This window comes from Meiothermus sp., assembly GCF_026004115.1.
Classification (GTDB): domain Bacteria; phylum Deinococcota; class Deinococci; order Deinococcales; family Thermaceae; genus Meiothermus.
Window position 1 is genome coordinate 2517746 of the sequence record NZ_BPIM01000001.1, and the last position, 111482, is coordinate 2629227.

113 protein-coding genes, 2 tRNA genes and 1 CRISPR repeat array (2 of these 116 running past the window's edge) are annotated in these 111482 nt (G+C 60.8%); of the genes, 60 read left to right on the forward strand and 55 right to left on the reverse strand.

Going from position 1 to position 111482, the window contains the following annotated elements:
* The 9 genes from Q0X23_RS12230 to hpaI form a co-directional block, all read right to left on the reverse strand.
* On the reverse strand, positions 1 to 835 hold the 5' portion of the coding sequence (locus Q0X23_RS12230) for a branched-chain amino acid ABC transporter permease (protein WP_297860543.1). Its footprint begins 197 nt before the window's first position; the window shows 835 of its 1032 coding nt (coding positions 1-835); the start codon lies at positions 833 to 835; the stop codon falls past the left edge of the window.
* An 85-nt stretch (positions 836 to 920) separates the two neighbouring features.
* Positions 921 to 2114, reverse strand: coding sequence for an ABC transporter substrate-binding protein (locus Q0X23_RS12235; protein WP_297860544.1), 1194 nt, complete (start codon positions 2112 to 2114; stop codon positions 921 to 923).
* A complete protein-coding gene (locus Q0X23_RS12240) occupies positions 2111 to 3685 on the reverse strand; it encodes a 3-hydroxyacyl-CoA dehydrogenase NAD-binding domain-containing protein (RefSeq protein WP_297860545.1) in 1575 nt (524 codons plus the stop codon). The genes Q0X23_RS12235 and Q0X23_RS12240 overlap by 4 nt, the downstream gene beginning before the upstream one ends.
* A gap of 211 nt (positions 3686 to 3896) precedes the next feature.
* Positions 3897 to 4868, reverse strand: a complete 972-nt coding sequence (gene hpaD / locus Q0X23_RS12245; protein ID WP_297860546.1) for a 3,4-dihydroxyphenylacetate 2,3-dioxygenase — start codon at positions 4866 to 4868, stop codon at positions 3897 to 3899.
* Positions 4869 to 4964: 96 nt separating this feature from the next.
* Positions 4965 to 5438 (reverse strand): 4-hydroxyphenylacetate 3-monooxygenase reductase subunit, encoded by a 474-nt coding sequence (gene hpaC / locus Q0X23_RS12250; protein WP_297860547.1) that lies wholly within the window; start codon positions 5436 to 5438, stop codon positions 4965 to 4967.
* A 52-nt stretch (positions 5439 to 5490) separates the two neighbouring features.
* Entirely contained in the window at positions 5491 to 6948 is a 1458-nt protein-coding gene (gene hpaB, locus Q0X23_RS12255; RefSeq protein WP_297860548.1) for a 4-hydroxyphenylacetate 3-monooxygenase, oxygenase component, read from the reverse strand.
* An 11-nt stretch (positions 6949 to 6959) separates the two neighbouring features.
* Positions 6960 to 8477: a 5-carboxymethyl-2-hydroxymuconate semialdehyde dehydrogenase gene (hpaE, locus tag Q0X23_RS12260; protein ID WP_297860549.1), complete on the reverse strand. Its 1518-nt coding sequence runs from the start codon at positions 8475 to 8477 to the stop codon at positions 6960 to 6962.
* Positions 8474 to 9268, reverse strand: coding sequence for a fumarylacetoacetate hydrolase family protein (locus Q0X23_RS12265; RefSeq protein ID WP_297860550.1), 795 nt, complete (start codon positions 9266 to 9268; stop codon positions 8474 to 8476). Before Q0X23_RS12265 ends, hpaE begins: the two co-directional genes overlap by 4 nt.
* Positions 9265 to 10206, reverse strand: a complete 942-nt coding sequence (gene hpaI, locus Q0X23_RS12270) for a 2,4-dihydroxyhept-2-ene-1,7-dioic acid aldolase (protein WP_297860551.1) — start codon at positions 10204 to 10206, stop codon at positions 9265 to 9267. Before hpaI ends, Q0X23_RS12265 begins: the two co-directional genes overlap by 4 nt.
* A 123-nt stretch (positions 10207 to 10329) precedes the next feature.
* On the opposite strand from hpaI, the gene hpaR reads away from it, so the two are divergent.
* Positions 10330 to 10806: a homoprotocatechuate degradation operon regulator HpaR gene (hpaR, locus tag Q0X23_RS12275; RefSeq protein ID WP_297860552.1), complete on the forward strand. Its 477-nt coding sequence runs from the start codon at positions 10330 to 10332 to the stop codon at positions 10804 to 10806.
* Between the two features lie 2 nt (positions 10807 to 10808).
* Here hpaR and Q0X23_RS12280 read toward each other — a convergent pair whose 3' ends face one another.
* Complete coding sequence (locus Q0X23_RS12280; protein ID WP_297860553.1) at positions 10809 to 11381, reverse strand: GNAT family N-acetyltransferase; 573 nt, start codon at positions 11379 to 11381, stop codon at positions 10809 to 10811.
* Positions 11382 to 11603: 222 nt separating this feature from the next.
* On the opposite strand from Q0X23_RS12280, the gene Q0X23_RS12285 reads away from it, so the two are divergent.
* Both Q0X23_RS12285 and Q0X23_RS12290 read left to right on the forward strand, forming a co-directional pair.
* A complete protein-coding gene (locus Q0X23_RS12285; RefSeq protein WP_297860554.1) occupies positions 11604 to 13658 on the forward strand; it encodes an ABC-F family ATP-binding cassette domain-containing protein in 2055 nt (684 codons plus the stop codon).
* A 524-nt stretch (positions 13659 to 14182) separates the two neighbouring features.
* The gene (locus Q0X23_RS12290) at positions 14183 to 14812 is read left to right on the forward strand and encodes a transposase (protein WP_297858494.1); all 630 of its coding nucleotides are present in this window, start codon (positions 14183 to 14185) and stop codon (positions 14810 to 14812) included.
* A gap of 191 nt (positions 14813 to 15003) precedes the next feature.
* Here Q0X23_RS12290 and Q0X23_RS12295 read toward each other — a convergent pair whose 3' ends face one another.
* From Q0X23_RS12295 to rpoD, 4 genes are all read right to left on the reverse strand, one after another.
* Positions 15004 to 15438: a SufE family protein gene (locus Q0X23_RS12295; protein ID WP_297860555.1), complete on the reverse strand. Its 435-nt coding sequence runs from the start codon at positions 15436 to 15438 to the stop codon at positions 15004 to 15006.
* A gap of 59 nt (positions 15439 to 15497) precedes the next feature.
* A complete protein-coding gene (locus Q0X23_RS12300) occupies positions 15498 to 15761 on the reverse strand; it encodes a DUF1871 domain-containing protein (protein WP_297860556.1) in 264 nt (87 codons plus the stop codon).
* Positions 15762 to 15849: 88 nt separating this feature from the next.
* Entirely contained in the window at positions 15850 to 16527 is a 678-nt protein-coding gene (locus Q0X23_RS12305) for a hypothetical protein (RefSeq protein WP_297860557.1), read from the reverse strand.
* Positions 16528 to 16611: 84 nt separating this feature from the next.
* Complete coding sequence (gene rpoD, locus Q0X23_RS12310) at positions 16612 to 17970, reverse strand: RNA polymerase sigma factor RpoD (protein ID WP_297860558.1); 1359 nt, start codon at positions 17968 to 17970, stop codon at positions 16612 to 16614.
* Between the two features lie 4 nt (positions 17971 to 17974).
* Between rpoD and Q0X23_RS12315 the strand changes: the two genes are divergently transcribed.
* Complete coding sequence (locus tag Q0X23_RS12315) at positions 17975 to 18544, forward strand: hypothetical protein (RefSeq protein WP_297860559.1); 570 nt, start codon at positions 17975 to 17977, stop codon at positions 18542 to 18544.
* 33 nt (positions 18545 to 18577) lie between these two features.
* On the forward strand, positions 18578 to 18871 hold the full coding sequence (locus tag Q0X23_RS12320) for a hypothetical protein (RefSeq protein WP_297860560.1): 294 nt from the start codon (positions 18578 to 18580) through the stop codon (positions 18869 to 18871).
* 315 nt (positions 18872 to 19186) lie between these two features.
* On the opposite strand, the gene Q0X23_RS12325 is transcribed toward Q0X23_RS12320, so the two are convergent.
* Together Q0X23_RS12325 and tsaB are read right to left on the reverse strand one after the other, a co-directional pair.
* A complete protein-coding gene (locus Q0X23_RS12325) occupies positions 19187 to 20287 on the reverse strand; it encodes a methyltransferase (protein WP_297860561.1) in 1101 nt (366 codons plus the stop codon).
* Positions 20284 to 20814: a tRNA (adenosine(37)-N6)-threonylcarbamoyltransferase complex dimerization subunit type 1 TsaB gene (gene tsaB / locus Q0X23_RS12330; RefSeq protein WP_297860562.1), complete on the reverse strand. Its 531-nt coding sequence runs from the start codon at positions 20812 to 20814 to the stop codon at positions 20284 to 20286. Before tsaB ends, Q0X23_RS12325 begins: the two co-directional genes overlap by 4 nt.
* Before the next feature lie 274 nt (positions 20815 to 21088).
* Here tsaB and proC point away from each other — a divergent pair, with 274 nt between their 5' ends.
* The 3 genes from proC (at position 21089) to Q0X23_RS12345 (ending at position 23265) form a co-directional block, all read left to right on the forward strand.
* The gene (proC, locus tag Q0X23_RS12335; protein WP_297860563.1) at positions 21089 to 21871 is read left to right on the forward strand and encodes a pyrroline-5-carboxylate reductase; all 783 of its coding nucleotides are present in this window, start codon (positions 21089 to 21091) and stop codon (positions 21869 to 21871) included.
* A 350-nt stretch (positions 21872 to 22221) separates the two neighbouring features.
* The gene (locus Q0X23_RS12340) at positions 22222 to 22773 is read left to right on the forward strand and encodes a hypothetical protein (protein WP_297860564.1); all 552 of its coding nucleotides are present in this window, start codon (positions 22222 to 22224) and stop codon (positions 22771 to 22773) included.
* A 3-nt stretch (positions 22774 to 22776) separates the two neighbouring features.
* On the forward strand, positions 22777 to 23265 hold the full coding sequence (locus Q0X23_RS12345) for an adenosine-specific kinase (protein ID WP_297860565.1): 489 nt from the start codon (positions 22777 to 22779) through the stop codon (positions 23263 to 23265).
* Here the strand turns inward: Q0X23_RS12345 and Q0X23_RS12350 are convergent.
* Positions 23262 to 24017 carry a heme-dependent oxidative N-demethylase subunit alpha family protein gene (locus Q0X23_RS12350; RefSeq protein ID WP_297860566.1) on the reverse strand — a complete coding sequence of 252 codons (756 nt, stop codon included), beginning with the start codon at positions 24015 to 24017 and terminating at the stop codon, positions 23262 to 23264. The two genes, Q0X23_RS12345 and Q0X23_RS12350, sit on opposite strands and share 4 nt — an antisense overlap.
* Positions 24018 to 24098: 81 nt before the next feature.
* On the opposite strand from Q0X23_RS12350, the gene bcp reads away from it, so the two are divergent.
* The 3 genes from bcp (at position 24099) to metG (ending at position 27617) form a co-directional block, all read left to right on the forward strand.
* The gene (gene bcp, locus Q0X23_RS12355; protein ID WP_297860567.1) at positions 24099 to 24575 is read left to right on the forward strand and encodes a thioredoxin-dependent thiol peroxidase; all 477 of its coding nucleotides are present in this window, start codon (positions 24099 to 24101) and stop codon (positions 24573 to 24575) included.
* A 185-nt stretch (positions 24576 to 24760) separates the two neighbouring features.
* A complete protein-coding gene (rpiA, locus tag Q0X23_RS12360) occupies positions 24761 to 25447 on the forward strand; it encodes a ribose-5-phosphate isomerase RpiA (RefSeq protein ID WP_297860568.1) in 687 nt (228 codons plus the stop codon).
* A gap of 262 nt (positions 25448 to 25709) precedes the next feature.
* Positions 25710 to 27617: a methionine--tRNA ligase gene (gene metG / locus Q0X23_RS12365; protein ID WP_297860569.1), complete on the forward strand. Its 1908-nt coding sequence runs from the start codon at positions 25710 to 25712 to the stop codon at positions 27615 to 27617.
* A 54-nt stretch (positions 27618 to 27671) separates the two neighbouring features.
* On the opposite strand, the gene aroH is transcribed toward metG, so the two are convergent.
* The gene (aroH, locus tag Q0X23_RS12370) at positions 27672 to 28040 is read right to left on the reverse strand and encodes a chorismate mutase (RefSeq protein ID WP_297860570.1); all 369 of its coding nucleotides are present in this window, start codon (positions 28038 to 28040) and stop codon (positions 27672 to 27674) included.
* Positions 28041 to 28135: 95 nt separating this feature from the next.
* Between aroH and rpmE the strand changes: the two genes are divergently transcribed.
* Complete coding sequence (rpmE, locus tag Q0X23_RS12375) at positions 28136 to 28363, forward strand: 50S ribosomal protein L31 (RefSeq protein WP_297860571.1); 228 nt, start codon at positions 28136 to 28138, stop codon at positions 28361 to 28363.
* A gap of 127 nt (positions 28364 to 28490) precedes the next feature.
* Here rpmE and Q0X23_RS12380 read toward each other — a convergent pair whose 3' ends face one another.
* The 3 genes from Q0X23_RS12380 to hypF form a co-directional block, all read right to left on the reverse strand.
* Complete coding sequence (locus Q0X23_RS12380; RefSeq protein WP_297860572.1) at positions 28491 to 30110, reverse strand: tetratricopeptide repeat protein; 1620 nt, start codon at positions 30108 to 30110, stop codon at positions 28491 to 28493.
* 67 nt (positions 30111 to 30177) lie between these two features.
* A complete protein-coding gene (locus Q0X23_RS12385; protein WP_297860573.1) occupies positions 30178 to 30354 on the reverse strand; it encodes a hypothetical protein in 177 nt (58 codons plus the stop codon).
* Between the two features lie 248 nt (positions 30355 to 30602).
* Positions 30603 to 32444: direct repeats of the CRISPR family, unit length 37 nt; unit sequence GTTGCACTCGGGCGAAAGCTCGAGTGAGGATTGAAAC.
* 113 nt (positions 32445 to 32557) lie between these two features.
* On the reverse strand, positions 32558 to 34849 hold the full coding sequence (hypF, locus tag Q0X23_RS12390; protein WP_297860574.1) for a carbamoyltransferase HypF: 2292 nt from the start codon (positions 34847 to 34849) through the stop codon (positions 32558 to 32560).
* A 188-nt stretch (positions 34850 to 35037) separates the two neighbouring features.
* Here hypF and Q0X23_RS12395 point away from each other — a divergent pair.
* A tRNA-Leu gene (locus tag Q0X23_RS12395) sits at positions 35038 to 35123 on the forward strand.
* 71 nt (positions 35124 to 35194) lie between these two features.
* Here the strand turns inward: Q0X23_RS12395 and Q0X23_RS12400 are convergent.
* Entirely contained in the window at positions 35195 to 35548 is a 354-nt protein-coding gene (locus tag Q0X23_RS12400; protein ID WP_297860575.1) for a hypothetical protein, read from the reverse strand.
* A 121-nt stretch (positions 35549 to 35669) separates the two neighbouring features.
* Between Q0X23_RS12400 and Q0X23_RS12405 the strand changes: the two genes are divergently transcribed.
* From Q0X23_RS12405 to Q0X23_RS12425, 5 genes are all read left to right on the forward strand, one after another.
* The gene (locus tag Q0X23_RS12405) at positions 35670 to 35978 is read left to right on the forward strand and encodes a hypothetical protein (protein WP_297860576.1); all 309 of its coding nucleotides are present in this window, start codon (positions 35670 to 35672) and stop codon (positions 35976 to 35978) included.
* A gap of 311 nt (positions 35979 to 36289) precedes the next feature.
* Positions 36290 to 36544 carry a hypothetical protein gene (locus tag Q0X23_RS12410; protein ID WP_297860577.1) on the forward strand — a complete coding sequence of 85 codons (255 nt, stop codon included), beginning with the start codon at positions 36290 to 36292 and terminating at the stop codon, positions 36542 to 36544.
* A 196-nt stretch (positions 36545 to 36740) separates the two neighbouring features.
* Positions 36741 to 36923: a hypothetical protein gene (locus Q0X23_RS12415; RefSeq protein WP_297860578.1), complete on the forward strand. Its 183-nt coding sequence runs from the start codon at positions 36741 to 36743 to the stop codon at positions 36921 to 36923.
* A gap of 625 nt (positions 36924 to 37548) precedes the next feature.
* Positions 37549 to 38178: a transposase gene (locus tag Q0X23_RS12420; RefSeq protein ID WP_297858494.1), complete on the forward strand. Its 630-nt coding sequence runs from the start codon at positions 37549 to 37551 to the stop codon at positions 38176 to 38178.
* 95 nt (positions 38179 to 38273) lie between these two features.
* On the forward strand, positions 38274 to 38894 hold the full coding sequence (locus tag Q0X23_RS12425; RefSeq protein WP_297860579.1) for a hypothetical protein: 621 nt from the start codon (positions 38274 to 38276) through the stop codon (positions 38892 to 38894).
* 323 nt (positions 38895 to 39217) lie between these two features.
* Here the strand turns inward: Q0X23_RS12425 and sucD are convergent, their stop codons facing one another.
* From sucD to hypA, 6 genes are all read right to left on the reverse strand, one after another.
* Positions 39218 to 40090, reverse strand: coding sequence for a succinate--CoA ligase subunit alpha (gene sucD, locus Q0X23_RS12430; protein ID WP_297860580.1), 873 nt, complete (start codon positions 40088 to 40090; stop codon positions 39218 to 39220).
* Positions 40087 to 41223, reverse strand: coding sequence for an ADP-forming succinate--CoA ligase subunit beta (gene sucC, locus Q0X23_RS12435; RefSeq protein WP_297860581.1), 1137 nt, complete (start codon positions 41221 to 41223; stop codon positions 40087 to 40089). Before sucC ends, sucD begins: the two co-directional genes overlap by 4 nt.
* A gap of 214 nt (positions 41224 to 41437) precedes the next feature.
* Complete coding sequence (locus Q0X23_RS12440; RefSeq protein WP_297860582.1) at positions 41438 to 42505, reverse strand: PIN/TRAM domain-containing protein; 1068 nt, start codon at positions 42503 to 42505, stop codon at positions 41438 to 41440.
* On the reverse strand, positions 42502 to 43821 hold the full coding sequence (gene radA, locus Q0X23_RS12445; RefSeq protein ID WP_297860583.1) for a DNA repair protein RadA: 1320 nt from the start codon (positions 43819 to 43821) through the stop codon (positions 42502 to 42504). Before radA ends, Q0X23_RS12440 begins: the two co-directional genes overlap by 4 nt.
* A gap of 129 nt (positions 43822 to 43950) precedes the next feature.
* Complete coding sequence (gene hypB, locus Q0X23_RS12450) at positions 43951 to 44628, reverse strand: hydrogenase nickel incorporation protein HypB (RefSeq protein WP_297860584.1); 678 nt, start codon at positions 44626 to 44628, stop codon at positions 43951 to 43953.
* Positions 44625 to 44975 carry a hydrogenase maturation nickel metallochaperone HypA gene (gene hypA / locus Q0X23_RS12455; RefSeq protein ID WP_297860585.1) on the reverse strand — a complete coding sequence of 117 codons (351 nt, stop codon included), beginning with the start codon at positions 44973 to 44975 and terminating at the stop codon, positions 44625 to 44627. The genes hypB and hypA overlap by 4 nt, the downstream gene beginning before the upstream one ends.
* 138 nt (positions 44976 to 45113) lie before the next feature.
* Between hypA and Q0X23_RS12460 the strand changes: the two genes are divergently transcribed.
* From Q0X23_RS12460 to Q0X23_RS12485, 6 genes are read left to right on the forward strand one after another with little or no spacing between them, the layout of a single operon-like run.
* On the forward strand, positions 45114 to 45404 hold the full coding sequence (locus Q0X23_RS12460; protein ID WP_297860586.1) for a HypC/HybG/HupF family hydrogenase formation chaperone: 291 nt from the start codon (positions 45114 to 45116) through the stop codon (positions 45402 to 45404).
* Positions 45397 to 45645: a HypC/HybG/HupF family hydrogenase formation chaperone gene (locus tag Q0X23_RS12465; RefSeq protein ID WP_297860587.1), complete on the forward strand. Its 249-nt coding sequence runs from the start codon at positions 45397 to 45399 to the stop codon at positions 45643 to 45645. The genes Q0X23_RS12460 and Q0X23_RS12465 overlap by 8 nt, the downstream gene beginning before the upstream one ends.
* Complete coding sequence (gene hypD / locus Q0X23_RS12470) at positions 45642 to 46757, forward strand: hydrogenase formation protein HypD (RefSeq protein ID WP_297860588.1); 1116 nt, start codon at positions 45642 to 45644, stop codon at positions 46755 to 46757. The genes Q0X23_RS12465 and hypD overlap by 4 nt, the downstream gene beginning before the upstream one ends.
* A gap of 7 nt (positions 46758 to 46764) precedes the next feature.
* Positions 46765 to 47796 carry a hydrogenase expression/formation protein HypE gene (hypE, locus tag Q0X23_RS12475; RefSeq protein WP_297860589.1) on the forward strand — a complete coding sequence of 344 codons (1032 nt, stop codon included), beginning with the start codon at positions 46765 to 46767 and terminating at the stop codon, positions 47794 to 47796.
* Positions 47797 to 47818: 22 nt separating this feature from the next.
* Positions 47819 to 48991 carry an SIS domain-containing protein gene (locus tag Q0X23_RS12480; RefSeq protein ID WP_297860590.1) on the forward strand — a complete coding sequence of 391 codons (1173 nt, stop codon included), beginning with the start codon at positions 47819 to 47821 and terminating at the stop codon, positions 48989 to 48991.
* Positions 48982 to 49221 carry a Uxx-star family glutaredoxin-like (seleno)protein gene (locus Q0X23_RS12485; RefSeq protein WP_297860591.1) on the forward strand — a complete coding sequence of 80 codons (240 nt, stop codon included), beginning with the start codon at positions 48982 to 48984 and terminating at the stop codon, positions 49219 to 49221. Before Q0X23_RS12480 ends, Q0X23_RS12485 begins: the two co-directional genes overlap by 10 nt.
* A gap of 44 nt (positions 49222 to 49265) precedes the next feature.
* Here Q0X23_RS12485 and cysK read toward each other — a convergent pair whose 3' ends face one another.
* A complete protein-coding gene (gene cysK, locus Q0X23_RS12490) occupies positions 49266 to 50186 on the reverse strand; it encodes a cysteine synthase A (RefSeq protein WP_297861220.1) in 921 nt (306 codons plus the stop codon).
* Positions 50187 to 50313: 127 nt separating this feature from the next.
* Between cysK and Q0X23_RS12495 the strand changes: the two genes are divergently transcribed.
* Both Q0X23_RS12495 and Q0X23_RS12500 read left to right on the forward strand, forming a co-directional pair.
* Positions 50314 to 50784, forward strand: coding sequence for a peptidylprolyl isomerase (locus Q0X23_RS12495; RefSeq protein WP_297860592.1), 471 nt, complete (start codon positions 50314 to 50316; stop codon positions 50782 to 50784).
* Positions 50785 to 50875: 91 nt separating this feature from the next.
* Positions 50876 to 51715 (forward strand): R2-like ligand-binding oxidase, encoded by an 840-nt coding sequence (locus Q0X23_RS12500; RefSeq protein ID WP_297860593.1) that lies wholly within the window; start codon positions 50876 to 50878, stop codon positions 51713 to 51715.
* 123 nt (positions 51716 to 51838) lie between these two features.
* Here the strand turns inward: Q0X23_RS12500 and Q0X23_RS12505 are convergent, their stop codons facing one another.
* Positions 51839 to 52372: a hypothetical protein gene (locus Q0X23_RS12505; RefSeq protein ID WP_297860594.1), complete on the reverse strand. Its 534-nt coding sequence runs from the start codon at positions 52370 to 52372 to the stop codon at positions 51839 to 51841.
* Positions 52369 to 53133: a bifunctional demethylmenaquinone methyltransferase/2-methoxy-6-polyprenyl-1,4-benzoquinol methylase UbiE gene (gene ubiE, locus Q0X23_RS12510; RefSeq protein WP_297860595.1), complete on the reverse strand. Its 765-nt coding sequence runs from the start codon at positions 53131 to 53133 to the stop codon at positions 52369 to 52371. Before ubiE ends, Q0X23_RS12505 begins: the two co-directional genes overlap by 4 nt.
* 170 nt (positions 53134 to 53303) lie before the next feature.
* Here ubiE and Q0X23_RS12515 point away from each other — a divergent pair, with 170 nt between their 5' ends.
* Positions 53304 to 55178 carry an ABC transporter permease gene (locus Q0X23_RS12515; RefSeq protein WP_297860596.1) on the forward strand — a complete coding sequence of 625 codons (1875 nt, stop codon included), beginning with the start codon at positions 53304 to 53306 and terminating at the stop codon, positions 55176 to 55178.
* Between the two features lie 4 nt (positions 55179 to 55182).
* Complete coding sequence (locus Q0X23_RS12520) at positions 55183 to 56094, forward strand: ABC transporter permease (RefSeq protein WP_297860597.1); 912 nt, start codon at positions 55183 to 55185, stop codon at positions 56092 to 56094.
* Between the two features lie 30 nt (positions 56095 to 56124).
* Here Q0X23_RS12520 and Q0X23_RS12525 read toward each other — a convergent pair whose 3' ends face one another.
* From Q0X23_RS12525 to Q0X23_RS12545, 5 genes are all read right to left on the reverse strand, one after another.
* The gene (locus Q0X23_RS12525) at positions 56125 to 56739 is read right to left on the reverse strand and encodes a hypothetical protein (protein WP_297860598.1); all 615 of its coding nucleotides are present in this window, start codon (positions 56737 to 56739) and stop codon (positions 56125 to 56127) included.
* Between the two features lie 194 nt (positions 56740 to 56933).
* Positions 56934 to 57716 carry a regulatory iron-sulfur-containing complex subunit RicT gene (locus Q0X23_RS12530; RefSeq protein WP_297860599.1) on the reverse strand — a complete coding sequence of 261 codons (783 nt, stop codon included), beginning with the start codon at positions 57714 to 57716 and terminating at the stop codon, positions 56934 to 56936.
* A 235-nt stretch (positions 57717 to 57951) separates the two neighbouring features.
* Positions 57952 to 58830 carry a hypothetical protein gene (locus tag Q0X23_RS12535; RefSeq protein ID WP_297860600.1) on the reverse strand — a complete coding sequence of 293 codons (879 nt, stop codon included), beginning with the start codon at positions 58828 to 58830 and terminating at the stop codon, positions 57952 to 57954.
* A 136-nt stretch (positions 58831 to 58966) separates the two neighbouring features.
* A complete protein-coding gene (locus tag Q0X23_RS12540) occupies positions 58967 to 59740 on the reverse strand; it encodes a metallophosphoesterase (RefSeq protein WP_297860601.1) in 774 nt (257 codons plus the stop codon).
* Between the two features lie 297 nt (positions 59741 to 60037).
* Positions 60038 to 61609, reverse strand: coding sequence for an AMP-binding protein (locus Q0X23_RS12545; protein WP_297860602.1), 1572 nt, complete (start codon positions 61607 to 61609; stop codon positions 60038 to 60040).
* A gap of 40 nt (positions 61610 to 61649) precedes the next feature.
* Here Q0X23_RS12545 and Q0X23_RS12550 point away from each other — a divergent pair, with 40 nt between their 5' ends.
* On the forward strand, positions 61650 to 62240 hold the full coding sequence (locus tag Q0X23_RS12550) for a hypothetical protein (protein WP_297860603.1): 591 nt from the start codon (positions 61650 to 61652) through the stop codon (positions 62238 to 62240).
* A 28-nt stretch (positions 62241 to 62268) separates the two neighbouring features.
* Entirely contained in the window at positions 62269 to 62478 is a 210-nt protein-coding gene (locus tag Q0X23_RS12555) for a hypothetical protein (protein WP_297860604.1), read from the forward strand.
* A gap of 381 nt (positions 62479 to 62859) precedes the next feature.
* Here the strand turns inward: Q0X23_RS12555 and Q0X23_RS12560 are convergent, their stop codons facing one another.
* Positions 62860 to 63519, reverse strand: a complete 660-nt coding sequence (locus tag Q0X23_RS12560; RefSeq protein WP_297860605.1) for a hemolysin III family protein — start codon at positions 63517 to 63519, stop codon at positions 62860 to 62862.
* Between the two features lie 238 nt (positions 63520 to 63757).
* Between Q0X23_RS12560 and Q0X23_RS12565 the strand changes: the two genes are divergently transcribed.
* Positions 63758 to 64966: a sorbosone dehydrogenase family protein gene (locus Q0X23_RS12565; RefSeq protein WP_297860606.1), complete on the forward strand. Its 1209-nt coding sequence runs from the start codon at positions 63758 to 63760 to the stop codon at positions 64964 to 64966.
* A gap of 235 nt (positions 64967 to 65201) precedes the next feature.
* Here Q0X23_RS12565 and Q0X23_RS12570 read toward each other — a convergent pair whose 3' ends face one another.
* Positions 65202 to 67580: a glutamine--tRNA ligase/YqeY domain fusion protein gene (locus tag Q0X23_RS12570; protein ID WP_297860607.1), complete on the reverse strand. Its 2379-nt coding sequence runs from the start codon at positions 67578 to 67580 to the stop codon at positions 65202 to 65204.
* Between the two features lie 72 nt (positions 67581 to 67652).
* Complete coding sequence (locus Q0X23_RS12575) at positions 67653 to 68696, reverse strand: Gfo/Idh/MocA family protein (RefSeq protein ID WP_297860608.1); 1044 nt, start codon at positions 68694 to 68696, stop codon at positions 67653 to 67655.
* A 259-nt stretch (positions 68697 to 68955) separates the two neighbouring features.
* Here Q0X23_RS12575 and Q0X23_RS12580 point away from each other — a divergent pair, with 259 nt between their 5' ends.
* The 3 genes from Q0X23_RS12580 to Q0X23_RS12590 are packed head-to-tail and all read left to right on the forward strand — an operon-like array spanning position 68956 to position 71674.
* Complete coding sequence (locus Q0X23_RS12580) at positions 68956 to 69996, forward strand: oxidoreductase (RefSeq protein WP_297860609.1); 1041 nt, start codon at positions 68956 to 68958, stop codon at positions 69994 to 69996.
* A complete protein-coding gene (locus tag Q0X23_RS12585; protein ID WP_297860610.1) occupies positions 69993 to 70484 on the forward strand; it encodes a heme-degrading domain-containing protein in 492 nt (163 codons plus the stop codon). Before Q0X23_RS12580 ends, Q0X23_RS12585 begins: the two co-directional genes overlap by 4 nt.
* Positions 70481 to 71674, forward strand: coding sequence for an aminotransferase class V-fold PLP-dependent enzyme (locus Q0X23_RS12590; protein ID WP_297860611.1), 1194 nt, complete (start codon positions 70481 to 70483; stop codon positions 71672 to 71674). Before Q0X23_RS12585 ends, Q0X23_RS12590 begins: the two co-directional genes overlap by 4 nt.
* Positions 71675 to 71711: 37 nt before the next feature.
* On the opposite strand, the gene Q0X23_RS12595 is transcribed toward Q0X23_RS12590, so the two are convergent.
* Positions 71712 to 71802, reverse strand: a tRNA-Ser gene (locus Q0X23_RS12595).
* 88 nt (positions 71803 to 71890) lie between these two features.
* Here Q0X23_RS12595 and Q0X23_RS12600 point away from each other — a divergent pair.
* The gene (locus tag Q0X23_RS12600; RefSeq protein WP_297860612.1) at positions 71891 to 72556 is read left to right on the forward strand and encodes a PIG-L deacetylase family protein; all 666 of its coding nucleotides are present in this window, start codon (positions 71891 to 71893) and stop codon (positions 72554 to 72556) included.
* Here the strand turns inward: Q0X23_RS12600 and Q0X23_RS12605 are convergent.
* The 8 genes from Q0X23_RS12605 to Q0X23_RS12640 form a co-directional block, all read right to left on the reverse strand.
* On the reverse strand, positions 72459 to 73790 hold the full coding sequence (locus Q0X23_RS12605; protein WP_297860613.1) for a chloride channel protein: 1332 nt from the start codon (positions 73788 to 73790) through the stop codon (positions 72459 to 72461). The genes Q0X23_RS12600 and Q0X23_RS12605 overlap by 98 nt on opposite strands.
* 23 nt (positions 73791 to 73813) lie before the next feature.
* Positions 73814 to 74863, reverse strand: a complete 1050-nt coding sequence (locus tag Q0X23_RS12610) for an amidohydrolase family protein (protein ID WP_297861221.1) — start codon at positions 74861 to 74863, stop codon at positions 73814 to 73816.
* A gap of 189 nt (positions 74864 to 75052) precedes the next feature.
* The gene (locus Q0X23_RS12615; protein ID WP_297860614.1) at positions 75053 to 75886 is read right to left on the reverse strand and encodes a GNAT family N-acetyltransferase; all 834 of its coding nucleotides are present in this window, start codon (positions 75884 to 75886) and stop codon (positions 75053 to 75055) included.
* A gap of 6 nt (positions 75887 to 75892) precedes the next feature.
* A complete protein-coding gene (gene menC, locus Q0X23_RS12620) occupies positions 75893 to 77008 on the reverse strand; it encodes an o-succinylbenzoate synthase (protein ID WP_297860615.1) in 1116 nt (371 codons plus the stop codon).
* Positions 77009 to 77101: 93 nt separating this feature from the next.
* On the reverse strand, positions 77102 to 77833 hold the full coding sequence (locus tag Q0X23_RS12625; RefSeq protein ID WP_297860616.1) for a bifunctional 2-polyprenyl-6-hydroxyphenol methylase/3-demethylubiquinol 3-O-methyltransferase UbiG: 732 nt from the start codon (positions 77831 to 77833) through the stop codon (positions 77102 to 77104).
* Between the two features lie 592 nt (positions 77834 to 78425).
* Positions 78426 to 79706, reverse strand: a complete 1281-nt coding sequence (locus Q0X23_RS12630; RefSeq protein ID WP_297860617.1) for an Nramp family divalent metal transporter — start codon at positions 79704 to 79706, stop codon at positions 78426 to 78428.
* Between the two features lie 4 nt (positions 79707 to 79710).
* Positions 79711 to 80544, reverse strand: a complete 834-nt coding sequence (locus tag Q0X23_RS12635; RefSeq protein ID WP_297860618.1) for an ATP-dependent Clp protease proteolytic subunit — start codon at positions 80542 to 80544, stop codon at positions 79711 to 79713.
* 66 nt (positions 80545 to 80610) lie between these two features.
* Positions 80611 to 81693 carry an AI-2E family transporter gene (locus Q0X23_RS12640; RefSeq protein WP_297860619.1) on the reverse strand — a complete coding sequence of 361 codons (1083 nt, stop codon included), beginning with the start codon at positions 81691 to 81693 and terminating at the stop codon, positions 80611 to 80613.
* A gap of 168 nt (positions 81694 to 81861) precedes the next feature.
* Between Q0X23_RS12640 and Q0X23_RS12645 the strand changes: the two genes are divergently transcribed.
* The 17 genes from Q0X23_RS12645 (at position 81862) to Q0X23_RS12725 (ending at position 98419) form a co-directional block, all read left to right on the forward strand.
* Positions 81862 to 82698: a MerR family transcriptional regulator gene (locus tag Q0X23_RS12645; protein WP_297860620.1), complete on the forward strand. Its 837-nt coding sequence runs from the start codon at positions 81862 to 81864 to the stop codon at positions 82696 to 82698.
* 182 nt (positions 82699 to 82880) lie between these two features.
* Complete coding sequence (locus tag Q0X23_RS12650) at positions 82881 to 83207, forward strand: hypothetical protein (RefSeq protein WP_297860621.1); 327 nt, start codon at positions 82881 to 82883, stop codon at positions 83205 to 83207.
* A 2-nt stretch (positions 83208 to 83209) separates the two neighbouring features.
* Positions 83210 to 83356, forward strand: a complete 147-nt coding sequence (locus Q0X23_RS12655; RefSeq protein ID WP_297860622.1) for a hypothetical protein — start codon at positions 83210 to 83212, stop codon at positions 83354 to 83356.
* A 518-nt stretch (positions 83357 to 83874) separates the two neighbouring features.
* Entirely contained in the window at positions 83875 to 84273 is a 399-nt protein-coding gene (locus Q0X23_RS12660) for a PepSY domain-containing protein (protein WP_297860623.1), read from the forward strand.
* A 278-nt stretch (positions 84274 to 84551) separates the two neighbouring features.
* Positions 84552 to 85094: a hypothetical protein gene (locus tag Q0X23_RS12665; RefSeq protein ID WP_297860624.1), complete on the forward strand. Its 543-nt coding sequence runs from the start codon at positions 84552 to 84554 to the stop codon at positions 85092 to 85094.
* Positions 85091 to 85750 carry an ABC transporter ATP-binding protein gene (locus tag Q0X23_RS12670; protein WP_297860625.1) on the forward strand — a complete coding sequence of 220 codons (660 nt, stop codon included), beginning with the start codon at positions 85091 to 85093 and terminating at the stop codon, positions 85748 to 85750. The genes Q0X23_RS12665 and Q0X23_RS12670 overlap by 4 nt, the downstream gene beginning before the upstream one ends.
* Positions 85743 to 86417, forward strand: a complete 675-nt coding sequence (locus Q0X23_RS12675; protein ID WP_297860626.1) for an ABC transporter ATP-binding protein — start codon at positions 85743 to 85745, stop codon at positions 86415 to 86417. Before Q0X23_RS12670 ends, Q0X23_RS12675 begins: the two co-directional genes overlap by 8 nt.
* On the forward strand, positions 86414 to 89050 hold the full coding sequence (locus Q0X23_RS12680) for an ABC transporter permease (RefSeq protein ID WP_297860627.1): 2637 nt from the start codon (positions 86414 to 86416) through the stop codon (positions 89048 to 89050). The genes Q0X23_RS12675 and Q0X23_RS12680 overlap by 4 nt, the downstream gene beginning before the upstream one ends.
* Positions 89051 to 89495: 445 nt before the next feature.
* The gene (locus Q0X23_RS12685) at positions 89496 to 90482 is read left to right on the forward strand and encodes a YncE family protein (RefSeq protein WP_297860628.1); all 987 of its coding nucleotides are present in this window, start codon (positions 89496 to 89498) and stop codon (positions 90480 to 90482) included.
* Positions 90479 to 91216: a polysaccharide deacetylase family protein gene (locus tag Q0X23_RS12690; protein WP_297860629.1), complete on the forward strand. Its 738-nt coding sequence runs from the start codon at positions 90479 to 90481 to the stop codon at positions 91214 to 91216. Before Q0X23_RS12685 ends, Q0X23_RS12690 begins: the two co-directional genes overlap by 4 nt.
* A 15-nt stretch (positions 91217 to 91231) precedes the next feature.
* Positions 91232 to 91888: a phosphatase PAP2 family protein gene (locus Q0X23_RS12695; protein ID WP_297860630.1), complete on the forward strand. Its 657-nt coding sequence runs from the start codon at positions 91232 to 91234 to the stop codon at positions 91886 to 91888.
* A gap of 3 nt (positions 91889 to 91891) precedes the next feature.
* Complete coding sequence (locus tag Q0X23_RS12700; RefSeq protein WP_297860631.1) at positions 91892 to 92548, forward strand: response regulator transcription factor; 657 nt, start codon at positions 91892 to 91894, stop codon at positions 92546 to 92548.
* Positions 92520 to 93863: a HAMP domain-containing sensor histidine kinase gene (locus Q0X23_RS12705; RefSeq protein WP_297860632.1), complete on the forward strand. Its 1344-nt coding sequence runs from the start codon at positions 92520 to 92522 to the stop codon at positions 93861 to 93863. Before Q0X23_RS12700 ends, Q0X23_RS12705 begins: the two co-directional genes overlap by 29 nt.
* Before the next feature lie 63 nt (positions 93864 to 93926).
* Complete coding sequence (locus Q0X23_RS12710) at positions 93927 to 94607, forward strand: response regulator transcription factor (protein ID WP_297860633.1); 681 nt, start codon at positions 93927 to 93929, stop codon at positions 94605 to 94607.
* A gap of 278 nt (positions 94608 to 94885) precedes the next feature.
* Positions 94886 to 95914, forward strand: coding sequence for a HAMP domain-containing sensor histidine kinase (locus Q0X23_RS12715; protein ID WP_297860634.1), 1029 nt, complete (start codon positions 94886 to 94888; stop codon positions 95912 to 95914).
* Positions 95915 to 96046: 132 nt separating this feature from the next.
* Positions 96047 to 97213, forward strand: a complete 1167-nt coding sequence (locus tag Q0X23_RS12720; RefSeq protein ID WP_297860635.1) for a polysaccharide deacetylase family protein — start codon at positions 96047 to 96049, stop codon at positions 97211 to 97213.
* Between the two features lie 93 nt (positions 97214 to 97306).
* Positions 97307 to 98419, forward strand: a complete 1113-nt coding sequence (locus Q0X23_RS12725) for an acyltransferase family protein (protein WP_297860636.1) — start codon at positions 97307 to 97309, stop codon at positions 98417 to 98419.
* Positions 98420 to 98662: 243 nt separating this feature from the next.
* Here Q0X23_RS12725 and Q0X23_RS12730 read toward each other — a convergent pair whose 3' ends face one another.
* Both Q0X23_RS12730 and Q0X23_RS12735 read right to left on the reverse strand, forming a co-directional pair.
* Entirely contained in the window at positions 98663 to 98809 is a 147-nt protein-coding gene (locus tag Q0X23_RS12730) for a hypothetical protein (RefSeq protein ID WP_297860637.1), read from the reverse strand.
* Between the two features lie 41 nt (positions 98810 to 98850).
* A complete protein-coding gene (locus Q0X23_RS12735; RefSeq protein ID WP_297860638.1) occupies positions 98851 to 99291 on the reverse strand; it encodes a hypothetical protein in 441 nt (146 codons plus the stop codon).
* A 443-nt stretch (positions 99292 to 99734) separates the two neighbouring features.
* Here Q0X23_RS12735 and Q0X23_RS12740 point away from each other — a divergent pair, with 443 nt between their 5' ends.
* From Q0X23_RS12740 to Q0X23_RS12750, 3 genes are all read left to right on the forward strand, one after another.
* Positions 99735 to 100355 carry a ubiquinol-cytochrome c reductase iron-sulfur subunit gene (locus Q0X23_RS12740; protein ID WP_297860639.1) on the forward strand — a complete coding sequence of 207 codons (621 nt, stop codon included), beginning with the start codon at positions 99735 to 99737 and terminating at the stop codon, positions 100353 to 100355.
* Entirely contained in the window at positions 100356 to 100781 is a 426-nt protein-coding gene (locus tag Q0X23_RS12745; RefSeq protein ID WP_297860640.1) for an EamA family transporter, read from the forward strand. It begins immediately after the preceding gene.
* Positions 100782 to 100843: 62 nt separating this feature from the next.
* Positions 100844 to 101674 (forward strand): universal stress protein, encoded by an 831-nt coding sequence (locus tag Q0X23_RS12750; protein WP_297860641.1) that lies wholly within the window; start codon positions 100844 to 100846, stop codon positions 101672 to 101674.
* Between the two features lie 126 nt (positions 101675 to 101800).
* Here Q0X23_RS12750 and Q0X23_RS12755 read toward each other — a convergent pair whose 3' ends face one another.
* From Q0X23_RS12755 to Q0X23_RS12765, 3 genes are all read right to left on the reverse strand, one after another.
* Complete coding sequence (locus tag Q0X23_RS12755) at positions 101801 to 104095, reverse strand: glycoside hydrolase family 15 protein (RefSeq protein WP_297860642.1); 2295 nt, start codon at positions 104093 to 104095, stop codon at positions 101801 to 101803.
* Positions 104095 to 105537 (reverse strand): glucose-6-phosphate dehydrogenase, encoded by a 1443-nt coding sequence (gene zwf / locus Q0X23_RS12760; RefSeq protein WP_297860643.1) that lies wholly within the window; start codon positions 105535 to 105537, stop codon positions 104095 to 104097. Before zwf ends, Q0X23_RS12755 begins: the two co-directional genes overlap by 1 nt.
* An 85-nt stretch (positions 105538 to 105622) precedes the next feature.
* Positions 105623 to 106120 (reverse strand): DUF1003 domain-containing protein, encoded by a 498-nt coding sequence (locus tag Q0X23_RS12765; protein WP_297860644.1) that lies wholly within the window; start codon positions 106118 to 106120, stop codon positions 105623 to 105625.
* A gap of 24 nt (positions 106121 to 106144) precedes the next feature.
* Between Q0X23_RS12765 and Q0X23_RS12770 the strand changes: the two genes are divergently transcribed.
* From Q0X23_RS12770 to Q0X23_RS12790, 5 genes are read left to right on the forward strand one after another with little or no spacing between them, the layout of a single operon-like run.
* Positions 106145 to 106987 carry a sulfite exporter TauE/SafE family protein gene (locus tag Q0X23_RS12770; protein WP_297860645.1) on the forward strand — a complete coding sequence of 281 codons (843 nt, stop codon included), beginning with the start codon at positions 106145 to 106147 and terminating at the stop codon, positions 106985 to 106987.
* Positions 106984 to 107343 (forward strand): DUF1634 domain-containing protein, encoded by a 360-nt coding sequence (locus Q0X23_RS12775; protein WP_297860646.1) that lies wholly within the window; start codon positions 106984 to 106986, stop codon positions 107341 to 107343. Before Q0X23_RS12770 ends, Q0X23_RS12775 begins: the two co-directional genes overlap by 4 nt.
* A 9-nt stretch (positions 107344 to 107352) precedes the next feature.
* On the forward strand, positions 107353 to 108261 hold the full coding sequence (gene gnd, locus Q0X23_RS12780) for a phosphogluconate dehydrogenase (NAD(+)-dependent, decarboxylating) (protein WP_297860647.1): 909 nt from the start codon (positions 107353 to 107355) through the stop codon (positions 108259 to 108261).
* On the forward strand, positions 108251 to 108898 hold the full coding sequence (locus Q0X23_RS12785) for a 6-phosphogluconolactonase (RefSeq protein ID WP_297860648.1): 648 nt from the start codon (positions 108251 to 108253) through the stop codon (positions 108896 to 108898). Before gnd ends, Q0X23_RS12785 begins: the two co-directional genes overlap by 11 nt.
* Positions 108899 to 108910: 12 nt before the next feature.
* Positions 108911 to 109642 (forward strand): GNAT family N-acetyltransferase, encoded by a 732-nt coding sequence (locus tag Q0X23_RS12790; RefSeq protein WP_297860649.1) that lies wholly within the window; start codon positions 108911 to 108913, stop codon positions 109640 to 109642.
* A 122-nt stretch (positions 109643 to 109764) separates the two neighbouring features.
* Here the strand turns inward: Q0X23_RS12790 and Q0X23_RS12795 are convergent, their stop codons facing one another.
* Both Q0X23_RS12795 and Q0X23_RS12800 read right to left on the reverse strand, forming a co-directional pair.
* Positions 109765 to 110976, reverse strand: coding sequence for a S1C family serine protease (locus tag Q0X23_RS12795; protein ID WP_297860650.1), 1212 nt, complete (start codon positions 110974 to 110976; stop codon positions 109765 to 109767).
* A 167-nt stretch (positions 110977 to 111143) separates the two neighbouring features.
* Positions 111144 to 111482: the 3' end of a PIG-L deacetylase family protein gene (locus Q0X23_RS12800; protein ID WP_297860651.1), read on the reverse strand. 651 nt of this gene lie beyond the right edge of the window; only the last 339 of its 990 coding nucleotides appear in the window; its start codon lies off the right edge, out of view; it ends in the stop codon at positions 111144 to 111146.

Here is a 111482-nt window from a genome sequence, read left to right on the forward strand (position 1 = left end):
TGAGCCCCAGCAAGAAGCCCTGGAAATAGGCCGGGGAGATCAGAGGTGCCAGCAGCATCCCGCTCACACAGGCAATGAACGTGGCAATGCCAAAAGAAACATAACCGGCCTGACTGGGACTGATGCCCAGGAGCCGGGCCCCGTACCGATTGACGGCGCAGGCCCGCAGGGCCTTGCCGAAGATGCTGCGGGTAAAAAAAAGGTAGAGCCCCACCATAGCCACCAAGGCAAAGCCGTACACCAGGAAGGCCTGGTTGTTCACCGGCACGAGCCCAAGAGTGGTTTGCCCGGACAGGATGGGGGGCAGGCGGAACTGCTCGGGACCAAAAAACACCAGCCCCAAACCCATAAAGGCAAAGTGTAAACCCACTGCAATAATCAGATAGGTCAGCACGCTGGCGTTCTTGGCAGGTTCGAAAAAAAGCCGGTAGGAAGCGGGGCCAATAGGCAGCACCACCAGGATGGCTAAAAGCCAGCCCAGCCACATCGGTACCCCCTGGGCACCCCACCAGGCCAGGCCCAGCACGCTGAGCGCGCCCAGCAGGAGCAATCCGACCCGTCTAAGGTTTGTTCGGTCTAAAACGGCCCACCAGGTCAACATGGCGGCGGCCAGCCAGGCCGTGCCGGGAATCTGGCCCTCTAGGTTGAGCCCGCTGACCTCGGAGGGCAGGAACCACACGTAGGTGAGGGGGGCAAACACCAAAAATTCACCCAGTGGAACCAGAATTACCCGGGTCACCGCAAAAACCAGAACCAGCGCGAGGCCCAGCAAGGCGTAGATAGTGCCGTTTTGCAGGGCGTCTGCGGTCAGAAAGGAAACAATCGTCCAGTCCATAAGAAAAGAGCAGGGGGAGGGGGAGCCAGGGGGAGGGGAGCGAGGGGATGCCCCCAGCTCCACCAAAACCCCTGCCCCCAGCTCGTTACCTGAAGGTGCGCAGCAGCTTCCAATCCAGCTTGCCAGCAGGCGTTTTGACAATCTCCACCATGACCGCCGCCTCGTTGAAGCGCAGGCCCAGGTGGTCGGTGGGCGACATGTTGAAGATACCGTGGGTGCCCACTACATTTCGGGTGGCCTCGAGTTCATCGCGCAGCACCCGGCGGAAGGCAGCCAGATTGGTGGTTTGTTCACGCCGCAAGGCCCGCTCGAGGGCCGGGCGCAGGATGGCCCAGGCATCGTAGGCGTGGCCGCCAAAGGTGGAGTAGCTGCCAATGCCAAAGCGCGACTCGTACTGCTGGACATAGCTTGTGGCGACCTGCCGGTTGGGGAAGTCGGGCGGCAGTTGGTCGAAGACCAGCACCGGGCCCGCGGGCAGCCGGGTGCCCACCACCACGTCGCCACCCACCCGCAGGAAGTCGGGGTTGGCCACGCCGTGGGTCTGATAAATAAGGCCGCGGTAGCCGCGCTCGCGCAGGGTGCGCTGGGGCAGCACCGGCGCGGTACCCGAGCCCCCAATCAAAACCGCATCGGGGTTGCGGGACAGGATGCGTAGAATCTGTCCGGCCACCGAGGTATCGGTGCGGGCAAAGCGCTCGGAGGCCACCACCTGGATGCCGGCCTCGCGGGCCGCCGCCTCAAAGGCTCGCGCCCAGCCCTCGCCATAAGCGTCGTTAAAGCCGATGTAAGCGGCTGTCTTGACCCCGGAGGCGGCCATGTCCCGCACGATGGGCTGGCTCATCTGCTGCTCGGTCTGTGGGGTTTTAAACACCCAGCGCCGCTTTTCGTCCACCGGGAAGACAATTTCTAAGTTGGCTGCCATCGAGATTTTGGGCACGCCGGCCTCGGCCACCACATCGATCATGCCCAGGCTGGCCGGGGTGGTGGTGGTGCCGATGATGGCCAGCGCCTGGTCTTCCTGAACAAGCCGCCGGGCGGCCCGCACGGCCTGGGTGGTGTCGGAAGCATCGTCGATAATCACAAATTGCACCGGACGACCCGCTACCCCGCCCCGCCGGTTGACCTGTTCTTCCAGCAGAACCAGGGTGTTGCGCTCGGGGATACCCAGGCTGGCTGCGGGGCCGGTGGCCGAGACCACTACCCCGATTTTGAGCGGGGCCTGCTGGGCCAGGCCCAGCCCCAGTCCAAGTGCCAACAGTCCTACCAAAACTCGCTTCATGTTGCCTCCTTTGTGCGGGTTAGTAAATCTCCCGGGGCGAGGGCCCCGGATAGATCCCCAAAGGTTTCGAGCCCGGCTGCCACCATCCGGCGCAGCAGGGGGTGAGGGCGGTAGCGGTCCTCGCCCAGCTCGGCGTGCAGGCCGTCCAGCGCCCGCAGGATGGGCTTGAGCCAGATGAACTCGGCCCATTCCAGGGGCCCCAGCGGATAGCCTGTGCCCAGGCGCATGGCCCGGTTCAGGTCTGCCGGGCTGGCCACGCCCTCAGCCAGGGCCGAGACCGCCTCGTTGATGAGCAAGGCCAGGATGCGAAACCCCACCCCGCCGGGCTGATCTTGCAGTACCAGGGTGGTGCGCCCGTGGGCCTTGAAATAGCTTTGGGCCAGCTCGAGGGCCCTGTTTTCACCTCGCAGCGGGGCGTACAGTTCGACAATAGCCTTCTCGCCGATGGGTGGAACCAGGCTAAACCCGGCCAGCGGGCGTCCGTGGAACTCGGCCTGCACACCGCTCACGGAATGACCCCAGACCAGCGAAACCACCGGCAAGTTTTCGAAAAAGTCGTGCTTGCGCTCGAGCTTGACCCGGCAGTCCAGCACGAACTGCGCTTCGGCCACATTCTCGGTGTGGCGGAAGCGGGCCCGCAGCTCTTGGGCCAGGGGGTTGGGACCGATGATGATGGGAAGTGGGATATCGCCGGTTTGCGCCACAGGGGGTTCAGGCGGGGTAGGAGGCCCCGGCGGGTAGCTGTACCAGCCCTGTCCGGTTTTACGCCCCAGCAGCCCGGCGGCTACGCGCTGGTACTGCAAGGGGTGGGGCCTGTAGCGGGGTTCGCCGTAAAAAGCCTGATAGACCGAGCTCGAGGCGGCGTAGTTGACGTCCAGCCCGATCAAGTCCATCAGCTCAAAGGGCCCCATGGGGAAACCCAGTCCCCGCAGGATCCAGTCGATGCGCTCTTTGGGGATGCCCTCGCCATGGAGCCGCAGGGCTTCCCCGTAAAAGGGGCGGGCCACCCGGTTGACCAGAAACCCGGGCGCATCCGCGACCTGCACCGGCTCCTTGCCCCAGGCTTGCATCAGGTTGAAGGCGCGCTTTAGAAGGTCGGGGCTGGTTTGCAGACCTCCAATCACCTCGACGAGCTTCATGCGCTGGGCGGGGTTGAAAAAGTGCAGGCCGAGCACCCGCTCCGGGTGCTTGACCCTACCCGCAATGGCCGAGACCGAAAAGGTAGAGGTGTTGGTGGCCAGGATGTTGCTGGGGTTAAGCTCGCCCAGCTTGCCCAGCAGCTCTTGTTTGAGCTCGAGCTTCTCCGGTGCTGCCTCGATCACCAGGTCGGCCTGGGCGCAGTCCTCCAGAGACTGAGTGGTGTGGATGCGGGCCAGAGTTTCTTCTACCGACCCCTGCAAACGCCCTTTCTCGGCCATTTTTTGCAGGTCGGCGCGGATTTCGTTTAGCGATTTTTCCAGCGCTTGCGGCACAGGATCGTATAAGCGTACCCCGTGATCCGCCAACGCCGCTACCTGGGCGATGCCCCGGCCCATGGTGCCCGCCCCCAAAATCGCCACAGTTTCCTTCACCAAGCCTCCCTAATAACCAAACAAACACTCGTTTGTTTACCTTTATGTTGGGCGTCAGTCTAAACGTCAGTTTTCTCGCTGTCAAGCACTTTGCGCACCCTCTTCAAGCAGGTTGGCTACGTCCTTTATGGTCTCTAGCTCTGCTGGTGGGAGGCGTCTTATGGGTCCTTCGGCAGGGGGGTATACAACTAGTCGGCAGGGGGTCGTACATCTAGATGACGTGCTGGGGCAGCCCTTGAAGCTCCGATTCCTGAATCTTTACCCAACCCCCCTCGAAGGCTTCCAAGAGCGAACCCTCCAGGAACCAGCTTTTAGGGGTTTTGGCGCCCCACAGGGTCTGGCGGCGGGGGTCGTTGAGGCTCCAGCGGATGGGCTCGAAGTCGGGGTCTACCGTGGTGTAGTCGGAGGTATACAGCTCGATGCGGTGGCCGTCGGGGTCGCGCAGGTACAGGAAAAAGGCGTTGGAAACCCCGTGCCGACCCGGCCCGCGTTCGATGGCCTCGGTCTGCATGGCCCCGGCCAGGATGTCGCAGGCCCGGATAATGCTCATGGCGTCGGGCATCCAGTAGGCGAAGTGGTGCAGCCGGGGGCCGGTTCCGTTGGTGAGGGCCAGGTCGTGCACGTTGCCCTTGCGGTGAATCCAGGCGGCCCAGATTTTGCCGTCGTCGCCCTCGGTGTACTCCGACATCCGAAAGGCCAGCTTGTCCATGTACCAGCGGGTCATGGCCTCGACCTGAGGGGTCATTATGTTGATATGATCGATGCGCTGGATACCGGGCCCTTTGTGCAGGTCGTAGCGCTGTAAAAGCCAGGGGTATTTCTGGCTTTCGGCGTAAAAGGCCACCGGCACGCCAAAGGGGTCTTGAACGCGGAGCATCCGGGGTCGGTCTTGTTCGGATTCCCAGCGGTGGGGCAGGCCCAGGGCCTCGGCCAGTTCGGCCAGAAGTTGCAAGTCGAGCTCACCGGCCACCCGGTAGGCCAGGTGCTTGATGCCGGCCTCGGGGGCCAGCTCGAGCTTGAGGGTCCACTCGCGGTCTTCGGTGCCGCGCAGGTAGAGGGCGCCCGGGTTTTCGTGCAGCACGTTCAGGCCCAGCAAGTCCACGTAGAAGTGGCGCGATCGCTCGAGGTCGGTCACGTAAAACACCCCGTGGCCGATGCGGACAATATTGGGTATCTGGTTCATGGTTGCACCCCCATCGTGTATAGGTTCTATTTCGCTTGCCAGCGGATAGGGAAAGCTTAAGTTCAGTGCATTTGGCCTTGAGCCTACAGCTTCAGGCTAGGGTAGCTGCCGATAGCTGCGGTTCCAGTACAGCAAGGGCCGGGTATTGCTACCCAGCGCTACTTTTTCCACCTCTCCCACCACAATCTTGTGGGTGCCCCCCGGGTAGACCGCCCAGGTGCGGCAGTAGAGTGTGGCCAGAGCCCCCTCCAGGGCCGGGCTGTCCTCATCGGTGAGGGGTTGGTAGCCGTCCAGCGGTCGGCCCGCAAAATGGGCCGACGTGTGCTCGTGGCCCTCGGCCAGGAGGTTCACGGTAAAACGGCCGGCCTGCTCCAGCACGGGCCAGAGCTGGGCGGTTTCGTTGATACAGACCAGGATCAGGGGGGGCTCGAGGCTTACGCTGGTAAAGCTGCTGGCGGTCATGCCCCGGGCCTCGCTCTGGAAGCGAGCTGCGATCACCGTGATGCCGCTGGGCCAGTAGCTCATGGCCTGACGGAGCTGGTCGGAAAGCGAGGTTTGGGCGGTTTTCATGTGGAGTGAAGTCAATGGTCTATAGTCCATGGTCTATGGACTCAGGCAGACCCTAGTCGCTGGCCACCACCTCTGGCTGGGGTTGCTCCTTCCAGCCCAAAAAGTCCTTGATGCGCTGCTTGTAGGGTTCTTTGTCGTACACCGAGAACAGGGTCTGGTACATGCGCACCGGGTCACCAAAAAAGTAGCGCTCGTACAGGGTCTGGCGGGCGCCAAACCCGCTGAGGGTCATGTCCCAGGCCAGGCGGAAGAGCTGAATGCGTTCTTTGGCGGGTAGGGTGGCCGACTGCAAGAACTTTTCCACATAGGGCCCCACCGGCGAGTGCAGGTCGGCCTCGGAGGGCAGGGTGATCATGCCGGAGGCCCCAATCTGCTGGACAATTTCGTTGATGCGGGGGTAAAGCCTGGGGTAGAGGTTGCGGGCCCCGTCAATAGCCCCCCGGTCGGGGCACATCAGGCCATACTTATTGAGCCTGGCATCGCGCTCGGCGCGGGCCCAGAAGCCTTTCATGGCCTCGAGGTAGACGATCACCTCGGCGATTTTCTCCTGCACGTGGGGGAAGGTATCGGCCCCGATGGTCTCGCCCAGCAGCGAAACCAGCCCCAAAAAGGCCTCGGTCTTGGCGTTCTTGAGCACCACCACCTGATGGGCCATGTGCATTAAGGCCCCGGTCTCGGCGTAGGCGGTGTTGCAGCGCGCCAGGTCTTTGTAGATGAACACCCGTTCCCAGGGCACAAACACATCGTCGAACACCGTGAGGCAGTCCATCTCTTCCAATCGGCTGCTGAGGGGGTAGTCAAAGCGCCCATCCCCCACAGCCATGCTCTCACGGCTGATGAAGTGAAGCCCCGGGGTGTTGGTGGGAATGGCAAAGGCCACCGCGTATTTGTCGGCCCCGGGCCCTTCCTTGAGCAGCGTGGAGGGGAAAACCAGAAGCTCGTCGGCGGTGGGCAGGGTGGAGAGCATCCGGGCTCCCCGCACCACAATGCCTTTTTCGCTCTCGCTTACCACGCCCAGGGGGATGTAGGGGTCGGGCTGCTCGAGGTTGCTCTTGGCCCGGTTGACCTGGGGGTTGGTGAGGCAGTGGGTGGTGGAGAGGTCGTGCTCGCGCACGAACTGCACGTAGCGGCGCACGTTGTCGGCATAGGGCCCAAAGAACTCGGCGCTTTGCTCGAAGGCCATCAGCACCGCATTCAGATAGTCCGGGCTGCGCCCCATCATGCCCAGGTTGACATCGGCCCAAAGCTTATAGGCCGCGCTACGCCGGGCCAGGTCGTCCTTGGTTCTGGCTGGTAGCAGGCTCATGGCGTAGCGCTGGCCGTTCTGCTCGTAGGTGAGGGTGTCGCGGTAGCGCGGGTCATGCTGCATCTCGTAGAGCTGCGCCAGGGTGTGGGTGATGCCCTTGAAGACTGGATGTGTGGTGGGGTCTTCGACCTTCTGCCCCTTGTACCAGAGGTTGGGAGGGTTTTTCTTAAGGGCTTCCAGGTAGTCTTTTCCGGTGCGTGCCATGGGTGCCTCCTTTACTTGCCAAACTTCGGAATCGGGTGCTCGGTTAGCGGCACCGCAATGTGCTTGAGCTCGGTATAAAACTCCAGGCTGTGCTCGCCGCCCTCGCGGTGGGTGCCGCTCATCTTGACGCCGCCGAAGGGGGTGGGCAGGTGCCGCACGTTGTGCGAGTTAATCCAGGTCATGCCCGCCTCGAGGTGCAGGGCCATGCGGTGTGCCCGCGATACGTCCCGGGTCCAGACATACGAAGCCAGACCGTACCTGGAGTCGTTGGCTTTTTGCAGGGCATCGGCCTCGTCCTTGAAAGGAATTAAGGTCAGGATGGGGCCAAAAATCTCTTCCTGAGCAATGCGGTGGTGGTTCTCGGCCACAAAGAGCCCAGGCCGCACGTAGTTGCCCTCGCTGCCGACCCGTTCGCCACCGAAGATGTGCTGCGACTCCTGCTTACCAATTTCTACGTAGCCCAGCACGCGCTCGAGGTGTTCGGGGTGGATCAGGGGCCCTACCTCGGTGTCGGGCTCTAAGGGATGTCCCACCTTGACCCGAGCGGCCCGCTCGGCCACCCGGTGCACAAACTCCTCAAAGATGCCTTCCTGCACCAATGCGCGGCTGTTGGCGGTGCAGCGTTCACCGTTGAAGCTGTAAATCTGGAAGACGGTTGCGTCTAAGGCCCGCTCGAGGTCGGCGTCCTCAAAGATGATGGCGGGGGACTTGCCTCCTAGCTCCAGGGATAGCCGCTTCAGGTGCTCGGCGCTGTTGCGGGTGATGATGCTGCCGGTGGTGGTCTCGCCGGTGAAGGCAATTAACGGGATGTCCGGGTGACGCACTACCGCATCGCCCGCTTCCTCCCCAAAGCCCTGCACCACATTGAACACCCCCGGCGGCAGGTCGGCCTCCTGCATAATTTCGGCCAGCTTCCAGGCCGTGAGGGGCGACCACTCGGCGGGCTTCAAAACCACCGTGTTACCAAAAGCCAGCGCAGGGGCAATGCGCCAGGTGGAGAGCATCATGGGGGCGTTCCAGGGGGTAATGATGCCACATACCCCCACCGGCACCCGGATGCTGTAGTTGAGCCACTCACCGTCCACAGGGTAGCTGCGCCCGTTCATGGCCCGCTCGGCGTACTCGGCATAAAAACTGAAGTTCTCGGCGGCCCGTGCGACCTGGGCCCGCACAATCCGCAGGGCCTGTCCAGCGTCCAGGCATTCCATCACGGCCAGCTCGTCGCCGTGCTTTTCCAGAACCTCGGCAATCTTAAGTAAATACTTCTTGCGAGCCTTGGCGTTCAGTTTCCACTTTTCAAAAGCAGCCCTGGCGGCCCTGGCCGCTTTGTCCACGTCCTCGGCGTGGCCTTTGTAGGACCTCGCGAGCACCTGGTTATTGGAAGGGTCGAGGCTCTCAAAAAACTCGCCCCGCACCCCCGGCTGGAAGGTGCCGTTAATGAAGTGCTCGACGGTGCGGGAGGCAATCTTCTGCCGTACCTGGGCGATGTATTCCGGGCTGATGGCTTGGGTTTTCTCGGATACCTTCATAGCACCAAAGACCTGTCACCTTCCTCAGAAAGAACCGGCTCGGCTTCCTCGGTTTCCCACTCGATGGGGTTTTCCAGGGCGCCCAACCCCTCGATTTCCATCCGCATCACATCGCCCGGATGTACCTGCGAGATGCCCTTGGGGGTGCCGGTCAGGATGACGTCCCCGGCTTCCAGGGTCATGAAACGGCTGATGAACTCAATCACCTCAGGGATGGAGAAAAGCATGCCCTGGGTGGTGGTCTCCTGGCGCAGCGCGCCGTTCACATAGGCCCGCATTTTCACGTTGTGGGGGTTGGGCACTTCGTCGGCGGTCACGTAGTAGGGGCCCAGCGGCCCGAAGGTGTCCCAGCCCTTGCCCCGGATGGGCGGGCGGAAGGTATTGGAGACGTAGTCGCGCACCACCAGGTCGTTGGCGATGGTATAGCCGCCCACGTAGTCCATGGCGTCTTTGGCTTTGACCCGGCGGGCCTTGCGCCCCATAATTACGGCCAGCTCGCACTCGAAGTGCATGAAGCGCGCGCCCTGGGGGTAAATGACCGTGCCCTTGTGAGGGAGCAGGCTGGTATTGGGCTTCCAGAACAGAGCCGGCTCGGTCGGGCGTTTGAGGCCAAACTCGTCGGCGTGTTCGGCAAAGTTGAGGGCCAGGGCCAGCACCTTACCGGGCTGCACGGGGAGCTGCCACACCACCTCGTCGGGGTGGTGGGTTTCGCCGGCGTGGTCCACAAGCATGCCGTTCTGCAGACGCCCCTCTAGGAGGCGGCCTTTGGAGATAAAACGTGCGCGCTTCATACGTACTGTTTGCCTGCGGGGTCGGGCAGCACCGGGGGGTGGCCCTCCTTGCCGGGAATCAGGCCATAGGACTCGGCCATGCGGCGCAGGCGGGCCTCGATTTCTGGGGTGGTGGGGCCCAGGGGTTCTCGCCATTCCTTTTCGCACAAACCCATCCAGGAAAGCACCGTTTTGAGGGGGATGGGGTTGGTGTCCCAGAAGATGGCCTCGTTGGCCTCGAGGCCGTGGTAGTGAAGCTCGAGGGCCTCTTTGTACCGGCCTTCCAGGGTGAGCTGGCACATCTGGGCGGTCTCTTTGGGTAGCCAGTTGGCCGTGGCGGCGATGGTGCCCACCGCGCCCACGCACATCATGGGGAAGGTCAGGGCCTCGAGGCCGCAGTACACCTTGAAGTCGCGCCCCACCCGGCGCAACAGCTCCGAAACATACTCGACATCCTTGGAGGAATGCTTGATACCCACGATGTTCTTGAAGTCGTGCTGCAAGCGGGCCACCGTGTCCACCCGGATTTCGATGCCCGCACGGCCTGGAATGTTGTAGAGCACAATGGGCATCTGCGGCACCGCCTGGGCCACCTGACCAAAAAAGCGGTAGAGCCCCTCCTGGTTGGGCTTGATGTAGTAGGGCGTGATGACCAGGGCCCCCTGGGCGCCCATCCGGTAGGCCGTCCGGGTGATCTCGAGGGTTTCGTCAAGCCGCAGGGTGCCGGTGCCGGCCAGGAGGGGTACGCGGCCCCGAATGAAGCGCAGCGCCAGCTCAATAAGGTACTTGCGCTCCTCCACGCTCAGCGTGCCGGGCTCGCCAGTGGTGCCGCCTACGCTCAGGGCATGGGAACCGGCCTCTATCTGCCGCTCGATGAGCCGCTCCAGGGCGGCTTCGTCTATGGCACCGTTCTTGAACGGTGTTACCAGGGGTACGATGCTGCCTTTGAACTCGACCATGGTACTCCTTTGTGGCTATGTAGCCCAGGTTGCTTATTGCTCCGCAAAGATAGTTAATATATTAAGTAAAACTGTAGCATACTTTGCAAGCCCAGGTACAATTGTCCTTGCAAAAGACTCCCTATGGCTTCCGTCCTTCCCCAAGACCCCTCCACCCGACTCCTGCGCGACCTTACCCACTCGCTGCCCATGGCCCTTCTGCGCACCCGCGAGGCGGTGGTGCAGCGCTTCAGGGTGGTGCTCTCCCGGCACGGCCTGACCGAGCAGCAGTGGCGTATTCTGCGGGCGCTCGATGGGCAAGAGGGACTGGAAATATCCCTTCTGGCCGAGCAGTGCCGCATCCTTCTGCCCAGCATGACCGGCATTTTGAAGCGCATGGAACAGCGCGGTCTCGTGCGGCGCAATGCCAACCAGGCCGATGGCCGCAGCATTCTGGTGAGTCTCACAGCCGATTCGAAGGCCCTGGTGGAGCGGATCAAGCCCGAGGTGGTGCAGGTCTACGCCGAAATCGAGCGAATCCTGGGCAAGCGCAAGCTCGAGCAGCTTTACGCTCTATTGGAAGAGCTCGAGAGTGGGCTGAAGGGGTCTGGCCCGGGGTGAGTTTAGCTGGAGGTCAATTTCTCGAGCCAGGCGTCGTCGTGGGGGGGTTGGAACTCTTCGCGCAACAGACCGAACAAGTGAACATCCTCTTTAATGCCCTGCCGGGTCTCGTGCTGCCGCAAAACCCCTTCTCGCTTGAAGCCCAGTTTTTCCACCAGGCTCAGCATCCGGCTGTTGGAACTGTGGACTTCGGCGGTAATGCGTTCCAGGCCCAGTTCGCTAAAGCCATGCCCCAGCATCTGCAAACCGGCGGCAAACCCCACCCCCTGACCCCGGTGGGTCTCATCGCCAATCGCGATGCGCAGGCGGGCCCGTTTTTCCAATGGATTAAGCTCGCGCAAGTCCACAAACCCCACCAGGTAGCCCTCGAGGTGCTCCGGGGTGGTGACCACAATTCCTTTGCGAACGAGGTCTACGGGGGGGTTGTTGAGCAGGCGCACGAACCAGTCCTGCAATTGCTCGCCAGGCAACCCCACCGGCCAGCCATTGGCCAGGCAAAAGGCTTCGTCGCGACTCCACTCGAGCACGCGGGGCAGGTCACTCATCACCAGCGGACGCAAATACACTTCCAACATCTTCTACTCACCTTACATCGCCCCTTCGCAAAAAAGGGTGAAAATCGCCGTAATTCACGGGGCGATACTGGGTTTTATGTTCAGGTTACGCCCACTGCGGCTTTCCAGAAACGAGACCTCCAGCACCAGGGCACCGGCTTTGACGGGCGCCGCCGCCCGCGCTAGGCTTGAAGGGTTGTGGCGCGGCCTAAAGCAAAGACCGAACTCTCTATAGTCACCCCTATGCCGGCGGCCCGCAGCGGTCCTGGGTTGGCCGGGCCTCGAGTATGGCTGCGCTTGAGCCAGGCCGAGAAAGCCTTTGGCGAGCGCATCTTGTTCCAGAAAGCCGACTTTTGGTTGGAGTCAAACGAGCGGGCGGTGCTGGTTGGGCCGAACGGCGCCGGAAAAAGCACCCTCTTTCAGATCCTTTGTGGCCGCCAACCCCTGGACGATGGCCATCGGGTGCAGTTGCCCGGGATGCGGGTATTCTACTTGCCCCAGGATTTCCGCCCGGCATCCGGTACCGTCTACGGGCTGGCTCATGCCATTACCCCCCTGCACCGGGCCGAGCTAGAACTGGAGCGCACCCCGCCGGAACACACCGGCGAGGTGTGGCGTCAAATTCGCGAACTGTCTTTCTGGAAAGGCCGGGTAGCCCGTACCCTGGCCGACTTTGGCCTGGATGCACACAGCGACCAGAGCACGGAACAACTTTCCGGTGGCGAGGGGGTGCGCCTGGGATTGGCCATGGCGTTTTTATCGGGCGCTGAGGTTTTGCTTCTGGACGAACCCACCACCCACCTGGACCTGCGCATGCGGTTGCGCCTGGAGGAGATGCTGCTGGCCTACCCCGGCGCAGTGGGGCTTATTTCCCACGACCGGGCGCTTTTGAACCGGGTCGCCACCACGGTCTACCACCTGGAAGCTGGGCGTTTGTTCAGGGTAGCAGGAGGGTATGCCACCTACCTGGGAGAGCGTGAGCGCATCCGGCGAACCCTGGAGAAGGCTCGATTTGAAGCAGAAAAAGAACGCGAACGTTTGCTGCAGGCCATCCCAGACCGCAGACGACCTGGAACGGATCGGCGCAAGCGGGAGAAGGCCCTTTTACAAACCCGGGCCGAGCGGATTAAAGTGCCCGATCCGCCTCCCCCCGAGCGTCGCTGGAGCCTGGAGCTGGCCGCCGAGGGAACCCCAAGGCTGGTGCTGGAGGCCCGGGGACTAAAAAAATCGTATCCCCAGGGGGAAGAACAGGCTCGGACGATCATCCGCGAAGCCACCCTGCGCATTTTTCGGGGTGACCGGATCGCCCTGGTAGGGACCAACGGGGCTGGCAAGACCACCTTGCTGCGCTTGTTGCTTTCCAGAGAATTGCCCGACGAAGGTGAACGAATGCTGGGCTATGGGGTGAGCGCAGCCTACCTTGATCAGCTGTACCACGGTCTGGAACCCGACCGGCCCCTCTTTGCACAGTTCGCCTCGAGGTTTGGCGAGGCGCGGGCAGCGGCGCTTTTGGGCCGCATGGGCTTTCGCCCCCCGCACTGGCACGACGCCCCCCGTAGTTTTTCCGGTGGCGAGCGGGCCCGGGCGGGGCTGGCCTTGCTGGGCGCGCTGCGGGCAGGCTTGCTGGTGATGGACGAGCCTACCAACCATCTCGAGCTCGAGCTACTGGAAGCCCTGGAAAAGGCCCTGGTTGACTACCCCGGTACGTTGCTCTTTGTCTCGCACGACCGGGCGTTGGTCAGAAAGGTGGCCACCCGGTTCTGGGGGCTGGAGGAGGGTGTGCTGGTGGAATACCCCAGCTATGCCGAGGCCGAGGCGGCCATGCTGGGCAAGCCAGCCCTGCGGCTAAACCCCTATGGAGAAACCGCGCCAGAAGCAGAGCCACCCCCCGAAGAGCGCGACCTCGAGCAAGAACGCATGACCTTTCTGGCAGAACTCGACGAACCAGGCCTGACGCAGCGGAGCCGCCAGCGGCTGCGCGCCGATCTGCTGGCGCTGGAAGACGCTTTGTACCGCCAGTACGCCCTCGAGTTTTTTCGTCCTTACCCCTACCGCTACCGGGTGCAGCAGGAGGGACTGGAGGTGTTTGCGGAGGAAGAGCTGGGCTTCTGGCGCTTTTGGAGCCGCGAGGAGGCATGCGGCGGCGAGTTTTCTGGCGGCGTGCTGAGCCTGGAAGGAAAGCCTGGCCCAAGGCTACTGCGGGCCGTCCTGCAGATGGCTTTTGAACTCCTGAGTGCTAGGGTCGTGCGGTATGGCAAGCAGAGCTTTGGCCAAAAGGGCTACCTGACAAGAGATTGACCCACCCCTGAAAAGGTCGTCATAAAGAAGAACCGTGCCGAGAGTCCTTGCAAAGGATCCGGTCAGCACGGTACTTCTGTACGATGTTTGAAGACGTACAGTGTAGTTTATCGCGTTTGCAACGATGGGAACAAGGCTATGTGTTGGGCTTGCTGCAATCAGCCCATAAAACCCCCAGCGCGATAGCAGCCAGTGGAACGATAGGGTATAGCCCCAGCTATAGCTGTCGCCTGCTACGACAAGAAGCCAAACCCCACCAGTCCAGTCGAGAGCGACGGTTGGAAGCAGCCCCCAAGGGGATGTACCTGGGGGTGGACTTGGTTCCCGTAGCCCATCAAGGATGTTGGATCGAGGGCGTGGATCGGGTGTACTCCAGCAGTGATAAAGCTCCGGTGTGGGGACATAACCTGCTGTCATGTGGGCTGGTTGGATATGGGAAACTTCCCTACCCATTGAGTCTGGAGGGTTTCCCCACCAAGCCCATGAGTTCGGAGGTATACCCGTACCGAACCCCTGGTGAGGCGATGTGGCAGGTAGTCGAGGCCATCCGCAAGAATGGTAATGGTTATAGCCTCGCAGGCGTGGTGTTCGACAACCAGTTTGCGGGTAAGGCTTACCTCGCCAAGCTCTACCAGCACAACATACCTTTCGTAGCTCGGGCCAGACTGAATCAAAAGGTCGAACATGCAGGAAAGCAACGATCTATCCGAGAACTGGGTGAGCACTATCCACCCGGTAAAGCCCGCTATTACAAGCGTTTTGGCTGGTATGTCAAACGCATCAAGATCACCTTGGCCGATGTGGGTCGACTGGATATGCTGCTGATTTGGCTACCCCAGCCAGCAGGTTTCAAGCTGATGGCCCTCTTCTCCACCCTGGATGCAGGCATTCAAGAAGTCCTTGCCGCCTGGAAAGCTCGTTGGGATCTGGAGCGGGTGCATCGCCTGCTCAAACAGAACCTGGGTTTATCCAAATGCCTCTCTCGTTCCTATGCTGCTCAACTCAAACATGCTGACCTTGCCATCGAGGCCCTACACCTTATTCGACAGCAAAAACAACTACATCCAGATCTTTCTTGGCGCACAGCACAGCACAATGCCGCAAAAACCCTCAAATCCCAGCTACTGACCGTACTCCCTGCCCTTTCAGCCTGACTTTATGCCCTTTTTTTGATACTTTTCACTACAGTTCAATCTCTTGACCTGAAGCAGTTTACGGGGCACAGCCATTCAGACTGAATCGAATCTCAACCTGCTCGAGCTAAACGCACAGAAAAATGCCTTCGGAAAAAAGCTGCGGCGGGTATAACTGCCACCCTGACCCCAAAGCCCTGACCCGCTGGCCCTCACTGCGCCTCGCGTACCTGCCGCTTGATGCGCATGAGCACGGCTTGCAAGCCACGCAGTCGCAAGGGTGTAATGATTTCCTCGAGCCGGGCCAGACTGTAAAAGTCCTCCGGTACCCTGAGAATGGCCTCGGGGCTTTCGCCCTCCAGGCCTTCGGCCAGTAGCCCGGCAAAGGCCCGCACCGTGGGGGCTTCCTTGGGGGCGTCGAAGTAGAGGTGAACCTTGCCCTCCTGGAGTTCGGCATGCACGAAGAAAGGCGTGGTGCACTCGTGGACTTGCTCGAGCTTGCCTTGCATGCCCTCGGGCAAGGGGGGCATTTTCTTGGCAAACTCTAAAAGCATCTCGGTCTTGATGACCTTGGGGGCACTTCCCAGCATCTGCACCACGCTTTGGAGTTTGGGGGGCAACTGGGCCAGTCGTTCGTCGGCAGTCATAGACATCAGGGTAAAGGGTCAGGGAGGTAGGGTCTAGGGTTTTGTGCACCGTGCCGCGCTCAGGCGCCCTGATGCACAAGCTTGAACAAATCCCGGCCCAGGTCGGCGTAGTTGCGTACGGGCCCGGCCTGGTTGCCGTAGGTCAGGTACAAAACCCGGTGAATGGCCTGGGCGGCCTCTTCGCTGCTCTGAACAGCCCGCAGCTTTTCCACAATTTCGCTCACCACCGGCCCATAGAGCGCTTCAAGGGGGGCCAGCTCACCCATACCCAGGGGGTCGTAAATCTGTAGATAGGTTTGAACCTGCGCCACGAGGTTATCCATGAGCGTGTTTCCTGCAAGGGCCAGAGGCCCAAGTCCAAAGGCTGAAAGAGCTGGCTTTACCTCAAGTGCTCAACCTTGAAAAGGTCTGCTAGGGTGCGGGGGTGACGGTAAACGCTGCACTCTCCCCCAGGGCCATGTTGAACTGGCTGGGAACGATGGGGGGGTCGGTGCTGATATTGCTGCTGGCCGGGTAAACCTCTACTGCGTACGTGTCGGCGGGATTCAGGTTGAGGTTGCTGAAGGTGGTGCTGAGGGCCGCGATGATGTTGCGTGCGACCACGGTACTGGTGGTGCGGTTCACCAGGCGCACCAGGTAGCCCGTGGCCCCACTGCTGGCGGTCCAGGTGGCCGATACGGACTTGGTGGTGGGGTTGTTGCCAATGGTTACGGTGGGCCTGGCGAGGGTGGCGCTGGCATCCACGTTCAGACTGACTTGTTCGGTTTGTCCGTCAATGGTGGCCGAAAACGTATAGGCACCGCTCGTGAGGGTTTTGGAGGCATCCCACCCAATCTCCCACCACACCCCCGAGGGGGTGCGGGCCGAGGCGCTTTGCAGGGTAAGGGTCTCGCTGTAGCCGCCCGGCCCGCTCACGCTGACGTTAATGCTTTCGGGTTGTTGCTGGGGCCGTAGAACCAGGATGTAGGCTCTTCCAGTGGTCGTGGCATTGTAGGTGCCGATGGAGGCCTGAAGTTTGGCCTGGGGGACGCTCGAGCACCCGCTCAAGAGCCCCAGCACTAAGATACCGGCGAGTAGATAACGGTTCACAGGTCACCTCGAGGCTGTAGCCTAAAACAGAAATGTGAGAGCTGCCAAACAGGGCTCTCACATCCTCGCTTATTCCCTGGCCGATTAGTCCAGGAAGTCCCGTAGCTTGCGGGTGCGGCTTTCGTGATACTTGAGCTTGCGGAGGGCTTTGTTTTCAATCTGGCGGATGCGTTCGCGAGTCACCCCAAAGTAGGCGCCCACCTCTTCTAAGGTGTGCTCGCGCCCATCAATCAGGCCTTTGCGGAGCTTCAAGACCATGGCCTCGCGCTCGGAGAGCTTATTTAGGGCCTTCTCGAGCTCCTCCGAAAGCATGCTCTGGGCGGCGGAGTCCACCGGCGAGGCCATGTGTTCGTCGGGGATGAAATCGCCGTAGAAGCTGTCCTTCTCGTCGCCGATGGGGGTTTCCAGGCTCACGGGCTCCTGGGCAATTTTGAAGGTTTCTTCTACCTTTTTGGCGTCCCAGCCGGGCCCCATGGCCTCGGCAATTTCCTCGTAGGCCGGTTCGCGGCCCAGCTCCTGCTGCATCTGGCGGGCGGTGCGGGTCAGCTTGTTGATGGTCTCCACCATGTGTACCGGAATCCGGATGGTGCGGGCCTGGTCGGCGATGGCCCGGTTGATGGCCTGCCGAATCCACCAGGTGGCGTAGGTGGAGAACTTGAAGCGGCGTTTAAACTCGAACTTCTCCACTGCTCGGATGAGACCCTGGTTGCCTTCCTGGATCAAATCCAGGAAGGAAAGGCCCCGGCCGGTGTACTTCTTGGCGATGGAGACCACCAGCCGCAGGTTGGCCTCAATCAAGTGCTGGCGGCAAATCTCGCCGTCCCGGGCGATGTGCAGGTAGCGCTTGACCTCGCGGGGCAAGGCCCGCAGGCGGGCATCGACCGCCTGCACGGTGTCGGGGTCAATGCGCAGCTCGGTACCGGGGATATTGGTAACGCGGCTGCTGCCCTGCACCTGGCTGCGCAGAACGTGGCGGATCAGCTCGGCCTCCAGGCCGGTTTCCTCGGCCAGCCGCTGGGCCGCGGCTACCCCATCCTCCACGCGGCGAGCCAGGTCAATCTCCTCCTCCAGGGTCAGGAGTGGCACCTGGCCAATCTCATGCAGGTATTGCCGGACAGGGTCGGAGGTGGAGATGCGCGGTAGGGGCAGGTCTTCCTCGAGCTCCTCCTCGGCTTCCTCTACCGGCAGGGTGCCCAGCTCGAAGTCGGGCTCGAGGATCTCGATGTCTTCCAGATCGGCCTCAAGTACCTCTTCGCCAATTTCCTCCTCCACCAATGCAACCGCAGCCAGCTTGCCCGCCTTGGGCGTGGGGGGCACCAGCATATCGAGGTCGGGCTCGGCCTCGAGGTCGTCCACATCGGCGATTTCGAGCTCGGGGGCCTCGAGTTCATCGGCATCCAGGGCCAGATCCTCTTGCAGAAGTTCTTCGGCTTCCTCAATCACAGCGGTGCTTTTAGACGCGGTTTTAGGCGCCAACTTGGTGGACGTTGAAACCTTGGGCTTTGGGGCTGCGGGTGTTCTAGCGGCAGCCGTCTTGGTGGTTTCTTTGGGCTCAGGTTTGGAGAGCGCCTTTTTAGGCTTGGTGTCCTCGCTATCGGTTTTGACAGGAGCCGGTTTAGTGGCTGTTTTGGTTTTGCTCGCACCCTTGGCTTCGGCTTTGGGTTTGGCGGGTGTTTTGAGGGTGGGCTTACCCTTGGATTCGGGCTTGGCAGTGGCTTTTGCCGATTTCGATTCGCTGGCGGATTTCGATGGTGTTTTGGGCATAGTTTTTTGTGGTGTTGTGGCAGGTGCTTTGGTGGCGGGTTTGGTAGCGGTCTTGGGCTTGGACTTGCTCACTGGGGTTTTGGCTGGTTTGTCACTGGTTTTGCTGGGCTTATGGTCCTTCAGCGAGGGCTTGGTTTGGGGTTTCCTGGCTTTGCCTGTGGTTGCCCCCTTAGCAGGGAGCTTGCCTTTGGTGGCTTCTTTTATGGTGGGCCTAAAGACTGAATTGCTTCGAGTAGAACCTGCATTCTTTTGATTGTTGGTTTTGGTAGATGTTTTGGCTTGAGGTTTGGTAGCCGTTTTGCTGGGCACCTTAGCTTTTGCGATCCCACTTGCCTTGCCGGTCTCCTGGGTTTTACTCGTCCTTTTGGCCTTACTGGCGGGTATAGAAGCCGATTTAGGGGTTGTCCTGAGCTCGGTCTTGCCGGGTTTGAGTGGCCTGGAAGCTGCTTTGCTCTTATCGGCGGTTTTGCTGCTTACCACTTTGGCTTGCGCAGAGGAAGTGGTTTTTGGGGCAGGGGGCTTTTTTGCCTTCGTACTGGAAACCGCAGCCTTTGCTGCTTGTTGGCTTTTACCGCTATGAAGGGTACTTTTTTCCTTAGATGTACGGAGCGCGCTTTGTCCCGAAGGGGATCGTCCCGTGGGTGTACGGACGCCAGTCCGTCCCGAAGGGGATCGTCCCGTGGGTGTACGGACGCCAGTCCGTCCCGAAGGGGATCGTCCCGTGGGTGTACGGACGCCAGTCCGTCCCGAAGGGGATCGTCCCGTGGGTGTACGGACGCCAGTCCGTCCCGAAGGGGATCGTCCCTTCGCGTCAGCAGCGGTCTTGGTCTTGCTCAAGCGCTTCACCTCCCAGTGAGGGGTCCAGGCCCCCGGCGATGCCGGTACTACAAGGGTGTCAATCCGACTTATGGGCCAGCAGAACTTTGTGGCTATCCACGGCCAGGGTGCGTACGGTGGCAAAGCGGGCCTCGAGCAGGGGCTCGTAGGGGAGGAAACGGTTTGCCACAAGATAAAACTTCCCGCCCCTCTCCAGGCGGGCGTAGGCGGCTTCAATGAATGCGATGGCGGTTTCTAACACGACAAGGCCCCCCACGTGGAACGGGGGGTTCGTCACAATAGTAGTGAAAGTTTGGCCCGGTGTCAAGGCCTCATCCACATCGGAATGCAACACGGTGGCCTTTTCACCCAAATTTTGCCGGGCCGAGAGCACGCTGGGCCAGTCGTCCTCGAGGAGGGTCAGGCTCAGGGCCCGGCCCACCAGGGGGCGGCTCAGGGCGCCGTACCCCCCGCCGATGTCCAGTACGTGGCCTGGCTGGTCGGGCAACTCGCGCAGCAACATGGCGCTACCGGGGTCTATATGCCCACCGGAAAAAACCCCAGGCAGATAGGCAAAATCCAGGGTCTGGCCCTGAAGGTCGCAGGCAAAGGACTGCCAGACAGCGGGCAGTTCGGGGGCCGGTTTTTCTTTTTCCAATACCGCCACCCGCAAGGGGCCGTCTCGTTTGACCAGCAGGCCAAAGCCCAGCAGTTCCTGAGCCAGCCTGAAATAGTGCTCGAAGCCCTTGTCCCTGCTGCCCGCTATCCAAAGCCGCCCTCCCATTCGCAAGGCTCTGGCCGCTCCTAAAAGCGATAGTTCCACGTACCGTGTTCCGCGATTGGCCGGTAGTACCAGGGCCACGAGATCTGTCGAGGCGGACTCGGTTTCCCAGGGCAGCCCACGGCTGACCTCCACCGTGGCGCCAAAGCTGACCTCCAGACAGCGTAAAGAGGCCCTCGAGGTTTCGATGGCCTGAACCTGTAGCCCATGTTTCTGGAGGGCATAGGTGATTAGCCCGATACCCGGGTTCAAATCGAGGGCTTTCTGACCGTGGGGCTCTAAGTGCTGTGCCAGTAGCTCGTAGGCGGGATCGGCCAGCCCCCGTGCCCCCGCTTTGGTATACAAATACCCTCCGGGGACGGGGGTCTTGTGCAGCGAATGGTATTCCTCCAGGGTCATAGGTATAGGGGTTCAATCAGGGTGCGCCCGGCCTGCAGGGCCTCGATGCCCAGGTGGACCAGGGCCTTGCCGGAGGGGGGTTGATCGAGGGCAAACAGCCCGGTGGGGTGTAACTCATTCAGTCGGCTGCGGTGGGGTGCTTGCAGGGTTTCCAATTTTGCCCCAACAATCCGGTAACCAGCGGCATAGCAGAGCCCATTGCGCGTGGTCTGGGCCACCGTAACGCGTCCCTGGTAGCGCAGGGCGGTGGCTTCTAGGGTTTCTACTCCGGTCACCGGAACCCCCAGACCCCTGGCCAGCCCCAACCCCGCCGCAATGCCCACCCGTAGCCCGGTGTAGGAGCCCGGCCCGCGCCCAACGGCAATCCCTTCCAGCTCCCCTAGCCCCACACCGGCCTGGTGCAAAAAAGCCTCGAGCTCCCCCCACAGCACCTCGGCGTGGCGGCGCCCTAAACGAATAGCTCGCTCGGCATGGGGTAAGCCTAAAACTAGATAAGACGTGGCAGTATCCAGCGCGAGTACCAGCACCACAGGAGTATAGCAATGGGCTAAGCCAAGAGCCCAATGCTGAAGTTCAGGGCTGGTGCATAAAGTAAAACGGTCTTCCTTCCCCGACGGGGGAGGCTAGGTGGGGATATAACACCCAGCTAAGTTGCCTACCTGCGAGCATTTTTTGTAACACCAACCGGCTGAAGCGCTTGCGAGGGTTCATGCACCGCCCCTGTGCTGAAAGCCGAAATCATAGGAAGCACAAACCTCCTCCCCCTGTCCCCACCGTCTGCATGCTGCTAGACTTGAGGCCATGAAATTGGCGATTGTGGGTGTGGGCAAGATGGGTAAAAGCATTCTGGAGGGCCTGCTGCGGGCCGAGATGCTGGGGCCCAGTGAGATCGGCATCCTCGATACCCCCGAGCGCACCCAGCAGGTGGCCCAGGAGACCGGAGCGATCCCCTTGAGCCTGGAAGATTTGCGCCGCTGCGAGCGGATTTTACTGAGCGTGCAGCCCAAGGACATCGCCGCCCTGGCTCCGCAGGTCGCCCATCCCAACACCGGCTACATCTCCATCATGGCGGGGGTGTCCACGGCGGTGCTTTCGCGTCGGCTGGGCACCCGTCGGGTGGTGCGCTGCATGCCCAATCTGGCCGCCACCATTGGCAAAAGCTCTACCGCCATCACCGGCCCCCGCGAGGCCGAGGAGGCGGGCGATCTGGAGTTCACGCGGGCCTTGTTTTCTACCGTTGGCGATGTCTATGAGCTACCCGAGCGTTTGTTCGATGCTTTTACCGGGATGTCGGCCTCGGCCCCGGCCTATGTGGCGGTGGTTGCGGAGGCCCTGGCCGATGGGGGAGTGAAGCAGGGCATTCCACGGGCCCAGGCCCTGCAACTGGCGGCCGATGTGCTTATCGCCACCGGTGAATTGCTCCGCAAGAAACACCCGGCGGTACTCAAGGATGAGGTCAGCAGCCCCGGCGGTACTACCATTCATGGCCTGGCCGCGCTCGAGGCCCGGAGCGTTCGGGCAGCCCTGATTGAGGCCGTGGAAGCTGCTACCCAACGGGGTCACGAGCTGGGAAGAGAAGAATAGACAGATTGTTCCGATTGCAATGATAGGTCGCAACCTCGAGGTATGGCCGAATAAAGGGCAAAATCGAAAGTAAGGGACTCATATCAAATCCACAGTAAACCCCTTGCCCTCTCCCCGGAGGGAGAAGATGGCGACACCCCGACCGCGCTATTTACAAACAGTTACGCAAACGCGATTGACTGCACCTGGGGTGTCGTCGGATGAGGGAGCTTGGAACGATCCTCAAAGCAAACTCTACAGGTAGAGTTGATACCATATCCGCGACCAGGAACGGACATCCTGAAAGCTGGGTGTTTGGGCCCAGGGTGAATGCACCATTTTTTGCTGGAGGTGGGCGTAGCATAAAAAGGATGAAGCGCCTCTTGACTCTGGGCTTACTGCTGCTGGGGGGGCTGGCGGCGCCTACCGCCTATTACCCCAACGGCATAGGCTATTCCTGGACATACTCCTCCGGCATGGAGCAGGTCTTCACCCGCGAGCAAAACGGGATGCTGGTGCTCGAGCGCAGGCTTGCTAAGCAGCCCGTCAGCGCCGACCTGTTGCGCTACACCCCGGATAAAGGGGTACTGCTGGAGGGCCTGATTGTCGGTCAGGCTGTGCAGCGCTACAACCCGCCCCTGCAACTATATCCAGCCCCCCCACTGGTACTGGGGCAGGAATGGGGCGGGCGCAGCAATTTTGGCGGCCAGAGTGTGGCCCTGTTGGGCAAGGTTTTGCGCATCGAAGGGGTAAACGTTCCGGCGGGCCGCTTCAACGCCTACGTCATCCGAACCTCCACGGTAACAAGTGGCGGTGGCAGCCAGGTGATGGAGATTTTCTTTGTCCCTGGCGTGGGTATCGTGCGCTACGCTACCCCGGATGGGGCGACCGTTGACCTGGTGAAGTTAAGTGTGCCTAAATAAGGTATGGAACTTCAAATCGTCAGGGTCGAGAAACCGCAAAACCTGAACGTCATCCTGGGCCAGAGCCACTTCATCAAGACCGTTGAGGACTTGCATGAAGCCCTGGTGACGGCTGTGCCGGGTATCCAGTTTGGGCTGGCCTTCTGTGAGGCTTCCGGCAAGCGACTGATTCGCAAAAGCGGTACTTCGGCTGAACTGGTGGATTTGGCCGTCCGTAATGCAGAGGCCATAGGGGCTGGCCACTCCTTTTTGATCGTGCTGGGTGAAGGTTATTTTCCCATCAACGTTTTACACGCCATCAAGGCTTGTCCCGAGGTGGTGCGAATTTTTGCCGCAACCGCCAACCCCCTCTCGGTGATTGTGGCCGAACAGGACGACCAGCGCGGGATTTTGGGCGTTCTGGACGGACACAAGCCGCTGGGGGTCGAAGCAGATGAAGACATCCAGTGGCGCAAAGACCTTCTGCGACGCTTTGGCTACAAGCTGGGCTAAAAGAACCCCCGGGCCTCGAGCCACCGGTAAGCAGCCACGGTTCCGGGCTTGTAGGCGCGGTGGGCTTCTGGCATGGTTTGCAGGGCTTCTCGCAGGGCAGCCCGGCGCTCTGGGCTGTCGGCTACAGTCTCGACCGGCGCCACATACACCCGGATCAAGAACCAGCTTCGGTTTAGTTCGGGCAGGGGTAAGGTTACCTGGCGTTCGGTGCGAAAATAGACCCGTTCCCCTGAGAGCAACACAGGGCGGCTGGGGTGGGCCGAGAGGGCAGGGTCAAAGGTTAGCCCCCACACATAGCGCACGAAGGGGCCTTTTTGGCTCATAGCTCTGGCCACATTGTGCTGGGCAGCCCGAAGCTTTTCGCTGTGGGGTACGGGGCTATGGATCTCGGCGAAGCTACGCCCAATTTTTTCGAGTGGGTTCCAGTGGCTGGGAAAGCAGACCCAAAGTGCTTCGAGCAAGGTTCCGTGCATCAGCACCAGGTCTTCCTGAACCCGCAGTGCGGCGGCTTTTCCGAGCTCGAGCAGGTCTTTTTTATTGGGCTCTGGAGCTGCTTTTGTACCTGGCGCATGCGGAAGCTGCTGCCACAGCCACTCAAGCGCCGCCCGTACCCATGCGGGCTGGTGGGTAGGGGAGAGAAGGGCGCTGGAGGGCTCCTGGGCAAAGGCCTCGAGCTTGGCTGCTTGGTAGCGCGGGTACTCATGGTCGAGCAGAAATGGCGGCCCCTCGAGCCGCGCCAGATCCGGTCGCACGCGGTGGTCTGAAGAAACTGGAAACGGTACTTGCAGCCCGGGTAACACCTTGTCCAGATTTTAGTGGTTATCATGTATTCCATGCTGAACCCAGGTGTTCCCGCCCCCGACTTTAGCCTTCCCGACCAAAGCGGCAAAAAGCACAGCCTGACCGACTACCGGGGCAGTTGGGTGGTGCTTTACTTCTACCCCAAGGACGACACCCCTGGCTGTACCAAAGAAGCCTGTAATTTCCGCGACGAAAAGGGCCGCCTGGAAGAACTGGGCGCGGTGGTGCTGGGGGTATCCGCCGACGATGTCCAAAGCCACGGAAAATTTCACCGCAAGTATGACCTTAACTTTCCTCTGTTGTCCGACCCAGATACAACCATGATCAGGGCCTATGGCGCCTGGGGTAAGAAGGTCATGTACGGTAAGGAGTACGAAGGGGTCTTTCGCTATACCTTCCTGATTGACCCCGAGGGCCGGGTGGCGAAGGTGTGGGACAAGGTCAAACCCGACCAACACGCCCTCGAGGTGGCCGAAGCGCTAGTCGAGCTGCAAAAGCAAGCGGTGTGAAACCGAAACGGCCCTTACGTTGTGCTTTACAGACGCCGCCCGGATGGGCGGCTTGTGCTTCTAAACCTGTAAGGCTCGCTCTTTGTGAAGCGTGCTCAAGACAACGGATGTTCCACTCATCTGCTGACGCAAATTCGGTAATCTGAAGGGAGCCTGGCTTCAAGGGCTGGGTCGCCAAGGATTTTATGAATAACCTGGATATCTACAAGCAACAAGCGGCCCTCGAGGCCGTTAAGTATGTTCAGTCGGGCATGGTGGTGGGGCTTGGTACCGGCTCCACGGCCCGGTATGCGGTGTTAGAACTGGGCCGTCGGTTGCGCGAGGGGGAGATTGTAAACGTAATGGCCGTACCCACCTCGGAGGCTACGGCCCTGCTGGCCCACGACCTGGGGATTCCCCTGGTCGAGCTCGAGCCTTCGGGGGTTGACCTGGCCATAGACGGCGCCGATGAAATCGCCCCCGACCTTTCCCTCATCAAGGGGCTGGGTGGGGCTTTGCTCCGCGAAAAGATTGTTGAGGCCAGCGCCAGGCAGTTTATCGTAATTGCCGACCACACCAAGAAAGTAGCCCAGCTCGGGCGCGGGGTGGTTCCGGTGGAGATTGTGCGTTTTGGCTACCGCGCAACCCTGCATGCGCTGGGGCGAATGGGGGAGCCCACCTTGCGCATGGATGGCGACGAGTTTTTCTATAGCGACGGGGGCAACCTGATTGCGGACGTCAACTTTGGCCCCATTGTAGACCCAGAGGGCCTCGAGGCCGAACTCAAACGCATTCCAGGCGTGGTGGAAAGTGGGCTTTTCGTGGGCCTGGCCACCCTGGCGATTGTGGCAGGGCCAGGCGGTCTGGAGTATCTGGGAATCGCCCCAGGCTAGCCGCCACGTTTTTCTCCCCATCACCCTTTCCTGCCGTTGAGCAGTGAAGCTGCTAACCGAGAAAAGCCTGCTGCCGGCTTGTCAACCGCTGGTCTGGGACGCTAAAATACAGGTTGTGGTAGGGCCTTGCTTTAACCGAATGATGCGAATGTCCCGACGATAGCAGCAAGCAGGCTATCGGCGGGGCGCGTATGCGCCCCTGTATTTTTGTAAAACCTTTCAATGCCCCATGCCCAAGAACCCCAAATCGAAGGAGTTACCTGTGAGCAAAATCTTCTACGAAACCGCCGCCATAGACTACGCCAATGCGGCGCCCCATATCGGCCACGTCTACGAGAAAATCATCTGCGACTTTCTGGCCCGCTTTCACCGCCTGGATGGCTACGAAACCAACTTCGTGACCGGCACCGACGAGCACGGCGAAAAAATAGCGCGTGCAGCAAAAAATGCCGGTCAGGAGCCCCAGGATTTTGTCGATTATGTCTCAGAGCAGCTTTTCCAGCCTGCCTATAAGCGCCTGCTGATCAGCTACGACGATTATATTCGCACCACCTCGCAGCGTCACAAACGCTATGTGCAAGAAATACTGCGCAAGGTTTACGAGGCCGGTGATATCTACTATGCCGAGTACGAAGGGCTTTACTCGGTGGGCTCGGAACGCTTCGTAACCGAGAAAGAGCTGGTAAACGGCATCCTGCCCGGTGACTCGGAGCCGCCCATCCGGCGCAAAGAAGCCAACTACTTCTTTCGCATGGAGAAATACCGACCCTGGCTGGTGGAGTATCTGCACGAGCACCCCGAGCTGATCCAGCCCCAGGCTTACCGCAACGAGGTGCTGGAAATTCTCAAGGAGCCCATCGGCGACCTGTCCATCTCCCGTCCCAAAGACCGCGTACCCTGGGGCATCCCCATTCCCTGGGACGAACACCACGTGACCTATGTGTGGTTCGATGCCCTTCTGGCCTACGCCTCCTCGCTGGCCAGCCGGGGCCTTTTTGAAAAATTCTGGCCCCATGCCTGGCACGTGATCGGCAAGGACATCCTCAAACCCCACGCCATCTTCTGGCCCACCATGCTTAAGAGTGCGGGCCTGCCCATCTACAAGCGCCTGGTGGTGCATGGACACATCCTGGCCATGGATGGGCGCAAGATGGGCAAGAGCCTGGGCAACGCCATTGACCCGCTGGCCCTGCTAGACAAGTTCGGGGTGGATGCAGTGCACTATGCCCTGCTGCGCGATACCACCCTGGGCTCTGATAGTCCCTTTGGTGAAGAGGTGGTGGTACAGCGCCTTAATAGCGACCTGGCCAACGACCTGGGCAACCTGCTTTCGCGGGTACGAACCATGCTGCTTAAGTACTGTGGGGGGGTGATCCCTGCCCCCTCTGCGTCCGATTCTGAAATTGCCAAAGCCGGGACAAGCCTCGCCGAAAAAGTGCGCAAGGAGGTGGACGCCCTGCGGATTCACCTGGCTTTGGAGGAGGTTCTCCAGTACGTGCGGAGCCTCAACAAGTTTGTCAACGACGCCAAACCCTGGGAGCTGGCCCGCGACGAGCGCCGCAAGAAAGAACTAGAAGATGCGCTCTACACGGCGGTGGAGGGGCTACGCATTGCCAGTGTGCTACTGGAGCCGGCCCTCCCGACCAAGGCCCGGGAATTGCGGGCAGCCCTGGGACTCGGCGACTACACCCTTGCCCAGACCGAAACCTGGGGGCTTTCACCAGCGGGTACTCAGATTCCGCAGGAAGCGCCTATCCTTTTCCCCAAGCTCGAGGTAGGGGCGCCCAAAGGCGAAGGCTCCAAGTCGAAAGCTGCGTCTTCCTCCGAACAGCAAGCTGCCAACGGGCAGATCAGCATAGATGAGTTTGCTAAGGTGGACTTCCGGGTAGCCGAGGTCATCAAGGCTGAAAAACACCCCAAGGCCGATAAGCTGCTGGTGCTAACCCTGAATGTGGGCGACCATACCCGCCAGGTGGTTTCGGGCATTGCACAGTACTACACCCCCGAGAGCCTGGTGGGCAAAAAACTGGTGCTGGTGGCTAATTTGAAACCGGCTGTTTTGCGCGGCGTGGAGTCGCAGGGCATGATTCTGGCTGGCGAAGACGCCAAGGGCAAAATTGTGGTGGTGAGCCCGGAGCAAGACCTGCCACCGGGGGCCAAGGTACGCTGAAAAGCCGGTGTCGATGGTTTATAGCCGATGGTGGAAACATGCCTGGTATGACCGTTATTGGGCACTTTCCAGGTCGGGCCGCAAGCGCACCGCCTCGCGTAAATACACGTGCTTGACCTGTTTTTGGGGGACCTCGGTGTTCCACAGCATCATAACCCGAATCACCCTGGGCAAAGCACCCGGCACCGGAATTTCACGGGAGTTGATGAGCGGAACCATCTGCATCCCGAGCTGCCGGGCGGCCTCGGCAGGGAAAGCGGCCCGTAGGTCGTCGGTCAGAGTGAAAAACATGGCCCCGATGGTGTCGAAATCGGTGATCTGGTTGACCTCGAGCATCTTTTGCAGCAGTTCCCGCGTAGCGCCCAGAATTGCCTCACGGGTATCCTGGTCTACTGTTATGGCGCCTCGAACCCCTCGCATCATCGTGTGCGCGATTTTATCCCAGCTTGCCCTTCCCGCCTAGACCTGCTATAGTGCATGAGTTGACAGCACGGCAAAATCCGTGCTCAGGAGAGGCTATGAAAGAGAAAATTCACCCCAAGCTGGTGCCTTGCAAAATCATCTGCAATGGCGAAGTAATCATGCAAACCTACAGCACCAAGCCCGAGATCCATGTCGAGGTTTGGAGCGGTAACCACCCCTTCTGGACCGGACAGCAGCGTTTTGTAGACACCGAAGGTCGGGTTGAGAAATTCCAAAAGAAGTTTGCTGGCACCTACGGCAAGAAAGCCTCAAAGAAGCAATAATCGTCCCTGCGGGCTGCCAGGCGGGCAGTCGCTCGCCTGTTTTTTTAGAGCACCCTTTGGAAGCTATGGCGTGTGGGGTAACTTACGCTGCACTGTGTGTGGCATAAATGTGGGAAACGCGATAGTATCAGACCACCAACCACTGCTGCCGCCACTCTTCCACCCACTCGCTGTAGTAGCCGGCCATGAAGGTTTGGGAAGGGTCTTCAGCGCTGGGGAAGGGGTAGCTTTTTGGCTCGAGGTCGCACACCCACTCGGCGCGGGGGTCGAGGGTGTAGACCCTGCCGCAGCTTTGTACGCTGTCCTTCCAGCCCAAAGCCCGGCGTAGTTTTTCGATTGTTTCCCATAAAGCCTTGCGGGGGTTTTTGTTGTGGGGGTCGCCCAGCCGATCCAGCAGCAGCTCGAGGCTGGCCTGCCCGCGCTGCACCAGCAAAAAAACCAGCAGTTCGCCCGCCTTGCTCACCGCGCCAATGGGCACCGGTCGGCCATTGACCCGCACCTCGAGCCGCCCGAAAGGTTGCACCTCCACCCTAAAACGCTGGGTATGGGGGGGGTGTAGCCCCATCTGCCGGGCCAGCCCCGGAAAGCAACCCAGCTCTTCTCGCACCCACAGGCTTTGGGGGTCTAGCTCGGCAATCAGCGCTTGGGCCTGGCGCTCGCTTCCCTGTTGACGGGCCAGTTCCGCTTCCAGCACCCGCAGCACCACCCGGCTGCGCTCGCCCAACTTGCCCTCTTGCAAAAGGGTCTGAAGTCGCGGAAGGCTCTCCAGAACACTTTTTCGCTCGCCCAGCATCAGGCGGGTGGCGGCCAGGTCGGCCTCGAGCCATTCCTCGGGCTTGAGTTCCCAGGCCTGAATCAGTTTAGAAAAGGCTTGCTCCACACGCCCCATCAGGCGCAGGGTATGCCCCCAGCCCCACAGCGCCAAGAGCCGATCCTGGGTATCGCCGGCTTCCTTGAAGGCATACTGGTAGCTATCCAGCGCACGTTCCCATTCCCCTAAGCTACGTCGAACAGCGCCCAAGCCCACCAGGGCCCGGGCCCGAAACTCTCTGGCGGCCTCCTTGCGGCTAACCTTGTAGGCTTCCAGCAGGTGATGCTCGGCCTTGTGGGGTTGGTCGTGGAGAAGAGCAGAGCCCAGGCTGTGATGGGCCCAGGCCAGGTAGTAGGGGTCGCGCTCGAGGTAGGCCAGGGCTTCGGCCCAAGAAACCAGGGCCGCAGGTCGCTGCCCTCGGTGGTTCAGAAACCATCCCCGGTCTAGCAGCATGCGCCCCAGAGCGGTGCCTTGCAGGTGGGCCCGCGAGCGGTCGAAAACCTCGAGCCAGCCAGGGTCTCCCGTCCAGAACAGCGCCTCGCCCTTGCTCCGATAGAAGATGCTCCAGTCCATATCGGTGGCCGGAGTGGCGTTTTCTAGGGTTTGCAGGGCCTGCGAGTAACGCCCTAGCCGAACCAGGGCCCAAGCCTGATATACCCAAAGAGCGGCTTCTGGGGAGTGATTGGAAAAAAATTGCAGGATTTCATCAGGCCGACGGGCACGGCAAAGGGTTTGAACATAGAGCCGCGCTGAGCTAGGGTGGTGGTCATAGGCCAACGGCAGGCGTCGCAACCGCTCCAGTAAATCTAAAGCCTGCTGGTAGGTCTGACACTGTTCAAAAGCGTTATATAAAAGCTGCAAGGCGGCCTGATCGTGCCCGGCCTCGAGCATGGCCTCTAAGCCCAACCAAAACTCTGTTGATAGCGGCCTAGGCACCTCGATATCTTACCGCCCCGATGCAGCCAAGGGAGCAAAAAATGCCCCTGACCCCAGGAGCTGTCCCCTACCCTCCGCTACCAAGCTTGGGCTGGTCACCATCGGCAAAGGGGCTGGGTTGAAACGGGTTTGCTGCCGGTGGCGCTACCAAAAGCAACGCAAGTAGCAAAACCACAACGCCAATACAAGAGATTTGCTTATAGCCGATAGCACCGACGCCGGGGTTACGAAGTTTCTTTTTCATAACCCCAGCCTTGGGCCGGGGTCTGCACGGTTTGTGCAGGGTGGTGTAATCTATGCCCTAGGAATCCGCGCGAACCCCAAGCAAGTGCCAAAACCCGGGGGGGTTCGCGCAAGCCGAGAAATCGGCTAGGGGACATTGAAAACCTGTTTTCCCTTCACCTTGCCCCACCCTGCGCCGGAACCCTTTTCAGGGGGGTTCGCGCAAACGGCCTCTTGAGCTTTGTCCAGCACGCACGCTAGAATGAGGCCGTTGCACTCGGGCGAAAGCTCGAGTGAGGATTGAAACTGTTGTCCTGCACAGAAACTAAATTACCTTCCCGTGTTGCACTCGGGCGAAAGCTCGAGTGAGGATTGAAACCTGAAGGGCGATTTTGCGGGCGCTTGGGCCGAGGTGTTGCACTCGGGCGAAAGCTCGAGTGAGGATTGAAACTTTGGGGTCTAAAAACCCTGCATCCATTCGCGCAAGTTGCACTCGGGCGAAAGCTCGAGTGAGGATTGAAACTGCAAGCTCATCATCCCTTGGCTTCGCTCCCTGGCGGGTTGCACTCGGGCGAAAGCTCGAGTGAGGATTGAAACCACACATCAAGTCGAAATACCTTTTGGCTCAGGCACGTTGCACTCGGGCGAAAGCTCGAGTGAGGATTGAAACTTCAAAACCAGTAGGCTTATATGCTATGCCGCTATGGTTGCACTCGGGCGAAAGCTCGAGTGAGGATTGAAACGTGATGTAAACATTATTTATGATGCCTTATCTTTGGTTGCACTCGGGCGAAAGCTCGAGTGAGGATTGAAACTACATACTTCACCTTGAATCCTTCCCACTCTGTGGGTTGCACTCGGGCGAAAGCTCGAGTGAGGATTGAAACGCCAGCAGGGATTGGTGTGGAGTGACCGGGAGGCGTTGCACTCGGGCGAAAGCTCGAGTGAGGATTGAAACTGCTAGACTGGACGTGAGGGCCATGTCTAAGCTCATGGTTGCACTCGGGCGAAAGCTCGAGTGAGGATTGAAACATTATCGTGCACTGAAACGATATTGTTTTCCCTCCGTTGCACTCGGGCGAAAGCTCGAGTGAGGATTGAAACCTCGAGCACCCGCAGCGGCACGCTGTTCATGGTTTGTTGCACTCGGGCGAAAGCTCGAGTGAGGATTGAAACTGGGCGAGGAGGGCTATTTTGACGAGGCTGTGCTGCGTTGCACTCGGGCGAAAGCTCGAGTGAGGATTGAAACACCAAGCTGAGCACCCGCCCTGGTTCTGCGGGTTGGTTGCACTCGGGCGAAAGCTCGAGTGAGGATTGAAACGATCATATGCCCTCGAAGAGCAAGGCGGAAACGTTGCACTCGGGCGAAAGCTCGAGTGAGGATTGAAACATATATTTTACAACGCACCCTTCCCACTCTGTGGGAGTTGCACTCGGGCGAAAGCTCGAGTGAGGATTGAAACGGCCAGCGCATGTCAGCTCTCATCTCTCGGCAGTTGCACTCGGGCGAAAGCTCGAGTGAGGATTGAAACGCAGAAAAGGCAACTTGGGCAAGCTACCAGGCATACGTTGCACTCGGGCGAAAGCTCGAGTGAGGATTGAAACGTGGGCCATCGCGAGGTAGCCCACGAACTCTGGGTGTTGCACTCGGGCGAAAGCTCGAGTGAGGATTGAAACAGCCTGCCCCAGGGCGCTCAGGTCGATTGGTACATTGGTTGCACTCGGGCGAAAGCTCGAGTGAGGATTGAAACTTGAATACCACCATACCCTTTGAGGTCGACGTCACGTTGCACTCGGGCGAAAGCTCGAGTGAGGATTGAAACGCACAGGGGCTCATCTCCAGGCCCCCGCACGCACTCGTTGCACTCGGGCGAAAGCTCGAGTGAGGATTGAAACGTGCTGATGCCGGTTTAGCTCTCGCCCGTGCCCCGGGTTGCACTCGGGCGAAAGCTCGAGTGAGGATTGAAACGATGGAGTCGCCTCCAACAGCGATGATGAGGGAGGTTGCACTCGGGCGAAAGCTCGAGTGAGGATTGAAACTTAGAACTACTACATGGTAGCCAGGTTCCACTGGCGTTGCACTCGGGCGAAAGCTCGAGCACACAAAAAAGTAACGCTTGTGGGCTAGGGAGGGGAACCCACAAGCGCTTTTTGAATCCCCACTGCTGTGGGTTGACATTTTTTTACTGCTAGTAAATGCGATTGAATAGGGAAAAAAGTCCTGCTTAGGGCTTTTGTAGTGTCTGAGCCAGGGCTAACTGCCCCAGGGCTATTCCACCATCGCCCGGTGGTACCGCTCGATTCCAGCAGACCTCTAGACCCTGCGCCTGCAGTTCTACCAAGGCCAGGCTGTGTAGCAGGCGATTTTGCCACACCCCCCCTGAAAGAACAACGGTGGAGTAAACATAGCGCTCGCGCAAGGTACGTGCAACGTCTACTACGGCGTTGGCTAAAGCGGCGTGAAATTGCCAGGCGACCTGTTCTTTCGGAGCACCTTTCTTCAGGTCAAGGAGGAGGCCCTCGAGCAAGGGTCGATAGTCCCACTCGAGCAACTCCTCTTGCAAAAGCGGAAGCGAAAAACGGTACGCTGAAGGGGCTGGGCAGGTGCGGGCCAGTTTCTCTAACCACATGGCGGCCTGCCCCTCGAAATCTTGCCGGGTATGAAAGCCCAGCAACGCAGCCACCGTATCGAACAAACGCCCCATGCTGCTGGTGAGAGGAATGGGCAGCCTGGAGCGTAGTAAACTTTTTCCTTGTTGTACGACTTGCTCGGGTAGCAGGGTCTCCCAGCCCGAAAGATCCCTTAAAAAACCTACTGCGGCCTGGGGCGGGAATGCGGCTGCAGCGTCACCGCCCGGCAGGGGGGCGTAGTGCAGATGGGCCACCCGCTTGAAGCCCTGGTTCAAAGAGCCATAAAACACCTCCCCACCCCAGATGGCCCCATCCAGGCCCAGCCCGGCGCCATCGAAGGCAAAGCCCAGCACGGTTTCGTCCCAACGCTGGTGCTCGGCCAGCACCGAGGCGATGTGGGCCTGGTGGTGCTGCACGGCTTGCTTGGGGCCGGGGAGTTCTGCGGCGTACTGGGTAGAGGGGTAGTCGGGGTGCAGGTCGTGCACAACCAGGGTTTGCTCCAGGTTCACCTGGAACATCTGCGTTAGATCCCGAATGGTTTGCTGGAAAGCCAGGCGGGCTTCGAGTTCTTCCAGGTCGCCGATGTGCTGGCTCACGAATACCTGGCCTCCTGTGCACAGAGCGATGGCGTTTTTGAGCTGGGCTCCCAGGGCCAGGATGGGTCGTTGGAAACGCTCCGAACGCAGAATGGGGGCAGGGGCAAAGCCTCGAGCGCGGCGCAAAAGCATGGGCTTGCCATCGGCCAGCGCTACGATGGAGTCGTCTACCCGGCGGGCGATAGGTCGCTCGCCTATCAGAAAAAAATCGGCCAGGCCAGCGAGGGCGGGTAAGTCTTCGTCGCGGTAGACCATGGGTTCGCCCGAGCGGTTGGCGCTGGTCATGACCAGCAGGGGAGGAGCCCCCTCGGCAAAAAGCAGGTGCTGGAGGGGGGTGTAGGGCAGCATAAGGCCCAGGTCGGGGCTGCCCGGTGCAAGGGCTTCGGGTAGGGGAACCGGGCCTTTGGGGAGGAGCACGATGGGCCGCTCGAGGCTCTTTAGCAGGCGCAAGGCCGCCTCATCTAACAAGACGTGGCCGCGCAGCACTTCGGTGTCCTTTGCCATGAGCGCGAAGGGCTTGGCGCGGCGCTTTTTGCGGGTTCTAAGGGCTTCGACCGCTTGTGGGTTGGTTGCGTTACAGGCCAGGTGGTAGCCCCCCAGCCCCTTGATGGCCAGAATCTGGCCCTCGCGCAGGAGCTGTGCGGCTTCTGCAACGGCCGGGTGTCTGGACGCAATGGGCACCATCCTGGCGTTCCACAGATGTACCTGCGGGCCACACACTGGGCAGGCGATGGGCTGGGCGTGGAAGCGGCGGTTGGTGGGGTCGTGGTACTCGGCGGCGCAGTCCGGGCACATCTCAAAAGCCCGCATGGTGGTGTGGGGGCGGTCGTAGGGCAACTGCTGGATGATGCTGTAACGCGGGCCGCAGTTGGTGCAGTTGATGTAAGGGTATAGGTAACGGCGATTTGCGGGGTCGAACAGCTCCTGCAAGCAATCTTCACAGAGGGTCAGGTCGGGGGAGATGAGGGTGGTGATGGGCCCGCTGGCTGCACTCTGAATAATGGTGAAGCCGGGGGGTAAGCCGCCTGGACGTCGTTCTACAACGTCAATGCGCTCGATCCGGGCGGCAGGTGGGGCCTGTTCGCGCAGGGCTTGCACAAAACTCGATAAAACCTCAGGCGTGGCCGAAACCTCGATGAGCACCCCCTCGAGGTCGTTGCGTACCCAGCCCGAAAGCCCCAGCGCCTGGGCCAGCCGAAACACAAAGGGGCGAAAGCCCACACCCTGCACCACCCCGCGCACCCGCAGGCGCAGCGTTTGCAGGTGGGGCTGGTCGAGAGGGTTTGGCACTGTTACTACTCCTGAAATAGGGCAAGCGAAGCTTCGTTGCCAGTTTACGCTGGGCTCGAGGGGGTTCCAACTTTTCCAGCTCTCTGGGGACGCATTCCCAAAGCGAAGCAAAACCAGCCGGCGAACACCTGCTTGGATGCCCTGGCCTTGTCAGAATAAAAGCGGACGATAAACTAAAGAGCGGGTCTGCCGGGATGGCGGAATGGTAGACGCTACGGACTTAAAATCCGTTGCCCGCAAGGGCGTGTGGGTTCGAGTCCCATTCCCGGCACCAAGCTGGACGCGCATTTCTCGCTGTTGTCGCGTTGAGTCCAAAAACCTTGAGCCCATGTTGAGCCCAAGAGGTCAGCGGAGCACTTCATTGAGACTCAGCGCGGCTGAACGTTGCTCAGACTCTTCCGTCTCGTCGTAGTGGCGCATCTGCACGGCGGGAGAGTGAGCCGCGATGCGGGTGGGGAGGCCGGTAGACTTGGCCAGGCTGATTGCGGTCGAACGCAGGCGGTAGAGGTAGATGAACGGCACTTCGGCGGCCTGGCAGAAACCGCGCCAGGACTCGAGCAGGCTGCTCTCACTCCGAGGGCCACCCCTTACCGAGGAGAAAACTAAATCCTCATCCTGAAACGTGGGGCGCCTGCGCAGCGCCTCCACCAGCACGCTGCCGCTCAAAGGCATAGCGGGCGTCCACGTGGAACCAGACACGCGATGCGAATCAACTGGCTTGTCCGTGACGTAGACCACTGCTCCGTTCACGTCCAGGTAGCCTTCCTCGAGGCTGCGCTACCCCGGCGACCGCAGCCTGGGGGCTCCGGCGGGGGAGGTGGTGAACTGCCGGTGTACGGTGGTGGGGGTGGTGCTCGAGGGTACGATGAAGGGCGTGGAGCGAGAGCAAATTCAAATTGGCGTGCACGTTCTCGCCTCCAGCAGCGTGTTGTCACGTAGTAAGACCAAACAGGTATTCCGCGCCATCAACACCGCAGGGCTGGAAGGGTTTTTGCGAGAACACCCTCTGGCTCGGTTGGATGTGGTAAGGGTCCAGGTAGTAGGGGGCCGCCAAATTAACGGGGAGTATGACGAGCAGACGCAGGAGTTGTGGATCAATGCGCGCAGGAGCGAACGGACCTTCGCTTAGCCGTTCAAATTGGGGGCAACTCCCACCGTATCCGCTTTGGCCCCTACCCTTTTAGCGGCCATCCAACGCAGCTTGATCCATGAACTAGCACACCACGTGTTCAGCCGAAAAATCTTCGCCACCCCACTTGAAGGCGCTGTTATAGAAGCTGCTAAACTGGGCACACCGCTCACGTTCCGCGCCTCGGTGGGCACCAAGGAGTATTTCGCGGAGTGTTTCGCGGCATATACCTGCGAACGTGACCTGCTCCAAAGGCATGACCCTGTTGGCTATGCTATGATCAGAAAGGTACGAGAGGAGTTGGGTTTACCATGACCCTTGCCCATAACCGCCCACGCCCCCAAAAGGCCGACTTCGAGCGGCTCAAAAAGCTTTACCTTGAGGTAGAGGAGCTTCGTGCTGCGGGCAGGTGGGACCGGGCGGCGTTTGACCGGTTGTGGCCTCAATTCCTGGAGGCGGTGGGGGACGAGGGGGACGAGCTCGAGCCCCTGCTGGTGCATTCGCCCCGTGAGTGGTACGGCGAGTACGTTCGGGTCGAACGGGGTCCCGAACTCAGCCGCCTGTAAGCGCTGCTGTATGCTTTAGCGGCCTCATCCCTGGCGAGTGGGTTCGTGCCTCCGAAGTCAGGGCCGACCCCCTCACCCCCGAAATTGGTGACCGGCAGAACACGCCGGGCTACGAGATCGGGTACAATATCCAGTGGGAAGACCAGGACTTCGAGCCTATAGCCGACGCGCTTGAGAAGATCTTTAGGAGACTCGGGTGGATACGCTAAACCGCGAAACCGCTACGCCCCAGGAGCATTACCAATACCTGGTGCGGCTAGGCTTTTCCGAGGCCGAGGCCGGGGCCATCAGCGGCCTCATCCCTGGCGAGTGGGTTCGTGCCTCCGAAGTCAGGGCCGACCCCCTCACCCCCGAAGAGCTGGCCACGTACGAAGATTGATTGTGCTATAGTTAACTCATACATCCCCCTCGGGGAAGGCCCACCGGGCACCTCGAGGGGGATTTTTCTTTGCCCATTCGCTCTTTTCACCAAGAGATTGACCCACCCCTGAAAAGGTCGTCATAAAGAAGAACCGTGCCGAGAGTCCTTGCAAAGGATCCGGTCAGCACGGTACTTCTGTACGATGTTTGAAGACGTACAGTGTAGTTTATCGCGTTTGCAACAATGGGAACAAGGCTATGTGTTGGGCTTGCTGCAATCAGCCCATAAAACCCCCAGCGCGATAGCAGCCAGTGGAACGATAGGGTATAGCCCCAGCTATAGCTGTCGCCTGCTACGACAAGAAGCCAAACCCCACCAGTCCAGTCGAGAGCGACGGTTGGAAGCAGCCCCCAAGGGGATGTACCTGGGGGTGGACTTGGTTCCCGTAGCCCATCAAGGATGTTGGATCGAGGGCGTGGATCGGGTGTACTCCAGCAGTGATAAAGCTCCGGTGTGGGGACATAACCTGCTGTCATGTGGGCTGGTTGGATATGGGAAACTTCCCTACCCATTGAGTCTGGAGGGTTTCCCCACCAAGCCCATGAGTTCGGAGGTATACCCGTACCGAACCCCTGGTGAGGCGATGTGGCAGGTAGTCGAGGCCATCCGCAAGAATGGTAATGGTTATAGCCTCGCAGGCGTGGTGTTCGACAACCAGTTTGCGGGTAAGGCTTACCTCGCCAAGCTCTACCAGCACAACATACCTTTCGTAGCTCGGGCCAGACTGAATCAAAAGGTCGAACATGCAGGAAAGCAACGATCTATCCGAGAACTGGGTGAGCACTATCCACCCGGTAAAGCCCGCTATTACAAGCGTTTTGGCTGGTATGTCAAACGCATCAAGATCACCTTGGCCGATGTGGGTCGACTGGATATGCTGCTGATTTGGCTACCCCAGCCAGCAGGTTTCAAGCTGATGGCCCTCTTCTCCACCCTGGATGCAGGCATTCAAGAAGTCCTTGCCGCCTGGAAAGCTCGTTGGGATCTGGAGCGGGTGCATCGCCTGCTCAAACAGAACCTGGGTTTATCCAAATGCCTCTCTCGTTCCTATGCTGCTCAACTCAAACATGCTGACCTTGCCATCGAGGCCCTACACCTTATTCGACAGCAAAAACAACTACATCCAGATCTTTCTTGGCGCACAGCACAGCACAATGCCGCAAAAACCCTCAAATCCCAGCTACTGACCGTACTCCCTGCCCTTTCAGCCTGACTTTATGCCCTTTTTTTGATACTTTTCACTACAGTTCAATCTCTTGTTTCACCCACCGCATCCCGCTCCAACTGCGGCAACTGCGCCAGGGCATCGTGCTGGTGCGGGCCAGCAACGACACGGTGGTGGATGAGTACGCCACCACCATCACCGTTGAAGCCCTCATGCGGGACTGGCTGCCCGGCTTCTGGCAGCACCGCACCATCAGCCTGCAGCACAACCTACCGGATCTGCGGGGCATCCGGGGCAAGCCCTTCGTAGGGCTGGCCCGGCGGGTGGATTTCGCTCCCCAGCTCGAGGTGGAGGTGGAGGTGCTCGGCCCGGAGACTCGAGCTCTGGTCGAAGCGGGCCGGATCACCGGGGCTAGCCTGGAGTTTGTGCCCCTCGAGTCCCGCACCCAGGTCGTGGGGAACCGGGAAAGCGAGGTCTACTACCGGCTGGCTTCCGAGCCGGAGCTGGCCGGGCTGACCCTCACCGACCACTTGGGTTTGGACATAGATGATTCGCGCAACCTGCAGGTCGACACTCCGCCGTGGCTGGGTTGCTGTACCTGCCTGGCAAGAACATCTTGGGGAGCGTTTATGCCCCATCGGGCTCCGTTGTTATACCGGATTCAAAAAGATAATCATCCAAACCAAAGACCCCCAGAGGCTATCTTTTTGAATCCTAGAGCACTCCCTTCCAAGGGGCGGTATCGCCCTCCGCTACGCGGATAACTTCCAAGGGGCGGTATCGCCCTCCGCTACGCGGATAACTTCCAAGGGGCGGTATCGCCCTCCGCTACGCGGATAACTTCCAAGGGGCGGTATCGCCCTCCGCTACGCGGATAACTTCCAAGGGGCGGTATCGCCCTCCGCTACGCGGATAACTTCGGCCCTGTTAGTTCGCCGCCATACGGCGCCGAACTAACCGAATCTGGTATTACAAACCTTGCATCAAAGCAATAAACTTTCTCTAGCCAAAGCCCCAAAACAAAAAAGGGCGACCACAAAGCCGCCCTTGTAGCCTTGATCTTACCTGGGATCTTACCTGGCCCAGCCTAGCCCAACTTGGCCCGCACGTACTCCACGATCTCGTCGATGGTCTCAGCCACTGGCACGTCAGCATCAGCAAAGGCGGCCAGCTTGCTCTCAGGCGTGCCCACGTTGCCCATGATGATGGCCCCGGCATGGCCCATTTTTTTGCCCTTGGGGGCGCTGCGCCCGCCAATAAAGCCGACTACTGGCTTCTTCATGTGCTCCTTGATGTAGGCGGCGGCGTCTTCCTCGTCCGAGCCACCGATCTCGCCGCAGACCACCACCGCATGGGTTTCGGGGTCGTCGTTGAACATGGGCAGCAGGTCTTTGAAGGTAGTACCGATGATGGGGTCGCCCCCAATGCCGATGCAGGTCGAGATGCCATAGCCTGCGTCGGAAAGGGCCTTGGCGGTTTCGTAGGTGACCGTGCCGGAGCGCGAAATGAGGCCCACACGCCCCTTCTTGAACACGCTGGCGGGCATGATGCCCAGCTTGCACTCTTCCGGGGTAATCAGGCCGGGGCAGTTACCCCCAATCAGGCGCACCTTGCCCAGTGCCTTGATTTCGGCCACGGCCTTGACCATATCCATGGTGGGGATGCCCTCGGTAATGAGCACTACCAGCGGCACCCCGGCGTGGGCGGCCTCGAGGGCGGCGTCGGCAGCAGCCGGAGCGGGCACAAAGATGATGGAAGCGTCAATGTGGTGGTGCAAGGCAGCTTCCTTGACCGTATCGTAAACCGGCACGCCCAGTGTGGTTTGTCCGCCTTTGCCGGGGGTCACGCCCGCTACTACCCGGGTGCCGGCTTTCATCATGGCCTCGGTGTGAAAGGCTCCTTCGCGCCCGGTGATGCCCTGGACGATCACGTTGGTATTTTTATGGACCAGGATGCTCACTTTGCACCTCCCGTCATGGAGATGATGGCTTTGGCTGCTTCGACTGAGGTGGGATACATATAGACCGGGCGACCTTTCAGAAGCGCTTTGGCTTCTTCCTCGGCGGTGCCAGCAACCCGCATGGCCACCGGCTTGGTCAGGATGCCCTCATCCATGGCCCGGATCACCCCCTTGGCTACCTCGTCGGCGCGGGTGATGCCCCCGAAAATGTTGATGAAGACCCCCTTCACATCGGGGTCTTTGAGCACCACCTTGAGGGCGTTGTAGACAGTATCGGCCTTGGCGCCCCCCCCAATATCCAGGAAGTTGGCCGCCTTGCCCCCGGTGCGCTGCACCAGGTCGAGGGTATACATCACCAGCCCGGCCCCGTTGCCAATCACCCCCACGTTGCCGTCGAGCTTGACGTAGCTGAAGCCGTAGTTGGAGGCCTCGACCTCGAGGGGATGCTCGGCCTCGAACTCGCGCAGGGGCATCAGGTCGGGGTGGCGGTACAGGGCGTTGTCGTCCAGCACAATTTTTGCATCGGCAGCGACTACCTCGCCGGTATCGGTGATGACCAGCGGATTGATCTCGGCTGTCGAGGCATCAATGCCCACATAGGCCTGATAGAGCTTGACCAGCACATCGGCCAGCTTATTGAGGTTGCCCTCCATGCCTGCGCGTTTGACGAGTTCGCGGGCTTCAAAAGAGCGCAGGCCCGTGTGGGGGTCGATGGGGTACTTGATTAGGGCGTAAGGCTTGGTAGCGGCTACCTCCTCGATGTCCATGCCCCCCTCCCTGGAGAGCATCAGCACCACCCGCTGGGTAACCCGGTCCAGAATCATACCGGCGTAGTATTCCTTGGCGATATTGATGCCCTTGGCCACCAGTACCTTCTTGGTAATGAAGCCCTTGATGTTCAAGCCCAAAATCTGGGCGGCTTTTTCGCGGGCCTCCTCGGGGTTCCGGGCGAGCTTGACCCCACCTGCTTTGCCGCGCCCGCCGGTGTGAACCTGGGCCTTGATAACCACCAGATCACCGTACTCGGTGGCGATTTGCTTGGCCTCATCGGCGGTAAATGCAACCTTGCCGGGGGGAACCGGGATGCCATACTTGGCGAGGATGTCTTTGGCCTGATACTCGTGTAGGTTCACGCTTGCCTCCAGTGGTCTTAGCCTCACGCTTGGGATAGCCTTATCGGCACCCTATTTTGCCGCCCGCTATTATATGTTCTTTCTGATAGCTCGGAAATGCCACCCACTAAGCAAAAAAATGCCTTGTTGCCCACTGCTTGGGGTAGGTGCGGTCTTGTAAACTTGTTTTTTTCTGCTTTGCTAGGGTCTTTTTTTAAGTCGTACTGATTCCAATCTATCGCTCGGCTTTGGAGGTCGGGCGGTTGGTTTCTTCGTTTAGGAGCTTTCCAAAGAGCAAGCGACCAATTTGAGTCTGAATGGACTGGGTAATCACCACCCCTACTTCCTTGCCCTTGAAGGGAATGGCGTCGTCGACTACCACCATGGTGCCGTCCTCCAGATAGCCCACCCCCTGGCCGGGCTCCTTTCCCTCCTTGACGATGGTAATGCTGAGGGTATCGCCCTGCTGAAGCGGGGCCCGCAGGGCCGAGGCCAGGGCCTGTACCGAGAGCGTCTTGACCCCATAGATGCGGGAAAGCTGGGCTAAGGCGTGGTCGTTGGTGACCAATGCCGCGCCCATCCTTTTTGCTTCGGCCAGAATCTGGTCGTCTACCGGGTCGTCGGACTCGTCGCCATCGAGTACCTCGAGGCCCACGCTTAGTTTGAGGCGCTCGAGGGTGTCCAGGCCCCGGCGGCCCTTGCCCCTTTTCTGGGCATCCGGGGCGTCGGCAAACTGTTGCAGTTCGCGCAAGACCTGCCGGGGTACAAACAGGGGGCCCTCCAGAAAGCCCATTTCGGCCACATCCCCGATGCGTCCATCAATCAGAACCGAGGTATCGAGCACCTTGCCGCCCCGGGTCTTGGTAGCATGCGCTGGCGGGCGGGCCAGCCGGAAATAATCGCGATTGGCGATGGCAAAGGCCGATAGGGAGCTGACCAGTACGGCGGCGATGATGAGCGAGTGAATGGCGGAAAACCCCGGAATCTGGCTCAGCAGGTTGGTAAGCAGGACGGCCAGCAAGAGACCCAGGCCAGAGGCTGCCGTGATGGCGACCGGGATTTCAGGTGGCAGACGCCTGAGCCAGGCCTGGCCGTTCTCCCAACGGCGCTCCATCCAGTAGGTCAGGCGTGGCACCAGCAAAAAGCCCACCAGCAGGCCCACCACGCCCAGGTAGAGCCGGTTGAGGCTGGTCAGGTTGCCCAGGGGGCTGATGCTAATGAGATTGCTGACCTCGAGCCACACCCCTACCCGGTAGCCCAGATAGGCAAACAAGGTATATGAAACCCAACGTATCACGCTCATAAAAACTTGCTCACGGCTGCTTCCAGACTCTTGAATTGGGGGGGGTGTACCAGGTGCTGGAAGCCTGCCCGTTGCCCTTCGCGCAGGCGACGCTCGAGGCCCTCCACGCTGCGCAACTCACCGGCCAGCCCCACCTCGCCCACCACCGCGACCTCTTCCGGAAGGGGACGGCCTACCACAGCAGAATACACCGCCAGCCCCACCGCCAGGTCCAACCCCGGGTCGAAGACCCGCAGCCCGCCCGCCAGGTTGACGTAGATGTCCAGGTTGCCCAGGGGCAGGTTGAGCCTTCGCTCCAATACTGCCAGCACCACGTCCACCCGGCGGCTGTCCAGCCCTTGCGAGACCCGGCGGGGGGCCGGGAAAGGTGTGCGGGCCGCCAGGGCCTGCACCTCCAGGGCCAGCGCTCGCTCGCCGGAAAGGCAGAGGGCCACCACCGAACCCGGCGCTCCCACCGGACGCTCGGCCAGAAAGGCTGCCGAGGGGTTGGCGACCTCCTCCATGCCCTCGTGAACCATGCTGAAAACGCCCAGCTCGCCCACCGGCCCGAAGCGGTTTTTGCTGGAGCGCAAGACCCGGAAGTGGCCGGCGGTTTCCAGGTACAAGGTGGCGTCCACCACGTGCTCGATCACCTTGGGCCCGGCCACGATGCCCTCCTTGGTGACGTGCCCGACCAGCACGGTGGTGACCTGGTGGTGCTTGGCGAAGCGGGTCAGGGCAGCGGTGGCGTCGCGCACGGCCACCAGCGACCCCGGCGCGGCGGTGGTCTCCAGGGTCTGGATAGAGTCCACCACCAGGAAATCGGGCGGGCTGGCCTCGAGGGTGGCGAGCATGGCCTCGAGCTCGGTTTCGCGCAATAGCTCGAGCTCCCCCGAAACCCCTAGCCGCTGGGCCCGCAGGCGAATCTGCCCGGGCGATTCCTCGCCCGCCAGGTACACCACCCGCTTGCCCATCTCCAGCATTTTTTGGGCCACCTGCAACAGAAGGGTGCTCTTGCCCACGCCGGGTTCACCGCCCAAAAGGAGCACCTCACCCGGCACAAAACCGCCGCCCAGCACCCGGTCGAGCTCGCCCATCTGGCTGGAGAAGCGTGCCTCCCCCCCCTCGGGCACATCCCCCAAGCGGGTCAGGGCGGCAGGGTTGGGGAGCGGACGAGCGCGCGATAGCCCGCCCCTGCCTGCTACTGAGCCTGGCTTGAGCGCAGGTGCTTCCTCTTTGAAGCTGTCCCAGGCCCCACAGTTGGGACAGCGACCCAGCTCCTTCACCGATTTATAGCCGCATCCGATACAGCGATATTGAACAGAAGCCTTTGCCATCTAACCGCAAGTTTAGCCCGCTGATAGCTGGAATCAAAGGCTTTGGTGCACGTTCCTTAGTGCGCTTCCCAGATCACAGGTGTCCTCGAGGCAGGAAGATGTTTAGAGGTACACTCCCTGAACCCGGCCTCAGCGCTGGCTGCGCTTGGTCTGAAGGGCACGCTCGAGCCGCTCCAGCCAGGCCGCCATGCCGGTACCACGCTTCCCCGAGACCTCCAGGATCTCGATGCCCGGACGCATCTCGCGCAGGTTCCGGTACATGGCCTCGCGGTCGAACTCCACCGCTTCGGCCAGGTCAATTTTAGTAATCAGAGCGATGTCTGCGGTGTTAATAAGGGTGGGGTACTTGAGGGGTTTGTCCTCGCCTTCGGTGGTGGAGAACAGCGCTACCCGCAGGTCTTCACCCAGATCCCAGCTCGAGGGGCAGACCAGGTTGCCCACATTCTCGATAAAGAGCAGGTCAATCTGGCGCAAGTCCCAGTCCTGCAGGTGTTCCTCGATCATGCGGGCCTCGAGGTGACACAGGGTCTTGGTCTCGATCTGCCGCACCGGCGCACCGCTCTCGGCCAGCCGCCGGGCATCGTTGTCAGTGGCCAGGTCGCCGACCAGGGCCGCTACCCGGTAGCGGGGGCTCAGCTCCAGCAGGGTCTGGCGCAGCAGGGTGGTTTTGCCCGAGCCGGGGCTGCTGACCAGGTTTAGAACTAGCGACCCGGTCTGGGCAAAGCGCTCACGCAATGAGCGGGCTAGCACGTCGTTGTCCTTGAGCACGTTGGCCCGCACCTCGAGGATTCGGGGGGATTTGGTCATGGTTGCTCCTTCAACTCCAGGGCTACTATCTCCAGCTCCTTACCGCGCCGGATATCGCTGGAGAGCTCCTGACACTTCGGGCAGCGCAGGCTCTGGATACCCGCCAGTTCAAACTCGGCCTGACAGTTGGGGCAGTAAATGGTAAGGGGCACCTCCTCAATCAAGAGCCGGCTGCCCTCCAGGGGCGTGCCCTGGCTGGCGACTTCGTAGCCAAATAAGAGCGAATCCACCACCACCCCCGCGAGCGCTCCCAACCGCAGGTACACGGCCTCTACCTCTACCCCGCGTGCCGCTGCTTCCTCCTGGGCAACCGCAACGATGTTGGTGGCAATGGAGAGCTCGTGCATGGGGTGCACCTGGAGAATGTCTAAACAATGTCCAGTACCGGAAACCCTCTTAAGTCTGACCGAAATGCATGGGTACAGGTGTCCTGGTCTAGCTCATATAATCTAGGTAGCGTCGCCTATTTTTGAAAGGAGTCCAGAATGTGCCTTGCCATTCCGGGTCAGATCGTACAGTTCGATAGCGCCGCCAAGCATATGGCGACCGTTGATGTCTCGGGGGTCAAGCGGCAGGTCAACTTGGACTTGCTGCGCGGCACACCCCTCGAGGTAGGCGACTGGGTGCTGATTCACGTGGGCTTTGCCATGAGCAAGATCAGCGAGGCCCAGGCCCAAGAGCAGCTTCAGCTCCTGACCATGCTGGGCGAGGCCGAGGAAGCCATGGAAGAACTCGAGGGCTACCAGTTCGCCGAGGAGCGAAGTTCCCATGCTTGACCTGGAATTCTACGGCAGCTGCACCCTTGATGCCGACGGCTGCACTACCTGCGGCGACGTGGCAGTGCCGGTTCGGGTGGTCAAAATCGAGGGCTGCGATGCGCTGGTGGAAGATCGCCTGGGCCATCAGGCCAGGGTTGCGGTGGATTTTTTTACCGACCTTAAGGTAGGTGACGCGCTCCTGGTGCACATGGGCGTGGCCATCGCAAAACTTTCCGACCCAGGAAGGGAGCCGCAATGAAATACGTGGACGAGTTCCGCGATCCCAAGCTCATCGAGAAAACCGCCGAGGAAATCCGTCGCCTGGCCGACCCCAAACGGCACTACCGCATTATGGAGGTCTGCGGGGGGCACACCCACTCTATCTACCGCTTTGGCTTGCAGGATTTGCTGCCGGAGAACCTCGAGCTCGTCCACGGCCCCGGCTGCCCGGTGTGTGTGCTGCCCATGGGCCGGGTGGACGATGGCCTCAAGCTGGCCCAAGACCCCCAGATCATCCTGACCGCCTTCGGCGATATGATGCGCGTACCGGGCCAGATGGGCACCCCCCTGGAGATGAAGGCCAAAGGCGCCGATATCCGTATGGTCTACTCCCCGCTGGACGCGCTCAAACTGGCCCAAAAGAACCCTGAGCGCCAGGTGGTCTTCTTCGCCATCGGCTTCGAGACCACCGCCCCCTCCACCGCGCTCACCCTCAAGCGGGCCCAGCAGATGGGTATCCCCAACTTCAGCGTGTTTTGCAACCACGTCACCATCGTGCCGGCCATGCGGGCCATCCTGGACTCGCCCGACATGCGCCTGGACGGTTTCGTGGGGCCGGGGCACGTTTCTACCGTGATCGGCTGCCGCCCCTACGAATTTGTGGCCAGGGAGTATGCCCGGCCGGTGGTGGTCTCTGGCTTTGAGCCCTTGGATTTGCTGCAAAGCCTGGTGATGCTGCTGCGTCAGATCAACCAGGGCCAGGCCCGGGTAGAGAACCAGTACGAGCGGGTGGTGCCCTGGGAGGGCAATCCGGCGGCCCTGGCCGCCCTGGCCGAGGTCTTTGAACTGCGCCCGTACTTCGAGTGGCGCGGGCTGGGTTTCATCTCCCAGTCTGCGCTCAAACTGCGTCCCGAGTATGCCCCCTGGGATGCCGAGGCCCGCTTCGAAGTGGCCGGGGTGCGCGTGACCGACCCCAAGGCCGCGCAGTGCGGCGAGGTCTTGAAGGGGGTGCTCAAGCCCCCGCAGTGCAAGCTATTCGGCAAGGAGTGCACGCCCGAAAAGCCCGTAGGTGCGTTGATGGTTTCTTCCGAAGGGGCCTGCGCCGCCTACTACAACTACGTCCACCGGGCCGAGCCGGTCTCGGGGGATTGATACGGCCATGACCAAATCCCCCGTCCCTATCCGCTTCAAGGACGCCCAGATCGAACTGGCCCACGGCTCGGGCGGCAAGGCCAGCCGCCGCCTGGTGGAGGGACTAATTGCCCCTATCCTGGGCAACCCTGCCCTGGACGATGCGGCTCTGCTGAGCCTGGGTTGCTCGTTGTTGGCCTTCACCGCCGACAGCTTTGTGGTCAAACCGCTGCGGTTCCCCGGCGGCTCGATTGGGGAGCTGGCGGTTAACGGTACGGTAAACGACCTGGCGGTCTCGGGGGCCAGGCCCCTTGCGCTGCTGTCCACGCTGATTCTGGAAGCAGGTCTCTCGGCTCAGGTTCTGCAAGCCGAGCTCGAAGCGATGCAACAAGCAGCCCGGCAGGCCGGGGTGCAGGTGGTGGGGGGCGACACCAAGGTGGTGGAGCACGGCAAGGCCGATGGGCTTTTCATCAGCACCAGCGGGATCGGGCTGGTGGACGCTCGGGTTCGGCTGGCGGCCGCCTCGGTACGCCCCGGCGACCAGGTGCTGCTCTCGGGTCCTATTGGCGACCACGGCATCACCATTCTGTTGGCCCGTGGCGAGCTCGACCTCGAGGCAAGTCTGAAGTCCGACACCCGCTCGGTATGGCCGTTGGTGGAGGCGCTGATCGAGGCTGCCGCACCCGGCTTGCGCTGGATGCGCGACCCCACCCGGGGCGGGGTGGCAACCGCACTGAACGAGCTGGCCAGGGAGGCCCAGCTTGCCCTCAGGCTCTACGAAGAGCACATTCCCATCCGGGACGAGGTACGGGGGGCCTGCGAGATTCTGGGGCTCGACCCCCTGCACATCGCCAACGAAGGTCAGTTCATCGCTATAGTGGGCCCCGAGTGTTCTGAGGCTGCGCTGGAGGCGGTGCAACGCGTAGCAGGCGGCCAGGAAGCCAGGCTAATTGGGGAGGTGGTGGAAAACCCCGCTGGCGTTGTGTACACCGTCAGCAGCTATGGCTCGAGCCGGGTGGTGGATATGCTGGTAGGCGATCCCTTGCCGCGTATTTGCTGATCCTTAGCCCATCCCATCCGCTATGAGTCAAGCCAGGGCCATTGACCAAATCCAGGCCGCCCTGCACGAGCGCAATGTGCTATCCAGGGCTTTTTTTGACCAGGAGGCGCACCGTCTGGCCGAGGCGTGCCGCGAGATGTCCGAACGGTTTCTGGCCGGGGGCCGTCTGCTAGCTTTTGGGCAAGGGGCTTACGCCACCGATGCACAGCACGTTTCGGTGGAGTTCGTACACCCGGTGATTGTGGGCAAAAGGGCGCTGCCAGCGCTCGACCTCTCGCTCCATTTCGGGCCCTGGCTAGAAGCGCTGCTGCAGCCCGAGGATATGGTGATGGGCTTTGCGCCGCCATCGGGCGATGTGGAGGTCGAGCGAGCCCTGGCGTTCGCCCGGCAAAAAAGGGCCCTGACCTTTGCCCTTACGGGCCAGGAGGCCGATTACGCCGTGGAAATCGCCACGTCCGATCCCTTCATTCACCAGGAAATTGTGGAAATTCTGTATCACGTGCTCTGGGAGACCGTTCACGTATTTTTTGAACACCGCCAGAGCAGCCACGAACTGGGGGCGACCTCGTTTTTGTACCCCTTTTTGAGCCCCCAAAAACAAGACACAGACGCCTTGCTGGCCGAAGCAGCGCAGTCCATCCGGATGAAGGTGGCCGAAGACGTCCGGCTTAGGCAGGCCGTGGCCGAACAGCAGTCCGAGGTCATCGCCCGCATGGTAGACATGACGGCCGAGCGACTGAAGCAAGGGGGCAAGCTGATCCTCTTTGGCAACGGGGGCTCGGCTACCGATGCTAACGATCTGGCCCTGGACTGCGTGGCACCGCCCCAGGGCTGGAAGCCGGTTCCGGCGGTTTCGCTCTCGCTCGAGCCCGCCTGCATCTCGGCCATCGCTAACGATATAGGCCCCGAGGTCATCTTTCTGCGCCAGCTGATTGCCCAGGCCCGACCCGAGGACGTTGCATTGGCCATCTCCACCAGTGGCGGTTCCAGAAACATTCTGCTGGCCCTGGAGGAAGCCCGCAAACGAGGGCTCTTGACCCTGGCGCTGCTCGGTTACGATGGGGGTGAGGTGCGCCGGCAAAACCTGGCCAACCGGACAATTGTGGTGCCTTCCGAGCATGTCCCGCGCATCCAGGAAGTACAGGCCTCGGTTTATCACGTGATCCGCGAACAGTTGGGGGCTTTATGGCGCTAGAGCTTTTTGGTACCCGGAGCTGCCCGTATACTGCCGAGCTGCGGGAAGACCTCGAGTGGCGGGGCTTGGAGTTTGTGGAGTATGACGTAGAGGCCGACGAACAAGCCCTCGTGCGGATGCTCACCCTGACCCAGGGGGGGCGCACCGTACCTGTACTGGTCGAAGATGGGCAGGTCAAGCAAATCGGCTGGCAGGGGCGGGGGTGTGTGGTGGCCGACATCCCTTCCTGAACAGCGCTTGCTGACGGAACTGGTGCGACAGGCTGTCGTGTCTGTCAGCTTTCTGGGTCTGCAAACAACGGTGTCGAGAGATACTTCATCCCCGAGTCGCAGGCGATGGTCAGTACGCGTTTGCCCGGCCCCAGTTCGCGGGCTACCTGCAGGGCGGCCCAGATCATCCCGCAGGCACTCATCCCCACGAAAAGCCCTTCCTCTCGAGCCAGTGGCTTGGCCAGTGGGAAGGCGTCTTCTTCCAGCACCTGAATCACCCGATCCAGCATCTTCACATCCAGGTTGGGCGGGATGAAACCGGGCCCCATGCCCTGAAACTGATGCGAGCCCATCTGGCCACCTGAAAGCACATTGCTGCGGCGCGGTTCGCAGGCGATAATCTGCACCTTGGGCAGCCGCTCCCGCAGGTACTTCCCGACGCCCATAATCGTCCCGCCGGTGCCCGAACCGTACACAAAGGCATCCAGCCGGCCCTGCATCTGCTCGAAAATCTCGGGGCCGGTGGTCTCGTAGTGGGCCCTGGGGTTGGCGGGGTTGTCGAACTGGTTGGGCATAAAAGCCCCCCGCTCGGCCACGATGCGCTGGGCCTCCTCGATGGCGGCCAGCATCCGGCGGCTGGGGTCGGTGAGGATTAGCTCGGCCCCGTAGGCCCTGAGGATGCGCTTGCGCTCCTCCGACATCTGGGCCGGCATGGTCAGAATCAGTTTGTAGCCCCGGCTGGCCGCTACCATGGCCAGGCCAATGCCGGTGTTGCCGCTGGTGGGTTCCACAATCAGTTGCCCCGAGCCTGGCTTCAGGATGCCGCGCTCCTCGGCATCCTTGATCAGGTACCAGGCCGTGCGGTCCTTGATGGAGCCGCCGGGGTTATCGCCTTCCAGCTTGACCCAGACTTCGGCCATGCCCGGCTCCACCACGCGCTTGAGCCTAACCACAGGGGTCTTGCCAATGACCTCTTCCACAAACATGGCTACAGCATAGGACATGGACTGGATTTCGTATCCTTATCGGTTTACGATTATTTAATCTGAATGCTTTATACTCGGCTGTCTCGCGGAAACGCAGTATGGTTTCTGTGAATGGAGAGGAGTCTTTATGACCGCAAGCAAAGGCCAGGTTGTGACCATTCGCTATACGCTGCACGTTGAAGATGAGCTCATCGACCAGGGTGAGCTGGAGTATCTGCACGGGCACCGCAATATTGTGGTGGGGCTGGAAGAAGCGCTGGAAGGCAAGGCGGCTGGTGAACGAGTCATGGTCGCGGTGTCTCCGGAAAAGGGCTATGGCCTCTACGATCCCGAAGGGGTTCAGGTCGTCGAGCGCGAGGCTTTTCCCGCCGACGCCGAGCTGGTGGAAGGGGCTATGTTTTATGCAGAAGATCCACAAGGCAACCCCATGCCCTTCACGGTATTGAGCGTGGACGGCAAGGATGTGACCATCGACTTCAACCATGCCCTGGCGGGCGAGACGCTGAACTTTGATGTCACCCTTGTGGCCATCCGGCCGGCAACAGCTGAAGAACTCGAGCACGGCCATGCCCACGGGCTGCATGGGCACAGCCACTAAAAAGGGCAGACAGCTGACGGCAGGGGAGATTCTTCCCCTGCTTTCGATTTGCTTGCCTCAAGGGTGGTGGAGCGCCTGCTAGAATTCAGCTATGCGGCAATTAGCCACCAGCCAGCCTGCTCGGCTCGAGGACGATTTTGTTATCAGCCTGTACCACAAATCCAAGCGGAACTTCTGGAATCCGCAAGAACTTGATTTTAACCAGGATCGCCACGACTGGGCCTCTTTGAGCGAAGCCCAACAAAAAGTCCTGCTGCATCTTTCGGCGCTTTTTGTCGGTGGCGAAGAGGCGGTCACGCTGGACCTGGCCCCCTATTTGCTCCATGTCAGCCAGCAGAGCCGCTACGACGACGCCCTCTATGTGGCGACCTGGACCTTTGAGGAGGCCAAGCATGCCGAGTTCTTTGACCGCTTTCACCGCGAGGTGGTGGGGGGCGCACCTGAACTGGCACTGTTCCACGTCGAATCCTGGCAGCAAATCTTTTACCAGGCACTGCCGCAAGCCATGAACGCCCTCCAGACCGACCCCTCTCCTACAGCAGAGGTTCGGGCGCTCGGCACCTACAACCTGATTGTGGAAGGGGTGCTGGCCGAGACGGGCTATCGCGCTTACAAAGAGGTACTGGAAAAGGAAAACCTGATGCCGGGTTTGCGCAAGGGACTGGGCCATGTGCAGGCCGACGAGGGCCGCCACATTGCGTTTGGTCTGCATAACCTGAGCAAGCTATTGCATCGCCATGCGCAAACTAAAGAGGTGCTGGAAGATGTGCTGGCCGAGCTGATTCCGGCTGCGGTTGGAACTGTACAGGAGGTTTTTGCTGCCCACCAACCCATGCCCTTCGACATTTCCGAACAGGATTTTGTGGACTACGCGCTGCGGCAGATTCAGCACCGTACCGAGGTTTTAGAGCGGCCACTCAGTTCGGCCTGAATGGTGGTTTATCAGGAATAACCGCACTTCTGGCCACGACCTTTTACACCTGGCCCGCCAGCGCGCTCTCTCGAGCACACTGCGAAAGGCCCCAGACGGACAAAGCAATTCATCAGGACTCGTTCAAGCAAAGAGTCCTTGCAACAACGGCTGGCCTTTGGGAACTTTGAAAGCCAGGTATTCGTCTTGTAAGCGGAATAAAACCAGCAGATGTTGGGGCGTTTGCAAACGCATAAACAAGGGCAGGACATAGCGGGCCTCGCCCCGTTCGATACGGGTGTGGCCCAGGGTGTAGGCCATAAAGAAATCCTGATCACTTTGCATCAGGCTGGCGGTATAGAAAATCATCAAATCGGCTTCTTCCTTATCGGCTCGAGCCAGGGCTTCCCAGACCAGTTCCTGAGCCTGGTGGGCGGTCAGGTATTCGCCCTGCACCAGGCCCAACCGTCCATAAAAGGCAGCAGGAAACCGCTTAAACTCGTAGTAAAACCCTTCTGGACTATGCCACCAGCGAACAATTTCGTTCTCGCCGGGATTGCCCTGGGCGCTCTCGAGGGCATACTCGCGGGCCAGCGCCAGGGGCTTCAGGTCGGGAAACTCGCCGGACTCCATACCCTCGAGCAGTTGCCGCTGGGGGTCTATTTCAAATCCTGTCATGGCTGTTTACCTGAATGAAACTCCCCGCTACGGGTGATTAGCGAAGGTGAGGTCAAAACGGGCTTGTCTCCAGTATGCAGCGCGGTGATGCCCCCGGTGAAAAGCTGATAGCGGGTGCTAAAGCCTGCTTTACTCATCATATTTGCAAGGGTTGGAGGATCTGGGAAGCGTTCCACCGATTCTGGCAGGTAGCGGTAGGCCGAGGCACTGCCGGAAATTAACCCACCGATCAGCGGCAGGATGCGGGTGAAGTAGAACCGGTACAGGACCCCAAGGCCACTTTTAGGCGGTGGCGGAAACTCCAGAATGCACAGCCTTCCACCGGGCCTAATCACCCGGTACAGTTCGGCCAGCGCTCTGGGGTAGTCGGCAAAGTTGCGGAAGCCGAACGCGATGGTCACGGCATCGAAGTGCTCGTCGGGGAAGGGCAGCATAAGAGCATCGGCTTCCACAAAAGGAATCGAAAGCCCTGCTTTTTGGGCTTTTTGTCGGGCCAGCTCGAGCATCGGGGGCGCAAAATCGCCGCCAATCACCTCGGTCTGAGGTGCAACTTTCTTTAACAGCAAAGCAATATCACCGGTACCGGTAGCCAGGTCGAGGATGCGTCCTGGATTTTTCTCCAGGGCGGCCTTTACTGCGGCTACACGCCAGACCCGATCCACCCCTGCAGAAAGTATCCGGTTGAGCAGGTCGTAGCGTGGGGCAATCTCGGAAAACATTTTTTGAATGGCCTGGGCTTTGGCCTCGGTAGCGTTTTGCACTCACAAAGTTTAGCACTGTGGAAGTTGGGTGGATTGGAGTGGACTGCAAAGTCGGGGGGTTGAAACGTGGTCCGAATTTGATAATCAATGCAAGTGGCGATGACAATTGCCTAGCCTGCGAACTACTACCCAAATGGTGCTCGCGGTGTAGAATCCGCTCTGAGGAACTTATGAGTCGGTATTGGTTTTTGATGGTGGGGGGGCTGGTGCTGTTGATCATGATCCTGGCTCCCTGGGCAGTTCCGCTACGGGAGTTCGACGGTACGGGCTACCTGCTCAATCCGCTGGGGGTCATGAATCCCAAGGGCCTAACCCTGCCGGAAGGTCTGACCTTCAACTGGCTTGGGGTTGCTTTTGGTTTGTGGATCCTGCTGCTGCTGGCAGCCAGCGCGGCGCTATTTGTGCCCAATGCAGAAACCAGGGCTCGAGTGCTTTATATCCTGGGTGGCATTGGTATAGCTATTTTTGCCATTGAGGCGCTTCTTTTTTACCAGGCGATCAATACTTTAAACGATGCGGCTGTTGCTGCTGGGGCACGTCGCCCACCCCTGCGGCGATTTGCGCTATCGCTGGGTATCTATGCTGGATTTTTCTACTCTCTGGGGCTGCTGTTATTGGCCCGAATGCAGCTACCGGGCGGCCTGGCCTTCCTGGTGCGTTTTCGGGGCGTGGTGGTGCCCATCGTTTCGCTGTTGCTGGCGGTGGTGATAGGGGCAGTGGTAGTGGCCATTCTGCGGCCCGGTCTGGGTACCCAAGGGGTAGAAGGGCTGGGGCTGCGTGAGCTGATTGCAGGGAAACTTGATCTGGTGACCTATACTTTCCAGATTTTGTTCAGCCCTATCCTGAACGTGACCGGCATCTTTACCAGCCTGGGCTTTGCCACCCCCCTTATTTTTACCGGCCTTGCGGTAGCCTTTGGGTTCCGTGCTGGGATGTTTAATATCGGCGCGCCCGGCCAGCTTACGATGGGTGCGCTCTTTGCCATGTTGGCGGGTGTGTATCTGCCGCTGCCGGGCTGGTTGTTGCTACCTGTGGCCATCGCAGCAGCAGCGTTGGGAGGGGCCTTGTGGGGGGGTATTGTGGGCTGGCTCAAGGCCCGCTTTGGCGCCAACGAGGTCATCAATACCATCATGATGAACTACATTGCGGCCTCGGTGCTGCTGTTCATGATTGCTGCCAACGAGTACCGCTTTTTTGGACAAACCGTGCGCCTGCCCTTCAAAGCCGAGGGTTTTGAGGGGCGCAGTGAGGAAATGCAAGAAGGGGCCCGAATCCCCTTGATGATCAATATCATCGCGCCCAATGGCACTTTTTCTTGGGCCCTGCCGCTTGCAGTGATAGCCAGCCTGGGGGTTTATTACGCTCTAAGGCGATTAGATTTGGGAAGGCGTTTGCTGTTTTCGCTGGGTGCGCTGGTGCTGGGGTTTGTGGTGGGGGGTTTTTTGCCCGGTTTTCCGGTCACCATCAGTTCGGCGCTGGCCTCGCAGTTGCTCAACGGTTCGTTCTTGATTGCCGTTCTTGCACTGCTGTTTTACAACTTCTACCTGTTCCGCACCTCGGCCGGTTACGAGCTACGGGCTACCGGTCTGGCACCTAAAGCCGCCGAATATGCAGGGGTTAACCTGAGGCGAAAAATGATTCTGGCCATGGTGATTTCCGGTGCGCTGGCCGGCCTGGCCGCCACGCACTATGTGCTGGGGGCCGGTATGGACGGCACCTATCGGCTCAAGACCGCCATTCCCTCGAGCGTAGGTTTCGACGGCATCGCGGTGGCCCTGATGGGCCAGAACATGCCCCTGGGCATCTTTCTCTCGGCCACCCTGTTTGGGGTACTGCTGGCCGGCGGGGTCTCGCTGAACGCGCAACTCGGTATCAGCAACCAGATTATCCAGGTCTTGCAGGCCCTGATTATCCTTTTTATCGCGGTAGGAGGGTTGCTGCCCCGCTACTTTACCGATCCCCTGCGGGCAGCCCAGGTGGAAACCGAGGCCAAAGCCGAACAGGAGGCCCGCCAGGCCAAGTCCGCACCGGCGGCAGGAGACTAACCGTATGGAAATCGTCATTGCGCTTTTCTTCTCAACCCTGCGGCAAGCCGCCCCACTTTTGCTGACCTCGCTGGGCGGACTGTTCTCCGAGCGCAGCGGGGTGGTGAATATCGCCCTCGAGGGCATGATTCTGTTCGGCGCGGCGGCAGCAGCCATTACGGTCAACCGCATCGAGGTGGCTACAGGGGGCCTCGAGGCTTTCTGGATTCCCTGGGTGGGGTTGCTGGCTGGGGCCACAGTAGGCGGCCTGGTGGGTCTGGTTCATGCCGTTGCCTCCATCAAGTACCGCGCCGATCAGATTGTCTCCGGTACCGCCATCAACATTGCGGCCCTGGGGGCGCCCTCGATTGTCTTGCAGGTGCTCTACAACAACACCTCCACTTCCAAGGAAGTGCAGAACCGGCTGCCCAATGTAGATCTGGGGCCTAGCAGCGTTTCTATTCTGGTAATTTTGGCCTTTTTGCTGGTGCCGGTGGTCTGGTGGGTGTTGTTCAAAACCCCCTGGGGCTTGCGTTTGCGGGCGGTGGGCGAGCACCCCGAAGCAGCCGAGACCATGGGGGTCAACGTGATTCGTATGCGCTACACCGCTGTAATTTTGTCGGGGGTGCTGGCCGGGATTGCCGGTGCATATCTCTCGATTGGGTTCCTCAACCAGTTCATTCGGGCCATGAGCGCTGGGGCCGGTTTTATTGCCCTGGCTGCGCTCATTTTTGGTAAGTGGCATCCGTTTGGGGTGCTGGGGGCTACCTTGTTGTTTGGCTTTGCCCAGGCCCTGGCCATCCAGCTTCAAGGTGGGGATATTTTGCCGGCCACCATCGTGCAAGCCCTGCCCTTCATCCTGACCATGCTGGTGCTGGCAGGCTTTATCGGGCGGAGCCGTCCGCCGGCGGCGGTGGGCAAACCCTACGATAAATAGGGCAGAGGGATCAGGGGTAATGTGCGGGCCCTATGGCTCGAAGGCCCGGGTGGGCACCAGTTGCACGTACGCTACCGCCCGGGCAACCGTGGAGAAACCCAGCAGGAGCAGGTACATGGCGACCTGGAAGGGTAGCCAGGTGGACAGGGTCGAGACCAGCACGAGCGACTCGAGGACGGCAATCAGCAGGAGGTGGTTCAAAAGCCCTCCCTGTTGCATCAAATCCCAGCCCTTGCGAATCGCTTTGGGCCAGGTCTGGTCGTCGTCGACCATAATTTGAAAGGTATAAAACCACAGCAGGTTGATGGCGGCCAGACCCAAATACCCCAGCAAAGAAGCCAGCAGGGCGTTCGGCACAGCAACAGGGAGGCCCACCACAAACGCCGCCAGGGCGCTGGCCACAAATACGATGCCGGCCACGATGTTGTGTGCGGTGGTGTTGCCCCAGAGGGCTTCGGGGTTCCACACGCCGGTACGGGCATACCTCATCAGCACGGTGTAGATGCCTACCTGCATGGGCCCGGCCATCAGGCCAAGGGTAAAAACGCTGACCAGCAGGGCCTGCACCAGCAACCACACAATGCCCACGGGGTGCTGGGCCAAAAGCCCGAAGCTATGGGTAAGTACCCGACCGACATTAAGCACCCTGCACCTCCGGCCATCCGATAGGTATTGGGTTGCCTGGGTCTGTTGTAGCGGGCATGGTCGCACCAAGTCTAGCAAAGCATCGGCATTTCAAGACACGACCTGGTGGGTTGGCGTCATGGGCAGGTCTGTCTGTCCAGGTAAATCGGCGGCTGGGCACATTTTCAGCCAGCCTGAAGAAATTGCAGAAGGTTCTATCGCTCCTGCTTAAGTTCACTCTTGTGTACCGTTACCCAGCTGCCTTCCTCGGTAATCAGATCCACAGTTCCGGCCAGGGGGTTGAGCTTGGCGACCTTGCCGCAGGTGCCCTGGATGCTACAGGCTTTAGAATTCTTTCGGGGCAGGTCGGCCAGAAGCTCCTGGTAGTGTTCGTGTTCGTACTGCAAGCAACACAGCAGGCGCCCACAGGGCCCTGAGATTTTTTCCGGGGAGAGGGGAAGCTGCTGGTCGCGGGCCATCTTGATGGAGACCTGGGCAAAGTCCTGGAGCCAGCTCGAGCAGCACGACTCCATTCCGCAGGCCCCCAGGGTGCCCAGGTAGGCGGTCTGGTCGCGGGGGCCCAGGGCAATGAACTCCACTCGAGCCCCCGCCAGCTTGTTCAGTTCGTTGACCCAGCGCCGCAGGTCTATGCGCTCCTCGGCGGAGTAGTGCACCGAGATGTGGTTGCCGTCCAGGGTGAACTCGCAGCCCAGCACTTTGGCCCGGATGCCCTCGCGGCGCAGGCGGGCTTTGAGCCACCACTGTACCTCTTCGCCGCGGGTTTTCAGGTTGGCATGGTTATCCAGGTCTTCTGGGGTAGCGACGCGCACCACTTCGCCCACAGCGTTGCCCAGGTGGGGTTCAGTGCGCACCTTGGCGAGTTCTAGCCCCCGTGCGGTTCGCACCACCACCCAGCTACCGACCGGAGGGGGCAGGTCGCTATACTTGTAGTCGTAAATTTTGGGGCCATGCGTGAATCGCACGCCAACACATTCCATGAAAACCTCCTAAAAGGGCCAGCCGCCTGTGGCCCGCGAGTCGTCATAATACCGGATTCAAAAAGATAGTCACTTAAACCAAAAAACCAGAGGCTATCTTTTTGAATCCTAGAGCACTCCTTTCAGTCGGGTTAGTTCGTCACTGAACAGTGACGAACTAACCGAATCTGGTATAAGACGGATTGCGCAGCCCATGCAATCCGAGTCTAGAGTAAAGCAGATTGACTCTAGAAATCTAGAGCCGCACCAGCTTGAGGGCCAGCCAGGTCTGGACCAGATCCTCACTCACATAAGCGGAAAGGGCGTCCTGGGTGCGGCTTAGAGCCTCGAGGGCCTCTTTGTGGGCCGGGCTTTCCATTTGAAGCTGTCCCAGCCGCCGACCCAGGTAGGGGAGGGCATCGTCCGCCTCCAGTAGAAGCTTCAGGGCCTCTAGGGTGGGGGCAGGCCCGGCCCGCATGGCTTCCAGTACCCCCTGGACACGGCTTTCGAGCCGGGCAAACTCGGCGGGATGCTCCAGCGCCCAGCGCACTTTACCCGGCGACCCCTGAGCAAACGCCAGTACCTCGGGGTCGGTGGTCAGGGTGCGAAGCTCGGCCTCGGGCAAAGGGGAGAAACCGACCTCGAGGCTCCGGCTGGCCAGGGTGGGCAGCACCAGCTCGCGGCTGGGGGCCACCAGAATCAACCGGGCAAAAGCCGGGGGCTCTTCCAGCACCTTCAGCAGGGCATTGGCGGCAGACTCCCCCAGCCAGTGCGCCCCATCAATGACCGCAACCTTGGTCTTGAAGCGGGGGTAGGTGGCGATCCAGTCCAGCAAGCTGGTTTCCTCGCTGCCCTCGCGGGGTGCAATTTGCTCGAGGCGGATTTGCAGAAGGCGGGCTTTTCTGCCGGTCTTGGTCTCGGTCTGGGGGGCAATTTCCAGGTAGTCGGCGTGGGGCTCGAGGCGGCAAGAGGCACAGCGACCACAGGGCGGAAACCCCCCTTCGCAGTTGAGCCCCGCGGCAAACCACCTCGCTACCGTCCGGCGCCCCACCCCTTCCGGGCCGGTAAAGAGCAAGGTTTGCGCCTGCAGCCTGGGCAATAGCTCGAGAATTCTTTGATGGCCGAGGATTTGCATGGCTGTTTGTCTAAGAAGATAAAAAACAGTATAGGTATGCCATTGGACGGGTCAGACCATCATCTTGCGGTTGCTTTCGGCCTTCGGCTTTGAGTTTTGGGCCGCACTAGGGCACAATTTTAGAGGCACTTTTCCGCTACTTTCCGAGCACCAGCCGCTCGTAGAGCCACATGGGGAACTGCTCGTGGTGCAGGCGTGCTAGCACGTGCTCGAGGTTGTACTTGGCGCGGAAGAACTCCACGGTGTCTTCTTCGGGATCCCAGATGGCGTAGGCCGCTCCGGTCACGCCGTCCCGGGGCTGGCCGGTGGAGCCGGGGTTGATGATGGCCCTGGCCTTGGGCGCCACGATGAGCTCGCCGCCGTTGGCGTAGCGCTGGTAGCGTACCCAACGCCCCTGGGGGGTGCTGACATCGGCGGTGGTGGCCTGGCCGCGCACGGTGGTGCTTTCCAGGCTCAGGTAGCTACCGGCCAGGTGGGTGTGCCCGTGGAAAATCCAGCGGTGGCTCACCCGGTTGAACACCTCCCGGGCCTGCTCCACCTCTTCCAGGTAGGCCAGCGGATCCAGCGGACTGCCGTGGACCAGCAGCGCACCCTCGACCTCTACGGTCCAGGGCAGCCTGGACAGATACTCGCGGTTCTCGGGGCTGATGCGCTCGGCTTGCCAGGACAAAATTTCCAGCACCGGCCCCTCAATCTGCATGGATTTGATTTCTAGCAGCCAGATGTCGTGGTTGCCCATTACGCCCTTAGCGTTCACCGAGCGCAACCAGTCCAGTACCCGGTTGACATCGGGGTAGTAGCCCACCGCATCGCCCAGAAAGAGTACCTGGTCGTAGCCCCAGGCTTCCTTGAGGACGGCCTCGAGGGCGGGCCAGTTGCCGTGAAGGTCAGACACAATCAGGTAGCGCACAACACCCCCATCATACCTAGCCTTTGTGGAAAAGCGTTGTGAAACCAGGAGGGCATACCAGGTCGAACAATTTTTTTCTCATCCCTTCACTTCATGCTAAGTGCGCCCACGTTAGATTTTTGTGGTGACGGTCTCGGTGAAAGAAGTGGCCGGTCTTTAAAGCGGCGCAGCTTATGGGCTCCCCTTTTCGGGTAGAGCAAATTCCTAACGTTGTTGTACTTAGCAGTACCCTCCCGATTAGGCGGGCCATTTTAAGCTGGGTAAGAAAATGTCCAGCCGGGTTGTTTAGGGTGCAGGTTACCCCCGGAGCTTGAAGCGCTGAATCTTGCCGGTGGTGGTGAGGGGTAGCTCGTCTACGAAGTGAATCTCCCGGGGGTAGGCATGGTGCCCTACCCGCCGGCGCACCTCCTCTTGCAGCGCCTGGGTCAGGGCCAGGGAGCCGGACTGCCCCTCGCGGAGCTTGACATGGGCCACAACGCGCTGACCGCGTTCGGCATCGGGCATTCCCACCACCGCCACCATGGCCACCGCCGGGTGATGCAGCAGGGCTTCCTCCACCTCGAAGGGGCTGATGCGATACCCGGCTGCCTTGATCAAGTCATCGGCGCGGGCCTTGAACCACAGGTAGCCTGCCGCGTCTTTGCTGCCCAGGTCGCCGGTTTTCAGGTAGGGGCCGACGTACTTTTGCTGGGTGGCCTGGGGGTTGTTCCAGTAACCCAGGAAGGCCACCGGGTCGGGTGTCCGCAGGGCGATTTCGCCCACTTCCCCAGGCGGGAGGGGCTGGCCGGCTTCGTCAATGATTTCGACCCGGTGCCCGGGGTAAGGCAGGCCCATCGAACCGGGGCGGATGGGGTCGGTGGTGTAGGAATTGCCGACCAGCAGATTGGCCTCGGTCTGCCCGTAGAACTCGTTGACCGGCAGGCCTAGGTTTTCCTGCACCCAGGCCAGAAGCTCGGCGCCCAGGGGTTCGCCCCCGGAGTGGATGCTTTGCAGGGTGGGCGGAGCCTTGAGCCGGCCCAGTTGCCGCAGCAGCTTAAGGGCGGTGGGGAAGAGGAAGGTGTGCGTGACGCCCTGATCGTGCAGCAGGTGCAGGGCTTCCTCGGGGTCAAAGCGCCGGGTGCGGTAGGCCACCACGGTGTAGCCGTGGGCCCAGGCGCAAAGGAGCACATTCAGCAAACCCCCAATCCAGGCCCAGTCCGCCGCCGACCAGTAGCGAGCTTCCTCACCTGGAAAGTTGCAAAAAAGCCGGAAGCCGGGCAGGTGGCCAATCAGGGTGCGGTGGGGCAGGAGCACGCCCTTGGGTTTGCCAGTGGTGCCGGAGGTGTAGATCAGGATGGCCGGGTCATCGGCCTGGGTAGGGTGGGTCTCGAAGCTGGGTTGAGCGGCTTGCAGCAAATCCAGAACTTGATCCTGGTAGATGACCCCGATTTCTGCGGGTAGGTTGGGGTTCAGGGCCTGCAGGGTACCCCGGTCGGCCATCAGCAGGCGGGCGCCGGAGTGCTCGAGGCGGTAGAGCAGGGCATCCTCGCCAAACAGCATCGAGAGCGGCAGGGCGATGGCCCCCGTTTTGTAGACGGCCAGGTGGGCCAGGGCGAGCTCGAGCGACTGCCCCATCAGGAGCCCTACCCGGTCGCCCGGCTGCAAACCGTGGGCCTGTAGCACGTTGGCCAGGCGGCTCGAGAGGGTGTCTAGCTCGGCGAAGGTGGTCTGTCGCCCCAGTTGCGGCTCGACGAGGCCGATGCGGCCAGGCGTTCGTTGGGCCGCTTTTTTTACGGTGGCGTCTGCAATGTTATACAAAGCCGGAACGTCCCAGCGAAATTGCTGGGCGAGCACCGCCCTGGGGGCTGGGTTAAACCTCAGGTTGTCCACCAGCGACAAATATACCTTTGAAGGGGGATATTCTGCTATTGTGCAAACCATCATGCGTCATACCGATTGGCTGGAATCCCTGCTGGCCGAACGCACCCGAACCTTCGTGGATGAGTTTGGCAGCTTTTATGCCTGGCTCGAGGGCTCGTATGGGGGCGATACCCTGCTGCTGTGGATGAGCAACTCCAAGGTGGAAGAGGTTGTGCCCCAGCTACCCAAACGCTTCAAGGGAAGAATTGTGCTGGGCCTCGACGTCTCCGAAGACCACATGGTTCCTTTTGCCAGGGCCCTGCACTGGGCCAACCCCCGCCGGGCGCTGGTGGTGTGTTCGGGTGAAGGAATAGGCATCGCCTACCCTGGCCGCAAGGAAGTGGCCGAGGGCGAGTGGGTGCCCTGGGATGACCCGCGCGAGGCCCGACAGCTCGAGGTGGCGCTCCGCCCCGAGTTTAGCTATTACGAACCAAGGGCCTACGCCCCCTGGGAAGCCCCCGCTCCGGCCCCGTTGCCCACCACCCTAGGGCCCCGGGTGGGGGCCGTGGGTTGGGAGCAGGGTATACCCACCTATGGCCTGGGTTTGGTAGGCTTAGATAAGAATCTCGAGGCCCTGCTGCGGGTGTGGCGTATGCACTAACCCGCAAGGCCCACAGGAGGAGAAAAACGTGCTGTTTGCCATCTTGTTCACCATCGGTTCGATTCTGGTCACCTGGCTTTTGTACCTGGCCCTGCGTCCCCGCGCCCTCGAGGTCGAAAGCGAGGGGGCCGATTTGCGCTACGTCGGCATGGCCCTGTTGCTGATTATCCTCACCGCGGCCACGGTGGCCTCGATGCTGATCCTGGGTAAGCTCGGACAAGCCAGCATCAGTTTTTAAGCTCCAGGCTAGCCCACCCAGACCCCCGGCCTGTGGCCGGGGCGTGTTCTTCCTGACCGGGTGTTGGGTACGGGTTTTTTTCTAACGAAGATCTTAACCTGTCCAGCACCGCGCCACCTTCAAAGAGGGCTGCTATCCTGGCCTGGGTTTTTCCGGGCTGCAGTTTTCTAGACGAAAAGACACCGTTCCGTTTTGAAACTCAGCTTAACCCCCGAGCATAACGCTCATCTGCACGCAGACCATCGAGGGCAGATTTACATCGGGTCAGCCTCGGTGCTCCTACGGCTGGGTTTGGCTTCACCGGCCTTGCCCTCAATATTCCGCCCGTCGCGCCCAAAACCTGCACAAAACCCCGCAGTATGCGGGATGATCTTATGGGCTTCAGGCCAGGTACATCGACAGCACTGCAAAATACATGCCCGTACTGCCGAGCAATACAAACACGTGCCAGAGGCCATGAAAACCCACCAGCCGGGGCAGCAGATTGGGCCATTTGGCGGCATAGACTAAGGCCCCCAGGCTATAGGCCACCCCGCCCGCAATCAGGAAGCCCAGCGCGAGGGGGTTCAGGGCCAGTTTGGGTAGCAGAAAGACCGAGAGCCAGCCCATGCCCAGGTAGGTCGCGGTATAAAGCCAGCGGGGCGCCTTGAGGGTGACCAGCTTGAGGCCCACCCCCAGCGCCGCCAGGCCCCAGACCAGGCCCAGGGCCCAGGGCCGCCAAGCGGGCTCCATGGCTTGCAACAGCACCGGGGTATAGGTTCCGGCGATGAATAAAAAAATGGCCGCATGGTCGAGCTTGCGCAGCCACAGCAAGGCCCGCTCCGAGACCCGCAGGGCGTGGTAGAGCGCGGAGGAGGTGTACATCAGGATCATGGTCAGGCCGAATACCAGTGCCCCCACGATTTTAGCGGCGTTGCCCTGGGTGAAAAACAGCAAGGCAACCATGCCAACCAGGCCCAACACTGCACCAGCCGCATGGGAATAGGTATTAAACGGCTCACGAACCGTAATGGTGAAAGAAAGACGAAAGCGATTTTTCATAATTTGGGGGAGATCGTTTTGTTCCATAATTTCAAGACGACTAATTTTTAGTGTAGCAGCAAAAACATGAGATAAGTACATTTAGTGCATCGCGTTTCCCAAGATTGCGCCGCACACGTTGAGCTGTGAGTATTCGTGAGATCTGCTCTCAAATACTCGAGGTCGGCCATTTGGTGGAGCACGAGGCATCATCTGGCGCTAATCGAATCGGCAGCAATTCTGCTAGCCTGAGCTTCAAATGACCCCCTTGTATCGGCTAGGCCTGGCGATTGTACTGGCAGCGGCCTGTGGCGCGTTTTTTGCTGCCAAGCCAGAGCCTGTAGCTGACGAAGCAGCCCGGCGCATTCGGCTGCCCCCAGGGTTTGCCATCCAGATTTTTGCCGAAGGCTTTGAGGGTGCCCCCCGCATGATGACGGTGGGACCCGATGGGCACCTTTACCTGACCCTGATGTACGGAGGCCAGGTGGTACGGCTGCCCGACCGCAACCGCGATGGCCGGGCCGATGGGGTCGAAGTGCTGGCTGGTAACCTCGAGCTACCCCATGGCCTCGAGTGGCACCAGGGCTGGCTTTATGTGGCTTTGAGCAACGCGGTCATTCGCATGCAACAAAAGGGAGCTACATGGCAGCGCGAAACGGTCGTTGCGGATATTCCGGGACCTTCTGGCCACTTCACCCGCACCCTGCACTTTGGCCCGGATGGCAAGCTCTACGTCTCGGTGGGTTCTGAGACCAACTTCGGCCCCGAGCGCGACCCCCGACGGGCGGCCATATTGCGTTATAACCCCGATGGCAGCATTCCCCAGGACAACCCTTTCGTGCGTGACCCCGACCTCCGCCGCCGGGCGGTCTGGGCCGAAGGGCTCAAGAACAGCGTAGACTTTACCTGGACGCCCCGCGGTTCGCTCTGGGCTACCCACAACGGCACCGATCACCTAGGGGACGACCTGCCCCCCGAAGAGGTGATTCTGGCGGTGCAACCGGGAGGTTTTCACGGCTGGCCCTACTGCTATACGCCCGGGCTGGGCCTGAACCTGAAGGCCGAACGCAGCGAGGTGCCCGACCCCCGCGCCGATGGCTTCGACTGCCGCAAGGCGGTTCCGGCGCTGTTTACGGCCCCGGCCCACTCGGCCCCGCTGGGCATGACCTGGGGTCTGAAGAGCCATTTTCCGCCGGATTACCGTAACAGCCTCTATATTGCCTACCACGGTTCGCTGGGGGTGCAAGACCCGAGGCACTACCGCGACTGCAAGATTGAGCGCTTCATTATTCAAAACGACCTTCCAGTGCGTTCGGAGGTATTTGCCACCGGCTGGCGGGAGCCAGGGCAGATGTGCCGCGATGCCTGGGGCCGCCCGGTGGGGCTGGTGGTTGGCTCCGATGGCGCGATGTATGTCTCCGACGCCAAGGGGGGGCGGGTTTATCGGATCTGGTACCGGGGCAAATAATACCAACTTTACCTGTAGAGTTAGCTTTGAGGGCCATCTCAAGCTCCCTCATCCAGCGACACCCCAGGTGCAGCCAATCGTGTTCCTATCGCTGTTTGTAAATAGCGCGGTCGGGGTGTCGCCACCTTCTCCCGCCAGGGGAGAAGGCAAGGGGTTGATGTGGATTTGGTATAAAGTGCAGAAGAGCAGGGTAGCAGCTTTTCCAGCGCCTTCCATAGCCTGGTGACACCTGGGTTTAGACCAGCTTTTGCCTTACCAGTTCCTGCACCAGTTGGGGATTGGCCTGCCCCTGGGTCTCGCGCATAATCTGGCCCACAAAAAAGCCCAGCAGGCCGGTCTTGCCGGCGCGGTAGGCGGCTACTTTGTCGGTGTTTTCGGCCAGGACTCGGTCCACGATGGCTTCCAGAGCAACCTTATCGCTGACCTGCCGCAGACCCTTTTGGCGAACGATCTCAACAGGGTCTGTACCGCTTTCCTGGGCTTCGGCCAGCACGTCCTTGGCGATGCGGGTGTTAATTTCACCCGCCTCCAAGAGCTTGACCAGGCCCACCAGCCCTGCGGGCGTGACCCTGCACGCACCTGTGCGGATGGCGGGGGCTAGGTCGTTGACCACCCAGTTGGCCAGTGCGGAAATGGGCGCCGACTGGCTAGCTAGCAACAGGAAGTCGGTTAGCCTGGGCTCGCGGGCCAGCACCAGCGCCTCGGCCTGGGGAATGCCCTGGGCCAGGAGGCTTTGCAGCATGGACTCTTGCTCGGGGGCCAGGTTGGCCCTGGGTGTTGGTGGGGCCGGGCTTTCGAACTTTTTCGGTCTGGATGCTTTGGGGCTGCCGGCTACGCGAGGTTCTTCGGTCTGCCTGGTGGATTGGCCCCAGGTATCTTTGAGCGTGACGATGCGGTTGAAGACCAGTGCGCCGGGTTTGGAGTCTATGGGGTCTTGCCAGAAGTAGCCGTTGCGCTCGAGCTGGTAGCGAGTGTCCCGGGGTTCTCGCAGCACGCTTCTCTCGATGTAGCCCTGCACTACCTCGAGGCTCTTGGGGTTGACAAAGCGCAGGAAGTCGTGGTCTTCGGGGGTTTCTGTCTCGTCCTCGAGCTCCTTGGCTTCGGCCTCGGGGTGCGGCACGGTAAAAAGCCGGTCATAAAGACGAAACTCGGCGGGCACGGCATCCAGGGCGCTAACCCAGTGAATCACCCCGGCGGCTTTAGCCTCCTCGGGCAGCAAAGTACACAGGAGCTCGGTAACCTGACCTGCCCCGTCGGTCTGGTAGCGGTCACAGCGGATTACCCCGGCCATCTTGAGCCGCACGGTTCCCCCCGGCGTCAGGCGCTTGAAGCCCTTGGGCGGGGTAATGGCAAAGTCGTCTTGCTCGATGAAGAGCTCCGGGGTAAGGGTCACGGTACGCATGGCCTCGGCGGGCAGCACCCGGCGACCATCGGGTAGGGGCACCAGGCCATCGGGCGACTCCTGGATGACGTCTTGGGGCCAGTACGGAAGAGCTATGGTTCGGGGCTCGGCCAGGTTGGTAAGCACCACCTTGAGGGGCCGCAATACCGCCATTACACGGGGGGCGGTGGTATTCAGGTCGTCGCGGATGGCCCCCTCGAGCAGGGCAATGTCCACCGTGCGGTTGGTGCGCGAGATGCCAACCTGCCCGGCAAACCGCCGGATGGCCTCGGGCCGCACCCCACGCCGTCGCTGGCCGGCCAGGGTCGGCATCCGGGGGTCGTCCCAGCCGCGCACATAACCCCCTTCGACCAGCTTCCTAAGCTTGCGCTTGGAGACCACGGTGTACTCCAGGCTCCGGCGGCCAAACTCGTACTGATGGGGGCGGGGGGTCTGGTGGAGGGGTGGCTCGCCCCAGAGGTGGTCCATCAGCCAGTCGTAGATGGCCCGGTTGTCCACGAACTCGAGGCTGCACAGGCTATGCGTCACCCCGTCCAGGGCATCGGTGGTGGCCTGGGCGAAGTCGTAAGAGGGGTAGATGCACCACGCTTTGCCGGTGCGGTAATGCTCGGCGTGCACAATCCGGTAGAGCACCGGGTCGCGCAGCTTCATGTTGGGGCTGCTGAGGTCTATCTTGGCCCTAAGCACGTGCTCGCCGTTGTGGAACTCCCCCGCCCGCATGCGGCGGAACAGCTCCAGGTTTTCCGCTACGCTGCGGTCACGGTAGGGGCTGGGGGTGCCGGGTTTATCCACCGTGCCGCGCAGGCGGGCCATCTCCTCGGGCGGGACGCTGTCCACGTAGGCCAAGCCCTTCTGGATGAGTTTTTCGGCCATCTGATAGAGGGCTTCAAAGTAGTTGGAGGCATAGCTGACCGCAGGCCCCCAGTCCCAGCCTAGCCAGCGCATATCGGCGATCAGTGCCTCGGCGTACTCGGCCCGCTCGGCCTCGGGGTTGGTGTCGTCCATGCGCAAACGGCACTCCCCCCCGTAGTCGTGCGCGATGCCAAAGTCGATGTAGCTGGCAATGGCGTGGCCGAGGTGGGCGTAGCCGTTGGGCTCAGGGGGAAAGCGGGTGACGATCCTGGAGTAACGACCCGCACGCAAGTCTTCATCGATAATCTCGGTGATGAAGTTGGGGGTTACTAAACGGGGTTTGTTCATTACCGTACTCATGCCAACATGCCAAGAATACACCGTCGGCAGGCCAGGCCCAAGGAAGCCTGTTCCAAATTGAACCTTCGTCTTTTATACCTTTACCCAGGTGTTCTCCTGGCAACTCTGCACGGCGGCGTCAATCACCTTTTGGGCGATGAGCCCATCCTCGAGGCTCGGGATGGGTTGCTGGTTCTGGGCGACGGCTTCCATGAAGCGCCGGGCCAGTTCCACAAACTGGAAATAACCCCACGAAGCGTCCAGATTGCGGCCCCGGAGGAACCCCGCATCCACAGGGACTTTCTGGTAGTGGCCGGGGCGCTGGGCCAGCTCGAGGGTGTAGCTGCTGCCCCGGCCCCACAGGGCGGGCGAGAGCTTAAGGGCACCCTTGCTGCCCTGGATTTCCAGCTCGAGCCGCTGGTCGGTCCCAATGTGCACCCTCGAGAGCGAAAAAGCCCCGCTAACCCCTCCCAGCCGGGCCAGCACCGCCCCTTCGTCCAGGTTGGTGACGGGGTCGGGCCGCTGGAAGTGGATGTGCCCCTGGGCCATGACCTGGGTGAACTCGAGGCCCGTCACCATCCGCACCAGATCAAAAAGATGGGCCCCCAGGTCGGCCACCGCGCCCCCGGCTCCCCCGGTTTCGGCCTTGGCCCGCCAGGGGGTGGGGCCCCCTGGGTCGCCCATGAAGCCGCCGTGGAAGTAGCCCCTCAGATAAAGCACCTCGCCAATCTCGCCGGTGCGCACTAGCTGCTGGGCCATCTCGGCGGCCAGGTCGCCCCGGCTGGTGAAGGCGGTCAGGCCGATGCGCCCAGAGGCCCTGGCAGCCTCCAGAATGGCCTGCCCCTCCGCTAAAGTACGGGCCAGGGGCTTATCCATGAAAAGGTGCTTGCCCGCCTGTAAAGCCTGGATGCCCAGCGGGGCATGGGTATGGTCGGCAGTGGAGATGGCCACCCCATCGCAGGCGGCCAGCAGGTCTTGATAGTGTTCAAAGGCGCTGCTGCCGAACTGCTCGGCCAGTTTTTGGGCGTGGGCCGGGGTACGGCTATAGATGCCCGCGATGGTGGCCCCTGCATCCCTGAAGGCGGGAAGGTGGGCAAAACCGGCCCACCAGCCTGCACCTACGATACCAATTCGCATAAGACGCTCCTTTCAGTCAAAACGGGCTACATATTCAGGCTATAGCAAAAAAGGGCAGAAAATCCCCCTTTTCCCTCAGAAGGCCCAGACCTGGAGGGAGATGGCCCAAGGGGGCTTCTTGCACGAGGGTCATCGCCACGATTCGTTGGTTTTTTGGACGGTAGCGGCGGGCTCGAGCAAGGCCAGCGGGTAGCCCAGCAGCTTCTAGAGACCTTGCAAAAGCCCTAGAATATCGGTAGCTTGTGCTTGGAGTGATACCTTGACCTTGCCCATCCATGTGGCCCTCATAGGTTACGGCATGGCCGGACAAGTCTTTCATGCCCCGGTGATTCAGGCTGTGCCGGGACTGCGCCTGGTGACCATCCAGAGCAGCCAGCCCCTGAAGGTGCAAGCCGACTGGCCCCAGGTCTGGATCAGCACAACCTTCGAGGAGGTTATCCAGACCCCCCAGATCGACCTGGTGGTGATTGCCACCCCCAACCACACCCACTTCGAACTGGCCTGGCGGGCCCTCGAGGCGGGCAAGCATGTGGTAGTGGATAAACCCTTTACCCTGCTGGCCCAGGAAGCCCGGGCCCTGGCCGAGCTGGCCCAGATGCAAAATCGACTGTTATCGGTTTTTCAGAACCGCCGCTGGGACGGCAACTTCCTATCCCTGCAAAGGATGCTAGAGGCCGGTACTTTGGGGGAGGTGGTCTACTTCGAGTCCCACTTCGACCGCTACCGCCCGGCGGTGCAGCCCCGCTGGCGTGAACAGGCTGGGCCGGGCAGCGGAATCTGGTACGACCTGGGGCCCCACCTGGCTGACCAGGCCCAGTTGCTTTTTGGTTGGCCCCAAGCGGTTTTTGCCGATATTGCTCCGCAAAGGCTCGGTGCCGAGGCCCCCGATTACTTTCACGTCCTGTTGCGCTACCCCAGGCTGCGGGTGGTGCTGCATGCCAGCGCCCTGGTACCTGGGGGTAGTCCGCGCTTTGTAGTACACGGCACCCAGGGCAGTTGGGTGTGTTATGGCCTCGATACGCAAGAAAAGTCCCTTCGGGAAGGCTCGCATCCGGGTGGGCCGAACTGGAGGCCGGTTGGGGGTGAGGCCTGGCTTTACCGACCCGGTCAGCCCTCCGAGCTGGTAGACGTGGAACCTGGCGATTACCGTCGCTACTACGCGGGAGTACGCGATGCCATCTGGGAGAAGGGGCCCAACCCGGTGCCGCCCGAGCAGGCCGTGCGGCTGATGGAGCTGCTCGAGGCCGCCATACAAAGCGCCGCAGAACGCCGGGAGATTTCCCTGGGGGTGGAAGAATGAACCTGGAACAAGACCTGAAGGTGCTTGCTGAACAGGAGGCCCGCCTGCGCTTCGAACAGTTCAATGCTGCGACCGCCTGGGTGTTGGGACAGCAACTCAAATTGGCGGCTGAGCAGCTCCATAGCGCCATTGCGATGGATATTAGCTTCTTTGGACAGCCGCTCTTTTTTTATGCCATGCCGGGCGCTACCCCCGACAACGCCGAATGGATACGGCGCAAGCGCAATGTGGTGCAGCGTTTTCACCGCAGCTCCTATGCGGTGGGCCTCATGCTGAAGCACAAAGAGGTCGGTCTCGAGGAGCGTGGCCTGGACGCGCGCGATTTTGCTGTCCACGGCGGTAGCTTTCCTATCTTTGTAAAAGGGGTGGGTTGCCTGGGGGCCATTACGGTCTCGGGGTTGCCGCAGCGCGAAGACCACGAGCTGGTGGTGGAGGTACTGGCCAACTACCTGGGTGTCCCCTACGAGGAGCTGGCCCTCGACCCATGAGCGGCATGGGTTCCATCCGCTTTGGTAGGGAGATGCTCCGGCACTGGCCGCTTGACCCAGCCATCACCTACCTCAACCACGGCACGGTGGGCGCCACCCCCAAAAAAGTTCTAGCCGAACAGCAAGCCCTGCGGGAGGAGATGGAGCGACAGCCCGCGCGTTTTTTGCTCCGGGAGCTGTCGGCCCTGTCGGGCGCCTCGAGTCGCCCGGTGCCCCGGTTGCGCGAAGCCGCCGAGGCGGTGGCCCGGTTTGTGGGCGCTAGAGGCCAGGATCTGGTGTTTGTCGACAACGCCACCACCGGGGTCAATGCGGTGCTGTGTTCCCTGGATTTGCGGCCAGGGGACGAAATTCTGATTACCAACCTGGCCTATGGCGCGGTGGCGAACGCAGCCCGCTTTGTGACCGAGCGGGCTGGGGCCCGCTTGGTGATGGTGGAGTTGCCATTTCCGCTCTCCAATCGGGCGCAAACTGTATCGGCTTTTGCAGAAGCCCTAACCCCCCGCACCCGTCTGGCCATCCTTGATCACATTACCTCCGAAACTGCCCTGGTGCTGCCGCTGGCCGAGATGGCGGCTTGCTGCCGGGCGGCTGGGATACCGGTGCTGGCTGATGGTGCCCATGCGCCGGGGGCCATACCGCTGGACATTCCCAGCCTGGGCGTGGACTACTACACCGGCAACCTGCACAAGTGGGCCCTGGCCCCCAAGGGCTGCGGATTTTTGTGGGCTGCCCCGGAACGTCAGCCAGACCTTCACCCGCCCGTAATTTCCTGGGGTCTGGGGCAGGGCTTCACCCAGGAGTTCGACTGGGTGGGCACCAAAGATCCCACACCTTATCTGTCCGCGCCAGCAGCCCTGGATTTGCTTCGGGAATGGGGCTTGGCGGCCATACGCGACTACAATCACCGCCTCGCCTGGCAAGCGGCCCTGATGCTCACAAGCCGATGGGGATTTGAACCTCCCGCGCCCGAGGCGATGGTCGGGTGTATGGTTACCGTGCCCCTGCCTGGGTCTTTGGGAAAAACCCGCGAGCAGGCAGCCCGGTTGCAGTACGCCCTCTTGTACGAGCACCGGCTCGAGGCCCCCATTCTGTGCCGGGATGAGCGCTTGTGGGTGCGGATCTCAGCCCAGGTCTATAACGAGCTCGAGGATATTGAGCGCCTGGCCCGTGCCGTCGAGAACTATCGGTAACTGGAAACGCCCGCAATGGCTCCTGCGGGCGTTTGGCTGGCGGAGTGGGAGGGATTCGAACCCTCGATACAGGAAACCCGTATACACGCTCTCCAGGCGTGCCCCTTCAACCACTCGGGCACCACTCCAGGATGTGCTGTACCTGCCAGAGCAGGCAAGCCTGAGTGTACAGGGCGGTATAAGGAGCGTCAAGCTGGGCTGCGTTATACTCTGGGCGTGCGTTTACTTGCTGTCTTTCCTCATCCCGACGACGAAATAGGGGTTTCCGGTACCCTGGCCAAGCACGTCTTGCGCGGCGACGCGGCCAAGATTCTCTGGCTCACCCGAGGGGAGCTGGCCAGCCAGTTTGGCGATACGCCCCCCGAAGAGGTAGCCCGCATCCGCGAGGGACACGGTCATGCGGTGGCTAAAATGATTGGCGCAGAGGCTGAGTTCCTAAATTTTGCCGACTCGAGCCTGACCGGTGGCCGCGAAGAGGCCCTGGCCATAGCTCGGGTGGTAGCGAGCTGGAAGCCTGATGTGGTGGTGACCTGGAACCCCCATGATGTGCACCCCGACCACCGGGCGGCCTACTGGGCCACCCTCTCGGCGCTCAAGTTTTGCCGCATTCCCAAACTGGTGGGCGAACCGTACCGCAAGCCCGTGCGCTTGCTGCACTACTACCGCAGCGATATTCCAAGACCTGTGGTCTATGTGGACGTGGGTGAAGAGGGTCAGGCGGTAGCCGACCGGGTCTTTGGCTTTTATCGCGACTTCTACCAATGGGAGTACAGCCTGGAGGCATTCAGGGCGAATCGCTCGAGGCTGGGGGCTGAGGTTTCAGTAAAGTTTGCGGAGCGTTTTCAGGCAGAGGCTCCGCTGGCTCATCCTTTTCTGGGTTGAGCTCTTCCACTTCAAAGCTACCCCGTGGGCTGGTGAAGGTATAGGCAGCAAAAGCGGCAATGAGGGTCAGGGGTAGCAGGCTATAACCCCCAATTTCACCTGCCAGCACCACCGCTGCAAAGGGTGCGCGGGCGATGCCTGCTAACAGGGAGGCCATGCCCACCAGGGCGGCGGTTTCGGGAGAGGGTGCGATGGAGGTAAAAATCTGGCCCAGCAGCTGCGCCAGAATTAGCCCGCTAAGGCCGCCCAGGGTTAGGGCCGGGGTGAGCTGCCCGCCGTAGGCCCTTACGCCGCCACCCAGAATCAGCAAGGCGAGCTGCACCAGGAAGAGCAACCCCAGGAAAGGCAACGTCAGAATAGGAGACGTGCCAAGCTGAACCCAGGGCAGTCCGCTACCGATGGCCTCCGGCATCAAAAGCAAGACCCCCGCCAGCACCAGCCCGAAGAGGGCATGGCGTACCCCGAAGGTGAGACGCCGCAAAAAGCGTTGTAGAAACCGCTCGGCCTCGAGCCACAGGGTGCCCACTCCAGCACACACCAGACCAATCGCCAGGCCAAAGAAAAGCTGCGGCCACTCCAGCGGCCCCGGGGGCAACTCGAGCAGCGGTCCATACCCGTGAAAAAGCCCGTAAACCGTAAATCCGGCCAGGGCTCCAATCAGTGCTGGAGCCAGAGCACCGACCTCGAGAGCCAACCCCCGGTAGACAATCTCGCTGGCCAGGAGTGCGCCGGCCATGGGCGCATGGAAGGCCGAGGCAAACCCCGCCGCCATGCCCGCAAAGGGCAGAAACCGACTCGACTCGCCCAGCGGGATGCGCCGCCCCATCACGCTGCCAACCCACAGGCCCAGCGCGGCCATGGGCCCCTCGCGGCCCAGGGGGGAACCCGCGCCAAGCTGTACCAGCGAACCGATGATGCCCCGAAAATACTCGCTGGCCCGTACCGGGCGCCCCGCGCGGTAGGCTGCCAAAAGCCAGCCCAGCCCCCGGCCCGAGCCCAGGTAGCTCGAGGCGGCGAACACCAGCGGCAACAACAAGGCCAGCCACCAGAAGGCAGGCCCGCGAAAAATCTGGGAAAGGCCGCCCTCGCCCGGCAGGCCGGGGGGCAGGTAACCCAGGGTTTCGCCCAGCAGATAGCGCTCGATTACCCCCAGCACGAACACAAACCCGGCGGCAAAAACCCCGGTCAGGGCCCCCACAAAAGCGCTGTACAGGATAAGCGCACCGATCTGCATAAAAATCCCGGCACAACGGCCGACTACCAGGATTGTACTTGGGAAACCGGCGTTCCGCGGGTGATGCGGGGTGCTTCCAGCCCCAGCACCCGGTAACCGTTGCGCGTAGCAGCCCGCACCAGTACCCGGGGGTCTACCCGCTCCCACAAAAAGAGTGCCTCGTTTCGCACGTCCAGGTCAGGGCTGCTGCTGCGCGAGTCGGTACCCAGGGCGGGCTCGAGGCGATGTTTGAGGTACAGTGCCCAGGGCATCTGGCCGCAGGCCAGGCCCTCGTTGCTGCGCGGACAGGCGACCACCTTCGTACCCGACTGGGCCAGCATCTGCACCTCTTCTTCGTCCACCCGCACCCCATGCACCACCGTCAGGTGCGGCCCCAGCACCCCGAGTTCGGCCAGGTAGCGCACGGGCGTGAGGCCGGGGGGGTTCTCGTAGGCCGCAAATCCATACTGCAACGGAATTTCCTGCAAAGGGCCGGTGCCCTGGGTCATCAGTAGGGTTTCATCGGGGCTTTCGGCCACGTGCATTTGCAGGGGGAAGCCCTCGAGCCGGGCAATCTCGACCAGCTTTTTGAGCAGGGCCGGGCTCACGTTGTAAGGTGTGTGCGGTGAAAGCCCCACCCTGACGGCGCCGTTTCGTTTGCGCCACTTCGTCAAGCGATGGGCAACCCGGCGGGCTACTTCGTCGGCCTGGGCTGGGTTGCGCTGGATGACCTCGAGGTAAGCCACCCCAGGCAGGGGGCTATGCTCCAGCAGCCACTCCACAATTTCGGGCCTGTATACGATGTCCCCAAACCCCCCCACGCGCAAGGTTTGAAGCTCGTTCAGACCCTGTAAGGCTGCCTCCTCGGTGCGCTTTGAACCGTGGTCAATCACGTGCTTGATGAAGTCGGTGTAGCTGCCGCGAAAATAGGGAACCGCGGTCAGATCCAGGTGGGTATGGGCGTTGACCACCGGCGGCGTGAGGGCTTTGCCCTTATGAACGAGGGGTGCTTGGGGATAGGTTTTTCGCAAATCGGTCAGGGGGCCTGTGGCCGCGATGTGCTGGCCCACCACCACCAGGCCGCCATTTAGCATGGGCGTACCGAAACCGACGTAGACCACCTCGGCAGTCCAGATTTCAGGTGCAAGAATCAGGGTTTCCTCCCGTGTGTCCAAGGCTAAAGGCTCCAGGCCAAAAGCTCAAAAAAGCCGATGGTCAATGGTCTGCGACCGAGTATTCGCGGAATCTGCAGCATGAGCAGCGCCCGACCAACCCCTTCGCTATCAGCCCATCCGCTCCAGCACATAGCGGTTGGGGCCGCGCAGAAAGTCTATGGCATGGTAGCCCTGGGCGAAGTAGTGCCCGAACAGTTCTCGGCTGTGCAAGCGCCACTGGTTGGCCAGGCCTGGGTCGGTCTTTAAAATGTGCCCCCAATCCTGGGGGATTTGCACCAGAATCTGCCGTTCGGACAGATCCAGATGGAGCCCGACCGGTTTTTGCTGCTCCACCACATTGGCCTGCCGCAGACCCTCTATGCTGGGGGCCGGTGGCGGCGCGTAGATGCGGCTGAACACCCGGGGGGAACGCAGCTCCCAGACCGCGTAGGCCCGGTCTGAAGGTGCGCCAGCGTTGATGCCGCCCATGGCACCATAGCAGTTGGGGATGTAGCGATTGAAGGTTGCACCCAGCTTGCGCAGGTTGAAATGGGCGTTCAGGCTGCGCAGAGGGTCGAAGGTCCAGACCACCCGCTCGTAGCCCCTGCTGAGGGCCCAGTCACGCTGGTAGCGCTTGAGCAACAGACCAATCTGGCTGCCCTGGTACTCCGGCAGCACCCCGGCCATGTGCGAGTGGTGTTCGGTGGGGCGGTTGGTGGGGAAGCCGAAGATGAAACCCACCAAAACCGCATTCTCAGCCACCCCTTTCTCCCTCGAGGGGGAAAAGGGGTTGGGGGATTGGGGGTGAAGGTAGGCCCCTGCCAGCAAGGCCCCTTCGTGGATCAGGGCCATCAGGGTTCCGCTGCGAAGGATGTCGCTGGGGTCGTTCCAGATGGCTTGCTCGAGCCGGGGAATTTCGGCTATCTCCTCGGGTTCGTGCAGTTCGCGAATTACCAGGTTCATAACGGGTTACTGGCTGCTTTTGCTGATGTAAGCCGATTTCTCGGTCAGTTTCTGGATGAAGTCGCGCTTTGGCGTCACGCCCAGTCCCGGCCCCTGGGGTACGGGCATCAGGCCGCCTTTGGCCTCGAGGGCTTCTTCGATGATGTCCTCCTGCCAGTAGCGGCTGGCGCTGCTGGTATCGCCCGGTTTGATGAACATGGGCAGGGTGGCCACGTGAATGTTGGCGGCCCGGCCAATACCGGCTTCCAGCATCCCGCCCATCCAGACCGGCAGGCCGTAGCTCTGGGTAATGTCGTGGACTTTGCGGCTGGCCAGGATGCCACCTACCCGGCCGGGCTTCAGGTTGATGACCCGTCCGGCCCCAATCTCTAAGGCCTTGCGGGTGTCCTCCGGCGAGGTGATGGACTCGTCCAGGCAGATAGAAGTGGAAATGGCCGCCTGCAGTTTGGCGTGGTCCAGGATGTCGTCGAAGGCCAGGGGCTGTTCGATGTAGTCGAGGCCGGCAGCGTCCAGGGCCTTGAAGGTGGAGATGTGGTTGAGGCTGTAGGCCGAATTAGCGTCCACGGTCAGGTTGGCCTCGGGGTAGGCTTCGCGCACCGCCAGGGCCAGCTTTACGTCCCAACCCGGCTTGATCTTCAGCTTGATGCGCTTGTAGCCATCGGCCAGCCCCTTGCCTACCTTCTCGAGGGTGGCCTCGAGGCTCGGCTCGATGCCCAGGCTAATGCCCACCGGAATCTGGGTGCGCACGCCCCCCAGCACCTTCCAGAGGGGCTGGCCCAGGCTCTTGCACCACAGATCCCAGAAGGCCATCTCGAGGGCGGCTTTGGTCATCTTGTTGCCCCGGAAGCCGGCAATCTCGGCCCAGAACTGCTCGGGGTTGGCGAAGTCCTGGCCCAATACCTTGGGAATGAGCAGCGCTTCCAAAAGCGCCCAGGCCCCCGGAATGGTTTCCTCGCGGTAGTGGGGGGTGAACTCCATCACGGTCTCGGCGTACCCCTCGAGGCCTTCGCCATACAGGGTCAGGACGATCAGGTGGCGCATGGTCTGTACGCCAAAGGAGGTCTCGAAGCGGAACTTGAGCGGCAGGGAGACTAAGCGGAGCTCGGCAGCTTCAATTTTCATGCCCGTATGCTAACGCCAAGACGATAAAACCCCAACACGCCCTCAAATAGAGCAGACATGCTTCACATGGTATCGTGAAATGATGCACAAAAACTACCTCCGGTGCCAGGCCTCAAACACAAAAACCGCACTCTCGGGGGTGAGGGGCTCTTTGTGGAATCCGCCAAAAAGCCGGTAATCGAAGCTAAAAGCCCGTAGCCAGCGCTCGAGTTCGTAACGGGTGTAGTAGCGCTGGGTCAGGGTATGGCGCTGTCGCTTGAGGTTTCCTGTGGGCGTAAGGGTGTCTACCAGGTAGTGCGTGAGAAGGGCCTGGGCCGTGGGATGATGCTCCTGGTGGAGAAAGACCTCCGTTTGACCGTAGCTACCCTCGTGCTGTACAACCCCCTGCGGGCCAATATGGGCCGGGTTGTATACGTCGAAAGCAAAGCGTCCGCCCGCTTCCAGGTGGGCCCGAACACCTTCCAGCGTGGCATCTTGCTCGTCCAGGGTATAGAGGTGCATCAGGGCGTTGAAGGGGGCGATGATCAGGGGAAACTGCCGTTTGAGCTTGAGTCGGCGCATGTCGCCGGCCAGCCACTTTACGCCCAGGCCCTGGGTGTGCCTGGCGCCCAACTTGCGCATCTGTTGGGCGGGTTCCAGCGCCCATACCTCCACGCCCTGCCGTGCCAGGGCCCTGGTAACCCGCCCGGTTCCGGCGCCGAGTTCCAGCACCGGGCCGCCGTAGTCGCGCGACAGGCGGGTGTAGAACTCGAGGTCGTCGGTATAGTGTTGGTATTGCAAGTGGTAGAACGGGGCAAGGGGCGAGTAGTCCACTCGAAAAATCATAACCCTGGACGGGTATGCCACTGGTGCACGGGTAACTTATTTTTAGCACATTTTGAAACACGTTGATTGCCCAAAATTGCGACGCGCGGCTTATTGAAAGAGACTGGAGTGCATACCGAATTCCTGGTTGCCAGACTGCTCATGCCGGATTCAAAAAGATAGTCACTCAAGCCAAAAAATCTAGAGGCCATCTTTTTGAATCCTAGAGCACGGCTTTGTGACGACTCCCCGTTCTTCAGAACGGGGCTTCTCGGTTCTCACGGGACGGCCCTTGCCGCTCCCGTCCCCGAAGGTTCCGTCCGGGCCCAGAAAAAAACTCGACTTCGTATCGGCAGGCGAGCGCAATGCTTCCCGCCCCGCCTTGGCGGGGCGGATGCCACGGGTGTTCGCTTGGAGTTTACCGATCGAACCGCACCGCGCCGTAGCGCGGCGCATGGAACCCCCTACTCCAAGTTTCAAGGTGCACGGGGAATGCTGTCCCCAGGATATATCAGGATATATTGTTCACCATGCTATGAGCTCCTACGGAGCACATGGGGGAGTTCTGCTCTGAAGAGGCGGGGGATTATAGCTCCCCCACACCCCCTCGCTTTTATAACATGCTCTGCACAAGTAGATACAGGTTTAAAGCGATGATGACTGATGCTACCAGCCAGCCCATCAACTTGATGGGCTGGCTGATCACCAAGTCGCCCATGAGCCGGGGGTTGCCGACGAAGATGAGCAATGGAACCAAGGCAAAGGGAATAGCGAAGGAGAGCACTACCTGCGAAATTACTAACACCCGGGTAGGATCAAAGCCCAGAAGAATCACTGCAAAAGAAGGCACCAGGGTGACCAGCCGTCGCACCCAGAGGGGGATGCTGAAACCCACAAAGCCCTGCATTACCACCTGACCAGCCAGGGTGCCCACGGTGGTGGAGGACAGACCCGAGGCCAGCAGAGCAGTAGCAAAGACCCCTGCTGCCAACGGTCCCAGCAAGGGAGAGAGGGTCTGGTAGGCGGTGGTGATATCGGCAACGTCGGCGCGGCCGGTGTGATGAAAGGTAGCGGCTGCTGACACCAGCATGGCCATGTTGACAAAACCCGCAATGGAGAGGGCCAGTACCACGTCCAAGTTGTTATAGAACAGCAGTTTGCGCTTTAGGGCGGTGTTGTGGACGGGAACCCGCTGCTGCGAAAGGGCAGAGTGTAGGTAGATCACATGGGGCATGACGGTAGCGCCCAGAATGCCAACCGCCAGCAGAATGCTTTCGCTGCCTTTGAACTGTGGCACAAAGCCTGCCACAAGCCTGGGGTCGGGGTGGGCAAAAAACAGCTCCAGTACGTATGCTATAGCGATCACCCCCACCAGCACAGCGATGGCCGCCTCGAGCGGGCGGAAGCCGTAGCGCTGCAATCCTAGCAGGGTAAAGGTAGCCAGTGCACCAAGCGCAGCCCCCCAGACCAGAGGTAACCCCAGCAGAAGATGGAATCCTAGTGCGGCCCCGATAAACTCGGCTAGGTCGGTGGCAATGGCTGCGAGTTCGGCCTGGATCCAGTAAAAGATGCGCGCCGAGGGCCGGTATTCTTGCCGAACCACCTCGGGTAGGCTTTTCCCCGTGGCGATGCCCAGCCGGGCCGAGAGGCTTTGAATGAGCATGGCCATCAGGTTGGATAAGAGCACCACCCACAAAAGCAGGTAGCCAAACTGGGCTCCGGCCTGGATGTTGGTGGCGAAGTTGCCAGGGTCCATATAAGCCACGCTTGCTACAAAGGCCGGTCCTAAAAAGGGCAGCAGTCGGGCCAGACCGCGTTTACTGGAGTGGCGCTCCAGTACCTGTAAGGCCTCTTGCTGGGTTTTTTTGTCGCTCAGGGGACCGCGGTTGAGCATTTGACTACCTTGGCCTGGGGCCCTCGCGTCTATAGGGTAGCGGCACGTACTGCACACTGGGTCGGTTCCCCCTGGGCTGAGGGTAGAGCTCCATCAGGTTGTAGACCTCGGCAGGCATTTCTGTGGAAATAGGCAGACCCATGCTTTTAGCTTCCTCGGCACTGATGGGATAATCGTGGGTCCAGGTACCCTGGGAAAGTTTATGAGCTAAGGCCTCGGCCTGGGTTTCCTCCAGGTGTTTGTGCAAAAGGTTTTTGGCAGTAGCCTTGACCTGCAGTAGGGCCTTTCGGGCTTGATCAGCCATGATTAAGGTTTCGTCGTCAATTTTTTCGATGGGCTTTTGCTCCAGCACCTTCAGGATTGAGACGGCGGGGTATTGACCGAGCTGGGGATCTACCGGGCCGAGTACCGCGTTGGCGTCCAAGACAATTTCGTCGGCAGCCAGAGCGATCAGAGTACCCCCCGACATAGCGTAGTGGGGCACAAAGACCGTTACTTTAGCTGGATGGCGCAGGAGGGCCTCGGCGATCTGTTCGGCAGCCAGCACCAAGCCACCCGGAGTGTGCAATACCAGATCGATGGGTACTTGTGGGTCCGTGAGACGAATGGCCCGCAAGACCTGCTCGGAGTCGTCGATATCAATGTAGCGCGATAGGGGTAGGCCCAACAGGGCAATGGCTTCTTGTCGGTGAATCAGGGTGATAAGGCGGCTATTGCGGCGGCGCTCGAAGGCCTGGAGGCTTCGGGCTCGAGCTAGCTCCAACATCTGGCGCTGAAACAAGGGACTCAGGAACGAAAGCAGCAAAAAAAGCCAGAATAGGTTGTTCAGGATTTCCATGGTTTGTAAGCCTCCTTTACATTGCAAGGTGTTTTTTGCGGTATGCCGTGTCTTTACCTAACAACTTTATCTTGATGCAATCGGTGGCCAAGAGTCCTCGAGCCAGAGCTTGATGGTAGCGGTTGTCGGTACGGCCACCAGCATCCCCACCACCCCGGCCAGCCGCTCCCCTAACAACAGCGCCAGTAACACTGTGACCGGGTGCAGCGAGGTGCTCTGCCCCACCAATAGAGGGGCCAGCAGGTGTCCTTCGAGCTGAGCAGCAATCAACAATACCAAGAGAGCTTTTAGCACCATCAGACCCCCCAATGGAAGGGCGGCAAAAACCACCATTACTGCGCCCAGGGACAGGCCCAGGTAGGGAATGAGTTCCAGCACACCCACCAGCATACCCAGTGGTAAAGCCAGCGGCACCCCCAACAGGCTCAGGCCAAGCCCTACCAGCGCCCCCAGGCTGACTGCTACAAGCAGTTGTCCACGGAAATAGCCCATCACGGCCCGCTCGAGGTAACCCATCTTCCGCTCAGCCCAGGCCCGCCCGGTGGGTGGCAATCGGTAGAACAGGCTTCGGCCCATACGAGGGCCATCGGCCAGCAGATAGATAAACAGCACCACAAAGGCCGCTAGCTTGACCGCGCCGCCAAACAGGAGGGTGAGGGCAGGGATAAGCCCGCTCTGGGCGAAATTGCCTAGCCGGGGGATTAGCTCAGCGGAAAGGCCCCGCAAGAGCTCGCCCAGGCTGCCGTAGGCTTGCTCGAGGGCCCCCACCAACCAAAAGGGTAAGCCCGAGGCTTGCAGCCATCCGGGTAGATGATTCCACCAATCGGCCAGATGGCCGGCAGTGCCAGGCAGCGTGGCGGCGTACTGGGCGAGTTGCTCGGCTACACGCACCAGCTCTACGCCCAACAGACCAAGCCCTAGCCCCAAAAGTAGCAGAACCATTCCCAGGGCAAGGCTGCGGGGCAGCCGAAGGCGCTCCAGCCGATCTACCAGCGGGCGCACCAGGGCCGCCAGCAACAAAGCCCCCAGAAGAATCCCCCACAGATCCGCGGTGAGATACAGGAAACGGGCTACCAGGAGGAGCAGCAAGAGGCCAACCAGCCCCCGCACATAAGGGCTTCCCCACAAGATCACAAGACCCTCGAACACGCCTCAAGTTAAGGATAGTGGGTAAAGGTTGGGTAAAGATGGAGGTCTGGCATTGCAAAAGCCTGGGGATCATCCAGCGGGAGGGCAGGAGCCAGGTTGAGGAATTTCCCGGCTAATCCTCGGGAGAGCCCTTGACTCTTCCCCAGGGGCAGGCCCCATACTAACCCCGTGAACGAGCCCGCCAGCAAAACCCCCATCCACCACCTGACCATCGGGGAGTTCTCCCGGCGCTCGCGGCTCTCCTTCAAGGCGCTGCGGCTATACGACGCGATAGGGTTGCTCCCCCCGGCCTACGTGGATGGTGAGTCGGGCTACCGCTACTACCGCGAAGACCAGCTCGAGCGGGCCAAGCTGATCGGGCTCTTGCGACAGCTCGAGATGCCGCTCGACCGCATTGCCGCGGTGCTCGAGCTGAGCGGGGCGGAGGCCGTGCGCGCGGTAGGGCAGTACTGGGAAGAGGTTGAAGGGGAACTGAAAACCAAGCGGGCGCTCGTTCGCTACCTCGAGGGCTACCTCAGCGGCAAAGGAGAAACCATGTACGAGATACAAACCCGAGAAGTGCCCCAACAGAAGGTCGCGACGATCCAGAGGAGCGTAAATATCAAAGACCTTAGCCTTTTCATTGAGGAGGCGTTCAACGAACTCTACAGCCACATCACTGCCTCCGGCCTCGAGATGAAAGGGTTCCCTCTGGTGATCTACCATGGCGAGGTCAACGAAGACTCCGATGGGCCGGTGGAGGTGTGCGTGCCCTTCGAGGGTAACTTGGAGCCCGCCGGGCGAATCCGGGTGCGGCTCGAGCCCGCCCACCGCGAGGCCTTCACCCGTATCAGCAAGGCCCAGGTCAAGTTCCCCGTCATCCTGGGGGCTTACGACGCGGTGGCGAATTGGCTGAAGGATCAGGGCAAGCCTATGAGCGACTCCGCCCGAGAGGTCTATTTCGCCCGTTGGGATACCCTTGGCCCCGACGACCCGGCCTGCGACGTCGCCTTCCCCTATGTATGAGGAGCGTAGCGTGAACCAAGCTATCCTCGAGTTCTGCACCGCCCACAGCCCCTTCAGCGATCCTGCCAAGTACGCTGATCTCCTAGAGATTCTGCCGGAAGACATCCCCGGTCTGTGCCAAGCCGTGTGGGGCCCAGGTCATCGGCTCGCTCGAGCTGTTCAACTTCGCCGAGGGCTATAGCATGAACTTCGACCTGGCCCCGCTGGCAACCCAGATCAGCAACAACAACCCCGCCGAATACGTGCTCAGCCGGAGCCTACAGATCGACCCCTTTGCCGCGATCAAGAGCCTGGTCAGTTTCCTGCTGGGCTCGGGGGCGGGGAACAGCCTGGGGCTTGACCCCATCCGCCTCAACCTGGCTTCGGTACAGTCGCCGCTGATCCAGTCGGTCACGGCGGATTCGAGCATCTCTGGCACGACCGTAGCGGTCCGGCTCGACCCAAATTTGGCCTGCTCTACAATGTGCAGAAGGTTCAGCTCATCCGCAGGGAGACCAACGGTACGCTGACCTTGGTCCAGGAGAGGACCCCCAGCAGCAGCGGCCAGACCACCTTTAACTTTAGCCTTCTAACGGGTACGAGCCTGGCCAACCTGTACGTTACAGTGGTGCCTGTGGTGCTCTCTGAAATCCCGCTGGGAACCGCCAAGGTGCAATAAGATGTAGAGCGGCCTCCCGCGAATACCCGCTATAGCGCTGTAGCGGGTATTTCATGCCAACTTTACGGTAAGCCATGCCTACCCGTCCGTTGCCCTTGGAGCTGCACCTAACGATTGATACCAGATTCGATTAGTTCGTCCCTGTTTGGTGACGAACTAACCCGACTGAAGTTATCCGCGTAGCGGAGGGCGATACCGCCCCTTAGAAAGCTTTGCTCTAGGATTCAAAAAAATAGTCTCTAGATTTTTTTTTGGTTTGAATAACTATCTTTTTGAATCCGGTATGACTGTAATTGGCCAATACAACTGATACTCTTTTGAGGAACCGACCCCCCTTGCATGCCAGAAACTTCAATAAGAAAACATCCATTTAACCGTGGCTCTCTTCATGAAAGCGGCCGCTGCCGCTTCGGCTTCATCGGAACCTTCACCGCTTTCTCAAGCGCTGCAACCTTCCTGCAAGGTAAGTGGACTACTTTGGTCTCGTCCAGGCCAAGGCCTGGCAAGGAGGAACAAAGATGAAAAGGTATGCAAAAGTGATTGTGTTGGCAACATCGGCTCTTCTGGGATTGACGGCTTTTGCCCAGAAAACGGGACAGGGTGGCAGCCAGTACCCTACCTACACCGGCAGCTTGCCAGTACAGGAGAACCTGAGTGCCCAGCAGTACCAGGCCCTGGCCAAGGTCTCGATGCAGGATGCGATTAAGGCTGCCCAGAGCGCGCTTGGCAGCACGGCTACGCCCACCAAGGTTAAGCTGGGGGTGGAAAACGGCTACCTGGTCTGGGAGGTGGTGCTCGCTGGACAGGAGGTCAAGGTGGATGCGGGCAACGGTAAGGTGTTGCACCAAGAAGCCCAGGGCAACGCAGAGGAGAACGATGGCGAAAACGATGGTGAGAGCAACGAAGACAACGGCTAAGCTATGAACCCACGGCTGCCGGGTGAATCCCGGCAGCATTTTTACCTTGCAACATGGATATGCATCCTGCGTCCGGCTGCCGGTTCAAGGTCCGGAACTCCCGCAGGGCTACTCGGGCGGTAACCTTCAAGCCCTCCGGCAGCTTCCGCGCAAGCGGGGAGGGTTGTCAGAGCCCCGCAACCTTGCTGCAAGGTTAGCCTGCTACGTTGCTCGCTGTCGGGGGAAGGCCCCGATAAGGAGAGAAGCATGTTGAAAACCCAGATGAAAAGGAGGCTGCCATGAAGCGACACCTGGTTCTCACAGCCGTCTTTTGGAGCCTGGCCGTGGCCCAAACCTCGTATGTGCCTGAGCCCAACCGTGGGGGCGACATCCCGGACAACCAAGCCTTTGTGCGCTATGCCCACCCCGCAGGCTACAGCCTCGAGGTTCCCGAGGGCTGGGCGCGCACCGTACAGGGCAGCAGCGTCCGCTTTGAAGCCAAGCTCAACCGCCTGAGCGTGGTGCTGCGGAAAGCCTTGGCTGCTCCTACCGTGGCCGGGGTGCAGGACAAGGAGGTGAGGGCCTTGCAAAAGGAAGCTGGCGTCAAGATACAGTCGGTGAGGGCAGTTAAGCTGCCTTCCGGCAGCGCCGTGCGGGTGAGTTACGAAGCGCAGTCCCAGCCGAACGCCGTAACCGGCCAAAAAGTATGGTTGGAGAACGACCTGTACCTGCTGTACAAGAACGGTCAGGAAGCGCTGCTAACCCTCTCGACCCCCAAAGGAGCCGACAACGCCGATGCCTGGCGGCGGATTGTGGAATCCTTCCGATGGGAGCGGCCATGAGCGTGCTCGAGGCCATCGACCTGTACCGCTTCTATCACGTTGGGGATGAGGAAGTCAGGGCGCTGCGCGGGGTGAGCCTGCGCATTGAGCCGGGTGAACTGGTGGCGGTGGTGGGAGCCTCCGGCAGCGGCAAGAGCACCCTGCTGGCCTGCTTGGCTGGGCTGGACGAGCCCGACGGCGGTTATGTGAGTGTCGCAGGCCAGCGCCTGACCCGCCGCTCCGAGGAGGAGCGGGCCGAGCTAAGGGCCCGCCACGTGGGGGTATTGTTGCAATCCGACAACCTCTTCGAGCACCTGAGCACTCTGGAAAACGTGCAATTCGCCACCCTCTTAGCCCACCAGAGCCCGGCGGGAGCGGCGGATTGGTTGCAGCGGCTGGGGTTGGGCGAGCGGCTGTACGCCCGGCCCTCACAGCTCTCCGGCGGCGAGCTGGCGCGGGCCGGTTTGGCCGCAGCCCTGGCCGCCCAGCCCACCCTTTTGCTCGCCGACGAGCCCACTGCCGAGGTGGACGCCGAAACCGAGGCGCTGGTGCTGGGCGAGATGGAAAGCTTCTGCGCCCGGGGCGGGGCCGCCCTGATCTCCACCCACAGCCCCGAGCTGGCCCGCCGGGCAGGCCGAGTGTTGCACATCCGGGATGGGAGGTTCGCCCATGCCTGAAGCCTTGGTGGAGGTGCGTGGGGCCCGCCGGAGCTATGGGTTGGGCGGAGGAGAAACTGTGGCCCTGGAGCGAGCCACCTGCCGGGTGCTGCCGGGCGACCGCATCGCCCTGCTGGGGCCTTCGGGCTCGGGCAAAAGCACCCTGTTGCACCTGATGGGAGGACTTGAGCGGCCCACCTCCGGTTCAGTGAGGTTCCCCGCGCTCGGTGAGCCGGACGAACTGCGCCCCGGCAAGGTGGCCTTCGTGTTTCAGGCGCAGAGCCTTCTGGCGCCCCTGACAGCACTCGAGAACGCTGCCTTGCCGCTGGTGCTGGGCGGGGTGGAGGAGCGCGAGGCCGAGATTCGGGCGATGGAAGCCCTGGAGCGGCTGGGTCTGGAAAAAGTTGCCCAGCAGCTTCCCGAGGAGCTATCGGGCGGGCAGGCCCAGCGGGTCGCGGTAGCGCGTGCCCTGGCGGGGAGTCCCCGGCTAATTCTGGCCGACGAGCCCACCGGACAGCTCGACAGCGAGACCGGAGCGCAGCTGATGGATACCCTGCTGGGGGCCCTCGAGAACACCGAAACGGCTCTGGTGGTCGCCACCCACGACCTCGGCGTAGCCCGCCGTATGGACTGGGTTTGGCAGATGCGGCGCGGCGTGCTGGACACCGGAAAAGGAGTACCGGCATGACCCTGGCCTGGCTCCGCGGATTGCTCACCCGGCGGCCCTGGCGGGTGTGGGGTGCAGCCACCGGCGTTGCGCTCACGGTGGCTTTCCTGGCCTGCCTGGGGGCCTTCCTCACCCGCAGCACCGCCACCATGACCCAGCGGGCGGTGGAGGGGGTTGCGGTGGACTGGCAGGTGTTGCTGGCCCCGAACGCCGACCTCGGCGCGGTGAAGGGGGCTATACAGGCCGTGGGCGTGAAAGCCCTCGAGCGGGTCGGCTACGCCGATGTGGCGGGTTTCAGCGCCCGCACCGGCGGGACCGTGCAGACCACTGGCGCGGGCAGGGTGCTGGGGATTTCCAGCACCTATGCGCTTCATTTCCCCAAGGAAATCCGTCCCCTGGTCGGCGGTGCTCAGGGGGTGCTGCTGGCCCAGCAGACCGCCGCCAACCTGCACGCCGCGGTGGGCGACACCGTTTTCATCCATCGCCTAGGACTACCGCCGGTGAGCGTACGGGTCGCGGGGATCGTGGACTTGCCCGAGGCCGACTCCTTGTTCCAGGCGGTGGGCGCCCCCAAGGGGCTGGCCCCACAGGCCCCGCCGGACAACGTGCTTCTGTTGCCAGCAGCGCAGTGGCACGCCCTCTTCGACCTGCAGCGGGCCGTCCGGCCCGACAGCGTGCGCGAGCAGTTCCATGTCCGGCTTTCGACATCGCTTTCCAAAGACCCCGAGGCAGCCTATGTTCAGGTGCAGCGGCTCGCCAAACATACCGAGGTCAAGGTAGCAGGTGGAGCGGTGATTGGCAACAACCTGGCCGCCCGGCTGGATGGGGTGCGGGCCGATGCCCTCTACGCCCAGGCCCTTTTTCTTTTTTTGGGCGTTCCCGGCGTGATCCTCGCGGCCTTGCTGACCCTCGGCGTGGCGGGGGCCAGCGGGGGAGAGCGCCGCCGCGAGGCCGCGCTGTTGCGGATGCGCGGGGCGGGGGTGCGGCGGGTGCTGGGGCTGGCCTCGCTCGAGGCGGGATGGGTAGCCTTCGTCGGGCTGCTGGGCGGCTTGGCTCTGGCTTGGCTTGCCGAGCGCGTCGCCCTGCCGTCGGACTCGAGCCTACGCTCGGTCTGGACGCTTTTGGCGGGTGCTTTCGGGGTGCTGCTGGCGGTCTCGGTGGTGCTCGTCCCCACGCTCCTGGCCCTACGCAATCAAACCGTGAACGCCGCGCGGCAGAAGGTAGGAAGGGCCAGCGCCCCGTTGTGGCAGCGGCTTTACCTCGACCTGGGGCTTTTGGCTTTGTCCGGGGCGCTGTTTTGGCGCAGCACCGCAGGCGGTTACCAACTGGTGCTGGCCCCCGAGGGGGTGGCGAAGGCCAGCGTGCAGTACGAGTCCTTCATCGCGCCTCTGGCCCTATGGGTAGGGGCTACCCTGCTCGCGGTGCGGCTGCTGGATTGGGCCTTAGGCCGCCGCAGCCTTACCCCGATCCTGCGCTCGCTGGCGGGAAACCTTGCTCCCAGCGTTGCGGCCACCCTGGAGCGGCAGCGAAGCCTGCTCTCGCGCGGCGCGGTCCTGGCCGCGCTGGCGGTGGCCTTTGCGGTCTCCACCTCGATCTTCAACGCCACCTACGGCGGCCAGTCGCGGGTGGACGCGCTGCTCACGAACGGGGCCGACGTCACCGTGACCGGAACCGCAGCCCATCCGGCGGAGAGCCGGCTTTCTGCCCTGAGAGCGATCCCCGGCGTGGCCGCCGCCCAGCCGCTCCAGCACCGCTTCGCCTACGTGGGCAACGACCTCCAGGACCTTTTTGGCGTAGATCCAGCCCACCTCACCGAGGCCACCCGGCTGGTAGACGCCTACTTCCGCGGGGTCACGGCCCAGCAGGCGCTGCAACTGCTGCGCTCGAGGCCCGACGCTCTGCTTGTCTCGCAGGAAACAGTCAACGACTACCAGCTCAAGGTGGGCGACCCGCTGCGCTTGCGATTACTGGACGCTCGAGACCACCAGTATCACGTCGTCCCCTTCACCTTTGTGGGCGTGGTGCGGGAGTTTCCCACCGCCCCTAAAGACTCCTTTCTGGTGGCCAACGCTGATTACGTGGCCGCACAGACCCACGCCAGCGCTGCCGAAGTGGTTTTGCTGCGGGTGAACGGCAACCGCACCGAGGTGGCATCCTGGGCGGCTCAAATCGTGCGCGACCTGCCGGGGGCAACGGTCTCAGAACTCGGTGCGGTACAGCAGCGCATCGCCTCGAGCCTCACCGCGGTCAACGTGGCGGGGCTCTCCCGGCTCGAGCTAAGCTTCGCCGCACTGCTCCTGGCCGCGGCTACGGGGCTGGTGCTGCTCTTGGGCCTTACCGAGCGACGCCGTAACTTCACCGTGCTGAGCGCACTCGGTGCGAAGCCAAAGCAGCTCGCGGCCTTCCTATGGGGTGAAGGGCTCGTCGTGGCCGGAGCAGGCAGCCTGGCTGGCTTGCTCATCGGGCTGGGCGTGGCGCAGCTTTTGGTCAAGTTGCTGAACGGGGTGTTCGACCCGGCCCCGGAGCGGCTGGCCATACCCTGGGGTTACCTGGCCGCGCTGGCTCTCGCCGCTTTTCTTTCCACCGTGCTCGCAGTGAATGCAGCCAGGGCCGCGAGCGGCAAGAGTCTCACGGAGGTGCTGCGCTCGGCCTGAGCGTGGTGCAGTACGCCCGTGGTCTCGTCGGCAGGAGGAACCTGGATGAAAAAGTACGCAAAAGCGACTCTGTTTGCAATCTTGGCCCTTTGGGGCAAGTTGCGCTACAGCGGTCTGCCCCAGTAGCCTTTTACCGTGGCCATACCTTGGATTGTCCAGCTCTTCCGAGAGGTTTAGTGTGAGCAAAAACAAACCACCGCACCTGCTATCGCTCAGGTTTTTTGCATCAAGCGAGCAATCTGGCGAGATTTCATATGACTGGAAGAAGGTGGGTTTACCTGGGGTGGTGGGGTTTCTCCTCTCGCTCGCTCTGATGGCCTGCAAATCACAACCCCAAACAGCCACCCCATCGGTACAAGGGGCTTCGAGCCCGCCTGCTCCTACCGCGGTAGGCTCCCCCCTATACACCGGCCTCCCGGGGATGCCGCCGTATGATCCGCACAACGTGTATGCTTTCACCCAAGCGGGGATGCTTGCGCCTGCGGTGAAGGATTTTCCCCAACGGGTATATGTACCCGATGGCAAGACCAACCGGCTTTACGTGATCGACCCCAAGACCTACCGGATCGTAGATAGTTACCCTGTGGACGCCGTGCCCCAGCACGTGGTGCCCTCCTACGACCTCAAGACACTCTACGTGGTGAACGACGTGGGTCAGACCCTCATCCCGGTAGACCCCAAGACCGCCAAGCCCGAGCTCCGCATACGGATTGCCGACCCATACAACCTATACTTCACCCCCGACGGAAAATACGCGCTGGTAGTGGCTGAGGTCAAACAAAGGCTCGACTTCTATGATCTTCAGACCTGGCGGCACAAAAGCTCAATCTCTGTTCCCTGCAAGGGGGTCAACCACATGGACTATAGTGCCGACGGGCGTACCCTGGTGGCGGCCTGCGAGTTCAGCGGAGACCTGCTGAAAATCGATGTGGCCGCGCGCAAGCTCCTAGCCAAGATTAGCCTGGGGGGAATGCCTCAGGACGTCAAACTCTCGCCCGACGGCCAGATATTCTACGTAGCCGACATGATGGCGGGCGGGGTACACCTGATCGACGCGGAGAAGTTTCAGCCGATGGGCTTCATCCCTACCGGAAAGGGGGCCCATGGCCTCTACCCCAGCCGCGACGCGAAGTACCTGTACATCTCCAACCGGGGAGAGGGCTCGGTGAGCGTGCTGGAGTTCGCCACCCGTAAGCTGGTGGCCAAGTGGAAGATCCCCGGTGGGGGTAGCCCGGACATGGGCGGGGTCTCGGCGGATGGGAAGCAACTGTGGTTGGCCGGGCGCTACCACGGGGAGGTCTACGTCTTCGACACCGACCCGAAGCAGGGCGGCCTGATCCGTCGCATCAAAGTGGGCAAAGGGCCGCACGGGCTGGCCATCTACCCCCAGCCGGGCCGGTACTCGCTAGGGCATACCGGGGTGACCCGATGAGAAGATGGCTTGGGATCGGCCTGCTGCTATGGGGAGCAGTATGGGCTGCCCCCGCGCCGATTACCCACGGTTCCCGGCAGCATCCGCGGATCGCCCTTACTTTCGACGCCGACATGACCCCGGGCATGCGGCAAAACCTGCAGAGCGGCCGGGTCAAAAGCTACAACCCCACCGAGCTGTACCGCTTGTTGGAGCAACACCGGGTCAAGGCCACCTTCTTCCTGAGCGGACTCTGGATAGAAGCCTACCCGGAGCAATCCCGCAGGCTGGCGCAGAATCCTCTGTTCGAACTGGAAAACCACAGCTATAGCCACCCTGCTTTTGCGCAACCCTGCTACGGGCTACCTACCGTCCAAGCCGCCGAGAAAGCTGCGGAAATTCGTAAGGTTCAGCGCTTGCTCGAGGGCCTAGGGGTCAATAACCGTTATTTTCGCTTTCCGGGGGGCTGCTATGGCCCCGACGATCTGGCCTTGGTGAAGCGGCTGGGGCTTCAGGTGGTGCACTGGGACGCGGCGGGGGAGGATGGGGGGCAGACCGACCCTGGGGTGATTGTACGCAACGTGCTGAGCCGGGTGCAAAATGGTTCTATTATCGTACTGCACAGCCAGGGTGGACCGCGTCTCCCCGCCACGCTTCCGGCCCTCAGGCGGCTGATTCCGGCCCTGAAGGCCCGGGGTTTTACCTTTGTCAAAGTCTCTGAGTTGCTTGCTGAACCAGCCGGTATGCGCAAGTGATATTGGGAGGACATCGTGATTAAATCATCCCGCCAAATTCTTAAGTCGGTGCTCTTGTGGGTTCCACTCTGGCTGCTGGCTCTTTTGTTCCTGAGCCTGCTGGGGTTTGTGGGGCTGGCCGAGGACGTCTACGAACGGGAAGGGTTTTTTTTTGACGGGCCGGTGCTGGCCTTTTTGCACGCCCAGCAGAGCGACGTGTGGAACACGCTGGCCCTGGCCTTCACCCAGTCCGCCTCCGCTCCGGTGGTCGGGGGGCTCGCCCTGGGGGTGCTGGTCTGGGCCTATTTCCGTCGGCTGGGGTGGCCTGTTTTCGCTCTAGGTCTGGGCGGTGCGGTGCTTCTGAACCAGGCCGCCAAACTCTTTTTTGCCCGCGCCCGGCCTCATCTCTTCCCACAGCTCACCCCTGAACACGACTACAGCTTCCCCTCCGGCCACACCATGGCCAGTCTGGCCCTGGTGCTCGCGTTGTACGCATTGCTGATGCCCCGCTTTCCCCACGTGGCCCGCTGGCTTTTGGGCCTGGGCTTGCCGTGGGCCTTGCTAGTAGGCCTCTCCAGGCTCTACCTCCAGGTACACTACCCTTCGGACGTGCTGGCAGGGTGGGCCTTGAGCTTTCTGTGGGTATTTGGGGTGGGGCTTTGGTACCGCTGGGCGGTGGGCGGGAGGGGTTAGCCAATGCGTATTTTGCTGGTGGAGGACGACCTCGAGGTAGGGGCTTTGGTCAAAGAGACGCTCGAGGCCGAACCCTATGCAGTGGACTGGGCCCAGGATGGCGAGGAGGCGCTGGGGCTTTGGCAGAGCTTTCCTTATGACCTGATGGTGCTGGATGTGGGCTTGCCCCGGCGGGATGGTTTCAGCCTGCTGACCCACCTGCGCGAGCAGGGCTGGGCGGTGCCGGTTCTGGTGCTGACCGCCCGAGATGGCCTGGACGATCGGGTACGGGGGCTGGAAGGGGGGGCCGACGATTACCTGGTCAAACCCTTCCACCTGCGGGAACTCAGGGCCCGGGTGCGGGCCCTGCTGCGCCGCTCCAGGGGTGTTTCTAGTAACCGGGTTGAGGTTGGTCGGCTCTCGCTCGACATCCGGGCCAAGCAGGCCTGGTGGGCAGGAGAGGCGCTCGAGCTATCCGCCAAGGAGTGGCTAATCCTAGAGTTTCTGGCTCTCCATGCCGACACTTTTTATCCCCGGGAATTGCTTTTGGAGCACGTATGGCCTGGTGAGGCCAGCATTGACCCGCGCAGCCTCGACCCCTATATCTCCCGTCTGCGCCAAAAACTAACTCCAGAAGCCATCGAGACCCGACGTGGGCTGGGCTACCGGTTGGTCGGATGAGTCTTCGCCTGCGACTTACGCTATTCTACGCCCTGCTGGTCGGGGGGTTTTGCTGCTGGCCGGGGTGGGGCTGCGGCTGGGCTTGGAGCGCATTTTGCAAGATGAGCTGAACCAGAGCCTTCAAGCGGCGCTGATTCTGGCCGAACCCTGGGTCAATAGCGACAACGGTCGCCTAAGCCTCAGTCAGGAGGGTGAATTGCCGCCGCAACTGCCACCCGACCTGGCGTTGCTACTGTATAGCCCTCAGGGCCTGGTAGAGGCATTGGGTCAAAAACCTAGACCTTTACCTGTCGCGCAGACCGGTTGCTTTGCTGCTGTGGGCTGGTGGTTTTGTGGGCGCAAAGTAGAAGGGGCTACCCTGCTAGCAGGTCGGCCCCTGGCGGGGATCGAGGATAGCCTGACCGCACTCAACCGGGTGCTCTGGGTGGTCGCGCCGGGAGCTTTGCTCCTGGCGTTGGGGCTGGGCTACTTTTTGGTAGGGCGGGCGCTCAGTCCGGTACGCATTCTCACCGAGGCTGCCCGTGAGCGGGCTGTTGGTCGAATCTGGAACCGCCCCCTGCCCCAGCCCCCGGTGCGAGACGAGCTTTTTACCCTCAGCCAGGCCTTCAACGCGCTGCTGGAGAGCCTGGGTGAGCTGATCGAAAATGAGCGGCGCTTCACCCAGGATGCTGCCCACGAGCTGCGCACCCCGCTTACGGTGCTTCTAGGGCGGCTCGAGCAGGCCCAGGAAAAAAACCTTGACCCCCAGGTAGCCCGTGCCCTGGAACAGGCTTACCGCTCGGCTCAGCGGCTGTTGGCTTTGGTAGAAAAGCTGCTGCACCTGGCCCGAGCCGAGGCTGGCCAAGGGCTGTTGCGAGAGCCGGTGCTGCTCAACCGAATGCTTAGCGAGGAGGTGGAGGACTTGAGGCCGCTGTTCGAGGCAAAAGGCTTGGCCTTACGGGTCTTCTTGCCGGAAGAACCGTTGGAGGTGATGGGGGATCGATTGGCTTTAGGGCTGGCGCTGCGCAACCTTCTTGAGAACGCCCTCAAGTTTACGGTTGCGGGCGAAGTGCGCCTGACCTTGCGCAAAGAGGGTCAAGAGGCGCTGTTGCAGGTGGAAGACACCGGAGGAGGCTTCCCAGAGGAGGCGCTGCCCCATCTGTTTGAGCGGTTCTATCAGGCCCGAGTAGAGCACCGCCGCAGTGGGAGCGGCCTGGGGCTGGCGCTGGTTGCGGCTATTGTGCGCTGGCACGGAGGAACCGTAAAAGCAGTCAACCTTTCCCCGGGAGCCCAGATTGGGGTTCGTTTGCCACTGCACATCGGATCCGGCCGCTGATTCCAACCCACTTTTACCCAATCTTTACTTGGGCGACGTACTCTAACATTCTATGAGGAATCTATGCGGGTGCTTTTGGTAGAGGATGACCCCCGGCTGGCTGCGTTGATTGCGGAGGGATTACGCGACGATGGGTTGATGGTGGATCACGCCCCTAACGCCGCCATCGGGCGGGGCATGGCCGAGCTGGAAGCGTATGATTTGCTGATCCTGGACGTGATGCTGCCGGAGGGCCCCCAGGCTGGCTTTGACCTGGCCCGCGCGCTGCGTAACCGGCGGGACAAAACCCCTATCTTCTTCCTAACGGCTCTAGGGGATATAGACTCCAAGCTCACCGGGCTCGATACCGGGGGGGACGACTACCTGACCAAACCCTTTGATTTTCGTGAACTCAGAGCCCGTATCCGGGCCTTGGTGCGGCGGGCCAGAGGTGAGGCGGTCAATCGGATCCCCCTACCGGGGGGCTATACCCTCGATCTTGCAGCCCACCAGGTGCTGAAAAACAACAAGCCAATCCCGCTTACCCCGAGGGAGTACGCCCTGGTAGAGTGCCTGGGGCTAAACCCGGGCCGGGCTTACAGCCGCAACAGCCTGATCGAGCGGGTCTGGCCCGGGGAGAGCGAGGTGGACACCAAGGTAGTGGACGTATATGTCTCGAGCCTGCGGCGCAAGCTGGGGGAGGACTTCGTCGAAACGGTGCGGGGGCTGGGTTATCGGCTGGGGCGGATGGAGGAGAGCCCTTGAGCCTGCGCTGGCGGCTAACCCTTTATTACACGGGTATTTCTGCAGGGTTGCTGCTCCTGGGTAGCCTGGTTTTGTTTTTGATGCTGCGCACCACTTTACAGCAGGCTCTTGATGACTCCTTACGCGAGGCCGTTGCTCTGGCTACAAGCCAGCTTGAGCCGAGTCTGCCCGATGCTACTGAAAGCACAGAACTGTTCCTAACTAAGCTGCCAGGATCCATAGTGCTACTGGTGTACAATTCCCGCGGCCTACAGGTTAGGAGCTACGGGGTTCCCCCTGTGCGTACGACCCCGCTGCCCGGCTTTAGCTCGGTGGATGGCACCCGCATCTATGGTGAAATCTTAGCCGATGGAAGCGTAGTGCAAGTGATGCGCTCTGAGTCTGAGACCCGTCGCAGCATTCGCCGCGTACAGGAGTTACTGCTCCTGAGCCTTCCGTTGCTGCTGCTGCTGGGCCTGGGAGCAGGCTACCTGCTTGCCGATCGCGCCCTGCGTCCGGTGGATCAGGTGACCCGCTTGGCAGCTCAGATAGCGGCCTCGGGGCGCTACAGGCAGCGGGTTCCTGAGAGTCCCGGCACAGATGAAATGGCCCGCCTGACCCATACCTTCAACGCCATGCTGTCTCGCCTTGAGCAGGCTATAGAACGCGAAAAAGCTTTTGCCCTAGCCGCAGCTCACGAACTGCGCACTCCGTTGAGCCTGCTTCAGGGACGGGCCAGCTTAAGTTTGGAAAAACCACGTTCGCCAGAGCAGTATCGTCAGGCCCTGGTGGAGATTGCCCATACCGCGGAGGATCTCGCACAGGTCATTGAGGCCCTGTTGTTACTGGCGCATACCCAGTCGCCCTTTGACCCAAAGCCCGTGGAACTGGATCTGCTGGCGCTAGAGGCTCAGGAATCTTTGGAGGGGTTGGCTAAAGAGCGACAGGTGCGTTTGGTGCTACAGCTCGAGCGCGCTCCCTGTAGAGGTGACCCCCTCACCTTACGAACGGCCATCACCAACCTGCTCTCCAATGCCATCAAGTACGGGCCGCTGGGGGGTAGGGTCTGGCTGCGCACCCGGTGCGAGGGGAGGCTAGCGGTGGTGGAGGTGGCCGATGAGGGGTCGGGCATTCCCCCCGAGCAGCTCGAGCGCCTTCTGCAGCCCTTTCAACGTGGGATAGGTACCCAGGGGGTGCGCGGGGCTGGGCTAGGCCTGACCCTGGTCATGGCCATTGCGGAGCAGCATGGGGGGGGGTTGAGACTGCAGAATGTCCCTGAGGGGGGGCTGTTGGCCCGCTTGGAGCTGCCGGCGAGCGGCTCATGTTAGTCTGGTTTGTCGGTTCTATACCGCTTTTGTACGCTTGGGGAATTTACAATCATGTCCGGTGCTTCTATGCGAGTATCTTCCTTTTTTTTAGTTTCATGGTTTCTTGCGACCTGCGCGGCTTCACCGGCTCCCTTGCCTAAAATCGTGCCGGTGGTGCCCGGCGAAACTCAGCCCGTTGCTCCTGGAACCCGGATCGCTCAAGCGCTGCCCCAGCTCGAGATACTTCCTTCCATTCCCGAAGTGCGCAAAGTTGAGTACGCCTCCAATGGCTTTATCGAGGTGGCTCACGCCCTGGTGCTGATAAGCGATACACAACCGGCCTATATGTTGCGCAAGGCCCAGCAGGTGGTTAACCGGGTGTTTATGGCCCGGCCTAGCCTATCCGAGGTGGATGTTTCACTGTATCGGCAAGACCAATACGCTGGCTTCGGCGGTCCTCTGCCACACTTTACTGCCTCGGTACCTCGAGCCCGACTCGAGGCTTTCGAGCGCCTGACCCCTACGAACTTCCAAAGCTATGAACGGTTGTGGGCCAATCCCCGCGACTACCTCTATGGCCCTTTTCGTAGCCCCAGCGACGATCTGGAAATTGCTCTGCATTTCCAGGGCTCTCCCGCCCAGCTTATAGCCCAACAGCTCGAGCAAGCGGCTGCAGCCCTCCAGGGTGGGGCCGTAGGAAACCGCTTCTACCACGGCAACCCTGCCCTTCCCTTGGCAGCTCTCACATTCGATGACGCCCCGCATCCGCTTTTTGCCCCGCTGCTTTTGGACACCTTACGTCGGATGGGGGTCAAAGCCACCTTCTTTTGCATTGGACGTAACGCCCTGGCCTATCCCTACTTCGTTCGTGACATGGTTCACGAGGGTCACGAGGTCGGCAATCACACTTTTCATCACGTCCGCCTCAACAACCTCGATAAAGCCAGGGTTCTGATGGAGATTCAGTCTGCAAATCAGCTGCTTGAGGGCATTACTGGGCGCTCGGTGCGCTACTTCCGTCCCCCTGGGGGGCGCTTCTCGCCTACCGTGCTCGAGGTCATGCGCGAGCTAAACATGACCTTGGTCTTCTGGACCGACGATCCTGGCGACTTCCAAAATCTACCCGAGGCCACCCTTGAGAGCCGCCTAGATCGTAGGCTCCGCCAAGGAGGGATTGTGTTGCTCCATGACAATGTGCGCTCGACCCTCGAGATTCTGCCAAATTTCCTGCGCCTTGCCGAGCGGCGGGGAATCCGACTGGGCACGGTAGATGATTTGGCTCAAAACCGTCTTAGCACGACACTCCCGCCGAGCCCTTGACCAAACGAGAATAGTTCGGTATCACCGCAGTTTTCCCTTTTTGAATTCAAATGCTTTTCATCGCCAGGGACTTATCAATAGGGGGTTGAAAGTATGACATATGTTCAGAAAAAGCAGGACACCCCACTGCCTTTGCACAAAACCCCCGGACGTTTAGACTCGCTGGATGTGTTCCGCGGTCTCACTATCCTGCTGATGCTGCTAGTAAACAACGTTGCCCTTGACGCCCAAACCCCGTATCTGCTGACCCATGCACCCTGGAATGGTGGGGTGTATCTGGCCGACCTGGTGTTCCCCTGGTTCTTGCTGGCTGTGGGTGTAGCCATCCCCTTCGCGGCGACAAGCTTCCGGAAGAAAAATCTCCCAGGCTGGCGCTATGACCTCAAGGTTCTCCAACGGAGCATCTTGCTTTTTGGGTTGGGTCTGGCAATCGTTAGCAGTATAGCCAAGCGCCCCGTCTTTGCACTGGACGTGCTTCAGCTCATCGCAATGGCTTATCTGGTCGCGGCTTTGCTGTACGACCTTCCCGTCCATCGCCGGGCGATGATCGCGGGGTTTTTTCTAGTGGCTTACTGGGCGGCCATCCGCTACTTGCCGGTACCAGGGGTAGGACGGCCCATTTTCGAGGAAGACCAAAACCTGATCCTGCACTTCAACAACACCTTTTTGAACGCGGTTAATCTGCGGGGGCTGCTCTCGGTAATCCCGACATCGGCTTTGGTGATGCTGGGAAGCCTGATCGGGGATTTATTCCGCCTCGAGATGTCCTTTTTACGCCGCACGGCCTGGCTTTTCGGGATCGGCCTGGGCCTCACTGCCCTGGGAATGCTGTGGAATCTCAGCCTGCCCTATAGCAAAACTTTCTGGACTCCTTCCTATATTTTGCTCGCGGCGGGATTGGGCGCTCTCCTGCTGGGGGTCTTTCACTGCCTGGTGGACGCCCGGGGCTGGCGCGGCTGGGCCTTCCCGCTCAAGGTGTTTGGTTCGAACGCTCTTTTTGCCTACGTGGTGCCGATCCTGGTCAAGGTTTGGCTGTTGCAGGGAATGAAGATAGATGGAGCCTCGGTTCAACAGTATGTTCTCAATTTCTGGCAAGGCTTGGCCGGGAGTTATGGCGGAGGCTGGCTCTATACCCTCAGCTACATCGCTTTCTGGTGGCTGGTGCTGTGGGGGCTGTATTGGAGGGGAATTTTCTTGCGGGTTTGAGAGCCGTTCCTACGAATAATACCAACCTGGACAGTTAGCCTTGAGGGTTGTTCCAAGTTCCGTCAATCGGCGACCGTTTCCCTTACTGCTTCTCTCAAAATCAGCTGCGGGATATTATGTTGCAAAGTTCCCTCTATGCAGCAAGCCCACTAACGGTAGGCGTTGTAGACCAATGCCTTGACCCGGCACTCCCGCATCTGCAGGCGGGGTTTGCGCGAACGCACCCCCTCACCGAACTATACGTTACTTGCGTTTGAGCACCGATATCACCGTCTCGCTCTTCCAGCGCTGCCCAAACAGACCGTCGAGCCACCCCTCGCTCCGCTCGGCGAAAATACGCCTCGCCTGAGATACCAACTCGGCTCGCGCCTTGCGCTCCGTCGCCTTCAAAGCCCCCCTACGCCGAACCGGCGGAATCAGGTCACGCAACCCTACCCCCGTCCATCAAACCCAGCGTCGGCCAGGATGATCCAGCGCCCGCGTTGCCCATAAGGGCTCACCCTGCGTTTGAGCGTGGAGAGATGGGAGCTGTCCCCACTGGGGCCTCTACCCGAGAGCACACTCAGGATCAGCTGACTGCGCGTCCCCACAGCATAGGTTCCCTTCACCCATGCCCGAAAGGGTTTACCCCGCCGGGTCTGAAAGCAGGCGCGGGCCTGGGTGGGGCGAAACCCGGTGCTATCTAAGGCTACGGCCTCCTCCACCACCCCTAAGCTTTGCAATAACTGCCGGCTCATCTCATCCAGGTGACTTGCACGAAAGCGCTGATACATCCGGCTGAGGGTGCTGTAGTGAGGCGCCGCTTCAAGTCCCAGTTCCTCCCGGAGTTCCTGGCTCATATGCAAAAGCTCTACAAAGTCACGGTAGCTCATCTTGAAGTAGAAAGACATCAAAACGCAGGCGGCCAGTTGGGGGAGGGGTGTATTTCTTGGGGCTGTTGGGGTGGCTGTACTTGGGAAAGACCGTTGGGGTTTGGGCATAGATGATTCGCGCAACCTGCAGGTGGAGACTCCGTCGTGGCTGGGTTGCTATACCCGCCCGGCGAGAACGTTTTGGGGAGCGTTGTTGACCCATCAGGCTCCATTATTACAAACCTTGCAACAGAGCAAAGTTTTGTCGTGTGCTAAGGGGCCCGACTTTTTACCGAACTTAAACCATACCCAGCTACCCTCTAGGCTGTGCTTGCGGATGCAAGCCGAGGAGAGACAGCCATGAAGAATACCGTACTCAAAACCTCCAGCCCGTTGTCGATAGTGGTGCTTTCCGGTTTGGCCTTAGGGCAGGGTTACAGCATTGCCCTGGAGTAGTGAGTGTTATGGAAGAGCGTGGAGCCCAGACGGAAGAAGCGGAAGAGCGGGCTATGCCTACCCGCCGGGCGGTCTTGCAGGCCGCCATCGGTACTGCGTCGATATTTACTGCTTTATCTGTTCTGTATGTAGGGGCGGGTTTGATCCCAAGAGTCACCAAGACCCCCGAGAACGCACCGCCCCAGGTCGGAGATATCCTGGTCTATGCTACCGGGGACAAAATAAACCAATCGGTTCAGGTGACGGACCTGCCCGAAGGAGGGCCGTTTCTGCTGGCCTTTCCCATGGATCCCAAGACAAAAGTAGTGCGCAACAAGGAACTTAAGAACACCCTATTGATCCTAAAGCAAGCCCCCAGCAGCTACGATCCTCAAGTAGCTGCCCATGTATCCGAGGGCGTTGTTTGCTATTCTGCCATCTGCACGCATCTGGGCTGTACGGTAAGTCTGTGGGAGGCTAGTCAGAAGTTGCTACGATGCCCCTGTCACGGCGCACTCTATGACCCTCGCCTCGACAAAGTGGTGGGTGGGCCAGCACCTCAGCCCCTGGCCCAACTGCCCATTCGTATAGAGGGCTCCCAAATCGTGGTAGCGGGCGAGTTCCTGGGCCCGATAGGAGCACAGGTTTAGATGGCAAACTGGGCGGTGTGGGCTCTGCTCTCAGCCTTCTTCGCGGCTCTGACTGCCATTCTGGCCAAGCTGGGCCTTCGTGGCGTAGATTCTGATTACGCCACCCTGATTCGCACTTTTCTGATTTTTTGGGCTTTGTTGGGGTTTGTGGTGTTGACAGGAAAATGGAGCGATCCCCTGAGCCTGCCGGGTTCTACCTGGCTTTTTCTGGGGCTCTCGGCACTGGCTACCGGGGCCTCCTGGGTGGCTTACTTCCGGGCTTTACAGCTCGGCGAAGCCCACCGGGTGGCCCCGGTGGACAAGCTTAGTGTGGTGCTGGTGGCTCTACTGGCCATGCTTTTTCTTGGAGAACGCCCGAGCCTGCGGGAATGGATGAGTATCACCCTGGTCACCCTGGGGGTACTGGTACTGGCTCTCAAGCGCTAGCCTGTAAATAGGCTTTTGGGTCTGCAGATGTCTTTTGAATCCCGTGTCTGAAAGGAGTGTGTATGTTCGAACGAATCCTGGTTCCCTACAACAGCGGTACTAGTGCCCAGATGGCCTTGCAGCAGGCCATTCAGATCGCCCAAAGTCACGGCGGAATTATCCACGGGCTCAACGTCTTTGACCCGGCGCCCTATCAGAACGAACCTCTGCTAATGGACATGGGCAACGGCCTGCCGCCCCAGCCCGTAGATCCAAATCTATCTGTGGAGGCCCATCTGCTTAAAATTGCCGAGGATCGAGCTAAGGAGAGTCTTGATCACTTCGAGCGTGAATGCCAAGCTTCCGGTGTGCGTTTTACCTCTGAGTTGCGTATGGGGAATGTGGCCTACCAGGTGCTTGAGGCCGCTCACCAGGCTGATCTAATGGTATTGGGCAGACCCACAGAGACCCGCAAGTTGCGTGGCCTGGTGGATACCTGGGTGCGCCGCAGCCCTGTACCGGTATGGTTGGCGGTGGAGGCCCCGACACAACCTCAGCAGGTACTACTGGCTTACGATGGCGGGACGCGTGCAGCGGATGCACTACAGGTAGCGGCCCGACTGGCCCAGAGCTGGCAGCTACCTCTGGGACTGCGAGTCGTACGGGAGGTGGGCCGAGTGGACGAGGCGACCCTGAAACAGGCCGAGGGTCTATTGCACGAGCTGGGCATAGACCCTGTTTCTGCGGAACTACTTTCGGGACGTCCGGTGGAAATGCTGCTCTCGCTGACTGAGCCAAGCTCTATTTTGGTAATGGGCACCCATGGTCACGGGGTTTTTTGGGGTCTACGCTTTGGCCGAACGGTGGACGGATTGGTACAGGGAGCCAGGGGAGCCTTGCTGATTTGCCCCTGAGAACTGGAGATCCTTGGGTGCACCACTGCGCCCGATACAGGCGCTGGTGAGACGAACGCCTCCGAGAGGTGTTATGTCTGGACTTACGCGGTGCTGAAGATCCCCGATAAAATGGGCCTCCGGTAACTAGGGAGGCCCAATGAATTGGAGAATCTCCACCCTGTAGTCCCGCCCTTCCCACCCCTCCTCGAAGCGCCGGGTGAACTCGAGCGAGCGGTGCCCCTCGAGCTTTGCAGCATTGAGCTGAACCCCAAAACACCCCAGCCCCAGCGCGGTGGCAGGCAGCTCCTGTACCCCTTGCCAGCCGTCAAAGCCAAAGTGCAAGGTGAAGCGCCGCGTCGCCTCGACCCGGAGGGTTTGGTCGGGGCGGATGACCCGGTAGGGCGTGTCGGTGCGCCAGTGCAGGATCTCGGGAGGGCGGGGGCTTTGATAGCGCTGGGCTACCTCCTGGAACCACTCGCTGGGATGTGCTTGCTGCCAGGCCAGGAAGAGCTTGAGGTACTCGGCATGGGCCCAGACCAAAGGCATCGCGCTGCCGGTGGGCCGCCCGGGAAATAGGCCCCGTTCGGGGATCGGCGGGCTGTCCCAGACCTGCTCCGGGATCAGCCCCCCCAGGCTGGCCGCACGTGCCATGGCCCAGAGATGGGGCCGGGGGTCTTCCCCCGCCAGAAGGGCGTAGTGGCCACGCTCCCCGCTCAGCAGGGGCCAGGCCCGGCCCACCCCGTTTCCGTCAAAGGGAGTCCCGTCGGGGTGCTCGCCGTAGCCGTCGTGGTTGTAGCGGTGGTAAAAAGGACCGCTGGGAGTCTCCACCCGCAGCAGAGCCTCTGCCAGCCGTAGGGTATCGCGGATGCGGGGGTCATGCGGCGAGCGCAGCCCAAGCCGTACCAGGTAGAGAAACTCCAGCCCCACCAGCTCCTCGGCCGCTACCTGCTCACCCTGGCGGTTCTGCACCAGCACCCGGCCCCGTAGGCCCATCGTCCCTGGGGGTCGGATGCGCACGTAATGGCCCCGCACCCCGTGCTGATGGTCAAGGGGGGTATTCTCCACAAAGGTCCACTCCTCGATCCGCTCGTTCCAGGCATCGGCCAGTGAGAGGGCGTAGCTTCGCTCGGGTTCCTCCAAAAAGGCTGCCCCCGCCACCAGCGCGGCCACCTCTACCCCCAGGGTGAAGGGGTTGGCTCCAGCGTTCTCCTCCCAGCGGTCTTGGGGGCTATAGGGGCCGTTTTGGGCGATAAAACCAAGAGCCTTTTGCACCATCCGCTGCACCTGGGCCCGCTCGGCTAACCCCCCCTCTTCTTCCAGCCGCGCCGCCAGTAGCACCGGTAGGGCTACCTCGTCGAGCTGGAGGCCCTGCCAGTAGGCCCGCCCATCGGGGTAGAAGTTCTGCTGCCAGCTTCCATCGGGCCGCTGAGTGGCCACGAGGTAGGCCAGCATCCGCCGGGCGTCCTGCACCTGGCCCGCCGCAAGCAGGGCCATCCCGGCTTCCACCGCGTCGCGCGGCCAGACCAGGTGGTAGCCGCCGGGGTCGTCGTGGGAGGAGCCCCAGGGGGTGGAGAGGCTGGCCACCACCGCCCCGGGGTAGGTCGCATCCTCATGCACCCGCAGCACCATGGCCGAGGTACGGGCCATCCGGGTGAGTTCCGGACTCGCTCCCTCGACCTTGAGCCCCCTAGCCCAGGCCTCCCAGCCCTCCAAGTAGCGTGCCCGCACCGCCCCGTAGCCTTCAGCCAGGCTCGAGGCGGCCAGGGTGTGTGCCCCCTCTGGGATCTTGGCAAACCCCAGGGCCAGCACCCCCGCGGGGGCCAACAGTTCGCCCATCAGGGCCACATTGCCTCCCTTGGCCTGGCGGAAGCCCCAGGTCATGGCCCCGTTCCGTTGAAAGTCCTGCCAGCCGTCGGAAAAGCCCACAAAACCCGCACTGGCCCGGGTAAATCCTGGTGCGGCCAGGAGGGCCAGCGCGGCCATCCCTTTCTGGGCATAAAGCACCGACCCCTCCACCCAGGCGGTGTTGTCGTGGCCGCTGCTGCTCAGGTGGGGGGCCAGCAGCGGATACAGCCGGAAGCCTTCTCCTTCCAGCCGGTAGTACACCAAGACCACATCGCGGCTGGGATCGGCCAGGAACTCCAGGTTCAGCGTGTAGCCCTCGCCCCGGTGCAGCACCTGGGGTAGGGGTATCTCGGGGGCCGGGGTCGAGAGGGTATAGGAGCGCACCCGCTTGACCTCGTGCCAAGCCCCCTCGCGGGCCACGATGAAGCCCAGGTCGCGGATCTGCGGCTCGCCGGTAGAGGGCCAGAAGACCTCGTTAAGGATGCCGTGCCCCAGGGTGAACCAGACCCGGGAGATGCCCAGGGCCGCGCCCACCAGATCCTTATCGCTGGAGGCCCAGGTAGGAGGAATGCCCGGCGCGCCAAAAGCTTCCATCAATCGCCTCCTAAGGGCCGCCATGCGTGGCCGTCGTCCATCAACCGGGCCATTCCCAGCGGCCCCTCCGATCCGGCGGAGTAGGGCTCGGGCTGACCGAGCTTCCAGGCAGCGAGCACCGGCTCCAGAATGCGCCAGGCCCACTCCACCTCGTCGAAACGCAGGAAGTGGGTTCGGTCGCCCTGTAAAGCATCCAGCAGAAGCTGCTCGTAGGCCGTGTAGGGGGCATCGCCGGGCTGTTCGTAGGGGGCCTCGAGGACTACCGGTCGGGCCTCGAGCGCGAGCCCCGGGATCTTGGCCCAGGCCACAAGCTCGAGGGATTCCCGGGGCTTCATACGCAAAACCAGCCAGTTGCACCCAGGGGCCTTGGGGCCAAAGAACCGCATGGGCACGTCGTGGAACTGCAGCGCTACCTCGGCGTAGTCGGCGTGAAGCCGTTTGCCGCTGCGCAGATAAAAGGGCACCCCGCGCCAGCGCCAGTTATCCACATACAGCTTGAGGGCGGCGAAGGTCTCGGTGGTGGAGGCGGGCGGGATGTGCGCTTCCTGCCGGTAGCCCGGTACCGCCTGCCCCCCCAGGCTTCCGGCGGCGTACTGCCCCCGTACTGCAAAATCGTCCACCTGCGCCGCTGGGATGGATCGCACCGAGCGCAACACCTCAACCTTGTGCTCGCGCAGCACCTCGGAGTCCCATACCGAGGGGGGCTCGAGGGCCATCAGGGTAAAAAGTTGCATCAGATGGTTTTGCAGCATGTCACGTAAGGCCCCAGCACGGTCATAGTAGCGCCAACGGCCCTCCAGGCCGAGGGTTTCGGCGTAGGTAATCTGGACTTGCGCGATGTGCTGAGCGTTCCAGATAGGCTCCAAAAAGCGGTTGGCAAAGCGGAAGACCAGGAGGTTCTGGGTGGTCTCCTTGCCCAGAAAGTGATCGATGCGGAAGATCTGGTCTTCCCGCCAAAAGCGGTGCATCTGCCCACGCAGGGCCTCCGCAGAGGCCAGATCGTAGCCGAAAGGCTTTTCCACGATCAGACGGCGGAAACCCTGATTATCGCCATTCAGCCCAGCTTGCCCCAGCCCCTCCGCGGCCTGGCCGAATAGATCCGGGGGCAAAGCCAGGTAAAAGAGGGCGTTTTCGGTGAGATCTGCTCGTAGAACGGACAGCTTCTCGGGGCTCAGGTCGCCCGCGCGGTAAGCGATCCGCTCCCGCAGCCCGCCCCAGACCGCGGGATCGAACTCCGGCACAAAGCGGCGCAGGGCCTGCTCGAGGTGCGCCAAAAACTCCTCCCGCTTCCAGTCTTTTTCTGCATATCCTAGTAGCGATACCCCCTCCAGATGACCCCGCGTATATAGTCGGTACAGTGCAGGCATCAGCAGCCGCTGGGTCAGGTCACCGGTTGCACCCAGGATGACCAGGGTTGTGGCATCAGGCGTTTGTGAGTTCATATGCGCCTATGCTCTGTCTGCGGGGTTAGGATTTGGTAAAAAACAGGCTTCAGCCTCAAACCTATCGACCTCGAGCAACTCCAGCTCACGCATTTCCCGGGGAGGCTTGGTTTTGACTGAGCCGCAATGCTTCCTCCGCGGTCAGACCGTTTTTGATGGCCAGGGCCAGCAACAGACGGTTTTGATACTCGATATGCCTCAATAGGGTCTCGATTTCTTGCTCGGCCTTAACGTTAATCTCGTAGTCGTGCTCAGCACGTAGTTCCGCGTGGCGGCTTTGCAGATTTTGTCCAAGCATGATCAGGGGCATCAAAAAAAGCTGAATCATGTTTGATATGAACAGCCAAAATACGAAGGCCATTGGCGGATCGAATTTAAGGTGCGGTGGAGCCAAAAAGTTCCAGGAAAGCCACAACATCGTCCAGGTGAACACGATCAGAAAAAACCCCATACTGCCTACGCGTTCCGTGATCCAAACTGCAAGGCGTTCCAGGGGAGAAAGAGAAGCCTGATGAAGTTGGTTGACGTTGCGCACGGGTTTGCGCCGTTTTAGGATTTCGATAATATTGGGCGGTAGTTCCATAGCGTATAGAATACGCCTGTAGGCATGAGAGAACTCGAGCTCTCCCTTCTTTTGTTCCTGGGCAGTCTGCTGGCCGGAGGGGTGGGGGCCCTCACCGGGCTGGGCGGTGGGGTGATTTTGGTACCCATGTTGGTGCTGGGCTTCAAAGTTGATCTGCACTACGCCCTGGGGGCCTCGCTGGTCTCGGTTATCGCGACCTCGAGCGGGGCTGCTTCGGCCTATGTGCGTGAGGGGTTTTCCAATCTTCGCATCGGGATGTTCCTGGAGATAGCTACCACCCTGGGGGCCTTGCTGGGGGCTTACCTAGTAGGGATCCTTCCTAAAAGTTGGATCGCTACGGTGTTTGGCTTAGTGCTAATGTACTCGGCCTACCAGGGCTTCCAGGATCGACACAAAGATGAAGAACCCAGCACTAAGCCTTCTGACCCCTTAGCGGTGCGCTTGCGCATGGAAGGTACTTACCCCACCTCCCAGGGCCCCGTACCCTACCGGGTGTACCGTGTGCTGGCCGGATTTGGACTCATGGGGATAGCTGGGCTGCTTTCAGGGCTTCTGGGTATTGGCTCGGGGGCACTGAAGGTACTGGCCATGGATCGGGTAATGGGCCTGCCCTACAAGGTTTCCACCACCACCTCTAACTTTATGATTGGGGTAACCGCAGCGGCCAGTGCAGGGGTCTATCTTAGCCGGGGCTACATTGATCCCCTGCTGGCCATGCCGGTCATGCTGGGCGTGCTGATTGGCTCGTTGATGGGGGCTCGTATCCTAACCCGGGCTGCCCCGGCACGACTGCGGTTGCTTTTTGTTGGGGTGATCGCCCTACTGGGGGTGCAGATGATTTATCAGGGCCTTCGAGGCGGGCTATGAACGACCGGCAGATGGAACTATTCCTGGGTAACTTGCTGCGGGTAGGGTTGTTTCTGGCAGGGGGGGTGGTTTTGCTGGGAGGGGTACTCGAGCTCATGCACCATGGGTATGACGTCGTCCGCTTCGATATCTTTCGTGGAGAGTCCGCGGGCTTGCGCTCACTGGATGGCATCTGGAATGGGATCATTGCCGGTCAGCCCCGCGCCCTCATTCAGCTGGGAATCTTACTGTTGGTGGCTACCCCCTTGTTGCGGGTCGCTGTATCGGCCTTTCTCTTTGCTCGCCAAAAGGACGCTGTTTTTAGCACGATCACCTTGGTGGTGCTGTGTATCTTGCTGTATAGCTTGAATCATTAAGGGGGGATTATGCACGAGATCGGTATGGTTGGCTTGGGTCGCATGGGTGGTAACATGGCCCGGCGTTTGTTGAGAAAAGGCTTTAGGGTGGTGGGTTTTGATCGAGACCCAGAGGCGCTGCAAAGCATAGATTCCATCGTTCCGGCCCAATCCGTTAAGCACCTCTGTGAGCTGCTCAACCCACCTCGTCTGGTCTGGCTAATGCTTCCTGCAGGAAGCATTAGCCAGGCGGTGTTTCAAGAGCTTACCTCCTTGCTATCCCTGGGCGATTTGGTGGTGGATGGCGGCAATGCGTACTACAAAGACAGCCAGGTGCGTGGCGCCGCTTTGGCGGAGCGGGGCATACTCTTTGCCGATGTAGGGGTTTCTGGGGGGGTGTGGGGTTTGGAAATAGGATATGGCCTGATGGTCGGTGGTTCTAAAGAAACACTCCATAGGTTGCAGCCCTTTCTAGAAACATTAGCACCCGCATCCGATCGGGGCTGGGCGCACTTGGGGCCGGTAGGGGCAGGCCATTTTGCCAAGATGGTGCACAATGGTATCGAATATGGCATGATGCAGGCTCTGGCTGAAGGACTGGATTTGATTCGTCGAAAAAGTGAGTTCGGTATTGACCTGGCTGTCTTAACCCATGCTTGGCGGGAGGGCACCGTAATTCGAAGCTGGCTACTGGATCTGGTGGCCGAGGGGTTGCGGAAAGACCCCGAGCTTAAGGGCATCGCTCCGATAGTAGCCGACTCAGGTGAAGGGCGCTGGATGGTGTCGGAGGCTCTCGAGCTGGGGGTGGCCCTGCCAGCAATAACCAGCGCACTATTTGTGCGCTTTGAAAGCCAGGATCGAGAAGGGTATGACCGCCGTTTATTGGCCATGATGCGCCACATGTTTGGCGGCCATTCGGTAGAGTCCAATGGGCTTTAGCGTACAAGTCTCTCCCACCCCGGAAGCGGTGGCCGAGGCCTTGTCTGATAAGCTAGCTCAACAACTCCGACACGGTGGGCGGGCGGTTCTGGCGGGAGGGCAGACCCCTTTGCCAGCCTACGAGCAGCTAGGCCGGTGCGCGCTTCCCTGGGAGAAGATCGAGCTGGTTCCATCCGATGAGCGCTGTGTTGCACCCGAATCACCGCTTCGCAACGACCGCCAGATTGGCCGGGCGCTGGGCCTTGAGCAGGTATGCCTGCATCGCTTTCCTGTAGAACAGGGGTCGGTAGCAGCAGCCCTACAAATGGAACCTGTGGTTGCCCGCATGTTACCTTTTACAACCGTAGTGCTGGGCCTAGGGGAAGACGGACATACTGCTAGCCTGTTTCCAGGACTTCCAATACCGGCAAAGGCCCTGGTTGCGCCAGTGCTAAGAGCTCCAAAACCCCCACCCGAGCGAGTGACCCTCACTCCTCTGGCCCTGGCGCAGACTGAGCTGCTGGTATTGGTGGCAGTTGGCCTTTCCAAACGGGAGGCTCTGCGAAGGGTGCTGGCAGGGGAGGCCCTACCGCCCAATCAGATTAAGGCGCCTCAACGCATTGTATTTTGTGATCACGCAGCCTATCCTGATTCTTAAACCCACCGGTTGTTGGGCGATAGTTACAGAACGGATCGCTACAAACTACGACTTCTACCAGGCTACTATCTTGGTCAGGCTTTGATGACACCACCCCCCCAAAACCTCAGCAGGATTCGCCCCGCACAACCCGAAGATCTGGAAACCATGGGACGGGTCGCCTATTTGACTGGTTTTTTTGGTGAGTCTGCGGCAGTTTATTTCCCCAGCCTCTCCCTTTTTCGGGATCTTTGGATCAAACCCTATCTCTATGGTGCTGGGATGTGCAACTGGTTGGCTGAACTTGATGGGATAGTTGTTGGGTACATTGTTGGTGCATCCGATACACAAGTCTACAGGCAATACTTCTTACGTTCCGCTTTTGAAATGCTAAAGAACGCTATGGCGGGAAAGTATCCTGGCCTGGTTGGGTGCGTTCCCTACCTGCTCAGGGCTGCCTGGTACAGCAATCGTAGGGCTCCAGCAGAACTGTATCCAGCTCATCTACACATCAATCTGCTCCCCCAGGCAAGAGGATTTGGGCTCGGCCATCAATTGCTGGAAGCCCATCTGAACTGCCTGAGGGCAAGAGGTGTTCGCGGTGTTCAGCTTTCGACCACTCGAGAGAATGACAGGGCCCTTAAGCTTTATGAAAAGTTTGGCTTTGAGGTCTACATAGAGTGGAGAAGCCCGCTTTGGAAACCCTGGTTGGGCCGAGAAGCTACACATCTGACCTTGGTCAAAGACCTGAGGGCGCAATACTAGATCGAGCCGGTTCAACCCGGTTAGGCGTCGAACCAGCTCGATTGAAGTTATCCACGCAACCGAGAGTGAAAAATACTCCTAGCCCACAATACCTGACTATGCTAAGTATTCAGCAACCGCTTTCAGTTACTGGCGATAATTTGCGGCGTTACCGAGATACTGAGGGTTTTACCCTCGCGCCAGACTTTGAGGGTAACGGGCTGGTTATTGGCACCTTCCAGCACCCCCCGCAGGTCGTTAATGTCTTGGACTGGATTGCTGTTGGCTTCTAGGATAATGTCCCCATTGAGTCCCACCTGCTGTACTGAGCCATCCGGCGATTGCACCTGGATGAACCGAGTGGGTGCCTTAAGGCCAGCCTTTTCCGCAGGGGAACCCTTCTGTATGCTTTGAATCATCAGGCCCTCTTCAGGCAGGTTATTGGTTTGGAGTACTTGAGGACTATAGGCCGCCAGTGGTATCACCGAGACCCCCAGGCGCGGACGAGAGGCCAGGATTTCTGTGTCGCTAATATTTTTGCCTTGCTCGAGCGGAGCCAAATACTGCTTTGCCAGGTTTATTGGAATAGCGAAGCCTACCCCGGCGTTTTGGGCGTTGCCAAACTGGCCCGTGGGGGAGAGGATAGCGGTGTTGATGCCGATGACCTCGCCCCTGGAGTTGAGCAAAGGTCCGCCAGAGTTACCCGGGTTGATGGCCGCGTCGGTTTGGATCAGGGTCGGCACCAGCGCGTCTACTGCTCCTGGGTTGCGCCGTACCGCCGATACAATACCGGTTGAGACACTGTACTCCAATCCAAAGGGGTTCCCAATAGCAATAGCTTTTTCGCCCACCAGCACCCGGTCGGAGTTGCCCAGGGTAAGGGGCTTGAGCAGGTTGGCTGGAGCCTGCACCTGGATCACTGCCAGATCGAGGGCCTGGGCGCTTCCCAGCACCTTGGCGGGATAGAGCTTGGGGCCGTCCTTGAAGCGCACCGTAATCTGGTTGGCTCCCTGCACCACGTGATAGTTGGTCAGGATATGGCCCTGCTTATCCAGCACGAATCCTGAGCCGGTGCCCTGCTGGGGCTGAGGCTGCAAGAAGGGCGCAAAGGGTTGGAGGTTATTGGGTAGATTGGCGGCAGGGTTGCTGCGCACCGATATATAGACCACCCCCTCGCTGGCCGACTGGGCAATATCTACAGTGTTGCGCTCGTCGGGCAGAAGTCCCTGGAGCGCACTAGGAGCCGGACTGGAAGCGGCGCTGGGCTGACCCTGACTGAAAGCGAACCACAAGACTGAGCCGGAAATCACCGCCAACGCTAATAGGCTGGAGGTTTTGAGTACGGTATTCTTCATGGCTGTCTCTCCTCGGCTTGCATCCGCAAGCACAGCCAGAAGAGTAGGATTTGTAGGTTTAAGTTCGGTAAAAATACCTCCGGCCAACTACCGTGTGATGGGCCCAGCGTAGTAAGCAGGCTGGAACCGGTTCTTTTTCCAACCGGCGACGATAGACCGGGCTAACTTCAACGCAGCGGATGAGCCGAGGGCTCCGGCAGCGGTAGCGGGCTTAGAAGCTCGTTTTGCCGCACAAAGGCCTCCATGAAGCGCCCAATTATAACGATCTGGCTACGGTGGGCTCGGATAGCCTCGAGCTTTCCCGCGATTTGCTCCTGGCTTAGATCCACTCGTTCCCAAGGCAGCCCCCTGCCCCTTGGGGGGGGCTCGAGGGGAAGGTTGATGTGCATTCCCTTGGGCAGGGGCCACTCCAACCCCCCGTGCACGATCCAGAAGCGGCCTTTGCTCAGCTCTTGTCGCTTGCCTAAAAGGCGCAGGGCCAGGTCGCCGGTGGCTCGGTGGTCGGG

What these genes read in the sequence shown, in the direction of transcription:
- Q0X23_RS12235 (WP_297860544.1), bottom strand. Translation starts at nt 2,114, where the DNA reads ATGAAGCGAGTTTTGGTAGGACTGTTGGCACTTGGACTGGGGCTGGGC.
- hpaD (WP_297860546.1), bottom strand. Translation starts at nt 4,868, where the DNA reads ATGAACCAGATACCCAATATTGTCCGCATCGGCCACGGGGTGTTTTAC.
- hpaC (WP_297860547.1), bottom strand. Translation starts at nt 5,438, where the DNA reads ATGAAAACCGCCCAAACCTCGCTTTCCGACCAGCTCCGTCAGGCCATG.
- hpaB (WP_297860548.1), bottom strand. Translation starts at nt 6,948, where the DNA reads ATGGCACGCACCGGAAAAGACTACCTGGAAGCCCTTAAGAAAAACCCT.
- hpaE (WP_297860549.1), bottom strand. Translation starts at nt 8,477, where the DNA reads ATGAAGGTATCCGAGAAAACCCAAGCCATCAGCCCGGAATACATCGCC.
- Q0X23_RS12265 (WP_297860550.1), bottom strand. Translation starts at nt 9,268, where the DNA reads ATGAAGCGCGCACGTTTTATCTCCAAAGGCCGCCTCCTAGAGGGGCGT.
- hpaI (WP_297860551.1), bottom strand. Translation starts at nt 10,206, where the DNA reads ATGGTCGAGTTCAAAGGCAGCATCGTACCCCTGGTAACACCGTTCAAG.
- hpaR (WP_297860552.1), top strand. Translation starts at nt 10,330, where the DNA reads ATGGCTTCCGTCCTTCCCCAAGACCCCTCCACCCGACTCCTGCGCGAC.
- Q0X23_RS12280 (WP_297860553.1), bottom strand. Translation starts at nt 11,381, where the DNA reads ATGTTGGAAGTGTATTTGCGTCCGCTGGTGATGAGTGACCTGCCCCGC.
- Q0X23_RS12285 (WP_297860554.1), top strand. Translation starts at nt 11,604, where the DNA reads ATGCCGGCGGCCCGCAGCGGTCCTGGGTTGGCCGGGCCTCGAGTATGG.
- Q0X23_RS12290 (WP_297858494.1), top strand. Translation starts at nt 14,183, where the DNA reads ATGTGGCAGGTAGTCGAGGCCATCCGCAAGAATGGTAATGGTTATAGC.
- Q0X23_RS12295 (WP_297860555.1), bottom strand. Translation starts at nt 15,438, where the DNA reads ATGACTGCCGACGAACGACTGGCCCAGTTGCCCCCCAAACTCCAAAGC.
- Q0X23_RS12300 (WP_297860556.1), bottom strand. Translation starts at nt 15,761, where the DNA reads ATGGATAACCTCGTGGCGCAGGTTCAAACCTATCTACAGATTTACGAC.
- Q0X23_RS12325 (WP_297860561.1), bottom strand. Translation starts at nt 20,287, where the DNA reads ATGACCCTGGAGGAATACCATTCGCTGCACAAGACCCCCGTCCCCGGA.
- proC (WP_297860563.1), top strand. Translation starts at nt 21,089, where the DNA reads ATGAAATTGGCGATTGTGGGTGTGGGCAAGATGGGTAAAAGCATTCTG.
- Q0X23_RS12340 (WP_297860564.1), top strand. Translation starts at nt 22,222, where the DNA reads ATGAAGCGCCTCTTGACTCTGGGCTTACTGCTGCTGGGGGGGCTGGCG.
- Q0X23_RS12345 (WP_297860565.1), top strand. Translation starts at nt 22,777, where the DNA reads ATGGAACTTCAAATCGTCAGGGTCGAGAAACCGCAAAACCTGAACGTC.
- bcp (WP_297860567.1), top strand. Translation starts at nt 24,099, where the DNA reads ATGCTGAACCCAGGTGTTCCCGCCCCCGACTTTAGCCTTCCCGACCAA.
- rpiA (WP_297860568.1), top strand. Translation starts at nt 24,761, where the DNA reads ATGAATAACCTGGATATCTACAAGCAACAAGCGGCCCTCGAGGCCGTT.
- aroH (WP_297860570.1), bottom strand. Translation starts at nt 28,040, where the DNA reads ATGATGCGAGGGGTTCGAGGCGCCATAACAGTAGACCAGGATACCCGT.
- rpmE (WP_297860571.1), top strand. Translation starts at nt 28,136, where the DNA reads ATGAAAGAGAAAATTCACCCCAAGCTGGTGCCTTGCAAAATCATCTGC.
- Q0X23_RS12385 (WP_297860573.1), bottom strand. Translation starts at nt 30,354, where the DNA reads ATGAAAAAGAAACTTCGTAACCCCGGCGTCGGTGCTATCGGCTATAAG.
- Q0X23_RS12410 (WP_297860577.1), top strand. Translation starts at nt 36,290, where the DNA reads ATGACCCTTGCCCATAACCGCCCACGCCCCCAAAAGGCCGACTTCGAG.
- Q0X23_RS12420 (WP_297858494.1), top strand. Translation starts at nt 37,549, where the DNA reads ATGTGGCAGGTAGTCGAGGCCATCCGCAAGAATGGTAATGGTTATAGC.
- Q0X23_RS12440 (WP_297860582.1), bottom strand. Translation starts at nt 42,505, where the DNA reads ATGAGCGTGATACGTTGGGTTTCATATACCTTGTTTGCCTATCTGGGC.
- radA (WP_297860583.1), bottom strand. Translation starts at nt 43,821, where the DNA reads ATGGCAAAGGCTTCTGTTCAATATCGCTGTATCGGATGCGGCTATAAA.
- hypB (WP_297860584.1), bottom strand. Translation starts at nt 44,628, where the DNA reads ATGACCAAATCCCCCCGAATCCTCGAGGTGCGGGCCAACGTGCTCAAG.
- hypA (WP_297860585.1), bottom strand. Translation starts at nt 44,975, where the DNA reads ATGCACGAGCTCTCCATTGCCACCAACATCGTTGCGGTTGCCCAGGAG.
- Q0X23_RS12460 (WP_297860586.1), top strand. Translation starts at nt 45,114, where the DNA reads ATGTGCCTTGCCATTCCGGGTCAGATCGTACAGTTCGATAGCGCCGCC.
- Q0X23_RS12465 (WP_297860587.1), top strand. Translation starts at nt 45,397, where the DNA reads ATGCTTGACCTGGAATTCTACGGCAGCTGCACCCTTGATGCCGACGGC.
- hypD (WP_297860588.1), top strand. Translation starts at nt 45,642, where the DNA reads ATGAAATACGTGGACGAGTTCCGCGATCCCAAGCTCATCGAGAAAACC.
- hypE (WP_297860589.1), top strand. Translation starts at nt 46,765, where the DNA reads ATGACCAAATCCCCCGTCCCTATCCGCTTCAAGGACGCCCAGATCGAA.
- Q0X23_RS12480 (WP_297860590.1), top strand. Translation starts at nt 47,819, where the DNA reads ATGAGTCAAGCCAGGGCCATTGACCAAATCCAGGCCGCCCTGCACGAG.
- Q0X23_RS12485 (WP_297860591.1), top strand. Translation starts at nt 48,982, where the DNA reads ATGGCGCTAGAGCTTTTTGGTACCCGGAGCTGCCCGTATACTGCCGAG.
- cysK (WP_297861220.1), bottom strand. Translation starts at nt 50,186, where the DNA reads ATGTTTGTGGAAGAGGTCATTGGCAAGACCCCTGTGGTTAGGCTCAAG.
- Q0X23_RS12495 (WP_297860592.1), top strand. Translation starts at nt 50,314, where the DNA reads ATGACCGCAAGCAAAGGCCAGGTTGTGACCATTCGCTATACGCTGCAC.
- Q0X23_RS12500 (WP_297860593.1), top strand. Translation starts at nt 50,876, where the DNA reads ATGCGGCAATTAGCCACCAGCCAGCCTGCTCGGCTCGAGGACGATTTT.
- Q0X23_RS12505 (WP_297860594.1), bottom strand. Translation starts at nt 52,372, where the DNA reads ATGACAGGATTTGAAATAGACCCCCAGCGGCAACTGCTCGAGGGTATG.
- Q0X23_RS12515 (WP_297860596.1), top strand. Translation starts at nt 53,304, where the DNA reads ATGAGTCGGTATTGGTTTTTGATGGTGGGGGGGCTGGTGCTGTTGATC.
- Q0X23_RS12520 (WP_297860597.1), top strand. Translation starts at nt 55,183, where the DNA reads ATGGAAATCGTCATTGCGCTTTTCTTCTCAACCCTGCGGCAAGCCGCC.
- Q0X23_RS12530 (WP_297860599.1), bottom strand. Translation starts at nt 57,716, where the DNA reads ATGGAATGTGTTGGCGTGCGATTCACGCATGGCCCCAAAATTTACGAC.
- Q0X23_RS12535 (WP_297860600.1), bottom strand. Translation starts at nt 58,830, where the DNA reads ATGCAAATCCTCGGCCATCAAAGAATTCTCGAGCTATTGCCCAGGCTG.
- Q0X23_RS12560 (WP_297860605.1), bottom strand. Translation starts at nt 63,519, where the DNA reads ATGAAAAATCGCTTTCGTCTTTCTTTCACCATTACGGTTCGTGAGCCG.
- Q0X23_RS12565 (WP_297860606.1), top strand. Translation starts at nt 63,758, where the DNA reads ATGACCCCCTTGTATCGGCTAGGCCTGGCGATTGTACTGGCAGCGGCC.
- Q0X23_RS12570 (WP_297860607.1), bottom strand. Translation starts at nt 67,580, where the DNA reads ATGAGTACGGTAATGAACAAACCCCGTTTAGTAACCCCCAACTTCATC.
- Q0X23_RS12575 (WP_297860608.1), bottom strand. Translation starts at nt 68,696, where the DNA reads ATGCGAATTGGTATCGTAGGTGCAGGCTGGTGGGCCGGTTTTGCCCAC.
- Q0X23_RS12585 (WP_297860610.1), top strand. Translation starts at nt 69,993, where the DNA reads ATGAACCTGGAACAAGACCTGAAGGTGCTTGCTGAACAGGAGGCCCGC.
- Q0X23_RS12590 (WP_297860611.1), top strand. Translation starts at nt 70,481, where the DNA reads ATGAGCGGCATGGGTTCCATCCGCTTTGGTAGGGAGATGCTCCGGCAC.
- Q0X23_RS12605 (WP_297860613.1), bottom strand. Translation starts at nt 73,790, where the DNA reads ATGCAGATCGGTGCGCTTATCCTGTACAGCGCTTTTGTGGGGGCCCTG.
- Q0X23_RS12610 (WP_297861221.1), bottom strand. Translation starts at nt 74,863, where the DNA reads ATGCTAAATGGCGGCCTGGTGGTGGTGGGCCAGCACATCGCGGCCACA.
- Q0X23_RS12615 (WP_297860614.1), bottom strand. Translation starts at nt 75,886, where the DNA reads ATGAACCTGGTAATTCGCGAACTGCACGAACCCGAGGAGATAGCCGAA.
- menC (WP_297860615.1), bottom strand. Translation starts at nt 77,008, where the DNA reads ATGAAAATTGAAGCTGCCGAGCTCCGCTTAGTCTCCCTGCCGCTCAAG.
- Q0X23_RS12625 (WP_297860616.1), bottom strand. Translation starts at nt 77,833, where the DNA reads ATGATTTTTCGAGTGGACTACTCGCCCCTTGCCCCGTTCTACCACTTG.
- Q0X23_RS12630 (WP_297860617.1), bottom strand. Translation starts at nt 79,706, where the DNA reads ATGCTCAACCGCGGTCCCCTGAGCGACAAAAAAACCCAGCAAGAGGCC.
- Q0X23_RS12635 (WP_297860618.1), bottom strand. Translation starts at nt 80,544, where the DNA reads ATGGAAATCCTGAACAACCTATTCTGGCTTTTTTTGCTGCTTTCGTTC.
- Q0X23_RS12650 (WP_297860621.1), top strand. Translation starts at nt 82,881, where the DNA reads ATGAACTTCGACCTGGCCCCGCTGGCAACCCAGATCAGCAACAACAAC.
- Q0X23_RS12660 (WP_297860623.1), top strand. Translation starts at nt 83,875, where the DNA reads ATGAAAAGGTATGCAAAAGTGATTGTGTTGGCAACATCGGCTCTTCTG.
- Q0X23_RS12665 (WP_297860624.1), top strand. Translation starts at nt 84,552, where the DNA reads ATGAAGCGACACCTGGTTCTCACAGCCGTCTTTTGGAGCCTGGCCGTG.
- Q0X23_RS12670 (WP_297860625.1), top strand. Translation starts at nt 85,091, where the DNA reads ATGAGCGTGCTCGAGGCCATCGACCTGTACCGCTTCTATCACGTTGGG.
- Q0X23_RS12675 (WP_297860626.1), top strand. Translation starts at nt 85,743, where the DNA reads ATGCCTGAAGCCTTGGTGGAGGTGCGTGGGGCCCGCCGGAGCTATGGG.
- Q0X23_RS12680 (WP_297860627.1), top strand. Translation starts at nt 86,414, where the DNA reads ATGACCCTGGCCTGGCTCCGCGGATTGCTCACCCGGCGGCCCTGGCGG.
- Q0X23_RS12690 (WP_297860629.1), top strand. Translation starts at nt 90,479, where the DNA reads ATGAGAAGATGGCTTGGGATCGGCCTGCTGCTATGGGGAGCAGTATGG.
- Q0X23_RS12700 (WP_297860631.1), top strand. Translation starts at nt 91,892, where the DNA reads ATGCGTATTTTGCTGGTGGAGGACGACCTCGAGGTAGGGGCTTTGGTC.
- Q0X23_RS12710 (WP_297860633.1), top strand. Translation starts at nt 93,927, where the DNA reads ATGCGGGTGCTTTTGGTAGAGGATGACCCCCGGCTGGCTGCGTTGATT.
- Q0X23_RS12725 (WP_297860636.1), top strand. Translation starts at nt 97,307, where the DNA reads ATGACATATGTTCAGAAAAAGCAGGACACCCCACTGCCTTTGCACAAA.
- Q0X23_RS12735 (WP_297860638.1), bottom strand. Translation starts at nt 99,291, where the DNA reads ATGAGCTACCGTGACTTTGTAGAGCTTTTGCATATGAGCCAGGAACTC.
- Q0X23_RS12740 (WP_297860639.1), top strand. Translation starts at nt 99,735, where the DNA reads ATGGAAGAGCGTGGAGCCCAGACGGAAGAAGCGGAAGAGCGGGCTATG.
- Q0X23_RS12745 (WP_297860640.1), top strand. Translation starts at nt 100,356, where the DNA reads ATGGCAAACTGGGCGGTGTGGGCTCTGCTCTCAGCCTTCTTCGCGGCT.
- Q0X23_RS12750 (WP_297860641.1), top strand. Translation starts at nt 100,844, where the DNA reads ATGTTCGAACGAATCCTGGTTCCCTACAACAGCGGTACTAGTGCCCAG.
- Q0X23_RS12755 (WP_297860642.1), bottom strand. Translation starts at nt 104,095, where the DNA reads ATGGAAGCTTTTGGCGCGCCGGGCATTCCTCCTACCTGGGCCTCCAGC.
- zwf (WP_297860643.1), bottom strand. Translation starts at nt 105,537, where the DNA reads ATGAACTCACAAACGCCTGATGCCACAACCCTGGTCATCCTGGGTGCA.
- Q0X23_RS12765 (WP_297860644.1), bottom strand. Translation starts at nt 106,120, where the DNA reads ATGGAACTACCGCCCAATATTATCGAAATCCTAAAACGGCGCAAACCC.
- Q0X23_RS12770 (WP_297860645.1), top strand. Translation starts at nt 106,145, where the DNA reads ATGAGAGAACTCGAGCTCTCCCTTCTTTTGTTCCTGGGCAGTCTGCTG.
- Q0X23_RS12775 (WP_297860646.1), top strand. Translation starts at nt 106,984, where the DNA reads ATGAACGACCGGCAGATGGAACTATTCCTGGGTAACTTGCTGCGGGTA.
- gnd (WP_297860647.1), top strand. Translation starts at nt 107,353, where the DNA reads ATGCACGAGATCGGTATGGTTGGCTTGGGTCGCATGGGTGGTAACATG.
- Q0X23_RS12785 (WP_297860648.1), top strand. Translation starts at nt 108,251, where the DNA reads ATGGGCTTTAGCGTACAAGTCTCTCCCACCCCGGAAGCGGTGGCCGAG.
- Q0X23_RS12795 (WP_297860650.1), bottom strand. Translation starts at nt 110,976, where the DNA reads ATGAAGAATACCGTACTCAAAACCTCCAGCCTATTAGCGTTGGCGGTG.